This is a genomic window from Micromonospora sp. NPDC005324 (genome assembly GCF_040607155.1).
In the GTDB taxonomy this organism is placed as follows: domain Bacteria; phylum Actinomycetota; class Actinomycetes; order Mycobacteriales; family Micromonosporaceae; genus Micromonospora; species Micromonospora trifolii.
Window position 1 is genome coordinate 1 of sequence record NZ_JBEXGE010000024.1, and the last position, 111137, is coordinate 111137.

General features: G+C 71.6%; 112 protein-coding genes, 1 tRNA gene and 2 pseudogenes (1 of these 115 running past the window's edge). 66 read left to right on the top strand and 49 right to left on the bottom strand.

Features of this window, described 5'->3' with window-relative positions; genetic code table 11:
- Positions 1 to 115: 115 nt before the first annotated feature.
- Positions 116 to 1462, bottom strand: coding sequence for an ABC transporter substrate-binding protein (locus ABZS40_RS23370; RefSeq protein WP_354945478.1), 1347 nt, complete (start codon positions 1460 to 1462; stop codon positions 116 to 118).
- Between the two features lie 250 nt (positions 1463 to 1712).
- Here ABZS40_RS23370 and ABZS40_RS23375 point away from each other — a divergent pair, with 250 nt between their 5' ends.
- Positions 1713 to 2486 carry a peptidoglycan DD-metalloendopeptidase family protein gene (locus ABZS40_RS23375; protein WP_354945479.1) on the top strand — a complete coding sequence of 258 codons (774 nt, stop codon included), beginning with the start codon at positions 1713 to 1715 and terminating at the stop codon, positions 2484 to 2486.
- A 54-nt stretch (positions 2487 to 2540) separates the two neighbouring features.
- Here ABZS40_RS23375 and ABZS40_RS23380 read toward each other — a convergent pair whose 3' ends face one another.
- From ABZS40_RS23380 to ABZS40_RS23400, 5 genes are all read right to left on the bottom strand, one after another.
- Positions 2541 to 3035, bottom strand: a complete 495-nt coding sequence (locus tag ABZS40_RS23380; RefSeq protein ID WP_354945480.1) for a TspO/MBR family protein — start codon at positions 3033 to 3035, stop codon at positions 2541 to 2543.
- 171 nt (positions 3036 to 3206) lie between these two features.
- Positions 3207 to 3350, bottom strand: coding sequence for a GPGG-motif small membrane protein (locus ABZS40_RS23385; RefSeq protein ID WP_007464364.1), 144 nt, complete (start codon positions 3348 to 3350; stop codon positions 3207 to 3209).
- Positions 3341 to 4117, bottom strand: coding sequence for a metallophosphoesterase (locus tag ABZS40_RS23390; RefSeq protein WP_334502008.1), 777 nt, complete (start codon positions 4115 to 4117; stop codon positions 3341 to 3343). Before ABZS40_RS23390 ends, ABZS40_RS23385 begins: the two co-directional genes overlap by 10 nt.
- Positions 4118 to 4126: 9 nt before the next feature.
- Positions 4127 to 4402 carry a hypothetical protein gene (locus ABZS40_RS23395; RefSeq protein ID WP_238678177.1) on the bottom strand — a complete coding sequence of 92 codons (276 nt, stop codon included), beginning with the start codon at positions 4400 to 4402 and terminating at the stop codon, positions 4127 to 4129.
- Positions 4399 to 5031 carry a nucleotidyltransferase gene (locus ABZS40_RS23400; RefSeq protein WP_354945481.1) on the bottom strand — a complete coding sequence of 211 codons (633 nt, stop codon included), beginning with the start codon at positions 5029 to 5031 and terminating at the stop codon, positions 4399 to 4401. Before ABZS40_RS23400 ends, ABZS40_RS23395 begins: the two co-directional genes overlap by 4 nt.
- Positions 5032 to 5149: 118 nt before the next feature.
- On the opposite strand from ABZS40_RS23400, the gene ABZS40_RS23405 reads away from it, so the two are divergent.
- On the top strand, positions 5150 to 5836 hold the full coding sequence (locus ABZS40_RS23405; RefSeq protein WP_354945483.1) for a dTMP kinase: 687 nt from the start codon (positions 5150 to 5152) through the stop codon (positions 5834 to 5836).
- On the opposite strand, the gene ABZS40_RS23410 is transcribed toward ABZS40_RS23405, so the two are convergent.
- On the bottom strand, positions 5821 to 6513 hold the full coding sequence (locus ABZS40_RS23410; protein ID WP_354945485.1) for an SDR family NAD(P)-dependent oxidoreductase: 693 nt from the start codon (positions 6511 to 6513) through the stop codon (positions 5821 to 5823). The two genes, ABZS40_RS23405 and ABZS40_RS23410, sit on opposite strands and share 16 nt — an antisense overlap.
- A 150-nt stretch (positions 6514 to 6663) precedes the next feature.
- Between ABZS40_RS23410 and ABZS40_RS23415 the strand changes: the two genes are divergently transcribed.
- From ABZS40_RS23415 to ABZS40_RS23430, 4 genes are all read left to right on the top strand, one after another.
- On the top strand, positions 6664 to 7680 hold the full coding sequence (locus tag ABZS40_RS23415) for an NAD-dependent epimerase/dehydratase family protein (protein ID WP_354945487.1): 1017 nt from the start codon (positions 6664 to 6666) through the stop codon (positions 7678 to 7680).
- 75 nt (positions 7681 to 7755) lie between these two features.
- Positions 7756 to 8670 (top strand): MurR/RpiR family transcriptional regulator, encoded by a 915-nt coding sequence (locus ABZS40_RS23420; RefSeq protein ID WP_030488123.1) that lies wholly within the window; start codon positions 7756 to 7758, stop codon positions 8668 to 8670.
- Complete coding sequence (gene murQ, locus ABZS40_RS23425; protein ID WP_354945489.1) at positions 8667 to 9608, top strand: N-acetylmuramic acid 6-phosphate etherase; 942 nt, start codon at positions 8667 to 8669, stop codon at positions 9606 to 9608. The genes ABZS40_RS23420 and murQ overlap by 4 nt, the downstream gene beginning before the upstream one ends.
- A 378-nt stretch (positions 9609 to 9986) precedes the next feature.
- Complete coding sequence (locus tag ABZS40_RS23430; protein WP_354945491.1) at positions 9987 to 10976, top strand: sigma-70 family RNA polymerase sigma factor; 990 nt, start codon at positions 9987 to 9989, stop codon at positions 10974 to 10976.
- A 72-nt stretch (positions 10977 to 11048) separates the two neighbouring features.
- Here ABZS40_RS23430 and ABZS40_RS23435 read toward each other — a convergent pair whose 3' ends face one another.
- A complete protein-coding gene (locus ABZS40_RS23435; protein ID WP_354945493.1) occupies positions 11049 to 12026 on the bottom strand; it encodes an NlpC/P60 family protein in 978 nt (325 codons plus the stop codon).
- Between the two features lie 500 nt (positions 12027 to 12526).
- On the opposite strand from ABZS40_RS23435, the gene ABZS40_RS23440 reads away from it, so the two are divergent.
- Positions 12527 to 13048 (top strand): DUF6232 family protein, encoded by a 522-nt coding sequence (locus tag ABZS40_RS23440; RefSeq protein WP_354945495.1) that lies wholly within the window; start codon positions 12527 to 12529, stop codon positions 13046 to 13048.
- Positions 13049 to 13098: 50 nt separating this feature from the next.
- Here ABZS40_RS23440 and ABZS40_RS23445 read toward each other — a convergent pair whose 3' ends face one another.
- Both ABZS40_RS23445 and ABZS40_RS23450 read right to left on the bottom strand, forming a co-directional pair.
- Positions 13099 to 13428: a DUF3817 domain-containing protein gene (locus ABZS40_RS23445; protein WP_354945497.1), complete on the bottom strand. Its 330-nt coding sequence runs from the start codon at positions 13426 to 13428 to the stop codon at positions 13099 to 13101.
- Between the two features lie 25 nt (positions 13429 to 13453).
- Positions 13454 to 13876 (bottom strand): hypothetical protein, encoded by a 423-nt coding sequence (locus ABZS40_RS23450; RefSeq protein ID WP_354945499.1) that lies wholly within the window; start codon positions 13874 to 13876, stop codon positions 13454 to 13456.
- 134 nt (positions 13877 to 14010) lie between these two features.
- On the opposite strand from ABZS40_RS23450, the gene ABZS40_RS23455 reads away from it, so the two are divergent.
- The 3 genes from ABZS40_RS23455 to ABZS40_RS23465 are packed head-to-tail and all read left to right on the top strand — an operon-like array spanning position 14011 to position 15283.
- A complete protein-coding gene (locus tag ABZS40_RS23455) occupies positions 14011 to 14349 on the top strand; it encodes a DUF6158 family protein (protein ID WP_354945501.1) in 339 nt (112 codons plus the stop codon).
- The gene (locus tag ABZS40_RS23460) at positions 14349 to 14687 is read left to right on the top strand and encodes an SRPBCC family protein (protein WP_238678168.1); all 339 of its coding nucleotides are present in this window, start codon (positions 14349 to 14351) and stop codon (positions 14685 to 14687) included. The genes ABZS40_RS23455 and ABZS40_RS23460 overlap by 1 nt, the downstream gene beginning before the upstream one ends.
- 53 nt (positions 14688 to 14740) lie before the next feature.
- Positions 14741 to 15283, top strand: a complete 543-nt coding sequence (locus tag ABZS40_RS23465; protein WP_196919420.1) for a DUF1360 domain-containing protein — start codon at positions 14741 to 14743, stop codon at positions 15281 to 15283.
- A gap of 55 nt (positions 15284 to 15338) precedes the next feature.
- Here the strand turns inward: ABZS40_RS23465 and ABZS40_RS23470 are convergent, their stop codons facing one another.
- The 5 genes from ABZS40_RS23470 to ABZS40_RS23490 all read right to left on the bottom strand — a co-directional run bounded on the left by ABZS40_RS23470 (position 15339) and on the right by ABZS40_RS23490 (position 18857).
- Positions 15339 to 15533, bottom strand: a complete 195-nt coding sequence (locus ABZS40_RS23470) for a hypothetical protein (RefSeq protein WP_354945503.1) — start codon at positions 15531 to 15533, stop codon at positions 15339 to 15341.
- Positions 15534 to 15556: 23 nt separating this feature from the next.
- The gene (locus tag ABZS40_RS23475; RefSeq protein ID WP_354945505.1) at positions 15557 to 15781 is read right to left on the bottom strand and encodes a hypothetical protein; all 225 of its coding nucleotides are present in this window, start codon (positions 15779 to 15781) and stop codon (positions 15557 to 15559) included.
- Between the two features lie 61 nt (positions 15782 to 15842).
- Positions 15843 to 16526 carry an SDR family NAD(P)-dependent oxidoreductase gene (locus ABZS40_RS23480; RefSeq protein ID WP_354945507.1) on the bottom strand — a complete coding sequence of 228 codons (684 nt, stop codon included), beginning with the start codon at positions 16524 to 16526 and terminating at the stop codon, positions 15843 to 15845.
- A gap of 102 nt (positions 16527 to 16628) precedes the next feature.
- The gene (locus ABZS40_RS23485) at positions 16629 to 17480 is read right to left on the bottom strand and encodes a helix-turn-helix transcriptional regulator (protein WP_354945631.1); all 852 of its coding nucleotides are present in this window, start codon (positions 17478 to 17480) and stop codon (positions 16629 to 16631) included.
- 291 nt (positions 17481 to 17771) lie between these two features.
- Positions 17772 to 18857, bottom strand: a complete 1086-nt coding sequence (locus ABZS40_RS23490; RefSeq protein WP_354945509.1) for a 3-deoxy-7-phosphoheptulonate synthase — start codon at positions 18855 to 18857, stop codon at positions 17772 to 17774.
- Positions 18858 to 19138: 281 nt separating this feature from the next.
- Here ABZS40_RS23490 and ABZS40_RS23495 point away from each other — a divergent pair, with 281 nt between their 5' ends.
- Positions 19139 to 19357 carry a hypothetical protein gene (locus ABZS40_RS23495; protein WP_238678165.1) on the top strand — a complete coding sequence of 73 codons (219 nt, stop codon included), beginning with the start codon at positions 19139 to 19141 and terminating at the stop codon, positions 19355 to 19357.
- On the opposite strand, the gene ABZS40_RS23500 is transcribed toward ABZS40_RS23495, so the two are convergent.
- Positions 19324 to 20073 carry a phosphodiesterase gene (locus ABZS40_RS23500; protein ID WP_354945511.1) on the bottom strand — a complete coding sequence of 250 codons (750 nt, stop codon included), beginning with the start codon at positions 20071 to 20073 and terminating at the stop codon, positions 19324 to 19326. The genes ABZS40_RS23495 and ABZS40_RS23500 overlap by 34 nt on opposite strands.
- Positions 20074 to 20176: 103 nt before the next feature.
- On the opposite strand from ABZS40_RS23500, the gene ABZS40_RS23505 reads away from it, so the two are divergent.
- The 4 genes from ABZS40_RS23505 (at position 20177) to ABZS40_RS23520 (ending at position 24630) form a co-directional block, all read left to right on the top strand.
- A complete protein-coding gene (locus ABZS40_RS23505) occupies positions 20177 to 21466 on the top strand; it encodes a pitrilysin family protein (RefSeq protein ID WP_354945513.1) in 1290 nt (429 codons plus the stop codon).
- Positions 21463 to 22800, top strand: coding sequence for a pitrilysin family protein (locus ABZS40_RS23510; protein WP_354945515.1), 1338 nt, complete (start codon positions 21463 to 21465; stop codon positions 22798 to 22800). The genes ABZS40_RS23505 and ABZS40_RS23510 overlap by 4 nt, the downstream gene beginning before the upstream one ends.
- 206 nt (positions 22801 to 23006) lie before the next feature.
- A complete protein-coding gene (locus ABZS40_RS23515; RefSeq protein WP_354945517.1) occupies positions 23007 to 24032 on the top strand; it encodes an aspartate-semialdehyde dehydrogenase in 1026 nt (341 codons plus the stop codon).
- A 157-nt stretch (positions 24033 to 24189) separates the two neighbouring features.
- On the top strand, positions 24190 to 24630 hold the full coding sequence (locus tag ABZS40_RS23520) for a PPOX class F420-dependent oxidoreductase (RefSeq protein WP_354945519.1): 441 nt from the start codon (positions 24190 to 24192) through the stop codon (positions 24628 to 24630).
- A 15-nt stretch (positions 24631 to 24645) separates the two neighbouring features.
- Here the strand turns inward: ABZS40_RS23520 and ABZS40_RS23525 are convergent, their stop codons facing one another.
- Positions 24646 to 25227 (bottom strand): nucleotidyltransferase family protein, encoded by a 582-nt coding sequence (locus tag ABZS40_RS23525; protein WP_354945521.1) that lies wholly within the window; start codon positions 25225 to 25227, stop codon positions 24646 to 24648.
- A gap of 137 nt (positions 25228 to 25364) precedes the next feature.
- Here ABZS40_RS23525 and ABZS40_RS23530 point away from each other — a divergent pair, with 137 nt between their 5' ends.
- From ABZS40_RS23530 to ABZS40_RS23550, 5 genes are all read left to right on the top strand, one after another.
- A complete protein-coding gene (locus tag ABZS40_RS23530; RefSeq protein WP_354945523.1) occupies positions 25365 to 25781 on the top strand; it encodes a CBS domain-containing protein in 417 nt (138 codons plus the stop codon).
- 206 nt (positions 25782 to 25987) lie between these two features.
- A complete protein-coding gene (locus ABZS40_RS23535) occupies positions 25988 to 26359 on the top strand; it encodes an SCP2 sterol-binding domain-containing protein (protein ID WP_091405597.1) in 372 nt (123 codons plus the stop codon).
- Entirely contained in the window at positions 26359 to 28419 is a 2061-nt protein-coding gene (locus ABZS40_RS23540; RefSeq protein ID WP_354945525.1) for a glycogen debranching N-terminal domain-containing protein, read from the top strand. The genes ABZS40_RS23535 and ABZS40_RS23540 overlap by 1 nt, the downstream gene beginning before the upstream one ends.
- A gap of 95 nt (positions 28420 to 28514) precedes the next feature.
- A complete protein-coding gene (locus ABZS40_RS23545) occupies positions 28515 to 29267 on the top strand; it encodes a lysophospholipid acyltransferase family protein (protein WP_354945527.1) in 753 nt (250 codons plus the stop codon).
- A gap of 140 nt (positions 29268 to 29407) precedes the next feature.
- On the top strand, positions 29408 to 29989 hold the full coding sequence (locus ABZS40_RS23550) for a helix-turn-helix domain-containing protein (RefSeq protein ID WP_354945529.1): 582 nt from the start codon (positions 29408 to 29410) through the stop codon (positions 29987 to 29989).
- Here ABZS40_RS23550 and ABZS40_RS23555 read toward each other — a convergent pair.
- From ABZS40_RS23555 to ABZS40_RS23575, 5 genes are all read right to left on the bottom strand, one after another.
- Positions 29871 to 30593 carry a hypothetical protein gene (locus ABZS40_RS23555; protein WP_354945531.1) on the bottom strand — a complete coding sequence of 241 codons (723 nt, stop codon included), beginning with the start codon at positions 30591 to 30593 and terminating at the stop codon, positions 29871 to 29873. The genes ABZS40_RS23550 and ABZS40_RS23555 overlap by 119 nt on opposite strands.
- Positions 30594 to 30665: 72 nt before the next feature.
- Positions 30666 to 31379 (bottom strand): response regulator transcription factor, encoded by a 714-nt coding sequence (locus ABZS40_RS23560; RefSeq protein WP_238678153.1) that lies wholly within the window; start codon positions 31377 to 31379, stop codon positions 30666 to 30668.
- Positions 31352 to 32560: a hypothetical protein gene (locus tag ABZS40_RS23565; protein ID WP_354945533.1), complete on the bottom strand. Its 1209-nt coding sequence runs from the start codon at positions 32558 to 32560 to the stop codon at positions 31352 to 31354. Before ABZS40_RS23565 ends, ABZS40_RS23560 begins: the two co-directional genes overlap by 28 nt.
- Positions 32550 to 33728 (bottom strand): ATP-binding protein, encoded by a 1179-nt coding sequence (locus ABZS40_RS23570; protein WP_354945535.1) that lies wholly within the window; start codon positions 33726 to 33728, stop codon positions 32550 to 32552. Before ABZS40_RS23570 ends, ABZS40_RS23565 begins: the two co-directional genes overlap by 11 nt.
- Before the next feature lie 117 nt (positions 33729 to 33845).
- A complete protein-coding gene (locus tag ABZS40_RS23575; RefSeq protein WP_354945537.1) occupies positions 33846 to 34241 on the bottom strand; it encodes a VOC family protein in 396 nt (131 codons plus the stop codon).
- Positions 34242 to 34381: 140 nt separating this feature from the next.
- On the opposite strand from ABZS40_RS23575, the gene ABZS40_RS23580 reads away from it, so the two are divergent.
- On the top strand, positions 34382 to 35380 hold the full coding sequence (locus tag ABZS40_RS23580; protein ID WP_354945539.1) for a hypothetical protein: 999 nt from the start codon (positions 34382 to 34384) through the stop codon (positions 35378 to 35380).
- Between the two features lie 689 nt (positions 35381 to 36069).
- Positions 36070 to 36372: a MerR family transcriptional regulator gene (locus tag ABZS40_RS23585; RefSeq protein WP_354945541.1), complete on the top strand. Its 303-nt coding sequence runs from the start codon at positions 36070 to 36072 to the stop codon at positions 36370 to 36372.
- 534 nt (positions 36373 to 36906) lie between these two features.
- On the opposite strand, the gene ABZS40_RS23590 is transcribed toward ABZS40_RS23585, so the two are convergent.
- Positions 36907 to 37239 (bottom strand): hypothetical protein, encoded by a 333-nt coding sequence (locus tag ABZS40_RS23590; protein WP_354945543.1) that lies wholly within the window; start codon positions 37237 to 37239, stop codon positions 36907 to 36909.
- A gap of 190 nt (positions 37240 to 37429) precedes the next feature.
- Positions 37430 to 37502 (bottom strand) — tRNA-Arg (locus ABZS40_RS23595).
- A 160-nt stretch (positions 37503 to 37662) separates the two neighbouring features.
- Between ABZS40_RS23595 and ABZS40_RS23600 the strand changes: the two genes are divergently transcribed.
- Positions 37663 to 38358: a hypothetical protein gene (locus ABZS40_RS23600; protein ID WP_354945545.1), complete on the top strand. Its 696-nt coding sequence runs from the start codon at positions 37663 to 37665 to the stop codon at positions 38356 to 38358.
- A 190-nt stretch (positions 38359 to 38548) separates the two neighbouring features.
- Here the strand turns inward: ABZS40_RS23600 and ABZS40_RS23605 are convergent.
- Both ABZS40_RS23605 and ABZS40_RS23610 read right to left on the bottom strand, forming a co-directional pair.
- Positions 38549 to 39487, bottom strand: a pseudogene (locus ABZS40_RS23605) (alpha/beta hydrolase); the annotation flags it as partial.
- 245 nt (positions 39488 to 39732) lie between these two features.
- Positions 39733 to 40152 carry an HPF/RaiA family ribosome-associated protein gene (locus ABZS40_RS23610; RefSeq protein WP_354945547.1) on the bottom strand — a complete coding sequence of 140 codons (420 nt, stop codon included), beginning with the start codon at positions 40150 to 40152 and terminating at the stop codon, positions 39733 to 39735.
- 305 nt (positions 40153 to 40457) lie between these two features.
- Between ABZS40_RS23610 and ABZS40_RS23615 the strand changes: the two genes are divergently transcribed.
- From ABZS40_RS23615 to ABZS40_RS23625, 3 genes and pseudogenes are all read left to right on the top strand, one after another.
- A complete protein-coding gene (locus ABZS40_RS23615) occupies positions 40458 to 41240 on the top strand; it encodes a single-stranded DNA-binding protein (RefSeq protein WP_354945549.1) in 783 nt (260 codons plus the stop codon).
- Between the two features lie 343 nt (positions 41241 to 41583).
- Positions 41584 to 42540: pseudogene (locus ABZS40_RS23620) on the top strand (cobalamin biosynthesis protein); the annotation flags it as partial.
- A gap of 161 nt (positions 42541 to 42701) precedes the next feature.
- Positions 42702 to 44240, top strand: coding sequence for a cobyric acid synthase (locus ABZS40_RS23625; protein WP_354945551.1), 1539 nt, complete (start codon positions 42702 to 42704; stop codon positions 44238 to 44240).
- A gap of 134 nt (positions 44241 to 44374) precedes the next feature.
- On the opposite strand, the gene ABZS40_RS23630 is transcribed toward ABZS40_RS23625, so the two are convergent.
- Complete coding sequence (locus ABZS40_RS23630) at positions 44375 to 44776, bottom strand: rhodanese-like domain-containing protein (protein ID WP_145785474.1); 402 nt, start codon at positions 44774 to 44776, stop codon at positions 44375 to 44377.
- A gap of 164 nt (positions 44777 to 44940) precedes the next feature.
- Between ABZS40_RS23630 and ABZS40_RS23635 the strand changes: the two genes are divergently transcribed.
- The 5 genes from ABZS40_RS23635 to ABZS40_RS23655 all read left to right on the top strand — a co-directional run bounded on the left by ABZS40_RS23635 (position 44941) and on the right by ABZS40_RS23655 (position 50257).
- Positions 44941 to 45702: a hypothetical protein gene (locus tag ABZS40_RS23635; protein ID WP_354945553.1), complete on the top strand. Its 762-nt coding sequence runs from the start codon at positions 44941 to 44943 to the stop codon at positions 45700 to 45702.
- A 67-nt stretch (positions 45703 to 45769) separates the two neighbouring features.
- Complete coding sequence (locus ABZS40_RS23640; protein WP_354945555.1) at positions 45770 to 46915, top strand: M48 family metallopeptidase; 1146 nt, start codon at positions 45770 to 45772, stop codon at positions 46913 to 46915.
- Between the two features lie 36 nt (positions 46916 to 46951).
- Complete coding sequence (locus tag ABZS40_RS23645) at positions 46952 to 48295, top strand: dipeptidase (RefSeq protein ID WP_354945633.1); 1344 nt, start codon at positions 46952 to 46954, stop codon at positions 48293 to 48295.
- 77 nt (positions 48296 to 48372) lie between these two features.
- The gene (locus ABZS40_RS23650) at positions 48373 to 48579 is read left to right on the top strand and encodes a hypothetical protein (RefSeq protein ID WP_354945557.1); all 207 of its coding nucleotides are present in this window, start codon (positions 48373 to 48375) and stop codon (positions 48577 to 48579) included.
- An 85-nt stretch (positions 48580 to 48664) separates the two neighbouring features.
- Positions 48665 to 50257, top strand: a complete 1593-nt coding sequence (locus tag ABZS40_RS23655) for an ATP-dependent DNA ligase (protein WP_354945559.1) — start codon at positions 48665 to 48667, stop codon at positions 50255 to 50257.
- A gap of 10 nt (positions 50258 to 50267) precedes the next feature.
- Here the strand turns inward: ABZS40_RS23655 and ABZS40_RS23660 are convergent, their stop codons facing one another.
- Entirely contained in the window at positions 50268 to 51089 is an 822-nt protein-coding gene (locus ABZS40_RS23660) for an SURF1 family protein (protein ID WP_354945561.1), read from the bottom strand.
- Positions 51090 to 51285: 196 nt separating this feature from the next.
- Between ABZS40_RS23660 and ABZS40_RS23665 the strand changes: the two genes are divergently transcribed.
- Both ABZS40_RS23665 and ABZS40_RS23670 read left to right on the top strand, forming a co-directional pair.
- Positions 51286 to 52689 carry a cobyrinate a,c-diamide synthase gene (locus tag ABZS40_RS23665; protein ID WP_354945563.1) on the top strand — a complete coding sequence of 468 codons (1404 nt, stop codon included), beginning with the start codon at positions 51286 to 51288 and terminating at the stop codon, positions 52687 to 52689.
- Positions 52690 to 52697: 8 nt separating this feature from the next.
- Positions 52698 to 53255: a GNAT family protein gene (locus tag ABZS40_RS23670; protein WP_354945565.1), complete on the top strand. Its 558-nt coding sequence runs from the start codon at positions 52698 to 52700 to the stop codon at positions 53253 to 53255.
- A 25-nt stretch (positions 53256 to 53280) separates the two neighbouring features.
- Here the strand turns inward: ABZS40_RS23670 and ABZS40_RS23675 are convergent, their stop codons facing one another.
- A complete protein-coding gene (locus ABZS40_RS23675) occupies positions 53281 to 55410 on the bottom strand; it encodes a transglycosylase domain-containing protein (RefSeq protein WP_354945567.1) in 2130 nt (709 codons plus the stop codon).
- A gap of 121 nt (positions 55411 to 55531) precedes the next feature.
- Between ABZS40_RS23675 and cobC the strand changes: the two genes are divergently transcribed.
- Genes cobC through cobA form a run of 3 tightly spaced genes read left to right on the top strand, consistent with a single transcriptional unit; the run spans position 55532 to position 58987 of the window.
- Positions 55532 to 56617, top strand: a complete 1086-nt coding sequence (gene cobC, locus ABZS40_RS23680; RefSeq protein ID WP_354945569.1) for an Rv2231c family pyridoxal phosphate-dependent protein CobC — start codon at positions 55532 to 55534, stop codon at positions 56615 to 56617.
- The gene (gene cobT / locus ABZS40_RS23685) at positions 56617 to 57705 is read left to right on the top strand and encodes a nicotinate-nucleotide--dimethylbenzimidazole phosphoribosyltransferase (RefSeq protein WP_354945635.1); all 1089 of its coding nucleotides are present in this window, start codon (positions 56617 to 56619) and stop codon (positions 57703 to 57705) included. The genes cobC and cobT overlap by 1 nt, the downstream gene beginning before the upstream one ends.
- A gap of 40 nt (positions 57706 to 57745) precedes the next feature.
- On the top strand, positions 57746 to 58987 hold the full coding sequence (gene cobA, locus ABZS40_RS23690; protein WP_354945571.1) for a uroporphyrinogen-III C-methyltransferase: 1242 nt from the start codon (positions 57746 to 57748) through the stop codon (positions 58985 to 58987).
- A 56-nt stretch (positions 58988 to 59043) separates the two neighbouring features.
- Here cobA and otsB read toward each other — a convergent pair whose 3' ends face one another.
- The 4 genes from otsB to ABZS40_RS23710 all read right to left on the bottom strand — a co-directional run bounded on the left by otsB (position 59044) and on the right by ABZS40_RS23710 (position 63888).
- On the bottom strand, positions 59044 to 61608 hold the full coding sequence (gene otsB, locus ABZS40_RS23695; protein WP_354945636.1) for a trehalose-phosphatase: 2565 nt from the start codon (positions 61606 to 61608) through the stop codon (positions 59044 to 59046).
- A gap of 41 nt (positions 61609 to 61649) precedes the next feature.
- Positions 61650 to 63050 (bottom strand): trehalose-6-phosphate synthase, encoded by a 1401-nt coding sequence (locus tag ABZS40_RS23700; protein WP_354945572.1) that lies wholly within the window; start codon positions 63048 to 63050, stop codon positions 61650 to 61652.
- Between the two features lie 143 nt (positions 63051 to 63193).
- Positions 63194 to 63586, bottom strand: coding sequence for a hypothetical protein (locus ABZS40_RS23705; protein ID WP_354945573.1), 393 nt, complete (start codon positions 63584 to 63586; stop codon positions 63194 to 63196).
- Positions 63583 to 63888 carry a hypothetical protein gene (locus ABZS40_RS23710; RefSeq protein WP_354945574.1) on the bottom strand — a complete coding sequence of 102 codons (306 nt, stop codon included), beginning with the start codon at positions 63886 to 63888 and terminating at the stop codon, positions 63583 to 63585. The genes ABZS40_RS23705 and ABZS40_RS23710 overlap by 4 nt, the downstream gene beginning before the upstream one ends.
- A gap of 209 nt (positions 63889 to 64097) precedes the next feature.
- Here ABZS40_RS23710 and ettA point away from each other — a divergent pair, with 209 nt between their 5' ends.
- From ettA to ABZS40_RS23730, 4 genes are all read left to right on the top strand, one after another.
- Positions 64098 to 65774: an energy-dependent translational throttle protein EttA gene (gene ettA / locus ABZS40_RS23715; RefSeq protein ID WP_354945575.1), complete on the top strand. Its 1677-nt coding sequence runs from the start codon at positions 64098 to 64100 to the stop codon at positions 65772 to 65774.
- A 12-nt stretch (positions 65775 to 65786) separates the two neighbouring features.
- Entirely contained in the window at positions 65787 to 66233 is a 447-nt protein-coding gene (locus ABZS40_RS23720; protein WP_354945577.1) for a thioesterase family protein, read from the top strand.
- The gene (locus ABZS40_RS23725; protein ID WP_354945578.1) at positions 66230 to 66967 is read left to right on the top strand and encodes a hypothetical protein; all 738 of its coding nucleotides are present in this window, start codon (positions 66230 to 66232) and stop codon (positions 66965 to 66967) included. The genes ABZS40_RS23720 and ABZS40_RS23725 overlap by 4 nt, the downstream gene beginning before the upstream one ends.
- 131 nt (positions 66968 to 67098) lie before the next feature.
- Complete coding sequence (locus ABZS40_RS23730; RefSeq protein WP_030333460.1) at positions 67099 to 67683, top strand: YbjN domain-containing protein; 585 nt, start codon at positions 67099 to 67101, stop codon at positions 67681 to 67683.
- 21 nt (positions 67684 to 67704) lie between these two features.
- On the opposite strand, the gene ABZS40_RS23735 is transcribed toward ABZS40_RS23730, so the two are convergent.
- The 4 genes from ABZS40_RS23735 to ABZS40_RS23750 all read right to left on the bottom strand — a co-directional run bounded on the left by ABZS40_RS23735 (position 67705) and on the right by ABZS40_RS23750 (position 71734).
- A complete protein-coding gene (locus ABZS40_RS23735; RefSeq protein ID WP_354945580.1) occupies positions 67705 to 68133 on the bottom strand; it encodes a globin in 429 nt (142 codons plus the stop codon).
- Between the two features lie 123 nt (positions 68134 to 68256).
- A complete protein-coding gene (locus tag ABZS40_RS23740; RefSeq protein WP_354945581.1) occupies positions 68257 to 69642 on the bottom strand; it encodes an MFS transporter in 1386 nt (461 codons plus the stop codon).
- Positions 69643 to 69875: 233 nt separating this feature from the next.
- Positions 69876 to 70886 carry a mechanosensitive ion channel family protein gene (locus ABZS40_RS23745; RefSeq protein ID WP_354945638.1) on the bottom strand — a complete coding sequence of 337 codons (1011 nt, stop codon included), beginning with the start codon at positions 70884 to 70886 and terminating at the stop codon, positions 69876 to 69878.
- A gap of 125 nt (positions 70887 to 71011) precedes the next feature.
- Entirely contained in the window at positions 71012 to 71734 is a 723-nt protein-coding gene (locus tag ABZS40_RS23750; RefSeq protein ID WP_354945582.1) for a hypothetical protein, read from the bottom strand.
- A gap of 268 nt (positions 71735 to 72002) precedes the next feature.
- Between ABZS40_RS23750 and ABZS40_RS23755 the strand changes: the two genes are divergently transcribed.
- Positions 72003 to 72539 carry an HNH endonuclease gene (locus ABZS40_RS23755; protein WP_030333470.1) on the top strand — a complete coding sequence of 179 codons (537 nt, stop codon included), beginning with the start codon at positions 72003 to 72005 and terminating at the stop codon, positions 72537 to 72539.
- A gap of 15 nt (positions 72540 to 72554) precedes the next feature.
- Here ABZS40_RS23755 and ABZS40_RS23760 read toward each other — a convergent pair whose 3' ends face one another.
- A complete protein-coding gene (locus ABZS40_RS23760; protein ID WP_354945583.1) occupies positions 72555 to 74150 on the bottom strand; it encodes a DUF6194 family protein in 1596 nt (531 codons plus the stop codon).
- Between the two features lie 54 nt (positions 74151 to 74204).
- Between ABZS40_RS23760 and ABZS40_RS23765 the strand changes: the two genes are divergently transcribed.
- Positions 74205 to 74978: a MerR family transcriptional regulator gene (locus tag ABZS40_RS23765; protein WP_354945584.1), complete on the top strand. Its 774-nt coding sequence runs from the start codon at positions 74205 to 74207 to the stop codon at positions 74976 to 74978.
- Here ABZS40_RS23765 and ABZS40_RS23770 read toward each other — a convergent pair.
- From ABZS40_RS23770 to ABZS40_RS23780, 3 genes are all read right to left on the bottom strand, one after another.
- Positions 74921 to 75697 carry a class F sortase gene (locus tag ABZS40_RS23770; protein ID WP_354945639.1) on the bottom strand — a complete coding sequence of 259 codons (777 nt, stop codon included), beginning with the start codon at positions 75695 to 75697 and terminating at the stop codon, positions 74921 to 74923. The genes ABZS40_RS23765 and ABZS40_RS23770 overlap by 58 nt on opposite strands.
- A gap of 75 nt (positions 75698 to 75772) precedes the next feature.
- Positions 75773 to 76297, bottom strand: coding sequence for a hypothetical protein (locus tag ABZS40_RS23775; RefSeq protein WP_354945585.1), 525 nt, complete (start codon positions 76295 to 76297; stop codon positions 75773 to 75775).
- Between the two features lie 220 nt (positions 76298 to 76517).
- A complete protein-coding gene (locus tag ABZS40_RS23780; RefSeq protein ID WP_354945586.1) occupies positions 76518 to 76982 on the bottom strand; it encodes an Lrp/AsnC family transcriptional regulator in 465 nt (154 codons plus the stop codon).
- A 148-nt stretch (positions 76983 to 77130) separates the two neighbouring features.
- Here ABZS40_RS23780 and ABZS40_RS23785 point away from each other — a divergent pair, with 148 nt between their 5' ends.
- From ABZS40_RS23785 to ABZS40_RS23850, 14 genes are all read left to right on the top strand, one after another.
- A complete protein-coding gene (locus ABZS40_RS23785) occupies positions 77131 to 78033 on the top strand; it encodes a tryptophan 2,3-dioxygenase family protein (protein ID WP_354945640.1) in 903 nt (300 codons plus the stop codon).
- Between the two features lie 20 nt (positions 78034 to 78053).
- Positions 78054 to 79364: a kynureninase gene (gene kynU, locus ABZS40_RS23790; protein WP_354945588.1), complete on the top strand. Its 1311-nt coding sequence runs from the start codon at positions 78054 to 78056 to the stop codon at positions 79362 to 79364.
- On the top strand, positions 79361 to 80698 hold the full coding sequence (locus tag ABZS40_RS23795) for an NAD(P)/FAD-dependent oxidoreductase (protein WP_354945590.1): 1338 nt from the start codon (positions 79361 to 79363) through the stop codon (positions 80696 to 80698). Before kynU ends, ABZS40_RS23795 begins: the two co-directional genes overlap by 4 nt.
- Before the next feature lie 23 nt (positions 80699 to 80721).
- The gene (locus ABZS40_RS23800; protein WP_354945642.1) at positions 80722 to 82203 is read left to right on the top strand and encodes a 2-hydroxymuconic semialdehyde dehydrogenase; all 1482 of its coding nucleotides are present in this window, start codon (positions 80722 to 80724) and stop codon (positions 82201 to 82203) included.
- Between the two features lie 20 nt (positions 82204 to 82223).
- Positions 82224 to 83021 (top strand): fumarylacetoacetate hydrolase family protein, encoded by a 798-nt coding sequence (locus tag ABZS40_RS23805; protein WP_354945592.1) that lies wholly within the window; start codon positions 82224 to 82226, stop codon positions 83019 to 83021.
- Positions 83018 to 83953: an acetaldehyde dehydrogenase (acetylating) gene (locus ABZS40_RS23810; RefSeq protein WP_354945593.1), complete on the top strand. Its 936-nt coding sequence runs from the start codon at positions 83018 to 83020 to the stop codon at positions 83951 to 83953. Before ABZS40_RS23805 ends, ABZS40_RS23810 begins: the two co-directional genes overlap by 4 nt.
- Positions 83950 to 85014, top strand: a complete 1065-nt coding sequence (gene dmpG, locus ABZS40_RS23815) for a 4-hydroxy-2-oxovalerate aldolase (RefSeq protein WP_354945595.1) — start codon at positions 83950 to 83952, stop codon at positions 85012 to 85014. The genes ABZS40_RS23810 and dmpG overlap by 4 nt, the downstream gene beginning before the upstream one ends.
- On the top strand, positions 85011 to 85784 hold the full coding sequence (locus ABZS40_RS23820; protein WP_354945596.1) for a fumarylacetoacetate hydrolase family protein: 774 nt from the start codon (positions 85011 to 85013) through the stop codon (positions 85782 to 85784). Before dmpG ends, ABZS40_RS23820 begins: the two co-directional genes overlap by 4 nt.
- On the top strand, positions 85781 to 86203 hold the full coding sequence (locus tag ABZS40_RS23825) for a RidA family protein (protein ID WP_354945598.1): 423 nt from the start codon (positions 85781 to 85783) through the stop codon (positions 86201 to 86203). Before ABZS40_RS23820 ends, ABZS40_RS23825 begins: the two co-directional genes overlap by 4 nt.
- Positions 86200 to 86724, top strand: coding sequence for a 3-hydroxyanthranilate 3,4-dioxygenase (locus tag ABZS40_RS23830; RefSeq protein ID WP_112669228.1), 525 nt, complete (start codon positions 86200 to 86202; stop codon positions 86722 to 86724). Before ABZS40_RS23825 ends, ABZS40_RS23830 begins: the two co-directional genes overlap by 4 nt.
- Complete coding sequence (locus ABZS40_RS23835) at positions 86724 to 87731, top strand: amidohydrolase family protein (RefSeq protein ID WP_354945599.1); 1008 nt, start codon at positions 86724 to 86726, stop codon at positions 87729 to 87731. Before ABZS40_RS23830 ends, ABZS40_RS23835 begins: the two co-directional genes overlap by 1 nt.
- Positions 87732 to 87913: 182 nt before the next feature.
- Positions 87914 to 89377, top strand: a complete 1464-nt coding sequence (locus tag ABZS40_RS23840; protein ID WP_354945600.1) for an amidase — start codon at positions 87914 to 87916, stop codon at positions 89375 to 89377.
- Between the two features lie 75 nt (positions 89378 to 89452).
- Entirely contained in the window at positions 89453 to 89749 is a 297-nt protein-coding gene (locus ABZS40_RS23845) for a hypothetical protein (RefSeq protein WP_112584149.1), read from the top strand.
- A complete protein-coding gene (locus tag ABZS40_RS23850; RefSeq protein WP_354945602.1) occupies positions 89736 to 90143 on the top strand; it encodes a DUF5130 family protein in 408 nt (135 codons plus the stop codon). The genes ABZS40_RS23845 and ABZS40_RS23850 overlap by 14 nt, the downstream gene beginning before the upstream one ends.
- A gap of 76 nt (positions 90144 to 90219) precedes the next feature.
- Here ABZS40_RS23850 and ABZS40_RS23855 read toward each other — a convergent pair whose 3' ends face one another.
- The 3 genes from ABZS40_RS23855 to pepN form a co-directional block, all read right to left on the bottom strand.
- Entirely contained in the window at positions 90220 to 90408 is a 189-nt protein-coding gene (locus ABZS40_RS23855) for a hypothetical protein (RefSeq protein ID WP_354945603.1), read from the bottom strand.
- A gap of 52 nt (positions 90409 to 90460) precedes the next feature.
- The gene (locus ABZS40_RS23860) at positions 90461 to 93733 is read right to left on the bottom strand and encodes an RHS repeat-associated core domain-containing protein (RefSeq protein ID WP_354945605.1); all 3273 of its coding nucleotides are present in this window, start codon (positions 93731 to 93733) and stop codon (positions 90461 to 90463) included.
- 251 nt (positions 93734 to 93984) lie between these two features.
- Positions 93985 to 96534: an aminopeptidase N gene (gene pepN / locus ABZS40_RS23865; protein WP_354945607.1), complete on the bottom strand. Its 2550-nt coding sequence runs from the start codon at positions 96532 to 96534 to the stop codon at positions 93985 to 93987.
- A 221-nt stretch (positions 96535 to 96755) separates the two neighbouring features.
- Here pepN and ABZS40_RS23870 point away from each other — a divergent pair, with 221 nt between their 5' ends.
- The 4 genes from ABZS40_RS23870 to ABZS40_RS23885 all read left to right on the top strand — a co-directional run bounded on the left by ABZS40_RS23870 (position 96756) and on the right by ABZS40_RS23885 (position 99934).
- The gene (locus ABZS40_RS23870) at positions 96756 to 97382 is read left to right on the top strand and encodes a disulfide bond formation protein DsbA (RefSeq protein WP_354945608.1); all 627 of its coding nucleotides are present in this window, start codon (positions 96756 to 96758) and stop codon (positions 97380 to 97382) included.
- 192 nt (positions 97383 to 97574) lie between these two features.
- On the top strand, positions 97575 to 98090 hold the full coding sequence (locus ABZS40_RS23875) for a hypothetical protein (protein ID WP_354945609.1): 516 nt from the start codon (positions 97575 to 97577) through the stop codon (positions 98088 to 98090).
- Between the two features lie 89 nt (positions 98091 to 98179).
- Entirely contained in the window at positions 98180 to 99379 is a 1200-nt protein-coding gene (locus ABZS40_RS23880) for a DUF1015 family protein (RefSeq protein ID WP_354945610.1), read from the top strand.
- 87 nt (positions 99380 to 99466) lie between these two features.
- A complete protein-coding gene (locus ABZS40_RS23885) occupies positions 99467 to 99934 on the top strand; it encodes a ribose-5-phosphate isomerase (protein WP_238680810.1) in 468 nt (155 codons plus the stop codon).
- Positions 99935 to 99945: 11 nt separating this feature from the next.
- On the opposite strand, the gene ABZS40_RS23890 is transcribed toward ABZS40_RS23885, so the two are convergent.
- Positions 99946 to 100287, bottom strand: coding sequence for a hypothetical protein (locus ABZS40_RS23890; RefSeq protein ID WP_354945611.1), 342 nt, complete (start codon positions 100285 to 100287; stop codon positions 99946 to 99948).
- Between the two features lie 139 nt (positions 100288 to 100426).
- Here ABZS40_RS23890 and ABZS40_RS23895 point away from each other — a divergent pair, with 139 nt between their 5' ends.
- On the top strand, positions 100427 to 100972 hold the full coding sequence (locus ABZS40_RS23895) for a hypothetical protein (protein ID WP_354945612.1): 546 nt from the start codon (positions 100427 to 100429) through the stop codon (positions 100970 to 100972).
- A gap of 167 nt (positions 100973 to 101139) precedes the next feature.
- On the opposite strand, the gene ABZS40_RS23900 is transcribed toward ABZS40_RS23895, so the two are convergent.
- The gene (locus tag ABZS40_RS23900; RefSeq protein ID WP_354945614.1) at positions 101140 to 101904 is read right to left on the bottom strand and encodes a class I SAM-dependent methyltransferase; all 765 of its coding nucleotides are present in this window, start codon (positions 101902 to 101904) and stop codon (positions 101140 to 101142) included.
- 70 nt (positions 101905 to 101974) lie between these two features.
- Between ABZS40_RS23900 and ABZS40_RS23905 the strand changes: the two genes are divergently transcribed.
- The 3 genes from ABZS40_RS23905 to fxsT are packed head-to-tail and all read left to right on the top strand — an operon-like array spanning position 101975 to position 106635.
- Complete coding sequence (locus ABZS40_RS23905; protein WP_354945615.1) at positions 101975 to 102406, top strand: CU044_2847 family protein; 432 nt, start codon at positions 101975 to 101977, stop codon at positions 102404 to 102406.
- Between the two features lie 57 nt (positions 102407 to 102463).
- A complete protein-coding gene (locus tag ABZS40_RS23910) occupies positions 102464 to 103438 on the top strand; it encodes a trypsin-like peptidase domain-containing protein (protein ID WP_354945616.1) in 975 nt (324 codons plus the stop codon).
- Positions 103435 to 106635 carry an FxSxx-COOH system tetratricopeptide repeat protein gene (gene fxsT / locus ABZS40_RS23915; RefSeq protein ID WP_354945617.1) on the top strand — a complete coding sequence of 1067 codons (3201 nt, stop codon included), beginning with the start codon at positions 103435 to 103437 and terminating at the stop codon, positions 106633 to 106635. Before ABZS40_RS23910 ends, fxsT begins: the two co-directional genes overlap by 4 nt.
- Positions 106636 to 106675: 40 nt before the next feature.
- Here the strand turns inward: fxsT and ABZS40_RS23920 are convergent, their stop codons facing one another.
- The 3 genes from ABZS40_RS23920 to ABZS40_RS23930 all read right to left on the bottom strand — a co-directional run bounded on the left by ABZS40_RS23920 (position 106676) and on the right by ABZS40_RS23930 (position 110351).
- Positions 106676 to 107776, bottom strand: coding sequence for an HEXXH motif-containing putative peptide modification protein (locus ABZS40_RS23920; RefSeq protein ID WP_354945618.1), 1101 nt, complete (start codon positions 107774 to 107776; stop codon positions 106676 to 106678).
- Positions 107777 to 107862: 86 nt separating this feature from the next.
- Positions 107863 to 108057 carry a hypothetical protein gene (locus ABZS40_RS23925; protein WP_146765853.1) on the bottom strand — a complete coding sequence of 65 codons (195 nt, stop codon included), beginning with the start codon at positions 108055 to 108057 and terminating at the stop codon, positions 107863 to 107865.
- Positions 108058 to 108203: 146 nt separating this feature from the next.
- Entirely contained in the window at positions 108204 to 110351 is a 2148-nt protein-coding gene (locus ABZS40_RS23930) for a M14 family zinc carboxypeptidase (RefSeq protein WP_354945621.1), read from the bottom strand.
- A 187-nt stretch (positions 110352 to 110538) separates the two neighbouring features.
- Between ABZS40_RS23930 and ABZS40_RS23935 the strand changes: the two genes are divergently transcribed.
- Entirely contained in the window at positions 110539 to 111048 is a 510-nt protein-coding gene (locus ABZS40_RS23935) for a SigE family RNA polymerase sigma factor (protein ID WP_354945623.1), read from the top strand.
- A protein-coding gene (locus ABZS40_RS23940) for a hypothetical protein (RefSeq protein WP_354945625.1) crosses the window boundary here: on the top strand, positions 111045 to 111137 show its beginning. It continues 732 nt past the right edge of the window; only the first 93 of its 825 coding nucleotides appear in the window; the start codon lies at positions 111045 to 111047; its stop codon lies off the right edge, out of view. The genes ABZS40_RS23935 and ABZS40_RS23940 overlap by 4 nt, the downstream gene beginning before the upstream one ends.

Consider the following 111137-nt stretch of genomic DNA (forward strand, 5'->3'; position numbering starts at 1 on the left):
GGAAACCTGCACGACAGCGGGGACCCCCGACCGTTCCCCGCCGGCTACGACGGGGTGCTCGGCGTGGGCGCGATCGGGGCCCGGCCCGCGAACGCGGACCGGGCCACCGCCGGGATCACTTAGGCCAGCTGCTCTCGATGCCCTGGAGCACCGGGGCGGTCGCCTTGCCGTTCAGCCACTCGACCATGCCCTTCCAGAACGTTCCCGCGCCGACGGCGGCCGGCATCAGGTCGGATCCGTCGAAGCGGAAGGTGCCCGTCTTGTCCTGGAGGATCTGGACGGAGAGCTTGTCGATCGGGCTGGCGACGTTGGCGATGTCCAGCTTGTTGTTCGCCGTGACCCAGTTGCCGAGCTTCGCGCGGCTGTTCACGTACTCCGCCGAGACGAGGTAGGTCTGCACGGCCTGGACCTCGGGACGGTCGGCGTAGCCGACGACGAACTCGCCCGCGCCCAGCACCGGCTTGCCCTTGGCCGGGTCGATGGCCGGGAAGTAGAAGGCGAACGCGTCGCCGTCCTCGGCCACCTTGGTGCCCTCGGGGAACTGGTTGGCGTAGAACGACGCCTGTCGGTGCATCGCGCACTTGCCGGTGGTCACCGGCAGGCCTGCCTCCTGGAAGGCGGTGGTGGTGATGCTCTTGACGCCGCCGAAGCCGCCGTTGACGTACTTGTCGTTCTTGAGGATGCTGCCGGCGCGGTCGACCGCGTCGACGATCTTCGGGTCGTTGAACGGGATGGCGTGGGTGGTCCACTGGTCGTAGACCTCGGGACCCTGCGTACGCAGGACCACGTCCTCGATCCAGTCGGTGGCCGGCCAGCCGGTGGCGTCACCGGACTCGACGCCCGCGCACCACGGCTTGGTGCCGCTGGCGGCGATCTTGTCGCTCAGGGCGATGAGCTGGTCCCAGGTGGTCGGAACCTCCCAGCCCTTCTCCTTGAACGTCTTCGGCGAGTACCAGACGAAGGACTTCACGTTGGCGCCGAGCGGCACGCCGTAGAGCGTCCCGTTCACGGTGCCGTACTTCAGCCAGTCGGCCGGCATGTTCTGCTCGGCGAGGGCCTTGGTGTCGGCGCCGAGGGACTTCAGCTTGCCGGCGTCCGCGAAACGCTTCACCAGGCCCGGCTGGGGCACGAAGGCGATGTCGGGGGCGTTGCCACCGTCGACCCGGACGGGGAGCTGCGCCTCGAACTCGCCGCTGCCCTCGTAGTCGATCTCGATGCCGGTGCAGTCCTCGAACGACTTCCAGGAGTTCCGGAGCAGGTCGGCCTCGGCGTCACGGATGGACGCGTAGATGGAAACCTTCTTGCCGTCGTGGCCCTCGTACTTGTCGTATGCGGCGCACTCCGCGGAGTCCGCATTGCTGCTCTTCTTGTCGTCGCCGGTACCGCAGGCGGTGGCGCTGAGCGCCAGCCCGAGTACACCGGCGATCACGAAGGCCTGGCGTGGTCTGGTAAAGACCGCCATGCCGTCCTCCTTCCTAGCCGGCGCGGTCGTGCTGGTGACCTGCCGCCGGTCCGATTGGCCGTGCACACATGTAAGCGCTTGCATCCGGCCCGGTCCACCCCCTGTCAGACACGAGCGAGTAACAATCCGGAAACCTGCGGGCTGCCTGGTGGGCGCGCTCCCGGGACAAACTGGGGACTCTTTCGAAGATTGACGATATCTGTCAGGCTGGGCGCACCGGATCGAAGGTTTTCGACATAGGAGGAGCTGTATGCGAAAGCGGTGGATCAGCCTGCTGGTGACGGGTCTCTTCGTCGGGGGAGTGCTGGTGCCGGCGACCCCGGCCCTGGCCGCGCCGACCTTCAAGGTGCCGTTCCCGTGCGGCCAGTCCTGGTCCGGGCAGACCCGGTCGGACCACAGCCCGGCGTACGCCGTCGACTTCAACCGCACCGACGACAGCGGCGACCCGGTGGTCGCCAGCGCCCCCGGCACTGTCGACCGGGTGACCGACCTCGGTGGCACCAGCTACGGCAAGTACGTCCGGATCAACCACGGCGGCGGTTACAGCACCTACTACGCGCACCTCAACGGCTTCAACGTCTCGGTCGGGCAGACTGTCGGGTACGGCAAGGTGCTCGGCTGGGTCGGCAGCACCGGAGGCTCGACCGGCCCACACCTGCACTACGAGCAGCGCCTCAACGGCGCCGACATCCAGGTCCGCTTCAACGGCACCCTGGGGCTGTACTGGGGCACCAGGAGCTACACCAGTGACAACGGGTGCTCCTCGGGCAGCGGCAACGGCACTGTCGACACCAGCGGCACGCCGCTGACCGTCCGCTCCGGCCCCGGCACCGGTTACGCCTCGGTGGGCACCGTCGCCGACGGCGCCCGGGTGACCATCGCCTGCCAGACCAGCGGCACCACTGTCACCGGCACGTACGGCACCAGCTCGATCTGGGACCGGATCGGCTCCGGCCGCTACATCGCCGACGCGTACGTGTACACCGGGCACGACGGCTACATCCCCGGCGTGCCCCGCTGCTGACCCGGCTCCGGTCACGGTCCCCGGCGGCGGCCACCGTCGCCGGGGACCTGTCGGTCAGTCGTTCAGCTGCCAGATCGACAGGTTCAGCGCGGCGGCGAAGGTGACCCAGGCCCAGTACGGCAGCATCAGTGCCGCCGCCACCCGGGACACCCGGGCGAACAGCACCACGGTCAGGCCGATGGCCAGCCACATCAGCACGATCTCGGCGAACGCCAACCCGTACTGCCCCGCGCCGAAGAACAGCGGGGTCCAGATCGCGTTGAGCACCAGCTGGGCGGTCCACGCCCAGAGGGCGGGGGAGAAGCCGACCCGGCGCCACACCAGCCAACCGGCCACCGCGATCAGCGCGTAGAGCAGCGACCAGACCGGGCCGAACAGCCACGAGGGCGGGGCCCAGCCGGGCTGCCGCAGGTTCGCGTACTCCTCGGTGGTGCCCTGCACGCCCAGCCCGCCGATCGCGGCGGCGACGAAGACCGCCGCCGCGAACCCGGCGAGGCCCCACCACGCTCGCCGCCCGGAGGTCACCGGTGCGTCCTGAGATATCTCCATGGTCGAGATATTTCCTCTGGGAGTCGGCTCAAACCGACGAGCGGGAGAGCGGTCCGCGGGCCGACCACTCACGAAAAAGCGCCGGGATCGCCACGGCCGGTGCCTCTGTCGGGAGGACGAAGCTCCGGTCGCGGCGACCCCGGCGGGTCCCGGTTTTAAGGAATACGAGCGCTAATTGAAGATGCTGACACCACCCGGGCCGACCAACAGCCCGACGACGATGAGGACGATGCCCCACAGGATCTGCCGGCGGAACAGCGCGAGGATGCCGGCGACCACGAGTACGACTGCGAGAATCCAGAGAATCAGCTCCATGACCTCTGACTACCCGACTGGCCGATCGGGGAAACCTGGTCGGTGTCGAGTTGATCGCCAACGTGGAAGACGCTGTACGCCTGCTTGATCACGGGGTGCGCGACGTTGCGGACGCGTACCCCGCCGGGGGTCGTGCCGCGCTCGGTGCCGGCGTGCGCGTGACCGTGCACGGCCAGCGCCGTGGGCGCCGAGTCGATCGCCTGCCCCAACTGGTACGACCCCAGGAACGGGTAGATCTCCAACGGCTCGCCGGCCAGTGTGTCCGGCACCGGCGAGTAGTGGGTGAGCGCGACCAGCATGTCGCAGTCCAGTGAGCGCAGCGCCGCACCGAGGCGGTCCGCGCTGTCGGTGGTGGTCCGCACGAAGGCCTTCATCTCCGGCTCGCCGAAGTCACTGGCGCACCGCCCGGCGAACCCGCCGCCGAAGCCCTTGACGCCGGCGATGCCGAGCCGGCCACCCGCGCAGTCCAGCACGACACCGTTGCCCTCCAGCACTGTGATGCCCGCGTCCTGGAGCACCTTGACCACCTGTGGCACCTGGTCACACTGGTGGTCGTGGTTGCCCAGCACGGTCACCACCGGTACGGCCAACCCGCCGAACTCCTCTGCCACACAGCGCGCCTCGGCCTCGGTGCCGTGCCGGGTCAGGTCCCCGGCCAGCAGCAGCACGTCGGCGCACTCCGGCAGCTCCTCCAACGCCGGTCGGAACCGGCCGACCACGTCCTCGTCCAGATGCACGTCGCCCACAGCGGCAATCCGGATCACCATGGAACCTCCTCAGGGCAGTTGCTCGATCTCCGTGGGCGCTTGGGCGCGGATCACTCCGATGTCGCTGGTGACCGGCACGTCCGGGAAGCGCTCGGACACCAGACGCAGGATCTCCTCCCGCCGGTGCGGACTCTCCACCTCGCCGTAGAGCACGAGGGCGCGTTCCCGTCGAACCACTGTGATCCCCTGTTCGGCGACGGCAGGGTCCTCGACGAGCAACCGTTGGATCTCCGCCTCGACGTACTCGTCCGGTGGCCCGGCGCCGATGTCGCGATGGTGGGTCACGATGTCCCCTCTCCTGCCTGGGTGCCGGCGGCCGGCACCACCTCCAGCCGGTCCAGCAGCACCAGGAACGCCTCGGCGTACGGCGAGTGCTGCGTCTCCTTGCGTACCCGTTCCCAGTCGATCTGCTCCCGCAGCGAGCGGGCCAGCGGCAGACCGCGGGCGAAGTCGCAGTAGTGCTGGGAGAAGCTGAGCAGTTTGTGCACCATCAGCTGGGAGGCGGACAGCACCGGCATCTGGATCGCGTCCACCGGCCGGATGACAGTGTCGGCGAACGTCTCCTCGGTCACCGGCGTCTCGATCGGCCGGTGGATCAGGTCCACCATCCGGCCGTCGTCGAAGACCTTGACCAGCCAGTCCTCCGGTGGGCGCTCGGCGACGAAGCCGGCGGCCACCAGGGCCTCCAGTGCCTCCTCCACGTCGGCCTCCCGGATCAGGAAGTCGACGTCGTGATCGCTGGAGTGGCCCCCGTGGGCGTAGACCGCGAAGCTGCCGCCCAGGGCGAACGGAATCTCGGACTGCTTGAGCACGGCGGCGACCTTCTTGAGGGTGTGCACAAGACTCTCGTCCCCGCGCTCAGCCATCTGGTGTTCCTCCGTCGTCGTGTTGGTGGACCGGCGGTTGGATTTCAAACTCCGGTACCCGGCAAACCGGTCGTCCACACCTGCTGGTGTCGCGGTCGGGCGTCAACTGGGATGAAGCACCACAGACCCCCCGGAGCAGGTGCGTGGGTCGGATAACCTGTGGAGAGTGGCCAGATCATCGGGGATGCGACGACGCAAGGCCCGATTGCGCACCGTCGCCCTGATCGGGATCGACGGTTCGGGCAAGACCACGCAGGCACACCGGTTGGCCGACGCGCTGAACGCCGCCGGACGCCCCGCCACCTACCGCCGCAACGCCAGTGGTCGCCGCTGGCTCGGCCGGCTCGCGCACCGCCTCGGCCGGCCGGACGCGCAACGGCTCGTCGGTCGCGACGGCGTGCTGGCGGTGGAGTCGGTGCTGCGCTGGCTGGCCATCGCCGTCGCTCTGCTCAGCTGTCTGCTCACCGGCCGGACGGCGGTGATGGACCGCTACTCGGCCTGCCAGTACGCGAGCATCCGGGCGCACGGCGGGCAGCGCTGGGAGAGGCTGGCCCGGGCCGGCTACCGGCTGTTCCCGACGCCGCAGGTCACCTTCCTGCTCGCCGTCGACCCGGCGGAGGCGTACCGGCGGATCGAGGAACGCGGCACCGACCACGAGACGATGGGGTGGCTGACCGCCGCGGACACCGCCTACCGGGCACTGCCCGAGTACCCCAGCTTCGTGCTGGTGGACGCGGGCCGCCCGGCCGAGGAGGTGACCGAGCAGATTCAGGCGCACCTGGAGACCTGGCTGCCGCCGTCCGCGTCGGGCGGAGAGGACGTCGGCCCGGTGGTGGCTCAGGCCCGCCCGTAGACCGGCACTGTGGCGCCACTGGTCGGGGCGGACTCGGCCGACGCGAGGAACCGGATCACCGGCGCGATCTCGGCCGGGGTCACCCAGCGGGAATGGTCGGCGTCCGGCTGGGCCGCCCGGTTCGCCGGTGTGTCGATGACGCTGGGCAGCACCGTGTTGCAGCGCACGTTCTGCGACCGGTACTCCACAGCGACAGCGTTGGCGAAGGCCAGCACCGCCGCCTTGGCCGTCGAGTAGCCGGCCGCGCCGCGGAACGGGGCGAGCGCCGCGCGGGCCGAGACGCAGACCACCGCGCCGCCGCCGGACGCCACCAGGTGCGGGAGCGCGGCCTGGGTGACCAGGTAGGTCGGGCGCAGGTTGACGGTGAGCATCCGCTCGAACTCCTCGACCGGGGTCTCGTGCACCAACCCGCCGCTGGCGTACCCCCCGACGAGGTTGACCACCGCGCGCAGCGGCGCCGCCGGTTCGCCGGCCGCGGCCTCGACCGCCTGCGCCGCGCCCGCCGGCTCGCCCAGGTCCGCGACAACCCGGACCAGTCCGTCCGCCGCCGGCTCCGACCCGGGCCGGGCTTTCCGCTCGGGTACGACCACCCGCCAGCCCGCCTCGACGAACGCGGTGACGACAGCCCCGCCAAGCCCACCGGAACCCCCGGTAACCAAAACGCTGCGCTCTCCCATGAGCCCCACGCTAGTGCCCCCCGCTCTCCTGCGTCGATCATGAAGTTGTTGCCGTGACACGCCGATCCGAGTGGCAACAACTCCATGATCGCGGTCTGCCGTGGGCAGAGCGGCTGGCCGAATCGACTCGCGACGGCGCAGGATCGGCGGATGCGGATTCTCATTCTCGGTGGCACCCAGTTCCTCGGCCGGGCGACGGCCCGGCTCGCCGTCGAGCAGGGTCACGAGGTGACCTGTGCGGCCCGGGGCGTGTCTGGCACCGTGCCCGCCGGGGTGCGCTTCGTGGTGGCCGACCGCGACGATCCCGACTCGCTCGTCCCGCTCGCCGACGCGGGCTTCGACGCCGTGGTCGACGTGACCCGCCAGATCAGCCACGCCCGGCACGCGCTGGCCGCGCTAGCCGACCACGTCGGCCACTGGTCGTTCGTGTCGACGATCTCGGTGTACGCGGACCACACCACCCCGGGCCAGACCGCCGCGGACGCGCCGATCCTGGCGCCGGCCCCGCCGGACGTGGACGGTCCGATCGGCCCGGATCACCGCCGGTACGGCGAGTGCAAGGTGAGCATCGAGGAGCTGGTCCGGGAGCGGGTGGGCGTGGACCGTTCGTTCGTCTGCCGGGCGGGCCTGATCGTCGGCGCTGAGGATCCGAGCAACCGTTTCCCGTACTGGGTGCGGCGGCTGTCGGCCGGTGGCGAGGTGCTGGCCCCCGGGCACCCGACCGATCGGGTGCAGTTCGTGGACGTCGCCGATCTGGCCCGTTGGTTGCTGCACGCCGCCGGCACCCGCCTCGGCGGCACGTACGACGGCACCGGTCCGGCGATGTCCCGGGCCGACCTGTTGGCCGGCGTGGCCGCCGGGCTGGGCGTCGCCGATCCGGCCCTCACCTGGGTCGACCAGGAGTTCCTGCTGTCCCACGACGTACGCGAGTGGTCGGGGGAGCGGGCGTTGCCGCTCTGGGTGCGACTGCCGGAGACCGCTGGCCTGATGGACCGGGACGTCCGACCGGCCCTGGACGCCGGCCTGACGGTCCGTCCGCTGGCCGACACCGTTCGGGCGACCGCGTCCTGGATGGCCGCACAACCGGCGGCCGTCCGGCATGGTGGACTCGACCCGGCGGATGAGGCGGCGATCCTGGGGAAGTGGCAGGCTGTGCGGGACCGGTGATTCCGGCGATCAAAGTTTCCCCCACCTCGGACAGTCATAGTTGACGCTCACGCCTGGTGAAAGTAAGTTTCATCCGTGGCGAAGAGTCCGAAGATTTCTGCGAGTCACGAGCCCGGTGGGCTGATCGTCCACATCAGCGGGCTGTTGCCATCGCTGTCGCCCGCCGAGCAGCGGGTCGCCCGGCTGGTCGTCTCCGACCCGGCGGCCGCCGCCCGGCGGACAATCACCGACCTCGCCACCGCAGCCGAGACATCCGAGGCTACCGTCATCAGGTTCTGCCGTTCGGTGGGCATGGACGGTTACCCCCAGCTGCGCATCCGCCTCGCCGCCGAGGCCGCTCGCCGGATCGAGCCGCCGGACGCCCGAGTGGTCGGCGGTGACATCCCGCCCGGCGCCGATCTCGCGCAGATCATCGCCACCATCGCGTTCAACGACGCGCGCGCCGTCGAGGAGACTGCCGAGCAACTCGACCCCGCCGTCTGCGAGCAGGTGGTCGAGGCGATCAGCGGTGCCGGTCGGATCGACATCTACGGCGCCGGCGCCAGCGGGTTCGTCGCCTCGGACTTCCAGCAGAAGCTGCACCGCATCGGCCGGATCGCCTTCTATTTCCCGGACGTGCACACCGCGCTGACCTCGGCCGCCCTCCTGGGCCGGGGAGACGTGGCGATCGGCATCTCGCACACCGGCACCACCTCCGACGTGATCGAGGTGCTGGAGCAGGCCCGTACCCGCGGTGCCGCGACAGTGGCATTGACCAACTTCCCGCGCTCGCCGATCACCGACGTTGCGGACTTCGTGTTGACCACGGCGGCCCGGGAGACCACCTACCGCTCCGGCGCGACGGCCAGCCGGCTGGCCCAGCTCACAGTTGTCGACTGCCTCTTCGTCGGGGTGGCCGCCCGTAACCGGGCCCGGGCCCGCAAGGCCCTGGAGGCGACCGCAGAGGCGGTCCAGTCGCACCGGGTGGGTGCCAACCGGAGGCGGGCATGACGGCCGGTGCGGAGATGCCCGCACGGCCCGCTCGCCCCACAGTCCGGGTGGGCGCCCCCACGGAACGGCGTAACCCGCTCAGCGTCGACCTCGACCTGATGTCGACCCGGGACGTGCTCACCGTGATCAACGAGGCGGACCGGCGGGTGCCCACTGCGGTCGCCGCGGTGCTCGACGAGATCGCCACCACCGTCGACCTGGCGGTCGCGGCGCTTCGCGGCGGTCACCGGGTGCACTACTTCGGGGCCGGCACCTCCGGCCGGCTGGGCGTGCTCGACGCGGCCGAACTGGCCCCCACCTTCAACTCGCCCCGACACTGGTTCTGCGCGCACCTCGCGGGCGGCCCGGACGCCATGTGGCGAGCCGTCGAGGATGCTGAGGACGACGATCGGGGCGGCGCGGTCGAAGCGGCCAGTTGTGTACGGGCCGGGGACCTGGTGGTTGGTCTGGCGGCCAGCGGTCGCACCCCGTACGTCCTCGGGGCGCTTGCCTCGGCCCGCGCCAAGGGCGCCTCGACGGTGCTGCTCTGCGCCAATCCGGAGGCGGAGGCCGCCCGGTCGGTCGACGTGTTCATCGGAGTGGACACCGGACCCGAGGTGGTCACCGGGTCGACCCGGATGAAGGCGGGCACAGCACAGAAGTTGGTGCTCAACACGTTCTCGACCGCCGTCATGGTGCGCCTGGGGCGGGTCTACTCGAACCTCATGATCGATATGGTGGCCACCAACGCGAAACTCCGCGGACGAATGATCTCGATCCTGGTCGAGGCCACCGGTTGCTCGGAGGAGCTCTCCCGGCAGGCCCTCACCGAGGCTGACGGGGACCTGAAGACGGCGCTCGTCGCCCTCGTCTCGGGCGCTGAGATCGACGCTGCCCGGGCCGCGCTGGCCCGCTCGGCCGATCAGGTGCGCGGCGCCCTCGCCCTGCTCGCCTCCTAGCGCCCCCCGGCCCCGGGAGCGAATGGGGCCCCGGATTGTTCATCTGGCCGGGGGGTAATAACACCCCCGTGAATGAACCGAGCGGCTCAACGGTGCGTATCTGGCAGTGACCAGGATCGCATGGCTGTGGTGACCCGGGTCGCTGTGCCCCCACGGCGGGCGGTGTTGCCATGGGCGGTGACCCGTACGTGGTGCGCCCAGTGGCGAGCCACCCAATGGGGTGCTGACAGCAAACATGGACCGTGCTCTCAGCTACTACTCAGGCATTCGTGACACTTTCGACTCACGACGCGGAATCCCCGACACGTCTCATCTGTTGTGTAGGTGTCAGCACCGATGGGCACAGCAGAAGTTACCAGGGGCTGACAGGTGTGGGGAATGGCAAGGAACCGGGCAACCGGCGCGAGCGAGGGGACCGTGGGCAACGTGGACAAGAACATCGGCATGCGAACCGATCAGGTCGCCGAGGAACGCGACCTGGTGGGCGTCTACCTGCACGAGATCTCCCGGACGCCACTGCTGGACGCCGCCCGGGAGGTAGAGCTCTCCAAGGCGATCGAGGCCGGCCTCTACGCCGAGCACCTGCTCGGCGAGGACGCCGTTCCCGCCGGTGTCGACCGGGCCGACCTGGAGTGGCTGGTCGTCGAGGGGGAGCGCGCGAAGGACCTGTTCATCCGCGCGAACCTCCGACTGGTCGTGTCGATCGCTCGGCGTTACGTGCGCTCAGGGATGCCCATGCTGGACCTGATCCAGGAGGGCAACACCGGCCTCGTCCGGGCGGTCGAGAAGTTCGACTACGAGCGCGGCTACAAGTTCTCCACCTACGCCACCTGGTGGATCCGGCAGGCGATCAGCCGGGCGATCGCCCAGCAGGAGCGCACCGTCCGTCTGCCGGTGCACCTGGTGGAGGACGTCAACCGGATGCGCAACGTGGCTCGGCAGCTGACCCGTGAGTTGGGCAGCGACCCGGAGCCGGAGCAGATCGCGAACGCTCTCGGCGTCACCGTCGAGCGGGTGAACGAGCTGCGCCGCTGGTCGCAGGACACCGTCTCGCTGGACACCCCGGTCGGTGACGACGGCGACACCAGCCTCGGCGACCTGGTCGCCGACAGTGATGCGCCGTCGCCGGAGGACATCGTCCTCAGCGGCCTGGAGCGGCAGCGCATCGAGGGGCTGCTCAACCACCTCGACGATCGGTCCGCCGGCATCATGCGGGCCCGCTACGGGCTCGAGGACGGCCGGGAGCACTCGCTCACCGAGGTCGCGTCCCGCTTCTCGCTGTCCCGCGAGCGGATCCGGCAACTGGAGATCCAGGCCCTCGGGCGGCTCCGTGAGCTGGCCCGGGCGGAGGGGCTGCAAGCAGCCTGAGCTGGTAGTAATAACGGCGAACGGCCGGCGTCCGATAGGGGGACGCCGGCCGTTCGCCGTCAGCGATCGTGGTTAGCGGACCCGGCCGTAACCCTGGATGGACATCATGTTCATGCCACGCTTGAGCACGTTGCGACCGGCGCTGGGCGCGTCGATCACCTGACCGTCGCCCACGTAGAGGGCGACGTGCCCGAGCCCGCTGTAGAAGACCAGGTCGCCGGGGCGTAGCTCGCCCCGCCCGATGTGGGCGACAGCGCCCCACTGCATCCTGGTGTTGTGCGGCAGGGACTTCCCGGCCGCTCGCCAGGCCGCCGAGGTCAGACCGGAACAGTCGTAGCCGTTCGGCCCGTCGGCTGCCCAGACGTACGGCTTGCCGATCGCGCCGAACGCGTAACGCACCGCTGTGCCGGCAGCACCGGACACGGCGGGCACGTTCTTGGCCTCGGTCGTCGCCGCCTTGGGCTCGGGTTGCTCGGTGGCGGCCCCGTACGCCTGCCGGCGCAGCTCGTAGAGCCTGGCCAGATCCTGCTCGATCTGCTTCTTACCGGCGGCGAGCTGACGAGCCTGTGCGGCCTGCCGGGTCAAGGTCGCGCCCAGGCGGGCCTTCTCGTCGAGCAGCCGCTGCTGGTCGGCAGTGAAGCTGGAGATGCGCTCCTGCCGCTGGCGGGTCAACTGCTCGATGGCGCCGAGTCGGTCCAGCAGCGCGGCCGAGCCACCGGGACGCAACAGGGCGTCCGCGGTGCGCAGGCCGCCACTCTTGTACGCGGTGGAGGCAAGCTCCGCCACGTCGGCTCGGCTCTGCTCGACCTGCTGTTCGAGCGGGCCGATGCGGGTCTGTAATCGGGCCACGGCGGACTCGTTCGCCTTGATCTCCTCACGCAGCTTGTTGTACGACTCGACGACCCGCTCCAACTCGGCCGAGGACGTCTCGATCCGGCGGGTCAGGTCGGCGGGGGACGGCTCGGCCTGGGCCACCGCCGTCGGGGCGATCAGCGCAGCCGACATGCCGACCAGCGCCACGGTGCGCAGCAGATTTCTCAGGGATGACAAGAGCGGAAGGCCCCTCTCCCACGGCCGCCGGGGCTGCTGACGCCCTCGACGACACCGGCCGGGGCCATCCGGGCGGACGGCACTGGGCCGGACCGGCTCGCCCAACCTAACCCGGGACGGATGTTGCTCGCAGTTGAAGCAGGGGTCAAAGTTGGGAGAGTTGCGGGTCGGGCACCTGGGCTGGGTGGCGCCATGGTGGCTGATGACACCTGTGACCGAGGGAATATCACCCCTTTCGCGGCCTACTGACGGATGTACGACTTTCGTCGTTCCGGGCGTATGCCGCCGGATTCCTGGCCGCCATAACCGATAAAAGGTGAAATGGATGCTGTTTCTCGGCGATGTCACCTGGTCGTGGCGAGCTGTCGGTGCCCGGTAAATGCCCAGGTCGACTGGCGCTGCCGCAACACAATGAAGTCCGGAGCCGGGAATCCCGTCGACAGGCAGTGATGAATCGCCTTCGGGTCCACTCGGCCAACCGTCCCCTTTCGGGAGGAACCGTGAATCGTGAAGGCGCAAAGACGCGACCGCCGCGAACGGTGCCGGGCGCTCGGTCGACCCTGCTGTACGCACGGCCCGGCATCATCGTGACCGTCGACCGGTTCACCGTCGGTCGGAACAGCTACCGGGTCGCCGACCTGACCCATCTGCGTACCACCCGGGGTCCGCACGACCGGATCGCCGTCCGGGCCGTCGTCATCACCGCCAGCATGCTCGGCGGCGTGGGGGTGCTCCTCGGCTTCACCGGCGGTCTGCAACGCCTCACCGCCGAGGCGTACCTGATCCTCGGTGCGGTGTTCCTGCTCCCGGCCGCTCTGGCCCTGGTCGGCGATCGCTGGCGCCCACCGCCGCACGAACTGTGGGGGTGGCACCAGGGAGCGGAGGTGCTGCTGTTCAGCGCCGACGACGAACGGCAGTTCGGCCAGGTCACCCGGTCGCTGCTGCGGGCCCGGGAGGTCAACCGCTTCGGCAGTTGGGTCGACCCGCTCGCCTCAGCGGACCCGTGGCGGCCCAACCGCTGACCGGTGGCGGTGGGCCGGATGCGTGCCGGCCCACCGGCCGTTGGGCAAGATCAGCGGGCGACCGGCTCCGGAGCCCGTTCCGGCTGCGGCGCGGCCACCCAGGCGCTGACCCGGCGCTCGGCGTAGAACGAGACGAACGGCACCGTGCCGGCCAGCATCACCAGCAGCATCCGCTTCAGCGGCCAGTCGGCTCGGCGGCTCAGGTCGAACGCGGCCACCAGGTAGATCATGTAGAGGAAGCCGTGCGCCGGCCCGATCGTCTCCACGACGACCGGGTTGTCGAACGCGTACTTCAGTGGCATGCCGATCACGACCAGCAGGATCAGCACCACGCCCACGATCCAGGCGATCACGCGGTACCGGGTAAGGGCAGCGCCCACCTTCGTCCGTCCTTCCGAGCCCGGCTCAGCCGGGATAGTCACCGGGCCGGGCGCCCGGATTGGCGTTCAACCATGACAGGTAGTGGTTGTAGGCGGCCAGGTCGGTGTCCTCGACGACGTCGTCGCTGGCCGGCACCCGGGACACCCGCACCGGTCGGCGTACCGCCGGTCGGGACCCGTCGGTGACCGCCGGCGCCGGCTCGACGGCCGGATCCTCGGGCGGCGCGTCGCCCTCCGCCGCCCTGCGGCGGGCCAGCTTCACCTCACGCCACCAGACGTAGACCACGAAGCCGGCGAAGATCGGCCACTCGACCGCGTACCCCCAGCTCACGCTGTTGCCGGCGGTGGCCCGGCTGATCTGCCACCAGCCCAGCCCGAGGAAGCCCACGACCAGCACGACCATGGCCACGTGGCGTGCGATCCACGCCGGGGTCCAGAGCCGCCTCATGACGATGAGGGTACCGGGGGCGCCACCGGTCTCCGACACCGTGTCGTAGTCGTCGCCTCGCCGGCCTGGTTTGGCATCACCACGCCTGGGAAATCGTCTAGACGCCAGCCCAAACGAGATCAAGGGGGGCGATCATGACCGGATCGGTACGTGAGGACGGCTTCGCGTCCAGGGGCAGTGCGGAGATGAGCCCGGAGCAGCGGGTGCCCGAGTGGGGCGGCGACCAGCTCGCCGACCCGGCCGGCGCTCCCGGCCTCGACGGCGACCTGCTCGGCATCGACCCGACGGAACTGACCGACGAGGACCTGATCCGCGAGATGCACAGCCTGCACCGCACCCGCCTGGACACCCTGCGGCACGCGGCGGACTCCGCACTCGCGAACCACCTGCGGCGCACGGCGGAGCTGGAGACCGAGTACCTGGCCCGCCACCCGGGCCGCGAGGTCGATCCCAGCCGCCTGCGGGACGCCTGATGCCGGCGCGCGCCGTGCGCGGCATGTCCGCGCCACCCGAGGTGGTCTTCAGCACCGCCACCGACCCCGACCGGGCCTCGGCCTGGCTGCCGGAGCCGCTCCGTGGCGACGGCAGCCCCGCCGCGGAGATCAGCGGCGAAGAGCTGCGCGCCCGCTGGGGCGACGGCGACGCCGACGACTGGTCCGCCGAGATCCGGGTGGAGCCGGCGGATTCCGGCGGCGCCCGGATCCAGCTCGACCTGGCCGACGGGTCCGGGGGGCCCGGCCCGGATCAGCTGGCCGACGAGGCGCTCACCAACCTGGCGCGCGAGGTCGCCGACAACCTCCAGGCTGGCTGAGCCGGCCGCGCGGGACGCCGCTCCCGCACCACCACGACATGTGAGGAGATCGGGTGAGCGACACTGGCCTGCGGCAGAAGGCCGCCCGGCTGCGCCGGGCGTACGCGCCGCACGAACATCGGCCGCTCGGCGGCTACCTGGTGGCGATGGGTGCCTACGCCGGGGTGACCGGGGCTCTCGCCGGCCTGGTCAAGGCGACCGGCCGGCCGGTGCCGGAACGTCCCGCGCCGTCCGACGTGGTGCTGCTCTCCATCGCCACGCACAAGCTGAGCCGGTTGTTGTCCAAGGACGCGGTGACCAGCCCGCTGCGGGCGCCGTTCACCCGCTACGACCGACCGATCGGCAGCGGCGAGGTGATGGAGCAGGTACGCGACTCGGGCAGCCCGACCCGGCACGCCATCGGCGAGCTGCTGAGCTGCCCGTTCTGCCTGGCAGTCTGGGTGGCCACCGGGCTGACCGGTGGCCTGGTGCTCGCACCCCGGCTCACCCGCCTGGTGGCCACCGCGCTGACGGCGGTCGCCGCGTCCGACTTCCTCCAGATGGCGTACGCGACGGCGCAGCAGGCCGCCGAGGGTGGGCACCACGACGACGACTGACGAGCAGGACACGAAGAGGGGGCCGGCAGACGCCGGCCCCCTCTTCTCGTACGCCTCACCGTTGCATGCCGGACCAACCGTGCGGCGACTCCGGCTCCCGCTCGTCCTCGTCCGCCCCGGTGATGATGTCCCGATCCACCGCCGTCTTGTCGTGTTCGTTGGCGAAGTCCGGCTCGGGCGTGGTGTCAGTGCCCTTCGGGGGCTGACCCAGCGCCGGCACCTTCTCGTCTCGGTCGTCGTGGTTCGTCATGTCGGTGTCCCTTCTGCGGTCACTCATCCGAGGGGGCCGCCCAGCAGGTCGCTGGCCTCGTCCACCGAGTACTCACCCTCGGGGAGCGCGTCGATGCGGGCGAGCAGGTCCGGCGGCAGTTCGGCGGCCACCGCCCGGCGGTAGATCTCCCCCTGTTCGACCCGCTCCTGCGCCCGGAAGACGTCGTCGAGCAGGTCGTCGAGGGCCTGGGTGCCCGGCTCGCCGGCCACGCATGAGTCGTCGGTCACGTCGATCAGCTACCCGGGGCGGAATCGGTCAAACGTCACGCCGACGGCCGACGTACGGGGCTCACCAGGGCAGTGCCCCCGCCTCGTCCTGGAAGGTCCCCGTCGGCCCGGTCGGCTCCAGGGTCGCCAGGCGTACGACCTGTCGGGCGCTCTCCTCGGCCGGTCGACCGATCCCGAAGGGCGCGGTCATGTCCGTGGCAGTGGTGCCCGGTTCGAGGGCGTTGAACGTGATGCCCGGCTGCGACTTGGCGTACTGCACGGTCAGCATCGTGGCCGCGGTCTTGGAGGCCGAGTACAACGCGAGCGACATGCCGAACTCCGGGCGCTCAGGATTGTTCACCGCCCAGAACGATCCGGCGCTGCTGGAGATGGTGACGACGTTGGGATTCGAGGACCTGCGAAGTAGGGGCAGCGCCGCCTCCGTGACGCGCACGATGCCCACCGCGTTGGTGTCGAAGGATCGCAGCGCGGCGGGGCCGTCGAGCCCGGTCTCCAGAATGCCAGCGTTGTGTACCAGGACGTCGAGTCGGCCCTCTGCCGCGTCGATCGTGGCCAGTGCGGTGCGCACGGACGCGTCGTCGGTGACGTCGAGCTGGACGAATCGCGCTCCGAGCGCCGCGGCGGCCTGCTCGCCCCGCTCGACATCACGCGCGCCGACGTAGACGACATGCCCCAGCTCCAGAAGCTGCCTGGCGGTCTCGAAGCCGATGCCCTTGTTGGCCCCGGTGATCAATGTGACGGTCATGTCGCGAACGCTAACCAGCGGGGGTCGACGTACCCGGAGCCCTCTTGAGACCGGGGTCTGACAGGACCCCCTCTGGTCGCTCGACACTGCCACCGGCAGATTTCAGGTCCTGGCGTGCTCGACCGTCTGTAGCTCGCGGATCGCGGGTAGGCCCACGGAGGCGAGGAGGGTCAGCTTCTCCGCGTCGCTCGACCCGGCGTCGGGGTGGTAGACGACGAGCATCAGGCCATCCGCTCCGGCGATGCTCAGCCGTTCCCGATTGAGGGTCAGCTCCCCGACCTGAGGGTGATTGAGCCGAATCGGCGTTCCGCGCTGTCCGCGTACTTCGTGGCGTGCCCAGAGCTGACGAAATCGGGCGCTCGCCAACGAGAGTTCTCCGGTGAGTTCGATGAAGCGGGTGTCGTCTATGTCGGTGCCCACGGCCTGTCGTAGGTTCGCGACGAAGCACTCCGTCATGTTTTCCCAATCCGGGTGCATTGCCTGCTCGGCGGGGTTCAGGAACAGGTCTCTGAGCTGATTCCCCCCTTCGGCAAGTCGTGGGGAGAGGGCTCTGGCGAGGCTGTTCGAGGCGAGGATGTCGAAGTACCGTCCCTCGACGAAGGCGGGCTGGACGAGGGAGTCCAGAAGTTTGAGCGCACCGGCTGGAACGGTTTCCTTGCGCTGTCGACGTCTGCGCCCTCGGGGAGTGTCAGCGACCAGCTTCAGCAGGTAGGCCAGGTGCTCGTCGTCGAGCTGGAGGACACGTGCGATGGACTCGAGCACCTGCACGGACGGGTTGCGGTCGCGGCCCCGCTCCAAGCGCAGGTAGTAGTCGGCGCTGACGCCGGCGAGCATGGCGACCTCCTCGCGGCGCAGGCCCGGAACACGTCGCACACCCCCCTCAGGGATGCCGGCCTGCTGCGGTGTCACCAGCGCCCGTCGAGCACTCAGAAACGCGCCAAGGTCGTTCGACATCTCGCTCACCAATCAATCGTATGACCGGGAAAGACGGGTGACGGGGGCCCTGTCGCACCCCCCGGCTCGCGCCCCGGCCCGCGTACAGACAGCGCCGCCCCCGGCCTTGTGGGCCGGGGGCGGCGCTGGTGTCGGTGTGCAGGTCGCCGCTCGGCGAGTGGCACTACGCGGCTCCAGCCGGACGGTATTCCGCGAAGGCTATTTAGGTGAGGCCCGGGGACACTGGACACACCGACACCCCTGTCAACGAGCCGACCCCCGCTCGTGTTCCGTAGGCCGGGGTGTCGGCGGTCACACCGTCGTCGGCAGTGTGGCCCGACGGGCCCGCACCGCAGAGGCGAGGTGGTCGAGCACCTCGGCGGTGTCGTCCCAGCCGAGGCAGGCGTCGGTGACCGACCGGCCGTACTCCAGCTCCCGGGTCGGGTCGAGCTCCTGCCGGCCGGGCAGCAGGAACGACTCCAGCATCACGCCGGTGATCCCACGCTGGCCAGCGGCAAGTTGGGCGGCCACGTCCGCGGCGACCAGCGGCTGGTTGCGGTGGTCCTTGCCGCTGTTGGCGTGACTCGCGTCGATCACCAACCGCTCCGGCAGGTCGGCGGCGCGGAGCAGGTCGAGCGCCCCGGCGACCGACTCGGCGTCGTAGTTGGGTCGGCCGCCCCCGCCGCGCAGCACCAGGTGCCCGTCGGTGTTGCCCCGGGTGTGCATGATCGCCGGAGTGCCGGAGAAGTCGATGCCGGGGAAGACGTGCGGCACCCCGGCGGCGCGGATCGCGTCCACGGCCGTGCCGATGCTGCCGTCCGGGCGGTTCTTCATGCCGATCGGCATGGACAGGCCGGAGGCGAGCTGGCGGTGCACCTGGCTCTCCACCGTGCGGGCGCCGATCGCGCCCCAGGCCACCGTGTCCGCGATGTACTGCGGGGTGATCGGGTCGAGGAACTCGCAACCCACCGGCAGGCCGAGGCGGAGCACGTCGAGCAGCAGTGCCCGAGCCAGCCGCAGACCGGTGTTGACGTCCCCGCTGCCGTCCAGGCCGGGGTCGTTGATCAGGCCCTTCCAACCGACAGTGGAGCGCGGCTTCTCGAAGTAGACCCGCATGACGATCAGCAGGTCGTCGGCGACCCGGTCGGCTGCCGTCCGCAGACGCTGCGCGTAGTCCAGGGCGGCGGCCGGGTCATGCACCGAGCAGGGGCCGACCACCACCAGCAGGCGGTCGTCCTCGCGGTCCAGCACGCGACCGACCGCGCGGCGGCCGGTCAACACGGCCGACGCGAGTGGGGCGTCCAGGGGCAACTCGTGGTGCAGCAGGGCGGGCGTGGTCAGCGGCACGACACGGTCGATTCGCTGATCGCTGACCCGATCGGTCTCCGGGGTCGTCACGGTGGCATCCTTCCGCCGACCGTGCCCGGGGCCGGTGCCCGGGACGAGCCGGCTGCTCGTACGCAAAAGGGCAGGAACGACAGCTCCTGCCCAGCCGGCTCGGTCCGTGGTGACGTCAGTTCATGGTGAAGTCACCGGCGTGCGAGCCGGCTGCCTAAACCATCGATAGGAACGCGTCACCGGGCCAGCCTACCCGACCGGACGCGGTCACCCGTCCTGTCGTCCCAAGATGCGGGGCGAAGATCGCGTGCCGGGGGTGCGGTCGGGGTAACAGGGGTGCCATGACACACGAGCAGAGCGATCAGGACCGGGTGGAGTCCCGGGCGCACCACCTTCTGCCCGAGGAGAAGGCGGTGGGCAGCGACGACCCGGAGGCGCAGGCGGAGGCCATCCTCGCCGACTCGGACCTCCGCGCTGCGGACCAGAACGCCGCACCGGACACGGTGCTGGAACGTCGTACCTCGGATCAGACAGTGGTGGCGGTCGAACCGCCGGACTGAGCGGTCGCCCCACGGGCCCGCCGCGACCCCCGGTAGGTCTGGTCGCGCAGCCAGGCCAGCGGACCTGCCACCCGCAGTTCGGGTGGCAGGTTGCGCACCGGGTCGAACGCGAGCGCCGCGTCCTCCTCGGCGCTGAGCTGGGCACCGAGGCTGACCTGCCCGACCAGCCGCCAGGGCCCCACCGCCGACGCGACAGCGAGCACCAGACGCGGGGTGTCCGTCCGGGTCGCGGCGACCGCCGTGGCCAGGCTGCTACCGAGGTCGACCGAGTCGGGGTCGGCCAGCGCGGCCAGCCAGAGGCGGCGCCGACCCGCGCGGTAGCACGTGATCGTGCTGTACGTGCCGGTGAAGCGGCGTCGGGGCAGCGGCAGGTTTCGTAGCACCGGGGCCGCGCCGCTGGAGCTGACCAGCAGGTCGAACGGCCGGCCCCCGTCGCCGTGCAGGCGCAGCGCGAGGCCCAGGACGTCGGGCCAACTGCCGGGCGTGGGCGTTCCCTTGGAGAGCCGGACGGTGGTCCGGTACCGGCCGGGGTCGTCCAGCAGAGCGACCCCGGTGGGCGGTCCGGGCGTACCCCAGATCACCGTCTCGCCGACGAACGAGCGACCGGCCGGATGCAGCAACCGGCCGCGGCGCAGCCGGCCGAGTGCGATGCTGGCGCGTTCGACGGCGGTGGCGGCCCGGCCCGCGGTCCAGGACGAAGGTGGGGTGACGGTCATTGCTCTCCGGTACCCCGCGCGGCGGCTCCGATGCCGCCCGGGTCGGCTCGCCGACCGACCGCACGTCACCTTTCCGACCGCGAGATCAGATAGCGTCGGGGGCATGCCCGACAGCGGTTACCCCTGGCCCATTCAGACGTCCCGACTGGACAACGGCCTGCGCGTGGTGGTGAGTGAGGATCGCACCGCGCCTGCCGTGGCGGTCAACCTCTGGTACGACGTCGGCTCCCGGCACGAGCCGGTAGGGCAGACCGGCTTCGCCCACCTCTTCGAGCACCTGATGTTCGAGGGCTCGGTGAACGTGGCGAAGACCGAGCACATGAAGCTCATCCAGGGCTCCGGCGGCTCGCTCAACGCCACCACGAACCCGGACCGCACCAACTACTTCGAGACGGTCCCGGCCGAGCACCTGGAGCTGGCCCTCTGGTTGGAGGCCGACCGGATGGGCGGCCTGGTCCCCGCCCTCACCCAGGAGACGCTGGACAACCAGCGGGACGTGGTCAAGAACGAGCGCCGGCAGCGCTACGAGAACGTGCCGTACGGCGACGCCTGGCTGCGGTTGCTGCCGCTGCTCTACCCGCCGGGGCACCCCTACCACCACGCGACGATCGGCTCGATGGCCGACCTGAACGCCGCCGACCTGGCCACCTTCCAGGCGTTCCACCAGACCTACTACGCGCCGAACAACGCGGTGCTCACAGTGGTCGGCGACGCCACCGCCTCCCACGTGTTCGCGCTCGCCGACAAGTACTTCGGCGCGCTGCCCGCCCGCGACGACATCCCGCCGGCACCGGACGGCCGCAACGTCCCCGCGACCGGGCAGACGGCCGTCGAGTCGGTGAGCGCCGACGTGCCGGCGCCACGGGTCTACATCGCCCACCGCAGCTACCCGTTCGGCAGCCCGGGATACAACGTGATCACCGTGCTCGCCACAATCCTGGGCAGCGGCCGGGGCAGCCGGCTCTACCAGCGCCTCGCCGACGGCGAGCGGATCGCGCAACCGGATCTGGTCGGGGCGTACGGGGTGGACCTCGCACACGCCCCGGCACCGTTGATCGCCACCGCCACCGCCCGCCCCGGAGTGAGCGCCGAGCGGCTGGCCGAAGGGCTGGCCGACGTCGTCGACGAGCTGGCCACTGTGCCGGTCACCGCCGCCGAGCTGGATCGGGCCAAGGCGTTGCTCAGCACCGGGTGGTGGCGTCAGCTGTCCACCGTCGACGGCCGCGCGGACCTGCTCGGCCGGTACACCACGCAGTTCGGTGACCCGGCCCGCATCGCCGAGCAGTTGCCGGCCCTGCTCGCTGTCACCGCGGAGCAGATCGCCGAGGCCGCCGCCGACGTGCTCGCCACCGACCGGGTGACCCTGACCTACCTGCCCGAGGAGACCTCATGACGTTGATCGCCGACCGTCCCGGCCCGGGCGCCGCCCGCCCGTACCGGTTCCCGCCGGTGGTCCGCCGCGCCGCGGCCGGTGGTCAGGTCGTCGCCGCGCACCTGCCGGGGCAGAACCTCGCCGTGGCCCTGCTGCTGCTCGACGTGGGCGCGGGCCAGGAGCCGGTCGGCAAGGAGGGCCTGTCCGGTGTGCTGGCCAAGGCGCTGGAGGAGGGGACCGCGCAGCGGGACGCCGCCGCGTACGCGCTCGCCGTCGAAGGGCTCGGCACCGCGTTGTCGACCGGTCTGGACTGGGACTCGTTCCAGGCCAGCGTGGTGATCCCGGTGGACCGGCTGAGTGCGGCCGTGGAACTGCTCGCCGAGGCGGTCCGGACGCCCAAACTCGACACCGCCGACGTACGCCGGGTGCGCGACGACGAGGCCACCGCGCTCCGGATGGACTGGGCCAATCCCGGCCCGCGCGCCGACGCCGCGCTGCGCGCCGACCTGTTCGGCGCGCAGAACCGCTGGGGACGGCCGATGCACGGCGACCCGGAGTCGGTCGCCGGGTTGGACGTGGAGGACGTGACGGTCTTCCACTCCGAGTGGTTCCTGCGTCCCGGCACCCTGATCGTCGCCGGTGACCTGGACCGGATCGACCTGGACGCGCTGGCCGCCGCGGCGTTCGCCGGCACCGGTGGTGGCCCCGCCGTGCGGGGCGGCCCCATCGAGGTGCCGCTGCACGGCGAACGGCGGATCATCCTGGTGGACCGGCCCGGCTCGGTGCAGTCCACGCTGCGGCTGGGCCACCCGTCACCCCACCGGGCGCACCCCGACCACGTGCCGATGACACTCGCCGGCACCGTGCTCGGCGGGGCGTTCACCTCCCGGCTCAACCACCTGCTGCGCGAGGTGCACGGCTACACCTACGGCATCCGGGGCGACTTCGCCGCGTCGCGGCGGTTCGGTCGGTTCGCGGTCAGCTCCGGCGTGCAGACGGCGGTCACCGCGCCGGCCCTGGTCGAGGCGGTGGGCGAGATCACCCGTACCCAGGCCACCGGGGTGACCGAGGACGAGCTGGAGGTGGCCCGCTCCTGGCGCGCCGGGCAGCTCTCGGTCGAGTTGCAGAGCCCTCGGGCGATCGCGTCCGCGCTGACCACACTGGTGGTGCACGACCTGCCGGACGACTACCACGCGCGGCTGCGCGAGTCGCTGCTCTCCGCCGACGTGGACCAGGTCTCCGCGGCGGCAGCCACCCACCTGCACCCGGAAGCCCTCACCCTGGTCATCGAGGGCGACGCCGCGGTGATCCGCGCCGACCTGGAGGCCACTGCCCTGGGAACCCTCCTCCCCTGACCCCACCCACCACCCACTCACCGGCGGCCTCGCGCCACCCCTCGCGCCGTTGATCATGAAGTTGTTGTCACTAGCCTCGGCGTGTGTGTCGCGGCAATAACTTCATGATCGACGGGAGGGGGGTTGGGGGAGTGGGGTGTGAGGTGGGACCCGGGGGGTGGGAAAGGGGTCCCGGTTTCGGGGGCGGGGTCGGTAGCCTCGCGGACATGAGGATCGGCATTGTGGGGGCCACCGGCCAGGTCGGTGGCGTGATGCGGCAGGTGCTGGCGGAGCGGGAGTTCCCAGCGGAGCAGGTGCGGTTGTTCGCCTCGGCGCGGTCCGCCGGGCGGGCGCTGCCGTGGCGCGACGGCGAGGTGATCGTCGAGGACGCCGCGACCGCGGACTACTCCGAGCTGGACATCGTGCTCTTCTCGGCCGGTAAGGGCACGGCTCGGGAGCTGGCGCCCCGCGTCGCCGAGGCCGGCGCCGTGGTGATCGACAACTCGTCGGCGTTCCGGATGGACCCGCAGGTGCCGCTGGTGGTCGCCGAGGTCAACCCGCACGCCGCCCTGGACCGGCCCAAGGGCATCATCGCCAACCCGAACTGCACCACGATGGCCGCGATGCCGGTGCTGCGTCCGCTGCACGCCGAGGCTGGCCTGGTCGGCCTGGTCGTCTCCACCTACCAGGCGGTCTCCGGCGCCGGGCTGGCCGGCGTCGCCGAGCTGGACGAGCAGGTCCGCAAGGTGGCCGAGCACGCCGCCGGGCTGGCCTTCGACGGCTCGGCCGTGGAGTTTCCCGCGCCGCGCTCGTTCTCCCAGCCGATCGCCTTCAACGTCCTCCCGCTGGCCGGTTCGATCGTCGACGACGGCTCGTTCGAGACCGACGAGGAGCAGAAGCTCCGCAACGAGAGCCGCAAGATCCTGGAGATCCCTGATCTGTTGGTCTCCGGCACCTGCGTCCGGGTGCCGGTGTTCACCGGGCACTCGCTCCAGATCAACGCCCGGTTCGCCCGGCCGCTCACCCCGCAGCGCGCACACGAACTGCTGGCCGCCGCGCCCGGGGTGGCACTGACCGACGTCCCGACGCCGTTGCAGGCCGCCGGCCAGGACCCGACCTACGTGGGCCGGATCCGCGCCGACGAGACCGTCGAGTACGGGCTGGCCCTGTTCTGCTCCAACGACAACCTGCGCAAGGGCGCCGCGCTGAACGCTGTGCAACTCGCCGAGCTGGTCGCCGCCGAGCGCCGCTGACCGGCACGATCGCCGAAACACCGAGCCCTCGCCGTCCGTCGGCGGGGGCTCGGTGCCGTTCCGGATGGTCGCCCTGCCGATCCAGGGCGGTCGACCGCGGCGGCCGGCCGGTCGTGCTTGGATGGGTCGGAGACGATCGTCCAACCTGGAGGGCACCATGCCGGATGACAGCAACCAGCAGGCGTTGACCGATCTGGTGGCCGGCCGCTCGATGGGCGTGCTCGCCACCATCAAGCGGGACGGGCGTCCGCAACTGTCAACGGTGCTCTACTCCTTCGACCGGGACGCGGGCCTGATCCGGGTCTCGGTCACCGACGGCCGCGCCAAGACCGCCAACCTGCGCCGCGACCCGCGTGCCAGCTTCCACGTCAGCAGCGAGGACGGCTGGGCGTACGCGGTGGTCGAGGGTCGCGCCGAACTGACCCCGCCGGCCACCCAGCTCGGCGACGACACGGTCGAGGAGTTGGTGGCGCTCTACCGGGGGCTGAGCGGCGAACACCCCGACTGGGACGAGTACCGCCAGGCCATGGTCGACGAGGGACGGATCGTGCTACGCCTGCACGTCGAGCGGCTCTACGGCATGCCGCCCCGAGGCTGACCCGCCCACAGCCGATCAGCCCGGCTCGATCACGGTCACGCCGGGCCAGCGCTGCGCCGGCCGGTGCCGGGCCAACCGCTGCCGCGACCGGGCCACGTCCACCCGGGCCGGGTTGTGCCGCCACACCCCGCCCAGCAGATCCGTCAGGCCGTACGGGGCGCAGACCTTGAGCCGGCCGGCCGGGTCCAGGCGGACGGCCACCGCTGTCGCGTACTCCGGCCAGGTGGCGACCGCCTCGGCCACGCTGCGGTACGGCTCGATCGGGTCGCCGCCGAACGTGGCCGCGTACCAGGTGTGCACCGCCGCCTGGTTGCGTGCCTGCCACGGCGGCTGCGGCCACATCCCCGCCAGCCGGGCGGTGGCCCGGTCGTCGTCGACGCGCGTCAGCTTTGCCGGGTCGAAGAAGACCACATCCACGTCGCGAACCCGCGCCGGGTCGAACCCGTCGCCGTACCGTTCGCCCCAGACCAGGTCGCGCAGGGCGCCCGCGCCGATCCAGGCGTCCGGCAGCTCGGAGTCACGCACCACGGTCAGCGCCCGGGTCAGCCAACCGCTGCCGGCGACCAGGTCCCGCAGTTCGTCCTCGCCCGTCATCATCCGCCCACCGTAGGCAGCGGACCCAAGCGCGCGGGTGTGCCGCCTGCCGGACCCACGCGGATAGACCGAAGCCCGTCGGCGTTACCCCCTCCCGCGCGGCGGGTAGACGACCGTGCCGACACCGAGAGGGGAGCACCATGACAACGGTCGGAGAGTTCATGACGACCCGGTTGGTGACGATGGACGGCAACGACACGCTCATCGCCGCCGCGCAGGAGATGCGGGACAGCGCGATTGGCGATGTGGTGGTGACCGACGGCGACAGTGTGGTCGGCATCGTCACGGACCGGGACATCACGGTCCGAGGTGTCGCGGAGAACATGGACGCGGGCTCGACCCGGTTGAGCCAGATCACCACCCGCGACGTGATCACGGTGAGTCAGTACGACGATGCCGTGGCCGCCGCGGACCTGATGCGGACGTACGCCGTACGCCGACTTCCGGTGATCGACGACGGGCGCCTGGTCGGCCTGGTGTCGATGGGTGACCTCGCGGTCGAGCGCGAACCGCAGTCGGTCCTGGCCGACATCAGCGCCGACGACCCGAACAACTGACCCGTCCGCCGCGGCGCGCGCCGGCTCTCCCTTCCGGGAGGGCCGGCGCTGTGGCGTCCCCACCGGGGCGGGGGCTCACCCGAATGGGGCGAGGTTGATCGGGGGAGCGGCGGGGACCCGTGCGGGGACGTGCAACGCCGGCCGTCCGTGCGACGCGAGCGCGGTGGGTGGGATCCCCGGCCCGGCAACTGGGAGGAGTGGACCCGATGGTGGACGCGACCACGAGGTTCTTCGAGGACCTGGACCGGCGGGGGTACGAACCCCTGCTGGCCAAGACCTCCGGGACGCTGCGGATCGACCTGCACGAGGGGGCGCAGACCCGGCACTGGCTGCTGAGGATCGACCACGGCCGGCTGAACGTCAGTCAGGAGGACCAGGAGGCCGACACGGTGATCGGCGCGAGCCCGGTCCTCTTCGACGACATCGCCTCGGGGCGCGAGCACGGCCTGGCCGCGCTGTTGCGGGGGGACATGACGGTGTCGGGCGACGCTCGTCTCGTCGTACAGGTGGAGCGGATCTTTCCGGGTTCCCCGGACGCCCGTGGGCCGCGTCGGCGATTCGCCGGGGAGGTGCACTGATGGGGCAGAGCAACACGATCCGGATCCTGGACGGCAACACGTTCGTCGTCTGCGAGGACACCGGGGACATCGAGGCGACGCCGAGCGAGCCCACCGGGCTCTTCTCCATCGACACCCGGTTCCTGTCGACCTGGGTGCTGACCGTCAACGGTGAGCGGCTCAACTCGCTCTCCTACGACGACCTCCAGTACTTCGAGTCGCGATTCTTCCTGGTCCCGGGAATGGCCACGCACTACGTGGACGCGAAGCTGTCGATCATCCGGGAGCGCACTGTGGGCGGCAGCTTCTGTGAGCAGCTGACCATCCTCAACCACGACGAGAAGCCGGTCGACCTGGAAGTCCGGATGGACGCGGCGTCGGACTTCGCCGACCTGTTCCAGGTCAAGGACGAGATCCTGAACAAGAAGGGCGAGATCTACACCGAGGTGGAGTCGGACCGGCTGCGGCTGGGCTACCGGCGGGGGAACTTCCGGCGGGAGACGCTCATCTCGTCGTCGATGTCCGCCCGGTACGACAGCAAGGGCTTCGCGTACACGGTCCACCTCGAGCCCAACGAGCAGTGGGACGCCTCGATCGACGTCCAGACCCACGCGGTCGGACCCGGGGGCCGGGACCTGCGGTTCGGGCTGCGCAAACACGGCACCGAGCGGCTCGCTCTCCAGCACGACCTGGAGAAGTGGATCGCCGACGCACCGAAGGTCAACAGTGAGCACGGCCGGGTGGCCAGCACGTACCGGCGCAGTCTGATCGACCTGGCGGCGCTACGCTTCTCGCCCCTGTCGCTGGGCGGCGCCACCCTGCCCGCCGCCGGTCTGCCCTGGTTCATGACCATGTTCGGCCGGGACAGCATCCTCACCTGCCTGCAGACGCTGCCGTTCACCCCGCAGCTGTCGAAGACGACGCTGCGCATCCTGGCGTCCCTTCAGGGCAGCCGTTTCGACGACTTCCGGGACGAGGACCCGGGGCGCATCCTGCACGAGATGCGCTACGGCGAGACCGCGGCCTTCGAGGAACAGCCACACTCGCCGTACTACGGCTCGGTCGACGCGACGCCGCTGTTCATCGTGCTGCTCGACGAGTACGAGCGGTGGAGCGGGGACGTCGCGCTGGTCAAGGAGTTGGAGCAGGAGTCCCGGGCGGCGCTGAGGTGGATCGACAACTACGCCGACCTGGTCGGCACCGGCTACATCTGGTACGAGCGACGCAACACCGACACCGGCCTGGAGAACCAGTGCTGGAAGGACTCCTGGGACTCGATCTCCTACTCCGACGGCACGCTCCCGCCGTTCCCACGGGCCACCTGCGAGGTGCAGGGGTACGCGTACGACGCGAAGGTCCGCGCGGCCCGGTTGGCCCGCGAGTTCTGGGGTGACCCGGAGTTCGCCGACCAGTTGGAGCGGGAGGCGGCGGAGCTGAAGGAGCGGTTCAACCGGGACTGGTGGGTGGACGACGGCGAGTACTTCGCCCTGGCCCTGGACCCGGACGGCCGGCAGTGCGACATCCTCAGCTCCAACATCGGCCACCTGCTGTGGAGCGGGATCGTCGAACCCGAGCGGGCGGAGAAGCTCGCCGCGCACCTGGTCGGGCCGCGGCTCTTCTCCGGCTGGGGAGTGCGCACCCTCGCCGAGGGGGAGGCTCGCTACAACCCCATCGGCTACCACAACGGCACGATCTGGCCGTTCGACAACTCGTTCATCGCCTGGGGTCTGCGCCGCTACGGCTTCGCCGAGGAGGCCGCGACCATCGCCAACGGCATTCTGGACGCGGCCACGTACTTCGACGGCCGGTTGCCGGAGGCCTTCGGCGGCTACCCGCGGGAGCTGACCAAGTTCCCGGTGGAGTACCCGACGGCGTGCAGCCCGCAGGCATGGTCGACAGGTACGCCGCTGTTGCTGCTGCGCACCATGCTCGGTCTGGAGCCGCACGAGGGTCACCTGGCCGTCGAGCCACGGCTGCCGGTGGGGATGGGTCGCATCGAGGTGCTGGACATCCCCGGTCGTTGGGGCCGGGTGGACGCGTTCGCCCGGGGTCGACTGGACCTGGACAACCTCGGCGACTGACCGACCGGAACGCCGGACCGGCGGTGGCGCTCCACCCGCGTCGCCGCCGGTTCTCCGCCCAGCCGACCCCCAGCCGGTCAGGGTAGATTCTGCGAATGCCGGAGCTCGTGTACCCGCCCGTTATCGCCGCCGCCAAGACGCTGTTCCGGGTCCTCGACCTGAAGATCACCATCGAGGGCGCCCACCACGTACCCCGCACGGGCGGGGCGGTGCTGGCCAGCAACCACGTCAGCTACCTCGACTTCATCTTCGCCGGTCTGGGGGCGAACGCGTCGGGCCGGCTGGTCCGCTTCATGGCCAAGGATGCGGTCTTCACGCACAAGATCTCCGGCCCGCTGATGCGGGGGATGCGGCACATTCCGGTGGACCGGCAGGCCGGCGCGGCCTCGTTCCGCGCCGCAGTGGGCGCGCTCAAGCAGGGCGAGGTCGTCGGCGTCTTCCCCGAGGCGACGATCAGCCGGTCGTTCACAGTCAAGGAACTCAAGAGCGGCACGGTCCGGATGGCCCGCTCGGCGAAGGTGCCGGTGCTGCCTGTCGCGTTGTGGGGCACCCAGCGCCTCTGGACCAAGGGCCGCCCGCGCACCCTGACCCGCCGGCACACGCCGATCACCATCCTGATCGGCGAGCCGATCAGCCCGGCGGACTTCCCGGACCCGAACGTGCTGGCCGCCGAGCTGACCACCCGGCTCAGCGCCCTCGTCGACCGGGCACAGCGGGACTATCCGGACACCCCGGCCGGCCCGGACGACACCTGGTGGCAGCCCGCGCACCTGGGCGGCAGCGCGCCCTCACCGGAGGAGGCCGCCGCTCTGGACGCCGCCGCCGAACACCGCACCCCCAGCGCCTGACGTCGACTTGGCCGGATCGTTCCGCACCCGGGCAGAATGGTGTCTGCCGGCGCGGGCCGGCCCAGGTCTTCTCCAGCGCCGCCGACCTCGGGTACGACTATCAGCTGCACTACGTCGCCGAGCGCGAGCAGGTGCCGACCGTGCAGGGCGTACCCCTGGTCGCCGACACCCGGTGGCCCGAGCTGGCCCCGGACGACCTGGTGATCGTGCCCGGTTGGCGGCCGGCGGCGCACGGGCCGCAGGGGCCGGTGTCGCCCGGCGACCTGCTGCGGCTCGCCGAGCACCACGCGGCCGGCGGCACGGTCGTCTACGCCCGCCGCAACGGGCACGAGCCGCAGGCCAGCGCGCTGATGCGGCACCGCTCACACCTGTCCGACTCGGTGCACCGGGTGCAGAACCTGATCGACAGCCGGTACGCCGAGCCCCTGCCCCTGGCCGAGTTGGCCGCCGCCGGCGGCGTGGCCGAACGAACCCTGACCCGCCTGTTCCGGGCGAGCACCGGCCTCACCCCGCTCGGCTACCAGCAGCTGCTCCGCGTGGAACGGGCCGAGCACCTGATCGGGCGCGGCACGACCGTGGAAGCCGCCGCGCGGGCGGTCGGCTTCACCGGTGCCCGGATGCTGCGCCGCCTGCGAGCCCGCCCCACGAGGTCGGATCAGGTCTTGAGCGGTAGTAGTCGTCCCGGGAGTGGAACTCCACCGGCAACGAGCCGGGCAGCGTGATCCGGGTGTCGCCGGCGAGCAGAGCGGGGCCGGCCCGCAGCAGCAGCACGTCGCGCTCCTGGGCGGAGAGGTCGACCAGTTGTGGGCGGTTGAGCCGGAACATGGCCACCGCCCGGCGGACCTGCCGGGCCACCGCCACGACCTCGGCGGCCGCTCCGCTGAGGGCCAACGCCGGCTGCTGAATGGTGCGCAGCGCGTCGCAGACGATCAGCAGCTGCGCCGGGGCGCCCGGCTCGGCCGCCGGCAGCTCCAACCGGGACGGCCACTGCCAGCGGATCTGACCGCTCATCAGGCCGTTCAGTCGAGCGGGTGGTCGGGCCCGGTGCGTCCCGTCGGCGACCAGCGACAGCTGCGAGCCACTGCCCACCCAGCAGATCCGCTGATCGGTGACGGTCACCGCGACCGGCTCGGGCAACTGCCAACGGCGTCGCACCTCGCTCGGCCCGAGCAGGTAGCCCGCGACCAACAGCGGGTATCGCCCGAGCACCCGCTCACCGGGCCTCGGTCGCAGGTTGTAGCGGCGGTCCAGGGTCGGGCCCCCGTCGTCGTCGGGGGCGTCGAACCGGTGGGGACCGATGAAGAAGGGGGACGCGTCGGAGTGCATCGTCACGACCTTCCGGTCAGCTGGCTGTGTACTGAAGCCTGGCGGACCAGAGGGCTCCTGTCATGACGCCTGTTAGGGGGTCGGCCGGTCGTGCGTCGCCTGTGACCGGTAGATGCCGATCTCCTCCGGGCGGACGAGACCGTCCTCGATCGCACGGGCGAGCAGTGCCGCCTTTGTGGCAGCTGGTCGCCCCGCCCGGGTGTACTTGATCCGCGCCCGGTCGACGTACTGCTTCACTGTGTGCTCGCTGATCTGCATCCGCCGGGCCACCGACGCCTTGGACATCGACTGGAACCAGAGCAGCAGCGCCTCACGCTCCTTGTCGGACAGCATCGGCCGGTCCGGCCGCGGGTCGCCGACCATCGCACCGGCCAGCGCCGGCGGCACGTACGGGCGGTCGCTCGCGGCGGCCAGCACCGTCTCCACGCAGTGTTCCCGGCCCTCGTGCTTCGCCAGGAACGCGACCGCCCCGGCGTCCAACGCGGCGAGCATCGTCTGCGGGTCGGTGTGCTCCGAATAGACCACCACCCGCCGGCCGGCGGCGCTCAACTCGGCCAACTTGTCCAACGCCATCCGCCCGTGCAGGCGCAGGTCGAGCAGGACGACGTCGGCGTCCGGCGCCGCCCGCAGCACCGCGTCCGGGTCGTCGCCGGTGGCGAGCACAGTGAGGCGCGGCTCGGTGGCGAGCCAGGCGCGGACCCCCTCGACCACCACCGGGTGGTCGTCGACGATCGCCACCCCGACCGGCCGGTCGCCGGTCACCGCCGCCACCGGGTCTGCGCCCATCTGATGTTCCCGTCCCGTTCGTAGAGGTACTGCACCGGCCCGTCGTCGTGCTCCCCGGGGGGCGGGCCGGTCGACTCCGGTCCCTCCCGGTCCGGCGTGACGAGGCTGACCACCACCTCGTCCGCGCCGGAGACCACTGTCAGACGCGCCCATCCCCGGGCGTCGGCGAGGGTGCCGGTGAGCGGGTCGGCCAGCCGGCGGCGGACCTCCACCGGCAGCGGCGGCGGGGTGCCGATGGTGACCAGGTCGATCGGTAGGCCGTTGCGTTCCGCCAGGTCGGCGGCGGCTCGCAACTCGTGCAACAGCGGGTCGGGCACATCGTCGGACTCGGCGATCAGCCGGCGCAGCCGGGCGGCGGCCAGCACACACCGACGCTGCACCTCCGGGTCGTCCGGGTCGGCCTGGCCGGCGGCCAGGTCCCCGAGGACCCGACCGGCCGCCGAGCCGACCAGAGCGAGGCGGTCCCGGCGTTCGCGAAGGCCCCGCTCGGCGGCATCCCGCTCGGCGGCCATCGCGTGACCGGCGGCCGAGACGGCGGCCCGTTCCCGGGCCAGGCCGACGATGACAGTGCTGCCCACGAAGACCGCCACCGGCAGCGAGAAGGTGCCGTAGACGTACATCACGTAGCGGGCCACGTCGGCCGGGTCGGGGCCGTGCCCGAGCACAGCGACCAGGGCGATCAACGCGTGCGTGCCGAGGAGCGCGATCAGCCCCACGACGCGGCGACCCCACACCGCCAGCACGAAGAACCAGCCGAGCGTGCCCCACACCCAGTTGGCGGCGGTGAACAACTGCCGCTCACCGGCCGCGGCGAAGACGGCCGCGTCGACGACCAGCAGCAGCCCGGCCAGCGGCCACGGCGGCAGCGGCGAGCCTTGCAGCAGTCGTACCCCGGCCACCGCGCCGGTCACGGCGACCAGGATCCAGGCGCCGAGCACCACAGCTGGCGCGGCGAACTCCGCGCGGGCGGACAGCACCGCCGGCAGCGCGATCGCGACGTGCCAGGCCAACGCGATGGCGACGGCGGCGATCCGGGCGCCACGGTCGGACGCGTGCGCCACGGCGGCCGGCGCGGCGAGCGCCGCGGGGGAGTCCGGCTCGCGGGGCGTCGGAACGCCGGTGCGGTTCGGTGCCCCCGGCGCGTCGGTGGGGTGCGCCGGGGCGTTCAGGTCAGCCGACACCGGGCCACTCCAGTCGAATCCGGGTGCCCGCGCCCACTGCCGAGTGCACGACGGCCCGCCCACCCACCGTCGCCATCCGGCCGCGGATCGACTCGCGCAGTCCGTACCGGTGCGGTGCGACGGTGGCCAGGTCGAAGCCGGGGCCGTCGTCGGCGACCTCGACCACGACGCCGATCGCGTCGCGGCTCAGCCGCAGCGTGGCCCCGGCGCCCGGCGCGTGGCGGACCACGTTGGACAGTGCCGCGTAGGCGCTCTCGCTGATCGCGTCGGCCACCCCGACGGGGACGGCGCAGGACGCCAGATCCAGTCGTACCGCAAGCTCGGGCAGCCGGTCGACGACCAACCGCAACCGCCCGTCGAGCGGCACCGGGCCGTCGCCGGCCACCGGGCCGACGTCGGTGAGCGAGACGAGGGTACGCAGGTCGGCCGCGCACCGGTCCCGGAAGACAGTCGAGGGTCCGGCCACCGCGCCCAGCCCCACCATGGTCAGCGTCCCGAGCACCGTGTCGTGCAGGTCGCGATTCTGTTGGCGTTCGGCCTCGCGGGCGGCACGCGCGACCAACGCCTCCCGGGTCAGCCGCTGGTGTTCGACGAAGGCGCTGTCCGCCCGGCCGATGCGTCCGCGCATGACCGCCGCCATCATCGCCGTGCAGAGGGTCTGCGCCAGCAGCGTGGCCGCGTGCGCCCTGGCCTCGGTGGGGTTGCCGGCGGCCTGCGTCCCGGTCACGTAGGTGGCTATCACGAGCAGCCCGGCCGGGATCGACCAGCGTGCCGAGGTGGTGGCCTGTGCGTTGATCACAGTGGTGCTGGCCAGCACGGCGATCCAACTGCCCTCGCCGGGCAGCACCTCGGGTGCCACCAGCACCGGGATGAGGAGGCAGGCCAGCGCGGTGACCGCCACGTCACCGGCGACGAGGGCGGGGCCGATGCCGTGGCGCAACGCGCGGTGCGCGTACCAGAGGGACCAGCCGGTCAGCACGGCCACCGCGGGCAGCAACACCGCCTGCTCGACCGGCGGGGTCTGCACCGACACGGCCACCGCCGCGCCGAACAGCCCGCAGCTCAGCCGCAGCAGCGCTGGCAACGTGGTGAAGATGAGGCCCATGGCCCCGCCGGCCGGATTGTCCAACGTGGGCGGCGGCACGGTGGGGGTGGCAACGGCCGGCATCGGGAAGTGTCCTTCCGACAACGACCCGTCCGGGTCCACACGGCGTAGATCGACATCGGACAATAGCATGGCGGACGGCGACGGGAGGACCCTTTGTTGCGGAGTGTCGCTAATGCGTCACTCTGTGCTGCGAGGTTGAAGAAGGTCCCAGCGGTTGCCGTAGATATCGACGAACACCGCTACCGAACCGTACGCCTCGTGCCGCGGTTCCTCCAGGAAACGCACCCCGGCCGCCACCATCCGGGCATGGTCGCGGGCGAAATCCTCCGTGTACAGGAACAGCCCGACCCGACCGCCGGTCTGGTCGCCGATCCGAGCCTGCTGCTCGGCGGTGCTGGGCCGGGCCAGCAGCACTGCCGTCTCCCGGGCCTCCGCCGGGCGGACCACCACCCAACGTGAACCGTCGGGTCGGGCGGTGTCCTCCACCAGCTCGAAACCAAGGTCACCGACGTAGAAGTCGATCGCCTCGTCGTACCCCCTGACCAGCAGCGCGACAAGTCCCAGATGTGCCATTCGGCCATTCTGCCGGCGGACGCCCCGGGCCCAGCCGGCGACGTCCCCACCGGTCACCCGCGTCACGCCTCGGGCCGGTCGGCCGGAACCAGCCGCGTCCGTCGTCCGTCTCATCCCCGGGTGGAAGGGTGGTGAGCCGGATGCGCTCGTCCCGGACGGTACTGGCGGTGGCACTGCTCGGCATGGCGCTGTCTGGCTGCGGTGGCACGGACATCGGGCCGGGCGATCCGAGGGAGCCCGGTCCGGCCCAGATCGTCGACGGGTGGACCTCCTGTGCCAAGGCGGCACCCCGGGCCGGCGAGATGATCACGGTGCCGACCACGGAGACATCACCGCCGGCCGTGCAAGAGCCGACGATTGGTCGCATCGACAGGGCGTTCACCCCGGTCGCGGCCGTGATCTGCGGGCGCGAGATTCGGCCGGGCCCCGACGGTGGCCAGGAGCAGGTCGCCACCGAGCGACGCGCCGAGCAGATCGCACCGCTGCTCACCGCGCTGCGTCTGCCCAGCGAGCAGACCGGCGGGGAGGTCGCCTGCACCCTCGAGATGGTCGTCCCGCCGTGGATGGCGCTGGTGGACGACCGGGGGCGCTGGTTGCGGCCGCACATCCCGACGGATTCCTGCGGCAAGCCTCGCGCCGAGGTGATCACCGCGTTGGCCGGGCCGCAGTGGACCACTGTGGACATCCGTACGATCCGGCAGATCGAATCCGCGGCGGCCGAAGCTGCCGGATGCGCGCAGCAGTGGACGGACCTGGTGTGGGTGCAGACCCGCAACGGTGGCCCGGAGCCGGCCGGGCCCGGACTGCCGCCGGCCGTCGGGCCGCTGCGCCTCTGCGTCTACCAGGTGCCCGCGTCACTTCAGGATGGCGAGAAACCGGCGGGCGACTTCGTGTACGGCGGGCCGCTGCCACCCGAGCGCCAGGCGGGCGTGTTCCGGGCGCTGTCCAACCGCCGGGCCGTGGTCGACTGCGACATTCCGGCGACCCGCTTCGCGGTGCTACGCCCGCTCGATGGCGCGGGTCCCGACCGGTACGTGGAACTGGATGGCTGCCGCCGGTTCCTGGTCGCGCCAACGACCGGCGCTGCGCAGCTCGGCCAGGGCGACGACACGCTGGTCGCCCTGCTCGGGCCCGTCTGAGCCGGTGGATCCGCGACACCCACCCTGTCGGGGCGGAACCCCGGCGACGACGCCCGGCCGTGAGGAGGCGGCCCTCGTGCACAGCGGTCAGCTGACGGGCTATCCACGTCCTCGGAGAAAATCTATGTGCGAAGTGCTAGACATTCGGGTCGTTGCCGACTAACGTTCCTGGAGTCGAGAACAGAGCTAACAAAGACGCTGACGTTGCCGCCCCGCACGAGGGCGAAGGAGTGGGGCCCAGGGAACTTGCAGGTCCTGCTCAGTTCGGCGGCAGACATTGCCGTAGTCAGGTAGTACGCGTGTGACAGCGGGTGGGGCCGACGCTTGCTCAGGGCTTCACCCGACGTGAGGAGAGTTCGTCGTACGTGTTGGGGCCATGGAAGTCGCGTGGGGCTCGGACACCGACGGACAGCACGGAGTACGGCAGAGGAAATCAGAGGCAAGGGAGGGCATTACACCGTTGGATCGCCCGCTGCCAGTCGCATGTGTGGGCTGGGCGCGGACACCGCAGTTTCCATCGAACGAGAGGTGGTCTCCGGTCACGCTTATGCGATCCTCGCACCCGAAGCCGTCCATGACGGCTGGTGCGGATACGACAAGCCGACGTTCTGTCGGTAGATGGTGTTCCTGACCCACAACCCTTGGGCCCCGGTGCTTCCGAGCACCGGGGCCCTCGTGATGGAGGTTCCATGGCTCAACCCGACGACATGTTCGACGATGAGGACTACCCCGCCTACACGATGGGCCGCGCCGCCGAGATCCTCGGTTGCTCGCAGGACTTCCTACGCCGACTCGGCGACGCGAAACTGATCGACCCGCAGCGTTCCGGTGGAGGGCACCGCCGCTACTCCCGCTACCAACTACGCCTTGCCGCCCGCGCCCGGGAGATGTGCGACCAGGGCACCGACATGGCCTCGGCCTGCCGGATCATCATTCTTGAGGACCAACTCGAAGAGGCCCTTCGACGCAACGAGCGCCACCAGCAGGGCTGATCTCCGCGCGGGCTTGCCCCCAAGGTGAAGCCGAGCGCCACACGGTCCCTCCCCGTCAGGGCAGGGGCCGTCTGTCGTCTGTGTAGAGGGCCTCGGTTGTGTGGATGGGCGGGCCTGGCTGTACGGCCGACCGACAGGGGCTGGAACGGTGAGACCCTGGGCTGACGCTCGCGTCGCCGAGCATGCAGTGATTGACCTGGGCGAGCGCGATCATCAGCCGGCGGAGTCAATCACCACCGCCCATGGCTGCCTCATTGCGCGCCGGACAACCTCGGCTGTTACCCCTCGGCGGCATCGGTCAGCTTGTGGTCGAGCTGCTGTTCGAGTGCTCGGTCGGATGGTTCCACGAGCCGCTGCCCGTCAGGTTTGACGTCGAGACCAAGGACAAGCAAGTCAGAGGTCAGCTACCCGGTCTCTCTGGAAGGGAGCGAAGGGCAGCGCGTCGCTCTGGGCAATGCGAGCACGCATAGGCACGGCGGGCGTACGCGTAACAGACCGCGGCCTTGGGACTGGAAGAAGATCGCGGAGGGCTGGTCAGAGAGAGGGCGAAGCCTGAGGGTCTGTGGTCGGCGATGCGCTGTCAGCCAGGTCTTGGACGATGTCGCCGGACGACTCGACCAGGTCAATGAAACGACGCAGGATGGGCCAGGGGACATCGCCGCCACCAGCGCCGAACATCACTTCGCTCGCCGGGCGCGCTGTGAACGGCCCATCGTCCGGCGTTGCGTCAGGAATGGTGACGGTGATGTAGGGCCCGGCCCCCGGTGCTCCGGTCAGCCCGACCAACTCGTACTGCCACGCGTAGTCGGGCAGGCTGTAGTAGGAGTTGACTTCGTAAAGCTTGGCGCCGTGATCCCAGACTTCCACTGCAGCAGGATCACACACGTTCGACAGACGAGGCAGTGCATGACCGTCCGGCCTGGCGGATGCTGGCCGGAGGCTGCCAGCAGGCCAGGGTCGGGTCGGCGCGGCCCGCTCTTCGGGCTGATTCGGCTGTTCGAAGCCGTCTGAGAGTCGCGGCCGGGCCTGACAACCCGCTGACCTGCGGTGAGGTGGGCGCGCCCGGCAGGATTCGAACCTGCGGCCTTGGGATTAGAAGTCCCCTGCTCTATCCGCTGAGCTACGGGCGCCTGTGGCGTGGATGTCGCGCCCAGAGGGTACCGCCGTCGCACTGCCCGACGGCAAAAAGGGTGCCCGCGTCCACGTTGCCGAGCAGAGTCTCACGTCCGCCTCGTAGCGGGCATCCGGGTTACCGCGGACCGGCCTCGCCTCGGACCGTACCTTTGGCTGGTGTTGCTGGATTCCGACGCCGAGAGCGACGTCGCCTACGAGCTGTGCCAGGTCGTCGGTCGCGCCATCCTGCCGTACCGGTCCTCGGGCGACTTAGGCACCGCGTTCTTCTTCCAGGGCGGTGACGACCCGGTGGGGGAGTCGCTGCTGACGGCGGCCGACCTGGTGGGCGGTTCGGGTGGTGAGTTGGGCCTGCGGGCGAGCGTCACCGAGCCGGCGGGGGTGGCCCCGGCCGTCATTTTCGAGGCCGAGATCGTGCCCGGTTGGGCCCGCTTCGCGGGCGACGGCGTCGCGGTGCTGCCGACCGCCGGCCTGCACCGGTATGCCGGCGACGGCGGCTGGCGGTGGCGCGTCCAGCCGGTGCCGGCGGGGATCGCCGCCGGGCCCGAGGTGGTCGCCCGCCTCGCTGCCGACGCCAGTTCCGCTTTCGTGCTGGCCCATGGGGTACGCGAAGACGGGTCGCGGCCGCTGGAGGTCGCGATCGAGCGGGTGGTCCGCGACGGGGACGCCGTGCTGATCACCACGGAGTTGCCGCCGGGGTACGTCGGGGCGCCGGTCTTCATCGTTCAGGCCGGACCCACCGGTGAGGTCTCCCCGTACTGCCTGGGCCTGGTCCTGCCCGGCGTCGGCGAGCATCCGGTGGCGACCTTCGACCGGATCCGTGCCGTCCTCCCGGCGACGCCCGGCGACATCTGAACCGGCTTTTCGATCGGCCTGGTCAGCCGCCGGGCGTCGCCGCCCCCGCCGCGTTGGCCGGCTGCAGGTTGGCCGGCGCCACGTCAGCTCGGACCGCGCCGGTCGGCACGGCATCCGCCTCTGGTCGTGCGGCGTCGGTCGGCGCGGCGTCGGTCGGCGCGGCGTCGGCCGGGGCGGTGGGGCCGGCGGCGAGGAACGCCTCGGCCCAGCGGCCGACCTCGTCGAAGACCTTCTTCCGTACGACGGGGCCGGAGAGCGTGAGGTCGTGCAGCCCGCCGTCGAAGCGCGCCAGTGTGACGTGGCGGCCGAGGCGGGGCGCGTAGCGGACCATGTGCTCGACGTCCAGTACGGCGTCGGCCAGTGTCGCGTTGTCGTGCCACCTGGTGCCCCGGAAGGACCGGGTCGAGCAGGCCAGCAGCACCGGCACCTGGATGTCCAGCCCGGCGCGGAGCTGGCGTTGCCCGGTGTGGATCGCGTTCAGCCAGCCGGCCCGGACCGGGAACCCGGCCAGCGGTTTCCACGCCAGGTCATAGGTCCACTCGCCGCGGTGGTCGGAGTGGATGCTCTCGCCGTACACAGTGCCGAGCCCGAACGGGAGGATGCGGTGCGGCGCCCTGCGGCCCAGCCGCGACGCGGCGGCCGCGAGGGGTCGGCGGACCGCCCAGGGGGCGTTCAGGTCGAAGAAGGGGCTGTTGAGCACCAGGCCGTCGATGGTGCCGGTGTCGCGGCGGGCGTCCGCCCAGAGCGAGATGATCAGGCCGCCGGTGGAGTGGCCCATCGCCAGTAGCGTGTCGTGCCCGTCGTCCTTGCGGATGATCTCGGCGGCGGCGTCCAGCTCGGGGAAGTAGTCGCTGATGTCGCGGCAGAAGTTCGGGGTCTGGGTCGGGAGCAGACTGCGACCGTATTTGCGCAGGTCGAGCGCGTAGAAATCCCAGCCTCGCTCGGCGAAGAAGTCCGCCAGGTGCGTCTGGAAGAAGTAGTCGACGAAGCCGTGTACGTAGAGCACGGCCCGCCCGGTGGGGCGCTCGGCCCGCCGCCGGACCAGAGTCGCGACAACGGGGCCTTCGTCGTCGGTGCCCAGGTCGATCGTCTGCCGCTCGTACGGCGGCCCCAACACGTCCGGTTCCACGAACGCGACGCTACGCCGCCAACCTACCCAGCGGTAGCCCGCGCCCCGCCCGCCCTGCCCCGCCCGTCCCCGCCCCGCCCCGCCCTGCCCGTCCCCGCCCCGCCCCGCGTCGATCATGGAGTTGTGGTGCCCCGCAAAAGGGACGCTTGGGGACCTGGTGCCCACCACAAGTCCATGATCGACTGATTTTGGGGTGGGGTGGGGTGGGGTGGGGTGGGGTGGGGTGGCGTGGCGTGCGGCGTGGGTCAGGCGGTTTCCGCGTCGGCGCGGGGGGCCGCGTCGTCGGACTCGTCGGACTCGACCTGCGGCGGCGGGACTTCGCGCAGGTGCTTGTTGTGCCGGGGCTCCTGGCGGGTCTTGGCGTCGTTGAGTCGGCGGCGCAGGTCGTCACGGACGTCGTTGAGGGCGGCGTGCAGGTCCTCCTCCGCGGAGGTGGTGACGATTTTCTGCCGGCCGGCGATCCAGCACTCCAGGGTGACCTTCTGGCCACGCGCCTCCCGGTCCTTCACCGACACCTCCAGCTCGGTGGCGTCAGCGTGGAAGCTGGCGAGCCGGGCGTCGAGGGTGGCGAACTGCTCGGCGATCCAGTTGCGGTCGCCCTGGGAGAACCCGGCGCCCACCCGCAGGCACTCAGCCACGGTGGCCGGGTTCGCCACGGCGCTCATCGCTGCGCCTCGGAAGCGTTCGCGGAGTCGATGGTAGTGATCGTCATGGCGCTGACCTCTCGTCGACGTGGAGCTGTCGGTGATGCGTTGATCAAGTCCTTACCCAGTTGGGGCTGCCTGGGAAACCGTGGACGGCGGGTCGGGCGGGTCGGGCGTACCACATCCGGGGCGTGATCAGGGCGTTGTCCACAGGTGGGTTCGTCATCCACAGGTCGGGGATCGGCGCTCGCGAAGGGTGCTCTCAGTGTCGATGCTCGGTGTCGAGTCGACTCGCGCTGGCAGGCCCCGATCCCCCTGGAGGGACGATGTTCGACACTTACGTGACAATCGTCGGCAATGTGCTGACTACGCCCGAGTGGCGGCGTACCACCCAGAGCAACACCCTGGTGGCCAACTTCAAGGTCGCCTCCACCGCCCGCCGACTCGACCGGGACAGCGGCCGGTGGGTTGACGGCAATTCGCTCCGCGTCCGCGTCAACTGCTGGCGCAAGCTCGCCGAGGGGGTGGCGGCCTCCGTCATGGTCGGCGATCCGGTGGTGGTCTGCGGGCGGCTCTACACCCGCGACTGGACCGACGACGCCGGCAACCACCGCACGCTCTACGAGCTGGAGGCGGTCGCCGTCGGCCACGATCTGTCCCGGGGCCGGGCCCGGTTCCTGCGCAACCGGCCGAGCATGACGACCAGCGCCGTGGAGGACGCGGAGGCCGAGAGTCGGGTGCACGGCGAGCCCACCGAGCCGGTGCCGGCCGGGCAGGCGCCCGTGCTGCCCGACGACCGCCCGATGGACGACGACTTCGAGCTGCCCGACTACGCCGAGCTGCGAACCAGCCCGTTCGGCAACGTCCCGCAGGACGACGGCGGTGGGGTCTTCGGTGACGGCGCGCTGCCGAGCGGCGGGCAGGTCGGGCAGGCCAACGCCCCGTCGGGGCTCGACGACGAGCTGGCCCCTCCGCCCGAGGCTGACGACGACAACGCCGACGGTGACCTGGACATCGAGTTGGGTCCGGTGCCCGACGAGGGGCAGCCGGAGCCGGCGCAGCCCGGCCGAGGGCGGCGTGGTCGGGGCCGGATCCCGCAGCCCGCCTGACCGATCGGCTCGACCGTCGCGGGTTGGGCGGCGATCGAGCTGGTTGGGGTTCCGCAAAGGTCGCGGGCGCTGCTGCTACACGGCGCGGCGCGGAACGGTGCGGCGCGGCGCGGCGCGGAACGGTGCGGCACGGCACGGCGCGGCGCGGCGCGGTGCGGCACGACGGGGGCGGGGTGGCGGCGCGACCAGCGTCGTCACCCCGCGTGACGGGCGTCGGTGGCCGGCCGTCCGGTTCGCTCCACGGGTTCTCGTTGCCGGTGCGGGACCGTGTGTCGGGCTGGTTCACGGGGTGCTCGTCTAGGCTGGCCGGCCGGAGGTGGTGCGGGTGCGACGGACAGCGCCGATGGCGAACGCGGTGGGGCTGCTGGCCGGGTACGCGCTGGACAGGGCGCTCGGCGACCCCCGCCGGTGGCACCCGGTGGCCGGCTTCGGGCAGGCCGCAGGCGCGCTGGAGCGCCGCCTCTACCGCCCGGACCGGACGGCGGGTGCGGCATTCACCGCACTGGCCGTCGGCGGGCCGGTGTTGCTCGGGGCGGTCGCCGCGGCGGCCACCCGGCACCGGCCGGTGACCCGGGCGGTGCTGGTGGCGGCCGGCACGTGGACCGTGCTGGGCGGCCGCACGCTTCGGCGCGAGGCGACCGTCATGGGTCGGACGCTGCGTGACGGTGACCTGCCCGCCGCCCGGCGACGCCTCGGTCACCTCTGCGGGCGGGACCCGTCGACGCTGGGCGAGTCGGAGCTGGCCCGTGCCACTGTCGAGTCGGTCGCGGAGAACACCTCCGACGCGGTGGTCGCCCCGCTGCTCTGGGGAGCGGTCGCCGGTCTGCCCGGGCTGCTGGGCTACCGCGCGGCGAACACCCTCGATGCGATGGTCGGGCACCGGTCGACGCGCTACGCGCGGTTCGGCACGCCGGCCGCTCGGCTGGACGACGCGCTCAACCTCGTGCCGTCCCGACTGACCGGGCTGCTCACCATCGCCGTCGCGCCGGTCGCGCACGGGGACCGGCAGCGCGCCTGGCAGGTGTGGCGGCGGGACCGCAACGACCACCCGAGCCCCAATGCCGGTCAGTGCGAGGCGGCGATGGCCGGTGCGCTCGGGGTCCGCCTCGGTGGCCGCAACGTCTACTTCGGGCGCTCCGAGGTGCGGCCGTTCCTCGGTGACGGTCCCCGCCCAGAGGCGCGGCACCTGAAGCGGGCCGCCCGGATCTCCGGCGCGGTGGGGCTGGCCGCCGTCGGGCTGGCCGCCGCGTACCCGGTGACGCTCGGCCGGCTGGTAGGCGCGGTGAGCAGGCGCGCGGTGGGTCGGCGAGGGCCGGTTGCTACGGCCCGAGGGCGCGGGCTGGCTGGCGTGGCCGGGGCCTTGCGGCTGGGCGGTGCCAGTGAGCATGGGCTGCCGGCCGTCGGTCTGGGCAGGGCTGCCGGCGTGGCCGGGGGCGTCGGGGTGCGGCGGGGGAGTGGGCGGTGAGCGGCGGGCTGCTGGTCGCCGGCACGACGTCCGACGCCGGCAAGAGCGTGCTCACCGCCGGCATCTGCCGCTGGCTGCACCGGCAGGGCGTGAGGGTGGCGCCGTACAAGGCGCAGAACATGTCGAACAACTCGGCGGTGGTCGTCGGGCCGGACGGGCGCGGCGGCGAGATCGGGCGCGCCCAGGCCATGCAGGCCGCGGCGTGCGGGCTCGCACCCGACCTGCGGTTCAACCCGGTGCTGCTGAAGCCGGGCAGCGACCTGGCCAGTCAGGTGGTGCTGTTGGGCGAGGCGGTCGACACGATCACCGCCGGCACTTTCCGGCGGCTGCGTCCCCGGCTCGCCGAGACCGCGTACGCCGCACTGGCCGAGCTGCGCGAGACGTACGACGTGGTGATCTGCGAGGGCGCCGGCAGCCCCGCGGAGATCAACCTGCGGGCCGGTGACTACGTCAACATGGGGCTGGCCCGGCACGCCAACCTGCCCACAATCGTCGTCGGCGACATCGACCGGGGCGGTGTCTTCGCCTCGATGTTCGGCACAGTGGCCCTGCTCGACCCGGCCGACCAGGCGCTGATCGCCGGCTTCGTGATCAACAAGTTCCGGGGCGACCTCGGGCTGCTCCAGCCGGGCCTGGGCATGCTGCGTCAGGTCACCGGCCGCCCCACGTACGGGGTGCTGCCCTGGGCACTGGACCTGTGGCTCGACGCGGAGGACTCACTCGCCTACGGCCGGGTGCTCGGCCGACCCGCCGCCCCGCACGGCAGCGAGTGGCTGGACGTGGCCGTCGTCCGCCTACCCCGGATCAGCAACGCCACCGACGTGGAGGCGCTCGCCACCGAGCCGGGCGTCCGGGTACGCCTCACCATCGAACCGGCCGAGCTGGCCGCCGCCGATCTGGTCGTCCTGCCCGGCTCCAAGTCCACCGTCGCCGACCTCGCGTGGCTGCGCGAAACCGGCCTCGCCGACGCGGTGGCCACCCATATGGCGGCCGGCAAGCCCCTGCTCGGGCTCTGCGGCGGCTTCCAGATGCTCGGCCGCGCCATCCACGACCCGGTGGAGAGCCGCCAGGGCAGTGTGCCGGGGCTCGGTCTGCTGCCCATCGACATCACCTTCGATCCGCGCAAGACCGTCCGGCAGTCGGTGGGCACCGGCCACGGTGGCCTTCGGGTGCGGGGCTACGAGATCCACCACGGGTACGTGTCACACGCCGACCCCGGCCTGACCCCGCTGCTGACCGGCGACGACGGTGTCGGGGAGGGTGCCGTGCTCGGCGCGGTGCACGGCACGCACTGGCACGGGGCGTTCGAGTCCGACGAGTTCCGCAGGTGGTTCCTCACCGAGGCGGCTCGCCTGGCCGGTCGCGGCGGGTTCCGGGTGGCACCGGCCACCAGCTTCGCCGCCGCCCGGGAACGCTCACTCGACCTGCTTGGCGACCTGGTCGAGGAACACCTGAACACCGATGCCCTCTGGCGACTCATCGAAGCCGGCCCACCCGCCGACCTCCCCTTCATCCCACCCGGCGCCCCGTCCTGACCAGCACAGCGTCCACTGAGGAAGGTGCTCGATTGAGGGGCCCCGTCCGCGCGGGCAGGGGCCCGTTTCCTGGATCGAGCGCGATCTTGCGCCGACCGCCCGCCGGAGACGCGCTTGGGGCGAGGCCGGGGATGTCAGGGGCGGATGTCGGCGGGCCGGTCGGTGGTGGGGAGGCCGGCGGCGAGCCAGGCGTCCACGCCGCCGATCATGTCGGTGGCCCGGCGCAGCCCGAGGGTCTGGAGGCTGGCGGCGGCCAGGCTGGAGCTGTAGCCCTGTCGGCACACCAGCACGATCTCCCGGTCGTACCCGGTGGCCTCCGGGATCCGCCAGGCGCTGGCCGGATCGAGGCGCCACTCCAGTACGGTCCGGTCGATGACGACAGCGCCCGGCAGGTCTCCCTGTTCGCGGCGCTGAAGTTCGGTACGGGTGTCGACCAGCAACGCACCGCCGCGGACCGCCTCGACGGTCTGCTGCGGAGTCAGTCGGTGCAGCCCAGCGCGGGCCTGTTCGAGTAGGGCGTCTATACCGGGGCTCATCACGTCTCGGAGCACCACCCGATCATGCCGATTCGGTGGCACCCCGGGCGGCGAACGGGCCGCCCGTCACCCGTCGCCGCCCCAATTCCCCCGGACGTGACGGTGGCCGGCCAGGGCGGTTAGCCGGACGTGTCGGCGCGACCCACCCTGGCCCCCCAGTCGGCATGATCGACGCCGTCACTGACAACAGTGGTTCCGCCGACCGGGAGGTCGACGAACCGGAGCCGGTCACCCCACCAGCAGCGGTGGCGGCATACTTCGGTCATGCACCACGGGAGGCTGTGCTGAACCCGGGAACTGGCGGGCCGACCGTGGCGGTTGTCGAGGCGTACGCCGAATTGGCTCGTCGGGTGCTCGCGGGCCCGGCGCGGTTGGGGCGGACCCGGCTGGTCGCTGTCGACGGGCCGAGCGGCGCGGGTAAGAGCCGGTTCGCCGCGCAGCTCGCGGATGCCCTGGCGGGGCTGCTCGGCGGCCGACCGCCGGTGGTGCACACCGACGACCTGCTCGACGGGTGGGACGACCAGGTCACCTTCTGGCCCCGGCTCGACGACTGGGTGCTCGCCCCGCTGCGTAACGGCGAGCCGGGCGGCTACCGGCGGTACAGCTGGGTCCGGCAGTGCTTCCTGCCCCGGCAGGTTCCGGTTCCGGTGGCTCCGGTGCTGCTGGTCGAGGGGGTCAGCGCGGCCCGGGCGGTCGTCCGGCCGGAGCTGACGTTGGCCGTGTTCGTCACCGCGCCCGCGTCGCTGCGGCTGGCTCGCGCGGTCGCCCGGGACGGGCCGGAGATCCTGCCCGAGCTGCGCCGCTGGCACGAGCGGGAGCGGGCGCACTTCGCCGTCGACGAGACCGCGACCCACGCCGACCTGTTGGTGGACGGCGCGCCGACACTGCCGCACGACGCGGGCCGTTACTACGTGCGGCTCCACTGAGCGGGGCATGGACGTCGGCCACCGACTGCGGCACGATGCGGAGAGCTACGGCGAACGGGGAGCCACAATGACGGCAGCGGACGCGCCAGCGCGGCGTCGAACCACCCTCACCGGCATCAGCTCACGGGCCTGGGAGCATCCGGCCGACCGGGGTGCCCTGGTCGCGCTGCGGGAGCTGCGCGGTTTCGACGACGTGGTGCGGGCGTTCTTCGGGATGTGGAACGAGCGGGGTTTCCGGCTGTCCGTGCTGGCCTCCGGCATCCGGGTGGACCACCGGCAGTACCCCGCGGTGTGGCAGCGCTACACCGAGGCCGCAGCGGCGCTGGACGTGGCCGAGCTGCCCGAGCTGTACGTGACCCAGTCGCCCTGGCTGGGCGCCGAGGCGGTCGGGCTGGAGCGGCCGTTCATCTTGCTGAACTCCGCGTGCGTGCAGCAACTCGACGAGGACGAGCTGCGCTGCCTGCTCGGCCACGAGTTGGGGCACGTGGGCAGCGGGCACGCCGTCTACAAGACCATGCTCATGATCCTCACCCGGTGGGCGGCCAACCTGAGCTGGTTGCCGGTCGGCGCTATCGCGCTGCGCGCCATCATCGCGGCGATGCTGGAGTGGTGGCGCAAGGCGGAGCTCTCCGCCGACCGGGCCGGCCTGCTCGCCGGGCAGGACCCGGCCGCCGCTCTGCGGCTGCTGATGAAGCTCGCCGGCGGCGGTGACCTGTCCCAGGTCGACACCACCGCCTTCCTGGAGCAGGCCGCCGAGTACGCCGGTGGCGGCGACCTGCGCGACAGCCTGCACAAGATCCGAATGACCGCGTGGAGCACCCACCCGGTGCCGGTGGCGCGGGCGGCGCAGCTGCGCCAGTGGGTCGACTCCGGGGCGTACGGGCGGGTGCTGGCCGGGGACTATCCGCGCCGCGAGGACGACAGCTCGACAAGCGTCTCGGAGGAGATCAAGGCGGCTGCCGAGTCGTACCGGGAGGAGTTCAGCCGGTCCACCGACCCGCTGGTCGGGTTGCTGCGCCGCCTCGGCGACGGCGCGAGCGACGTCGGCGAGTGGGTGGGCGGCACCGCCGGTCGGGCCCGTTCCTGGATGGACGCCGCCACCGAGGCGGCGGGCCGCGCGCACCGTGCCGGGCGGGCCGCTCCGGGCGCGCGGGCCGGCGCCGGTCCTGCGGACAGCGGTGACGGCGCGGGCTCCGCCGGCACGCCTGGGTAAGGCCGGCATACGATGCCGGTCATGACCTCTCCGATCATGTCCGAGTCCGAGGTGCGGGCCGCCGTCGAGCGGGAGATGCCCGGCGTCCGGGCCGACCTGGAGCGCCTCGTCCGCATCCCCGGCATCGCCTTCGAGGGCTTCGACCACTCGCACGTGGAACGCTCCGCCGAGGCGGTCGCCGAGCTGCTGCGCGGCTGTGGCCTGGACGTCGACATCGTGCGATCCGGCGGTCAGCCGGCGGTGATCGGCCGTCGGGCTGCCCCGCCCGGCGCGCCCACAGTGCTGCTCTACGCCCACCACGACGTGCAGCCGGTCGGCGACCGGTCGCTGTGGGAGTCCGACCCGTTCGAGCCGGTGGAACGCGACGGCCGGCTCTACGCCCGGGGCGCGGCCGACGACAAGGCCGGCGTCATGGCGCACGTCGCGGCGCTGCGCGCGTACGGTGACGCGCTGCCGGTCGGCGTGGTCCTCTTCATCGAGGGCGAGGAGGAGTATGGCTCCGACTCGCTGGAGCAACTGCTGGCCGAGCACCGCGACGAGATCGCCTCCGACGTCATCGTGATCGCCGACTCCGGCAACTGGGACATCGGCGTACCGGCGTTGACCACCTCGCTGCGGGGCATCGTCAACTGCTTCGTCGAGGTGCGCACGCTGGACCACGCGGTGCACAGCGGCATGTTCGGCGGCGCCGTGCCGGACGCGCTCACCGCGCTGGTCCGGCTGTTGGCGACGCTGCACGACGACGCTGGCGACGTGGCAGTGGACGGCCTGGTCGGCCGGGAGGGCGCGACCGTCGACTACCCGGAGGACCGGGTCCGGGCCGAGGCGGGGCTCGCCGAGGGCGTGCAGTTCATCGGCACCGGCCGGATCACCGACCGACTCTGGACCAAGCCGGCGCTGGCCATTCTCGGTGTCGACGCGCCGTCCACCGGCGAGGCGCCGAACGCCCTGGTCCCGGCCGCGAAGGCGAAGCTCAGCATCCGCCTCGCCCCGGGCGACGACCCCAAGCGGGCGTACGCGGCGGTGCGCGCGCACCTGGAGCAGCACGCGCCGTGGGGTGCGCAGGTGACTGTCACCTTCGAACACGACGGTGACCCGTGCGTGATCGACGCGTCCGGGCCGATGTTCGATGCCGCCCGTTCGGCCTTCCGGACCGCCTGGGACGGCACCGACCCGGTGGACATCGGCGTCGGCGGCTCGATTCCGTTCATCGCCACCTTTCAGGAGATGTTCCCGAAGGCGGCGATCCTGGTGACCGGTGTGGAGGACCCGCACGCCCGCGCGCACGGCCCGAACGAGAGTCTGCACCTGGGGGAGTTCGCCCGGGTCTGCCTCGCCGAGGCGCTGCTTCTGCGCAACGTGGCGGCGGTGAGCAGTTAGGTGTCAGAACGGCAACTTTGGGCCTGATCTGGGAGTTTACGGCGTGTCGGATGGTCAGCTGTTATAGCCTTTCGTACATGAGTACGAACGAGGTGATGGCCCGGTTGGGGGCCGCTGTCAACGCGCTGGGAGATGTCGATGTCTCCGCGTGGTCCGAGGACACGCTCAACGAACAGCTCGGTGAGCTCTCCGCCGCACTGGTCGCCCTCGACTCGGTGCTCTCCCGGGTCGCCGGCGAGGTCCGCGCCCGAGGGTTGCGCATCGAGGAACCCGTCTCCGCCTGAACCGTCGTCCGCGTGAGTGGGCGGCACCCTGCCGACACCGCCCGGGCACGGCAATGCCCGGGCGGTGTCGGAGGTTACTGGCAGGATGAGCTGCGTGCGGTTCCTCGATCTGGCAGCCACCTCCGCCGCCGTCGGCGCCACCAGCGGCCGACGGGCCAAGGTGGAGCTGCTCGCTGACGCGCTGCGCCGGCTCGACCCCGGCGAGGTCGAGCCCGGCGCCGGTTACCTCGCCGGTGAGCTGCGCCAACGGCAGACCGGGGTCGGCTACGCGAGCCTGCGTGACCTGCCGCCACCGGCCGCCGAGCCGACGTTGACGGTGGCCGCCGTGGACGCGGCCATCGCGCAGATCGCCGCGATGCACGGCTCGGGCTCACAGGCTCGGCGTCGGGCGCTGCTCGGCGCCCTCTACGCGGCGGCGACGGCCGACGAGCAGCGGCTGCTCACCGGCCTGTTCAGTGGCGAGCTGCGGCAGGGCGCCCAGGCCGGGCTCCTCGCGGACGCGGTGGCCCGGGCCGCCGAGGTGCCGGTGGCGGCGGTCCGCCGGGCGCTGCTGCTCGCCGGCGATCTCCGGGCGGTGGCGGTGGCCGCGCTGGCCGGCGGGGCCGCCGAGTTGGCCGGCTTCGGTCTGCAGGTCGGGCGCCCGCTGGCGCCGATGCTCGCGCAGAGCGCCCCCTCGGTCGACGAGGCGCTCGCCGCGACCGGCACGCCGGCGGTGGTCGACGTGAAGCTCGACGGCATCCGCATCCAGGTGCACCGATCCGGCACCGACATCGCCGTGTTCACCCGCAGCCTCGACGAGATCACCACCCGGGTGCCCGAGGTGGTCGCCGCGGTGCGTGCCCTGCCGGGCCGGGAGTTGGTCCTCGACGGCGAGGCGATCGGCCTTGACGAGACCGGCCGACCACTGCCGTTCCAGCAGACGTCGAGCCGGGCGGCCCGACGCACCACCCCCAGCACCACCGGGCGCACACCGGTCGCCCCGGCGGTGCTCGCGGCGGCCGCCAGCACGGGCGCGACGGTGCTCACCCCGTACTTCTTCGACCTGCTGCACCTCGACGGCCAGGATCTGATCGACCTGCCCGGCCGGGAGCGGTGGGCCGCCCTCGCCGGTTCGGTGGACTCGTCGCTGCTGGTGGGGCGGATGGAGGTCGACGACGCGGAGCAGGCCGCCGCCGCGTTCACCGCCGCGCTCGACGCCGGGCAGGAAGGCGTGGTGGTCAAGGCGCCGGACGCCCCCTACGACGCCGGCCGGCGCGGTGCCGCCTGGGTCAAGGTGAAACCGCGGCACACCCTCGACCTGGTGGTGCTCGCCGTCGAGTGGGGCAGCGGCCGACGCAAGGGCTGGCTGTCCAACCTGCATCTGGGCGCGCGTGACGCGCGCACCGGTGACTTCGTGATGCTCGGCAAGACGTTCAAGGGGCTCACCGACGAGCTGCTGCGGTGGCAGACCGAGCGGTTCCTCGATCTCGCCGTGGAACGCGGCGACTGGGTGGTCCGGGTCCGGCCCGAGCAGGTGGTGGAGATCGCCTTCGACGGGGTGCAGACGAGTTCGCGCTATCCCGGTGGCATGGCGCTGCGCTTCGCCCGGGTGGTGCGCTATCGCGACGACAAGTCCGCCGCCGAGGCGGACACCATCGACGCGGTCCGCGCCATCCATGCCGGCCGCGTGAGCGGCTGACGGGGCGGGGTCAGGCGGACGCGGTCGGCGTAGGCTCGGCGGCCCGGTCCAGCGGAGCCGCTGTGGTGCCGATGCCGGCGGCCCGGCGGGCCTCCCGACGGGCCACCCAGCCGTAGCCGAAGATGGCCATCACCGCGAACAGCCACCACTGCACGACGTAGCCGAAGTTCTGCCAGTTGTTGGCGTGCCCGACCGGCACCGCCTTGAACACCGGATCGGCTGCCGGGGTCTGCTCGTCGAGCAGCAGGTACGCACCGTAGACCGGGTAGGGAAGCTCGCCGGCCAGCCGCGGCACACCGATCCGCCGGATCTCCAGCAGCCCGTCGCGTCGGGCCACCGCGCCGGCGCCGCTCTCGGTCTCGTGCACCCGGCCGACCACCGTCACGTCGCCGGTCGGCGCGGCCGGCACCGACGGCTGGGCGGTCGCCCCACCGGGCGCCGGCGGGATCCAGCCCCGGTCCACCAGCAGCGCCGTGCCGTCGGCGAGCACCAGCGGGGTGAGCACCTCGAAACCGACCCGGCTGTCCACCGTCCGGCCACGGACCAGCACCGTGTTCGTGGGGTCGTACCGGCCGGTGACGGTGACCCGGGTCCAGACCTTGTCCTCGGCGGGGGCCGGACCCACCGTCCCCGCGCCGCCGGTGGGCGCGCGCAGCGCGTTGACGAGCGGCACGGGAGCCATCCGCTGGCCCGCGTCGATCCGCTCGTTGACCTCGGTGCGCCCCCGATAGCGGTCCAGCTGCCAGTTGCCGAGGAACACCATGACGGCGGCCGCGACCAGGGTCAGCGCGAGAGCGCCCAGCCAGCGTGGGCTCAGCAGGAACCGGTACACGGCACCGAGGCTACTCGTATGACCGGCGCCACTGACCTGGACCGGGCCGGGACCGACGCCCGGGGGCCCTGCCAGGGCCGGACCGGCTGCCCCGGTTGGCGGTGCTCGCGCCTTCGGCCGGGCGGGTATCGTCACGCCGACGGATCGGCCTCGGTCGTCCCGTCGCGTACCCGCCGCCGCTCGCGAGGAGTCGATGATGACCGTCGTGCCGCGCCTGGTGCTCAGCGCGCCGTCCTCCGGGCACGGTAAGAACGCGCTGGCGATCGGGCTGCTCGCCGCCCTGGCCGAGCGAGGGGTCGACGTCGCCGGGTTCAAGCTCGGGCCGGACCACGTCGACGCCGCGTACCTCGGCCTCGCCTCCGGTCGGCCGGGTCGGGTGATCGACCCCCGACTGGTCGGCCTCGACCGGATCGCCCCGCTGGTGGCGCACGGTGCCGCCGATGCCGGGCTGGCCGTGGTGCAGGGCAGCATGGGGCTGTACGACTCGGTCGGTGGTCGTCCCGAGCAGGAGTCCACGGCCGCCGCGGCCGCCGCGCTGCGCAGCCCGGTGGTGCTCGTTGTCGACGTGGCCGCGATGGGTCAGTCGGTGGCGGCCCTGGTGCACGGTTTCCGCTCGTACGACGAGCAGTTGTGGCTCGGCGGGGTGATCCTCAACCGGGTGGCGTCGTCGCGGCACGAGGGGATGCTGCGCGAGGCGTTGGACGACGTGGGGGTGCCGGTCTACGGCGCGCTGCGTCGCCAGGACCTGCCGTCGGTGCTGCCGTCGCGGCGGCACGGTGTGGCGCCGGTGGTCGACGACTCGGCCGACGCCGTCCGTGCGGTCCGCCGCCTGGGTGAGGCCGTCGCCGCCACTGTCGACCTGGAACGGCTGCTCGGGCTGGCCCGCTCCGCCCCGCCGCTGTCGGTGCCGGCCTGGTCTCCCGAGGAGGCCCTGGGCACGTTCACACCCCCGGCGAACCGCCCACTGGTGGCGGTGGCCGGTGGGCCGGGCGGCAGCTTCAGCCACCCGGAGACCACCGAGTTGCTCCGGGCCGCCGGCGCCGAGGTCGTCGTCGTCGACCCGCTGCGCGACGAGGCGCTGCCGGTCGGCACCCGCGCGCTGGTCGTCGGCGGTGCGCTGCCCGAGGCGTACGCCGAGCAGTTGTCGGCCAACCGGCGGCTCTGCATCGCGGTGGCCGAGTTGGCGCGGACCGGGCGTCCGGTGATCGCCGAGGGCGCCGGGCTGCTCTGGCTGGCCCGGGAGTTGGACGGGCTGCCGATGTGCGGTGTCCTGGACGCGGTCGGTGTCAGCCGCGACGGGGTGGTGGCCGGCTACCGGGAGGCGACCGCCCAGACCGACAGCGTGGTGGCCGCCACCGGCACGGTGCTGGTCGGGCACAAGGCACACCGTGCGGTGCTCACCCCCCGCGCTGGTCAGCGCCCGGCCTGGAGCTGGGACGGCGGCGCGCCGGAGGGCTTCGTCTGGCGCAACGTGCACGCCTCGCAGCTCACACTGCACTGGGCGAGCCATCCGGCGACGGCGGCCCGGTTGGTCGCCGCGGCGGCGGCCGACCCGACGAGCGAGGTGGTACCCGCGCAGCCGGGCGAGGTGTCGGTGTGATCGGTCAGGTGGCGGTGCGTAGATTCCCGGCGTTGACCGTCTCCACCCCGCGTACCGAGGTGCGTCAGCTCACGGCTGCCGACGCGGTGGCGGCCGGGGAGATCTTCGCCGACAAGCTGACCCGGCGTTGGCTGCCGCTGCCCGACGACTCCGGCCCGATCGACGGGCTGGCCTGGTGCACCGATCTGGCCCGGCAGCGGCGCGACAGCGGGGAGGGCGACCACTACGCGGTGCTCCGGCGGGAGGACGACCAGGTGGTGGGCTCGCTGTGGACCCGGCGCACCGACTGGGGCGCCCGCCTCACCGAGATCTCCTACGCGATGGCGGCGCACGCGCGGGGCTTCGGCTTCGCCGCCGAGGCGGTCGACGCGGTGGCCATCGCGCTGATCCTGGAGCACGGCTTCCAACGGGTCGAGCTGCGGGTGGCACCCGGCAACCTGGCCTCGCGCCGGGTCGCCGAGAAGGCCGGGTTCAGCTACGAGGGTCTGCTGCGCAACGCCGGGTTCGTCAGCGGCGGCCGGGTGGATCTGGAGCTGTGGTCGTTCGTCGCCGCCGACCTGCGCTGAGCCGCGCGCACCGACCCGCTACCCGTCAGCCGACGATGGCGTCCGACGGTGGGGTGAACTGGCGGGTCGGGGTGCCCTTCAGGCCGTCGCGCAGGGTCTCCGAGACCGCCTTGATCGGGATCTGGGACTGCCCGTCACCGACCGCGTTGAACGGGTTGTCCGGGTCGGAGATGAAGCTCGCCGCGGCCAACTCCGGGGTGTAGCCCACGAACCAGGCCGATCGGGTGCTGTCTGTCGTACCGGTCTTGCCGGCCACCGGGCGTCCGACGGTGCCCCGCACGCTGTCGGCGGTGGACCAGCCGCCGCAGCTGCCGCGCGCCGGGGTGTCTCCGGTCGGGCAGCGGGCCGCGTCGGTGGCCGCCCGCGCGGCGTCCGCGCTCACCACCTGCCGGCAGCGCGGCTTGGCCACCTCACGGTGCAGACCGCCCGGGGTGGCGTACGTGGCGGGTGTGCCGTCCCGGTTCATGATCGCTTGCACCGGGATGGCCTCGCAGTAGCGGCCGTCGGCAGCGATGGCGGCGTACGCGTTCGCCATCTCCAGCGGTGTGGCGTCGGAGACGCCGAGGGTGAACGCACCCCACTTCTTCGCCTTGTCCGGGGACGCGTGGTCCCGGTCGACGTCGGTGCGCCACCGCAGCCCGAGCTGTTCGGCCAACCGGACGGCCCGGTCCGCGCCGACCTTCTCCTCCAGCCACACGAAGTACGTGTTCACCGACTTGCCGAAGCCGGACCACATGGTCTGCTGACCGGTCATGGCGCCGCTGGCGTTGGAGGGCGCCCAGCCGTCGTAGACCTCCGACCGGTAGCGGTAGGGCGCGTTGAACGAGGTGGAGAGTGTCATCCCCGCGTCGAGCGCGGCCAGCATCGGGAACATCTTGAACGTCGAGCCGGCCTGGTAGCCGGCCAGGTCACCGCCGCCGAGCAGCGGTGCCACAGTGTTCGGGTAGTTGGCCTTCACCTTCGGCCCGGCCTCGGGGTTGGAGCTCTGCGGGTTCTCGGCCAGGTCCAGCGAGTACGTCCGGTTCACCGCCATGGCCTTCACCCGCCCGGTGCCCGGCTCGGAGACCACGATGCCGTTGGCGAACGGGCTGCCGGTGGCCTCCTTGGAGCCGACGTTCTTCTCCGCGGCCTCCTGGATCTTGGGGTCGAGGCTGAGCACGATGCGGTAGCCGCCCCGGCGCAGGTTGTCCATCCGTTCCAGCCGGTTCGCCCCGAACGCGGGCTGCGCGCTCCACCAGTTTTTCAGGTAGTCGCAGGCGAAGCCCCAGCTGTTGTACTTCTCGGCCACCGCGGCGCAGTCGTGCGGTGGGGTGGTCAGCTTGAGCCGGATCGGCTCGGACCTGGCAGCGGCGGCCGAGTCGGGGGAGAGGTAGCCGAGCTGGCTCATCCGGTCCAGCACGTAGTTGCGCCGCCCGGTGGCCTCCTTCTGGTCGGAGTCGGCCGGGTCGTACTCGGAGGGGGACTTGACCAGTCCGGCGAGGGTGGCGGCCTCGACCGGGGTGAGGTCCTTCGGGGTCTTGGAGAAGAAGATCTCGCTGGCGGCGTAGATGCCGTACGCCCGGTGCCCGAAGTACGCCGAGTTCAGGTAGCGCTCCATGATCTGTTCCTTGCTGATCTCCTTCTCCAGGTCCAGCGCCATCCGCATCTCCTTGACCTTGCGCAGGCTGGTCTGCTGGGTGGCTTCCTGGACCTCCTTCGGCGTGGTCGCGCTGTCCCGTAGGGCCATCCGGACGTACTGCATGGTCAGCGTCGAGGCGCCCTGGGAGCCGCCGGAGCGGGCGTTGGAGACGAAGGCCCGGGCCACGCCCTTCGGGTCGACGCCGTGGTGCTGGTAGAAGCGGGAGTCCTCGGCGGCGACGATCGCCTGCTGGATGTTCGGCGACATGTCCGACAGCTTGGTGTACTGCCGGTACTCCTCGTAGAACATGGTCAGCACGGTCTTGCCGTCCGGGCCGTAGACGTACGAGGTCTCGGCGGGCACGGCGCTCTTCAGCACCCGGGTCTTCTGGTCCACGGCGTGCGCGGTGGCCTTCGCGCCGAGCCCGGTGAGGGCGACCAGCGGGTAGGCGGCGGCGGCGATCACGATTCCGGCGATCAGCCCGGCGCGGAGGAGAGGGACGAGTCGACCAGCGGCAGCAAGGGGTCGGTTGCTCACCAGGTCAAGTTATGACATTTCCGATTCGTACATGAGAAGAACTCTTAAACCGGCGAGTGGTGACGCGGCTTACGCCGAGATCGACTGTCCCGCCGGCCACCTTCCCGGCAGGATCGCGGACATGTCTGATCAGCCGAGCACGGTCGCCCCACCCACCGGGGTCGAGCCGGACCTCGCCCACCACGGCGACGCGGAGGCGACCGCAGGCCTGATCGACCTCGCCGTCAATGTCCGTCGGGCGCGGCCGCCCGCCTGGCTGGCCGACCCGGTCGCCGCGACCCTGACCGACCTGGCCCGCTATCCGGACCCGGCGCCGGCCCGGGCGGCGGTCGCCGCCCGCCACCGCCGTCACCCGAACGAGGTGCTGCTCACCGCCGGCGCCGCCGAGGGCTTCGTGCTGATCGCCCAGGCGCTGCGCGGCGTTCGCCGCCCCGTTGTGGTGCACCCCCAGTTCACCGAGCCGGAGGCGGCGCTGCGGGCCGCCGGGCACCCGGTCGAGCGGGTGCTGCTCGACGCCGCCGACGACTTCCGGCTCGACCCGTCCCGGGTGCCCGCCGACGCCGACCTCGTGATGATCGGCAACCCGACGAACCCGACCTCGGTGCTGCACCCCGCCCAGACGGTGGCCGCGCTGGCCCGTCCCGGCCGGGTACTGGTGGTCGACGAGGCGTTCGCCGACACCACCATCGCCCCCGGGCACCCCGGCGAACCGGAGTCGCTGGCCGAACGCCGCGACCTGCCCGGGCTGCTCGTGGTGCGCAGCCTCACCAAGACGTGGGGCCTGGCCGGCCTGCGGATCGGCTACCTGCTCGGCGCCGCGGAGCTGCTGTCCCGACTGGCCGCCGTCCAACCGCTCTGGGCGGTCTCCACGCCTGCGCTGGCGGCCGCGTCGGCCTGCGCCAGCGCCGTCGCGGTCCAGGCCGAACGCGCGATCGCCGCCGATCTCGCCGCCGACCGCGACCACCTGGTCGCGCGCCTCACCGACCTGCCCGGTGTACGCGTCGTCGGCCGTCCCGCCAGCGCCTTCGTCCTGCTGCACCTGCCGGGCGCGACAGCGATCCGGGCCGCCCTGCGCGAGCGCGGCTGGGCGGTGCGCCGAGGCGACACGTTCCCCGGCCTCGGCCCGGACTGGCTGCGGGTGGCCGTCCGCGACCGAAACACCACAGACGCGTTCATCGACGTGCTGCGCGAGACCATGGAGGCATGATGCTGGAGACCACGATCGCGGCGATCCGCCCGGCGGACGACGCGGCCATGGCAGCCGCCCGGGAGCTGCACAGCCGGCTGACCAAGCCGGCGGGCTCGCTGGGCGCGCTGGAGGAGCTTTCGGTACGCCTCGCCGGCCTGGCCGGAGCCTGCCCACCACCGCTGCCCGAGCCGGCCGCGGTGGCGATCTTCGCCGGCGACCACGGGGTGCACGCCCAGCGGGTGAGCCCCTGGCCGCAGGAGGTCACCGCGCAGATGATCGGCAATTTCCTGGCCGGTGGAGCGGTCGTCAACGCGTTCGCCCGACAGGCCGGCGCCTCGGTCACAGTGGTCGACGTCGGCGTGGCCACCCCGCTGCCCGCCGAGCCGGCTGTGCTCGACCCGGCCGTGCTCGACCCGGCCGTGCCTCGGCTGGTCGTCGCGTCCGTCCGCCGGGGCACCCGCGATCTCACGGTGACCGCCGCGCTGACCCGGGACGAGGCGCTGGCGGCGGTGCAGACCGGCATCCGGATCGCCGACGAGCTGATCGACGCCGGCGCCGGCATCCTGCTCACCGGGGACATGGGCATCGGCAACACCACGCCGGCCGCCGTGCTGATCGCCGCGTTCACCGGCGCCGACCCGCTCGACACCACAGGTCGGGGCACCGGGGTCGACGACCCGACGTACGCGCACAAGGTGGCGGTGGTGCGGGCCGCGCTGGCCCGGCACACCCCCGACCCGGCCGACCCGCTGGGGGTGCTGGCCGCCGTCGGTGGCCTGGAGCACGCCGCCCTGGCCGGGCTGATCCTGGGGGCCGCGGCCCGCCGCACGCCGGTGCTGCTCGACGGCGTGATCGCGGTCTCGGCCGCGCTCGCCGCTGCCGCGTTCGCCCCGGACTCGGTCTGCGCCATGGTCGCCGGTCACCGCTCGGCGGAGCCCGGTGCCACTGTCGCGCTGCGCCACCTCGGCCTCGACCCGCTGATCGACCTGGGGCTGCGCCTCGGCGAGGGCACCGGCGCGCTGCTGGCGTTGCCCGTGGTCACCGGCGCGGTCCGGGTGCTGCACGAGGTGGCCACCTTCGACTCCGCAGGGGTGGCCGAGAAGTGAGCACGCGCAGCGAACGAGCCGTCCGCCCCGGTGGTGCGGCGTGACCTCCAATCCGTACCCCCTGGGTTTGCGGTTGCACGGGCGGCGGGTGGTCGTGGTGGGTGGTGGCGCGGTCGCCACCCGGCGGGTCCCCGCGCTGCTGGACGCCGGTGCGGACGTCCTGCTGGTGGCCCCGGAGCTGACCCCGGCGCTGCGCGCCCGGGTCGACGCGGGTCGGCTGCACTGGGTGTCGCGCCGGTTCGTACCGGAGGACCTGGACGGCGCCTGGCTGGTCCAGGTAGCGGTCGACGACCCGATCGCGGCGGCCTCGGTGAGCGCCGTCGCCGCCGAGCGGCGGGTCTTCTGCGTCCGGGCCGACGACCGGACGGCCGCCACCGCCTGGACCCCGGCGGTGACCCGGCACGGCCCGGTCACCGTGGCGGTGCTCGGCGGCGGCGACCCCCGCCGGGCGATGACCGTCCGCGACGCCGTCCGCGACCTGCTCGCCGTGCGCCTGGCACCGGATGGGATCGCTGGGCCGCCCGACGCTTCCACCGGGACGACCGGCGGAATGCAGGCCGGGCGGGTGGCGCTGGTCGGGGCGGGGCCGGGGGATCCGGAGCTGATCACCGTGAAGGGTTGGCGGCTGCTCACCGAGGCCGACGTGGTGGTCGCCGACCGCCTGGTGCCCGGGCTGCTCCTCGACGAGCTGCGCCCCGACGTCGAGTTGGTGGACGCCTCGAAGATCCCCTACGGCCCGTCCCGGGCGCAGGAGGAGATCAACCAGATCCTGGTCGACCGGGCGCTGGCCGGCGCCTTCGTGGTGCGGCTCAAGGGCGGTGACCCGTACGTCTTCGGGCGCGGCGGCGAGGAGTTGTTGGCCTGCGCGGCGGCCGGCGTGCCGGTGACAGTGGTGCCCGGGGTGACCAGCTCCATCGCCGCGCCGGCCGCGGCCGGGATCCCGGTCACCCATCGGGGGGTGGCGCACGAGTTCACAGTGGTCTCCGGGCACCTGGCACCCGACGCGCCGGCTTCGCTGGTGCGCTGGGACGCCCTCGCCGGTCTGCACGGCACCCTGGTGATCCTGATGGGGCTGAAGAACCTCGCCGCCATCACGGCCACCCTGATCGCTCACGGCCGGTCGCCGGCGACGCCGGCAGCCGTGGTTCAGGAGGCCACGACGGGCACCCAGCGGGTCCTGCGGTCCACCCTCGGTGCGGTCGCGGCCGAGACGCTCACCGCCGACCTGCGGCCCCCCGCCGTCGTCGTGGTGGGAGACGTGGTGAACGCGCTCGGCGCCTGAGACAGACGACGGGCCGGAGCAGCGCTGCTCCGGCCCGTCGTGGTCTGTCGGTCGAACTACTGCTTGAGCATGTTGTCCAGCAGCAGGGCGCAGCGGATCAGACCGAGGTGGCTGTACGCCTGCGGGTGGTTGCCCAGGCCGCGCTCGGCGAGCGGGTCGTACTGCTCGGGGAGCAGGCCGGTCGGGCCGGCGGTCAGCACCATCTGCGCGAACAGTTCCTCGGCGTCGGTGCGGCGGCCGGTGCGCAGGTACGCCTCGATCAGCCACGCCGTGCAGATGTGGAAACCGCCCTCACGGCCGGGCAGCCCGTCGTCCCAGTGGTAGCGGTAGACGACCGGGCCGCTGCGCAGGTCCGCCTCGATCCGCAGGACTGTGGACAGGAAGCGCGGGTCGTCGCCCGGGAGCAGGCCGGAGAGCCCGATCCAGAGCGACGAGGCGTCCATGTCCTCGTCCCCGTACGCGACGCTGTACGCCTCGACGTCGGAGTGCCAACCGTGCTCCAGCACGTTGGCGCCGATCCGGTCGCGCAGGTCCTTCCACTCGGGCCGGTCCTCGCCGCCGTGCTCGCGCATCACGTGCAGCGCGCGGTCGACGGTCATCCAGCACATCACCTTGGAGAAGACGTGGTGCCGGGGTGGCAGCCGGGCCTCCCAGATGCCGTGGTCGGGCTCGTGCCAGCGGCGGCGGACCGCCTCGACCATGTTCTCCAGGACCCGCCACTCGTCGTCGCGCACCGAACCGCGAGCGTCGGCGACGGCAGCGATCAGGTCGGCGATCGGGCCGAAGACGTCCAGCTGCAACTGGTGGTTGGCGAGGTTGCCGACCCGGACCGGCCGGGAGCCGGCGTACCCGGGCAGCGTGTCGATGACCGCTTCGGCGCCCAGTTCGTAGCCGTCGATGGTGTAGAGCGGGTGCAGCCGCTCCGGGTGCCCGCCGGTGCGCTCGATGCAGCCGTCCACCCAGCGCAGCAGCGCCTCGGCCTCCTCGACGGAGCCCAGGTCGACCAGTGCGCGGGCGGTCAGCGCGGCGTCGCGCAGCCAGCAGTAGCGGTAGTCCCAGTTGCGGACGCCGCCCAGCTCCTCGGGGAGCGAGGTGGTCGCCGCGGCCAGGATCGAGCCGGTGGCTTCGTGGCAGAGCCCCCGCAGGGTGAGGGCGCTGCGCGCGACCAAATCACGGGCGGTGGACGGCAGCCGCAGCGAGGCCACCCAGTCCTTCCACGGCTGCTCGGCGGCGGCCTGCCGCTCGTGGATCGGCACCCGGTGGTGCTCCAGGCTGTGCGTGCCGAAGCGCAGCTCCAACACGACCTGCCCGCCGGCGGCGGAGAGGTCGACGATCGCCTTGGCGGTCTCGTACCCGCCGTCGTTGCCGACCTCCCACTCCACACCGGGGGCGTAGAGCGCGACCGGCTCGTTGGAGCCGAGCACCAGCAGGCCGTCGCCGATCGGCTGCAACTGCACGGCGACCTGACCGAACTCGGGCCTCGGCGCGAACTCGACCTTGGCCTTGCCGCCGCCGGTCAGCACCCGGATCAGTGTCGAGTCACCGGTGATGACCGCCGGGCTGTCGTCCGGAGTGGTCTCGCGGCCCGGCTTGTCCAGCCAGTCGGTGACGGTGAGCCCGGACCACCGGGTCTCCACTGTCATCGTGCCGGAGCGGTAGCGCTGGCCCAGCGGAATGCCGCCGCGTTCCGGGGCGACGCTGAAGTGGCCGGCCGGGCTGCCACCCACCAGGTCGGCGAAGATCGCCGCCGAGTCCGGCTTGGGGTGGCAGAGCCAGCTCACCTTGGCCTCGGGGGTGAGCAGAGCGACGGTACGACCGTTGGCCAGCATGGAGTGCCGTTCGATCGGCACCGCCCGCTCACCGAAGAGCCAGTGCCGCCGGGTCTCCAGCAGCAGCGCCAGCGCGCGAGCGGCCTCCAGCGGGTCGGCGACCCGGTAGCTGGCCTTGGTGTCCCCGAGGCCGATCTTGATGCCGAGGTCGGGACCGTGCAGGTGGCCGAACGCGTTCTCGTCGGTGACGTCGTCGCCGATGAACAGCACCGCACTGGAGGCGAGCTGGGTCCGCAACTGGTCGAGTGCGGTGCCCTTGTGGGTGGCCACCACGGAGAGCTCGATGACCTCCTTGCCCTGGGTAACCGTGACGCCGTCGAAGGTGGCCGGACCGTTGCGGACCGCCTCGATGGCGGCGGCGGCGACCTCCGGGTCGACCCCTCGGGTGTGCACGGCGACGCTGGCCGGCTTGCGTTCCAGCCGGATGCCCGGGTGCGCGGAGGCGATGTCGCGCAGCGCGTTCCGCACCTGCTGGCGCACCGCGACCAGCTCAGGGGAGAGCCGCTCGACGAAGCCGATGTCGAATTCGGAGCCGTGGCTGCCGACGAGGTGCACCTCGCTGGGCAGCCGTGAGAGGGCGGCCAGGTCGCGCAGCGCCCGACCGGAGACGACCGCCACTGTGGTCTGCGGCAGCGCGGCGAGCGCGCGGACCGCGGCTACCGACTCGGGCAGCGGGACGGCAGTGCTCGGGTCCTCCACGATCGGCGCCAGCGTGCCGTCATAGTCGCAGGCGACCAGGAGCTGGGGGACCCGGGCGATCCGACCGATGGCGGAACGCAACTCAGGGTCCATGACCCCGGTGGCGGTTGCCGCCCCATCGTTGACGGACGTGTTCACTCGGCCTCCGCCTCCGGAACTCCGAGCTCCGAGAGGAAAGACTTGGCCCAGTGGCCCACGTCGTGGGTACGCAGGTGACGTTGCATTGTCCGCATCCGGCGGCGTGCCTCGGTTTTCTCCACGTGCACTGCCCGGAGCAGGGCGTCCTTGACCGCGTCCGGGTCGTGCGGGTTACACAAAAATGCCTGGCGAAGCTCGGTGGCGGCGCCGGCGAACTCACTGAGCACGAGCGCGCCGCCCTGGTCGCCACGTGATGCTACGTATTCCTTCGCCACGAGGTTCATTCCGTCTCGCAGCGGGGTCACCATCATCACGTCGGCAGCAACGTACATCGCCGCCAGCTCACTGCGACTGTACGACTGATGGAGGTAATGGACCGCCGGCACGCCGACCCTGCCGAACTCGCCGTTGATTCGACCGACCTCGCGCTCCACCTTGACCCGTAGTGCCTGGTAGTGCTCCACGCGCTCGCGGCTGGGTGTGGCGACCTGAACCATGACCGCGTCGGGAACTGTCAACTTTCCGTCAGCCAGCAGCTCCCGGAAGGCCTTGAGCCGCAACTCGATGCCCTTGGTGTAATCCAGCCGGTCCACGCCCAGGATTATCGTCTTCGGGTCGCCCAGCTCGGCGCGAATCTGCTTGGCCCGGGCCTGGATCGCCGGATCGGCGGCCATCCGTTCCATTTCCTTCGTGTCGATCGAGATGGGGAAGGCGCCCGCCTTCACCTGCCGACCGTCGACCTGGATCATCTGCCCCTCGTAGCGCAGCCCGAGCAGGTGCCGGGCCAGCCGGACGAAGTTCTGCGCGGCCAGCCGCTGCTGGAAACCGACCAGGTCGGCGCCGAGCAGACCGCGCAGGATCTCGGTGCGGAACGGCATCTGCATGAACAGCTCGATGGGCGGGAACGGGATGTGCAGGAAGAACCCGATCCGCAGGTCCGGGCGGAGCTCACGCAGCATCGCCGGCACCAACTGGAGCTGGTAGTCCTGCACCCAGACCGTCGCGCCCTCGGCCGCCACGTCGGCTGCGGCCTCCGCGAACCGGGCGTTGACCAGGCGGTACGCCTCTCGCCACCGGCGCTTGTAGGCCGGCGTCTCCACAGCGTCGTGGTAGAGCGGCCAGATCGTCGCGTTGGACTGGCCCTCGTAGTAGCGCTCCAGCTCCTCGGCGCTGAGCGGGACCGGGTGGAGCCGGATCCCCTCCAGGTCGAACGGCTCGGGGGCCGCACCGGTGCCACCGGCCCAGCCGACCCAGGTGCCCTTGTGTTCGGCGAGTACGGGATGCAGCGCGGTGACCAGCCCGCCAGGGCTGCGTCGCCACTGCCGGCCCTCGGGTGTGCTCACCTCGTCGACCGGCAGACGGTTCGCCACTACGACAAAGGAGCTACGGACGGTCACGATCGGCCACCTCCGGGTACTGACGGGTCCACCGCGATGAGCGTACTGAGCGTAGCTGCGGCGTCTTGTGCCCCGTGCCGGAGTCTCCTACCCGCCCCGGTCGTGCCGAAATCCTGTAGGTGATCTTGTCGACAGGCCGTGCCTCAGAGGTCGATGATCGGCCACTGCTTCGGCAGCACCTCGCCGAGCAACTCCCGCCGATCCGTCATGATGGGCACGAGGGGGTGGGCGGCGGCGTCGATGGCGAGCTGGGCCAGGTCCATCCGACCCTCCATGCGGCGTGACCAGCCCCCAAGGTAGCCGCACATGTTCGCCTCGACGAAGGTGACCTGCACGTGCGGCAGTGCGACGAGCAGTTCGAGCATCTCCCACTGAGCGGGCGCGACGCGCTCGTGTGCGTGCGCGAGACACAAGGCGGGCACGAGCACCTCTTGGCTGTAGTCGGCGGCCTCGGCGATTCTCTTGCCGACATTCTTGGTGCCGGAGGCGTAGGACAGCAGTGCAGCAGTGTCCAGCGCCAGACCGAAGGGGATCACCCGAGCACCCTGGCGCGTGCGACGCGCGCCCCGGCGCGTGCCGCCAGCACCTCGGCCTGCAGCCGGGCGGCCTGCTCACGCAGCTCCGGGGTGATCCGGGCCCTGAGTTGCTCCATCTCCGCGTGGGCCTCAGCGATGTCCTCATCGGTGATCACGAAGCCCGCGCTGGCGAGCATCTCCCGTGTCTTCTCGCCCGCCATCTGGCGCCGCACCGCCCGCGCCACGAATGCGGAGACGTTCGGCTCCAGCGACAGGCGGTCGGCGACGTCGTCCGGCAGGCTGACAGCGATCTTCTTGGTCATACGAAAACGCTAGCGAGTTATACCGGCCTCGGCAATGCGGCTCGCCGCGTACTCCTGAGGCGGGGTGATGTGGGCGAAGCGCGTCGTACCTGTCAGGATTGACGATGGCGTGCGCGCGGCCGGCTTCCCGGCCGGCGGCGGCGGGCGGTCCTCGCAGCCCGCGCCGCGCCGCCGATCAGCGACAGCAACCGACGGAGGTAGCCCGCACCGTGGCCCAGTACATCTACGTCCTGGAAAAGGCGCGCAAGGCGCACGGCGACAAGGTCGTGCTCGACAACGTCACGTTGAGCTTCCTGCCGGGAGCCAAGATCGGTGTGCTCGGTCCGAACGGCGCCGGTAAGTCCAGCCTCCTCAAGATCATGGCAGGGCTGGACAAGCCGAGCAACGGCGAGGCCCGACTCATGCCCGGCTACACCGTCGGCATGCTCGCCCAGGAGCCCCCGCTCAACGAGGCCAAGACCGTGCTCGGCAACGTCGAGGAGGCGGTCGCCGAGACCAAGGCCAAGCTGGAGCGGTTCAACAAGATCGCCGAGCAGATGGCCACCGACTACTCCGACGAGCTGATGGAGGAGATGGGCAAGCTCCAGGAGGAGCTCGACCACCTCGACGCCTGGGACGTCGACTCCAAGCTCGAACTGGCCATGGACGCGCTGCGCTGCCCGCCGCCGGACGCCGACGTGACCCAGCTCTCCGGTGGTGAGCGTCGCCGGGTCGCGCTCTGCAAGCTGCTGCTGGAGGCGCCCGACCTGCTGCTGCTCGACGAGCCCACCAACCACCTGGACGCGGAGAGCGTCTCCTGGCTGGAGCAGCACCTCGCCAAGTACGCCGGCACCGTCATGGCGATCACCCACGACCGGTACTTCCTGGACAAGGTGGCCGGCTGGATCCTGGAGCTGGACCGCGGCCGGGCGATCGGGTACGAGGGCAACTACTCCACCTACCTGGAGAAGAAGGCCGCCCGGCTCGCCATCGAGGGGCGCCGCGACGCCAAGATGAAGAAGCGCCTCACCGAGGAGTTGGAGTGGGTCCGCTCCAACGCCAAGGCCCGCCAAACCAAGTCCAAAGCCCGTCTGGACCGGTACGACGAGATGGCCACCGAGGCGGAGAAGACCCGCAAGCTCGACTTCGAGGAGATCCAGATCCCGCCGGGCCCGCGCCTGGGCAGCACGGTGATCGAGGCGAACAACCTCCGCAAGGGCTTCGGCGACCGGCTGCTGATCGACAACCTGTCGTTCTCGCTGCCCCGTAACGGCATCGTCGGCATCATCGGCCCCAACGGTGTCGGCAAGACCACCCTGTTCAAGACCATCGTCGGGTTCGAGGAGCCGACCGGCGGCGAGGTCCGGGTCGGCCCCACCGTCTCGCTGTCGTACGTCGACCAGAACCGTGAGGGCCTCGACGGCGACAAGACCGTCTGGGAGGTCGTCTCCGACGGGCTGGACTACCTGATGGTGGGCAAGGTCGAGATGCCGTCGCGGGCGTACATCGCCGCGTTCGGGTTCAAGGGCCCGGACCAGCAGAAGCCGACGAAGGTGCTCTCCGGTGGTGAGCGCAACCGGCTCAACCTGGCGCTGACCCTGAAGATCGGCGGCAACGTGATCCTGCTCGACGAGCCGACGAACGACCTGGACGTGGAGACGCTGTCCAGCCTGGAGAACGCGCTGTTGGAGTTCCCCGGCTGCGCCGTGGTCATCTCGCACGACCGGATGTTCCTGGACCGGGTCGCCACACACATTTTGGCCTGGGAGGGCGACGACCAGGACCCGGCCAAGTGGTTCTGGTTCGAGGGCAACTTCGAGGCGTACGAGAAGAACAAGATCGACCGCCTCGGCGCGGAGGCCGCCCGGCCGCACCGGGTGACCTACCGCAAGCTGACCCGCGACTGACCGGCCGAGAAGGTGTCTGACCGCTTCGTCTACCACTGCACCCTGCGCTGGTCCGACCTGGACGCGTACGGCCACGTCAACAACTCGCGCTTCCTCACCCTGTACGAGGAGGCGCGGGTGGCGTTGATGTTCGCCGGCGGCCGGGCCTGGGGCGTCGGCTCGTTCGCCGACGGCGTGGTGATCCGCCGGCACGAGGTCGACTACCTGCGCCCGGTCGACTACGCGCTCGGTCGGGCCACCGCGGAGGCGGCACCCACGGTGCGGATCGAGCTGTGGGTGGAGGAGATCCGGGCCTCCCGGTTCACCGTCGCCTACGAGCTGTACGACGGCGAGGTGCTGGCCAGCCGGGCCCGTTCGGTGCTGGTGCCGTTCGACCTGACCCGCCAGGCGCCCCGGCGGATCACCACCGAGGAACGGGACTTCCTGCTCACGTACGCGCCGCACAGCGGTGTGGCGTGACCCGGCCGGGCACCGCCGAGCCCGGCCGGGCGGCGGCGTCCACCCACGGTATTGCCGGTGTGGCGGACGCGGGCGCCTTCCTGGCCCGGCTGGTCCGGTTGGATCCGGTCGCGCCGGTCCGGCTGCGGCCGGCCGGCGTACCGGGCCGGGTCGCCCTGTGGGCCCGGCTGCCGTGGCAGGTCCTGGTGGTCCGCACGGTTGCCGGTGGGCCGGCGGACGGCGACGCCGAGGACGTCACAGTGGCGGCCGGGGAGCTGCTCGCCGAGCTGGAGCGGGGCGGCGCGACCCTGCCGACCCGCCGGGACGCCCAGTGGCGGTGGCCGCTGCCGCCGACGCGGAGCCGCCAGGTGGAGGCGCTGCCCGTTGCCGAGTTGCGACGGATCGCGGACGCGGCGGCGGGCACTCTGCGGACGGCGAGCGAGCAGGGTGTGGCCGGCCGGGCGGTGGGCCAGCGGGCCCTGCGCGACGCGTTGCTCGACCACGTGGCGGTGCTCATCACCCCGGATGGACCGCCCGCCGCGCCGGTCGAGGTGTCGCAGCGGCTGGTGCAGGGGGTGGTCCGGATGGGCTTCCTCGGCGCCCCCGGCGGCTCAGCGGATGACGAGGGCGGGAACGCCGTTCAGGTGCGGGTGGCCGGTCGTTGGGTCGGCCTGGTGGGACCGCACGGAGCGGCGTGGTTGCAGAAGGCCACCGATCTTGCCGTGACACCGCTGAGCGCTCGTCCGAACGGATGACCCCGGGTCATTCTTCTGGTCAGGGGCGGTCGTTGGGGGGGTGCTTCAACCCGGCTGTCCGGGTACCGTCCATCCTCGGATCCAACGCACCGTAGGCGACTGGATCCGCTGGGGAGTGAGGTGCGCGAGCGATGCCGTGGTGGTCATGGCGCCCCGGTCCCGCCGACGGCGGCGATCCGGAAACCCGAAGCGGGATCACAGTCGATAGCGCGGTCCGGATCGGGCCGCCCAGCCCTCGCCAGCCGGGGGACGACTGCCCGTCAAACGAGCGGCCCGTGCTGACCGAGATGCCCGCCACCGTCGAGCCGGTGAGTCTGCGCCGGGTCTGTGACGCGCTCGATCTGCTCGACGTGCGTTACCTGGCCGACGGCGACGGCAACCTGCTGGCGATGTGGGAGCGGCACGCGGTGCTGGTCACCCTCGAGGGGCCGGAGGACGAGATCCTGGTCATGCGGGCACGTCCGCACGCCACGGTCCCGCCGGACTGGGCCGACCGGGCGTACCGGGTGGTCAACGAGTGGAACCACACCCGCCGGTTCTGCAAGGCCTACATCGGTGACCCGACCGAGCGCGGGCAGCTACCGATCTACGCCGAGCTCCAGGTGCCACTCGGTGCCGGCACCCACGACGCGCTCCTGGTCGAGATGCTCGACTGCGGCGCGGCGGTCGCCACCAGCTTTGTGGACTGGCTGCACGACGAGGGCGCGCTGCTCTGACGCCGCTCCGGGTCGGGTGGGTCAGCCGCCGTTGGCCGGGTCTTCCTCGACGTTGACCATGAAGTACGCGGCCCGCTCCAGGTAGTCCCAGAGGGTGCTGGCGATCTCCGGCTCAAGGTCGAGCCGGTCCACGGCGCGGCGCATGTTCCGCAGCCAGGCGTCCCGTTCGGCCGCGCCGATCCGGAACGGCGCGTGGCGCATCCGCAGCCGCGGGTGCCCGCGCTGGGCGGAGTACGTGTTCGGCCCGCCCCAGTACTGCATCAGGAACAGGGTCATTCGGTCCGCGGCCGGGCCCAGGTCCTCCTCCGGGTACATGGGCCGTAGCAGGGGGTCGGTGGCGACGCCGGCGTAGAACTCGTCGACCAGCTTGCGGAAGGTGGGTTCGCCGCCGACCGCTTCGAAGAGGGTCATCGACGCACCGGGACGGTCGGATTCACCTGCGGAAGTCACAGTTCCATCCTGCCAGGTGCGTCCGGTGCCGACCCGACCCGCACGGCGTGCGTCGGATCACGCCGGGTCGACAACCCCGAATGTCGGTCACCCGGCCTGCTCGGACGGAGGTCGTTCGACGGGTCAGGTGACCGCGTGCCGGCGGTGGCCGTCCCCGGCATGCGGGTCGGACGCGCCTCCCACCGGGCCGTCGTCGGCCGGGTCTCCGAGCCCGGAGGGCGGCGGATCGGCGTTGGCCAGCGAGGCGGCAGTGATCGCGTCGTCCACCGTCTGCTGGTCCGGCCAGCGCAGGGCGGCCACCGCCATCAGCACCACCCCGGCCGCGCTCCACACCCCGACCACGACCGGAATGGGGAACCGCTCGGCGAGGACCCCGGTGACCAGCACCGCGAGACCTTGGATGACCTGTATGCCGGTGGCCATCACCCCGAAGGCGCGGGCCCGGAACCCGTTGGGCAGCGCCTGGACGAACAACCCGTTGGCCATCGGGATCATGCCGGCGACCGCGAACCCGCAGAGCGCGGCGAGCAGCGCGACCACCAGCGGCGGGGGGTCGAACAGCACCGGTACGAGCATCAACGGGGCGAGCACCGCGAGCGGCCGCATCAGCTTCAGCCGGCGAGCCGGCCCGAACAGGCGACTCACCAGCAACCCGCCGAGGATGAAGCCGACCGGGTTGGCCACCATGATCGCTGCTTGTGCGGTGCCCGCGCTCATCGCGCCGCGGCTCTCGTCGTTGGCCCAGGCCGCGGCCAGACCCTCAGGAACGATCGAGAAGAGCATCGCGCTGAACACCAGCACCGCGATGGCCCGCAGCACCGGCGTGCGGAACACGATGTCGAACCCCTGGCGGGTCTCCCGCAGCAGATGACTGCGGTGGGCCGGGTTCATCACCGCCGGGCGGTGGCGTACCCCGAGGCGAACCAGCAGCGCCGAGAGACCGAACGTGGCCGCGTTGAACAGCAGCGCCGCCTCCGGGTCGATCGCGGCGACACCGGCGCCGAAGACGTACCCCACGACCTGGGCGGCCTGCCCGACGCTGCTGTTCAGCGACAGCCCCAGCACCAGTCGGTCCCCGGTGAGCAACTGCGGGATCAGCGCGGACTTCGCCGCCTGGCTCGGTGGATTGGCCAGGGTGGCGGCGAAGATGAGCACGAGCACCGCCTGGTACGGCAGGCCCGGAATGGCGATGAGCAGCATCAGCGCCATTCGGATGAGGTCGCACGACACCATCACCCGTCGGTACGGGTATCGCTCCGCGAGTGCGGCGAGCACGGGACCGCCGAGCAGCCAGGGCAGGAAGCTGACCGCGAAGGCGGTCGCGGAGAGCGCGACGGACCGGGTCTGCTGATAGACGAGCAGGGTGACGGCGGCCTTCGCGACGTAGTCGCCGACCCAGGAGAGGGTGCCAGCCACGAACACAGCCCGGTACTCATGCTGGGCGAAAACTTCGCGGAATGTGGCGGGGCCTTCCGCGGAAGGTCGCTCGTCAGGCACCGTCGCCTCCATCGGCCCCGGCTCGGCCGCTCGTGGCAGCCCGGCCGGAAGCGCTCGTCAGATCTACGGATCAGCGAGGATGTGATCACGCCTTGGTGGGAACGCGTGCTCCGGATTCTGCCCGATCGTCTGACAACTAGCTAGGTCGAACGGGTCGTTCGTCGCCTCCCCGACTGAACGAACGGACGATACCCGAGGGTCCGGCCGGCTCGCGACCCCCGAATTGCCGGACAATGTCGACGGTTTCAGGTAGCGCCGCCCTGACCAGTCTCACCCTCGGGCAACGGCCGGGTCGAGAGACCGGGATAGATGCGGGCGGCGGCGATCTGCGCGGTGATCCCCGAATTCTCCAGCGCCTCGGCGAGACGCCGACGCAGTTCCCGGCCGACCGCGAACTGCCCGTCGGCGGTCGTCTTCACCACAGTGCGGATGACCGCGCCGTCCACCGTCACCTGCTCGACACCCAGCACCTCGGGCGCCTCCACGATCTCCGGCGACAACTCCGGGTCCATCGCGACCGAGGCGGCCGCGGTCCGTAGCACCGCCGTCGCCTCCTCGGTGCTGTTGAAACCGATCGGGAGGTCCACCACCACGAGGGCCCAACCCTGGCTCTTGTTGCCCACCCGGATGATCTCGCCGTTGCGGATGTACCAGAGCACACCGCGGCCGTCGCGCACTGTGGTGACCCGCAGGCCGACCGACTCGACCACGCCCATCGCCTCGCCCAGGTCGACGTTGTCGCCCACGCCGTACTGGTCCTCGATCAGCATGAAGAGGCCGGCGATCAGGTCCTTCACCAGGCTCTGCGCACCGAAGCCCAGCGCGACGCCGGCGATCCCCGCGCTGGCCAGCAGCGGAGCCAGGTCGAAACTGAACTCCCGCAGGATCATCAGCAGCGCGATGCCGAAGACGAACGCGGTGGTCAGGCTGCGCAGCACCGACCCGATCGCCTCGGCCCGCTGCCGTCGTCGCTCGGGTACGAACTCGGCCGGGTCGACCGCGGCGGTGGGTACCCGCTCGCGCAGCGGCCGCAGCATCGTCGGCACCGCACCGTCGGTGGTCGTCCGAACCAACCGGTCGATCGTCCGGTGCAGCGCCCAGCGGGCCACCATCGCCAGTGCCAGGATCAGCAGCACCCGAAGCGGTTTGAGCAGGATCCAGTAGCTTCCCTCGGCGAACCAGGCCGACCCGGTGATGTCGTAGATCCACTCGCAGGAGGTGCTGCCCTGGCAGTTCACCGAGACGGCGTCGGGCAGGGCTAGGGGCGTCACGCTGGCGGCACTCACCCTGTCTTCGTACCGCAAGGGGCCCGAGCACCCACCGCCGACCCACCGGCGGGGTGACCTACCGGTGCGGGCAGGATGCCGCTGCCGCTTGTTGCTCACCCTCTCCGGGGCAACGCGGCGCGGAGCCGTTCGTACTCGGCCTGGCTACCGATCGCCGCCCGGTGCTCGGGGTGCGCGACGTAGTGTCCGATGACCGCGGCGAGGAATCCCGCGTCGACGATGTCCGTCCGCAACGCCCCCCGGCTGCGTGGAATGCCGCGCCGCCGAACCAGCCGGGGTTCCGTGATCCTCATCGGCAGCCACGGACGGCGATCGGCAGCCGAAGGGATCTGCGGGGCCAGCAGGGCCTCCCATGGCACGGTGAGCGAGCCCAGCGGCCAGGTCTGCCGTACCCCGGACGGATGCAGTCGTACCCCGTGACCCCGCCACGCCCACGCCACCAGCAGCGCGGTCAGGCCGACCCAGAGAACATCGAGAACCACGTCGAACGTCGACGGCGTGCCCTGCCTGGCCGAGCGCGCCAGTGCGTCGATACGGGTGGACGCGGGCCCGAGGTAGCCCAGGGCGAAGAGCACCGTCCAGGCGGGCCCGGGTGTGGCGAAGGCCGGAACCTGCGGCCGTACGACGAGGTAGGCCGGACGGACCCCCATGATGACGATCGCCAGGATCAGGGCCGCCAGGGAAGTGAGGATCAACAGGCGCAGCCCCACGATCGACGCGGATCCCGGGGTCGCGGCGTTCACGCCGACCAGGAGAAGCCCAAGTGCCAGGACGACGTGGCGGTGGCGCACTGTGGCGGCGGACAGCTTGTCGATCATGCCTGTGACCATAGGAGCCCAGGGTTGCTGGACCGGCTGGCCGATCGGTCGAGGCTGAGCACCGAAGCGTCGTAAATCGAGGTGCCAGACCCGGCGTGGGTGATCCGCTTACCAGAAGGGAGATTAGTACGTGCAATCCGGGGTCCGATCAGGGACTATTGGCGCAACGGACGTCGGTGATCGGCCCGGCGTCGACCGTGTGGGCCGTTGTGCCCGGCCCCGGTCGGCGGCGGTCCCCAGCAGCCGCTGAACCGGGAGGGTGAGCGCGATGCCTGACATACGACCCACGGTGGGCTCCGGCGCGTTGGTCCTCAACGCCACCTACGAGCCGCTGTGTGTCGTGTCGGTGCGCCGCGCCGCGATCCTCGTCCTCTCCGCCAAGGCGGTCTGCGTCGCCGATGGTGACGGCATCCTGCACAGCGCCCGGGACGCGCTCCCGGTGCCATCAGTGGTCCGGTTGACGCGCTTCGTCCGGGTGCCGTACCGCACGCATGTCGGGCTGTCCCGGCGGGCGATCTTCGCCCGGGACGGGTGGCGGTGCGCCTACTGCCGGGGCCCGGCCGAGACCATCGACCACGTCTTCCCGCGCAGTCGGGGTGGCCGGCACGCCTGGGAGAACGTGGTCGCCGCGTGCGCCCGGTGCAACCACACCAAGGGCGACAAGACCCCGGCCGAGATGGGGTGGCGGTTACACGCGTTGCCGGCCGCCCCGAAGGGCACCGCCTGGCGGGTGCTGGGCCACCGTGCCCCCGACCCCCGCTGGGCCGACTGGCTGGACCTGCGGGAGCCCGAGGCGGCCGCCTGACCCCGTAGGGCGTGTTCAGGCTCCGGATTGCGGGCGGTGTGCCCGGCGCGCTGCGCGTTCGTAACGGTCGACCGCTCGGCGGTACGCGATCGCGGTGAGCCGGTCGATCTCGGGCAGCAGGTGCGGGCCGGGCATGACGATGCTGGCGAAGCCGTACTGTGCGTAGCCCGGGTGCGGCGCGAGGGTGTCCAGTCGGGCGAAGTCGAACTCGTTCCGGTGCTCCTCGAATGCCTTGGGCGGAAAGCCGAACAGCCGCTCGAACTCGGCCCGGCCCAGGTCCAGGTTGAGGCGGAAGACGCCGGGACGGTCAAGCTGTGCTGCCTCGTCGAAGCCGGGCACGTCGTGCTCGACGATGGTGGCGAACGGTTGGCGGCGGTCCGGGCCGACGAAGAAGAACCGGTCACCCCAGGCCGCTTCGGGTGATCCGTTCTCCTCGCTCGCCACGACCTGTTCGACGCCGGGCAGCGCGATGATCCGATCGGCGAGCACGGCCGCGTCGACACCGGTCGGGACGTGCAGGACCGCGTCGGCGTGTTCGATGGTGGCCCGGTTCAGCGGGAAATAGCGGTAGTCGTGCGTCCGCTGCTCGGCCGCTCCGATGTCGGACGCCGACAGGTACCGGGGAAGGCTGGTCTCCTGCTGGAGTCCGCCCTCGTAGGTGGCGGGGGCGGGCGGCCCGATGCCGAGCGCCGGGCTTGCGCCGAGGCTGCCGGCGATCACCGCGTACCGGTCGCCCAGCAGCGACGCGACGATCGCTCCGGCGCCGGCCCATGACACCTCCGTGTCGGCCAGCGTCATCGTGCTCCGGTGGCGCTGCAGGTGTGCGTTGTGCGCGAAGACCAGCGTGGGCCCGCGGTGTGCCTCGGCCGATCGGATCGCGAGCAGGTTCTCGGCCATCAGCGCGTCCCGGACCCCGGCCAGGCGGGCGAAGCGTTCCTCCTGGGCCAGTGGCGCGGCGGCCGCGGCGTGGTAACGCAGCAACGCGACAGCGGCCGTGGCGTGCACGAACGCCCCCCGCCAGCCCTCTGACCTCGACGGCGCCCGCAGGTACAACTCGGTCAGCAGGTCGTCGGCGAGCACCCGCAGTCGCTGGGCGTCGGTCGAGCGCCCGACCGATCGGCCGGGCTCCCAGATCGCGGCCGGGTCACTCCACCGCGCCTCGTCCCCGATCAGGTCGTCGATCTCGGCTGACCGGTCCAGGTCGAGGAAGTGGCAGACCTGGTCGAGGTGCCGGCGCGGGCTCGGGGCGCTCTCCAGTTCCACCGGGGCGTCGAAGCCGTGGAACGTCAGGCGTTCGGCGGCCGGCCGTCCGGCGTTCCACTCCCGCATCCGCAGCAGGAGGTCACGGTTCGCCGGGGCTGCCCCGAATCCGTGGCTGAACCCTTCGATGAGCGCCCGATCGAGCGTCACGGCGGCGACGCCCTGCACGAACTCGTCGGCGATCAGCCCGGCCGCCCGGTCGCTCTCCACGGCGATCGAGCGGTAACCGTGCTCCGCCAGCGACAGAAAGGCCTCGTTGCGGAGTTGGAGGAAGGCGGACTCACCGTGCGTCGGTTCGCCGAGGGCGAGCAGGTCCGGGGATACCGCCAGCAGGTCGAGAAAAGGTGGCATTCCATGAACCGTATCGTTGAACCAGCGGTTGAAACTTCCGAGCGGCGGAGCGCGGTGACAGCCACAAAACCTTCAAACCCACTGGTACGCCGACCGGTAGACCTCGCGCGCGCCCACGGCCTCTCCGCACAGGCCGTGCGCAACTACGAACGAGACGGCGTCCTGCCGCCGGCCCAGCGCACCCCGAACGGCTACCGTCGCTTCACCGAGCTGCACGCCAAGGCGCTGTGTGCCTACCTCGCGTTGATCGCGGGCCACGGCTATGCGGCCAGCGGCGAGATCATGAGGGCCGTCAACCGGGGCGAGATCGACACGGCGTTGCGCACCATCGACCAGGGCCATGCCCTGCTCCAGCGCGATCGGGAGACCCTGGACGCGGTGGAGGCGGCGGTGGCGACGCTCACCGGAGCGAGATCGCAGCCGCAGGGCCAGAGAGCCGTGCCGATCAGCGTGCTGGCCCACCGGCTCGGTCTCCAGCCGGCCACGCTGCGCAAATGGGAGCGGGCCGGGGTGCTGCGGCCGGTACGTGACCCGGTGACCCACTACCGGCTCTACCTTCCCGACGACGTCCGGGACGCCGAACTCGCCCACCTGTTGCGCCGCGGCGGGTACCGGCTCGACCACGTCGCCGGCGTGCTGCGTCGAGTGCGCGACGCCGGCGGTGCCGAACCGCTCGCCGCGTCGCTGCGCCAGTGGCGGCAACGGCTCACCGAGCGAGGCAGGGCCATGCTCACCGGGGCCGCTCGGCTCGCCGATTACCTCGACGCTGGTCAGCCGCCTGAACGCGCCTTGACCAGCGAGGCGAACACCACCACGTTGTCCGCGTAACCGGTCTCGCCGCCGACCCACTGACCGCCGCAGGTGATCAGTCGAAGGCTCGGGCGGCTGAAGTCGCCGTACACCTCGTCCACCGGCAGGCGACCCTTGTCGAATTTCTCCACCGAGTTGACCTCGAAGACCGCCACGCGCTGGTCGGTGCGGGTGACCTCGATCTCGTCACCGGAGCGCAGCTCCCGGAGTTTGTGGAAGACCGCCGGCCCGCTGGTGGTGTCGACGTGCCCGACGATCACGGCTGGGCCGTACTGGCCCGGGGTGGGCCCCTGGTCGTACCAGCCGGCCTCCTGGGCGCGGGCCGCGTCCGGTACGGCGATAGTGCCATCCGAGGCGATGCCCACGTCGTGTACGGGCGCCCGCACCTCGATCCTCTCGATGGCGAGGCTGGTCGGAGGGCTGGCCGGCAGCACCGGGAACTTCTTCGGCGGCGGTCGCAGGCCGGCGCTGAGCCGGTCCGGCAGCAGGCTCATCCCGGTCACCTGCTCGACGCCGAGCATCGCCACGATCAGCACCATCAGCGCGGCGATGGCCAGCACCGGCAACCCGGGGCTCGTACCGAAGCGGTGTCGGGCCGACGGCGGCCCGGCCGGACGCCGCGGCGGCAGCGGGCGGGCAGCCGGATCGGTGGTGGTGACGCTGGCCGACACGGCCTGCCCGGCGACCCGGCGCAGCCGCCCGGAGACGCGGGCCACCAGCCGGCCGGACGCGCGCAGCGCCGGGCCGGCCCGGAGGCGTGCGCGGCGATGCGGCCGCGCACGCGCGGATCTGCGGGTCATGGGTGATCCGGCTCAGGAGCCGGCTCCCCGTCGACGTCGGCCGCCGGCCATCCCGAGCACGATCGCGGTGGCCACCAACGCCACGCCACCGAGCACCAGCAGCGAGCCGGCGCCGCGGCCGCCGGCCATCCCACCGCCGCCCGTCGCCGGCCCCTTGCTGGGTGAGGCCATGTTCAGCACTGTCAGCGTGGTCGACGACGTCTGGCCGTTCTCGCAGCGCAGGTCGACCGGATAGTCACCGGCCGGCTTGTCCCTCGCGATCGTGACCTGCCCGGTCAGAAAGCCCTTGTCCGGTTTGAGCATCACGTGCCCGAACGCGTCGGAGTGCACGCTGGACTGCCGGTTGTTGTTGTCGTTGTCGCAGCTCGCTTTGATGCTGACCCGGCTACCGGCCTGGGCGCTGTTCGGTGTCACCTCGACGAAGACGTTGTCGCCGGCTCGCGCCGGCGCGACCGACAACAGGACGAACGCCCCGACCAGCCCGACCAGTGTCAGTGCGGACGAGAGCGCGCGGTTGATCGTGCGGATTGCCTGCATGATTTCCCCCCAACCGGCGGCGACCGCCGGAACCCTCCCCTGGGCACGCGCGCTGCTTTCCCGCTGGCCCGAAGCCAAACCCGCCCCACCCCCACCCCCGCACCCCCGCCCACGCTCGCGATCTTGCACTTTCTGCGGCGACGAATCGGCCCTTGGTCGGCATTTCGCCAACAGAAACTGCAAGATCGCGGCGAGGTGGGGTGGGCGAGGTGGGGTGGGGTCAGCGCGGGCGGGGGATGGGTCCGGTGGTGGGGAGGGGGGTGACTGGGTGCCAGTTCAGGGGGGAGGAGAGGACCATCGTGCTTGACGGCTGGCCGTAGGGGGCCAGTCGGTCGATGACGCCCTCGAACGCGCCGATCGACCCGGCCGCCACCTTCAGCACGCTGCACGCGTCCCCGGTGATCCGGTGGATCTCCAGGATCTCCGGCCAGTCGGCCACCGCCGGGTCGTGCAGGATGCACCGCGCGCCGTAGCAGGACATCCGAATCAGCGCGACCACGGTACGGCCGGCGCGGCTCAGGTCGACGTGGGCGTGGTAGCCGGTGACGATCCCGGCCTCCTCCAGCCGGCGGACCCGCTCCGCGACGGACGGTGGCGACAGGTGCACCCGCCGGGACAACTCGCTGAAAGAGAGCCGCGCGTCGGCCTGCAACTCGCGCAGCAGCGCCCAGTCCATGTCGTCCACGCTCAGACCTTACTTTCGTGAACCGAATTCGCCTAGTTGCCTTTGGTTTGCCAGGAGAAGCCGGCGAGAGCCGTTGATTCGGCATTCCGCAGGCCGATCCGACCGCGAGATCATGACGTCGGCTAGTCCGGGGGAGGGAGACGAGATGGTGGATCAGACGGAGCGGCGGGCGCCGAACCGCCGTGCCACGGTGCAACCGGTGACCCCCGGGCAGCGCGCGGCGCAGGCGGAGCGCACCGGTGGCGAGCCGACCCTGGAGTTCGCCGACATGGTGCCGTACGACGCGTACGTGCAGGCCAGCGCCCTGCACAAGATGCAGCACCCGCTCAGCAGCGACCCGGGCGAGATGTCCTTCCTGATGGTCAGCCAGATCATGGAGCTGTACTTCGGGCTGACCCGCCACGAGCTGCGGGAGGCCCAGCGGCTGATCCGCGCCGACCAGATCTGGGAGGCGCTGGCCCCGCTGGGCCGGGCCAAGCTGCACCTGGAGGGGCTCAACGCCGCCTGGCAGGGCCTGCGCTGGATGAGCCCGGCCGACTTCAACAGGTTCCGCAACCTGCTCGGCGAGGCCTCCGGCTTCCAGTCCGCGATGTACCGGCAGTTGGAGTTCCTGCTCGGGCTGCGCGACCCGACGCTGATCCGCCCGTTCCGCCGGCAGGCGGAGGTGCACGCCGAGCTGAGCGCCGCGCTGGCCACCCCGAGCCTCTGGGACGACGTGCTCGCGCTGCTCGACCGGCACGGCTTCGACCTCCCCGCCGACCTGCTCGGCCGGGACGTGGCCGTCGAGCACGACCCGCACCCGTCGGTCGAGGCGGCCTGGGTACGGATCTACGACGACGCCAGCCCGGACAATCACCTGCGGCTGCTCGGCGAGGCGCTCAGCGCTGTCGCCGAGGAGTTCGGCGACTGGCGCTGGAACCACGTCAAGGCGGTGCAGCGGACGATGGGCGCCAAGGTCGGCAGCGGAGGCTCCGCCGGCCTGGCGTGGTTGCAGCGCAGCATGGCCCGGGTGGTCTTCCCGGAGCTGTGGTCGGCCCGCACGGCGATGTGACCGGAGAGCGAGAAGAAGCAATGACGACCCCAGAAGCTGAGCTGCTGGGCCTCGCCGCTGGCGAAGCCGAAGCGCGTCGCCTCGACGAGGCCGACCCCGGCCACCGGCACCTGTTCCACGTGCCGCCGGCCGACGGCGGCGACCACAGCGAGTCGGCGTACCTGGCCGGCAACTCGCTCGGCCTGCAACCTCGGGCCACCCGCGACGAACTCCTGGCCGACCTGGATGCGTGGGGGCGGCTCGGCGTGGAGGGGCATCTGGAGGCGGAGCGCCCCTGGCTGCCGTACCACGAGTTGTTGACCGGGCCGGCCGCGCGACTGGTCGGTGCCCGGCCCACGGAGGCCGTGGTGATGAACTCGCTCACTGTCAACCTGCACCTGCTGATGGTGAGTTTCTACCGACCTGCCGGCGCGCGCACCCGCATCGTCATCGAGGACGCCGCGTTCCCCTCGGACAGCTACGCCGTGCGCAGCCAGGCCCGGTTCCACGGCCTGGACCCGGACGACACAGTGGTCCGGTTGCGTCCGCGCGCGGGTGAGGACGCCCTGCGCACCGAGGACGTGACCGACTACCTGGCCGCCGAGGGCGACCGGGTGGCGCTGCTGCTGCTCGGCGGGGTCAACTACCTCACCGGTGAGCTGCTGGACATCCCGGCGATCACGGCTGCCGGCCGGGCCGCCGGCGCGGTGGTCGGTTGGGACCTGGCCCACGCGGTCGGCAACGTGCCGCTGGCCCTGCACGACTGGGACGTCGACTTCGCCGCGTGGTGCTCCTACAAGTACCTGAACTCCGGCCCGGGCGCGCTGGCGGGTGTCTTCGTGCACGAGCGGCACCTCGGCGACGAGAACCTGCCCCGGTTCGAGGGGTGGTGGAGCACCGCGGCGGCCACCCGGTTCGAGATGACGCCGGTGTCCCGGCCACCGGCCACTGTGGAAGCCTGGCAGATCTCCAACCCGCCGATCTTCGCGATGGGCCCGGTGCGTACCTCGCTGGAGCTGTTCGACGCGGTGGGGATGACCGCGTTGCGCGCGCGCAGCCAGCGCCTCACCGGCTGGCTGGAGTCGCTGTTCGACGAGGTGACCGTCGGCCGACCGCTGCGGGTGGTCACCCCGCGCGACCCGGCCCGCCGGGGCTGCCAGCTCTCCGTGCGGATCGGTTCGGGCAGCGCCGCCGAGCTGACCAAACGCCTACGGTACGAACACGGGGTGATCGCCGACGCCCGCGAACCGGACGTCGTCCGGTTCGCACCGGTGCCGCTGTACTCCACGTACCTCGACTGCTGGCGGGCCGCTGCCGCGCTCGCCGCGACGGTGGGGCAGGTGGCCTCATGACCGCGCGGCGCGACGAGATCGCGATCATCGGGGCCGGGCTGGCCGGCTGTCTGGCGGCCTGCTTCCTGGCCCGGCGTGGCTACCCGGTGGCCCTCTACGAGCGCCGCTCCGACCCGCGCGCCGGCACCGCCGAACGCGGTCGCTCGATCAACCTGGCGCTCTCCGAGCGCGGCCTGGACGCGTTGCGCCGGATCGGGCTGGCCGAGCAGGTGATGACCGACGCGCTGCCGATGCGCGGCCGGATGATCCACCCGGTCGAGGGCGAGCAGCAGTTCCAGTCGTACAGCGCGGCCGGCGACCGGGCGATCAACTCGATCAGCCGGGGTGCGCTGAACAACGCCCTGCTGGACGAGGCCGCCGCGCTGCCCGGGGTGCGGGTCGTCTTCGACCACCGGCTGGTCGGGCTCGACCCGACCGACGGCGCCCTGAGCTTCGAGACCCCGCAGGGCACGGTCGCGGCGAAGGCGTCGGTCGTGCTGGGTGCCGACGGCGCCGGTTCCGCGGTGCGTGGGCAACTGCTGGCGTACGGGCTGCTGGACGAGAGCGTGGACTTCCTCGACTACGGCTACAAGGAGCTGACGATTCCGCCGCTGGGCGGGGACTTCGCCCTGGAGGAGGACGCGCTGCACATCTGGCCGCGCGGCACCTCGATGATGATCGCGCTGCCGAACCCGGACCGTTCCTTCACCTGCACGCTGTTCTGGCCCAACGACGGTGCCGGCAGCTTCGCCTCGCTGACCAGCCCGGCGGAGATCGAACAGCACTTCACCGAGCACTACCCGGACGTGGTCCCGCTGGCCCCGAACCTGGTCGACGACTACCAGCACAACCCGGTGGGCGTGCTCGGCACTGTGCGCTGCACCCCCTGGCAGGTCAACGGCAAGGTCGGCCTGCTCGGCGACGCGGCGCACGCCATCGTGCCGTTCTACGGCCAGGGCGCCAACTGCGCCTTCGAGGACGTGGTGGAGTTGGACCGCTGCCTGGACGAGTGCGCCGACGACTGGTTGGCGGCGCTGCCGCTGTTCCAGCGGCGCCGACTGGAGAACGCCGAGGCCATCGCGACGATGGCGCTGACCAACTTCGTGGAGATGCGGGACAAGGTCGCCTCCCCGGTCTTCCAGACCCGACGGCGGGTGGAGCACGCACTGGAACGGGCCCTGCCCGGCCGGTACGTTTCCCAGTACGAGCTGGTGTCGTTCTCCACCACCCCGTACGCGGAGGTGCGCCGCCGGGTGCGCCGACAGCACCGCGTGCTCGGGGCCGTCGTCGGCGGGGCCGCCCTGCTGCTGGTCGGCGCGATCGGCGCGGCACTGAGCCGAGGGAGGCGGGCATGACCGGCAACTGGGATCCGCGGCTGATGGCCGGCCACGCGCCGAGTGGCCCGAGGCGGTTGCGCAACTTCGTCGCCGGCGAGTTCGTCGACGGCGCAAACACGTTCGCCAAGGCCAGCCCGGTCACCGGGGAGCAGGTCTTCGAGGTGGACGAGGCGTCACGGTCGACTGTGGACGACGCGGTGGCCGCCGCCCGGGCGGCGCTGCGGGGGCCGTGGGGCCGGATGGGGGAGCGCGAGCGCGCCGAGGTGCTGCGCCGCGTCGCCGACGAGCTGGAGCGCCGCTTCGACGACCTGGTCACCGCCGAGGTCGCCGACACCGGCAAGTCCATCGCCCAGGCCCGCACCCTGGACATTCCGCGTGGCGCGGCGAACTTCCGGGCGTTCGCGGAGATCGTGGCGACCGCCCCCACCGAGTCGTTCACGACTGTCACCCCGACCGGCGGCCGGGCACTCAACTACGCGCTGCGCAAGCCGGTCGGCGTGGTCGCGGTCATCGTGCCGTGGAACCTGCCGCTGCTGCTGCTCACCTGGAAGGTGGCCCCGGCGCTGGCCTGCGGCAACGCCGTCGTGGTCAAGCCCAGCGAGGAGACTCCCGCCTCGGCGACGGTGCTCGCCGAGGTGATGGCCGCCGCTGGCGTACCGGCCGGGGTGTTCAACCTGGTGCACGGCTTCGGACCGGATTCGGCGGGCGAGTTCCTCACCCGCCACCCGGGCGTCGACGCGATCACCTTCACCGGTGAGTCGGCCACCGGCGGCGCGATCATGCGGGCCGCCGCCGACGGGGTGAAGGCGGTGAGCTTCGAACTCGGCGGCAAAAACGCCGGCCTGGTCTTCGCCGACGCCGACCTGGACGCCGCGGTGGCCGGCTCGGTGCGGTCCAGCTTCACCAACGGCGGGCAGGTGTGCCTCTGCACCGAGCGCATCTACGTGCAGCGCCCCGTCTTCGAGGAGTTCACCGCCCGGCTGGCGAAGCGGGCCGGCGAGCTGGCGTACGGCTGGCCGACCGACGAGGCCACCGCCACCATGCCGCTGATCTCCCAGGAGCACCGCAGGAAGGTGCTCGGCGCGTACGAGCTGGCCCGCTTTGAGGGCGCCGAGGTGCTCACCGGTGGCGGCACGCCCACCTTCGGCGACACCCGCGACGGCGGGTCGTACGTGCAGCCGACGGTGCTCACCGGGCTCGGCCCGGACGCCCGCACCAACCGGGAGGAGATCTTCGGCCCGGTGGTGCACGTCGCGCCGTTCGACACCGAGGACGAGGCGTACGCCCTCGCCAACGGCACGGAGTACGGCCTGGCCGCGACCGTGTGGACCCGGGACGTGGGCGTTGCGCACCGGGCCGGCGCCCGGCTCGGCGCCGGCATCGTCTGGGTCAACACATGGTTCCTGCGTGACCTGCGTACCCCGTTCGGCGGGGTGAAGGCGTCCGGGATCGGTCGCGAGGGCGGCGTGCACTCGCTGAACTTCTACTCCGAACTCACAAACGTCTGCGTGGACCTGTCGTGAGCCGTAGCGAGGGAGCCGGCATGGAAGCTGACATCGAGGCCGCCAACCGGGAGCTGGCCGACGCCCGCAGCACCGGCAAGCCGTGCGCGCCGCTCCGGGGCCGGCTGCTGCCGGAGGGCGACGTCGAGGCCGCGTACCGGGTGCAGCAACTCCAGGCGCGGGCCTGGCAGGGCCGCGGCGAACGCCGGGTCGGCGCGAAGATCGGGTTGACCTCCCGGGCCGTGCAGGAGACCTTCGGGGTGTTCCAACCGGACTTCGGCATGCTGACCGACGCCATGGCGGTCGGCGACGGGGTCGAGGTGCCCATCGACCGGTTGCTCCAGCCCCGCGTGGAGGCGGAGATCGCCTTCGTGCTCGACAAGGATCTCCCGAACCCGCAGCTCACCACCGTCGACCTGATCCGCGCGGTCGACCACGTGCTGCCGGCGATCGAGATCGTCGACTCCCGGATCGCCGCCTGGGACATCTCCATCGTGGACACTGTCGCCGACAACGCCTCCAGCGGGCTCTTCGTGCTCGGCACCACGCCGCGCCGGCTCGCCGACGTGGACCTGCGACTGTGCGGAATGGTGCTGGAGCACTCCGGTGAGCCGGTGTCGGTGGGCGCGGGCGCCGCCTGCCTGGGCAACCCGCTGCACGCCCTGCAGTGGTTGGCCGGCACCCTGGCCCGCGCCGGTGACCCGCTGCGCGCAGGGGACGTGGTGCTCTCCGGGGCGCTCGGTCCGATGGTGCCGGTCACGCCGGGTGCCGCGTACGAGGCCCGGATCTCCGGGCTCGGCTCGGTGCGCACATCCTTCAGCGACAGGGGCGGCCAGTGACCACCAACGTGGCGGTACTGGGATCGGGAAACATCGGCACGGACCTCATGATCAAAGTGTTGCGGCTCAGTGAGAGCCTGCGCATGGTGGCGATGGCCGGCATCGACCCGGCCTCCGACGGCTTGGCGCGCGCTCGCCGCCTCGGCGTCGCCACCACGGCCGACGGCGTGGACGGGCTCGTCGCGCTGCCCGAGTTCGCCGACGTCGAGCTGGTGTTCGACGCCACCTCGGCCGGCGCGCACCGACGCCACGACGAGGTGCTGCGCGCCCACGGCCGCACCGTGGTCGACCTGACCCCGGCCGCGCTCGGCCCGTACGTGGTGCCGCCGGTGAACCTCGACGAGCACCTGCACCAGCCCAACGTCAACATGGTGACCTGCGGCGGGCAGGCGACAGTGCCGATCGTCGCCGCGGTACGCCGGGTGACCCCGGTGGCGTACGGGGAGATCGTCGCGTCGATCGCGTCGAAGTCCGCCGGGCCGGGCACCCGAGCCAACATCGACGAGTTCACCGAGACCACGGCCCGTGCCATCGAGGTGGTGGGCGGGGCCGAGCGGGGCAAGGCGATCATCGTGCTGAACCCGGCTGACCCGCCGCTGCTGATGCGCGACACCGTCTACTGCCTCTGCCCGGACGCCGACGCCGACACCGATGCCATCGCCGCCTCGGTGGCCGAGATGGTGGCGGCCGTGCAGGAGTACGTCCCCGGCTACCGGCTCAAGCAGGACGTGCAGTTCGACCGGGTAGAGGCGTACCTGCCGTCGCTCGGGCGGCGGCTCACCGCCCTCCAGGTGTCGGTCTTCCTGGAGGTCTCCGGGGCCGGGCACTACCTGCCCGCGTACGCCGGCAACCTGGACATCATGACCTCGGCCGCGCTGCGCACCGCGGAACGGCTGGTCGCCCTGCGTTCTTCGGAGGTGGCCGCGCCATGACCGAGCTGTACATCCAGGACGTGACGCTGCGCGACGGCATGCACGCCATCGCCCACCAGTACACGGTCGACCACGTACGCACCATCGCCGCCGCGTTGGACGCCGCCGGGGTGGCCGCCATCGAGGTGGCGCACGGTGACGGCCTCGCCGGCTCCAGCGTCAACTACGGCCACGGTGCCGCCAGCGACGCGGAGTGGATCTCGGCGGCTGCCGAGGTGCTGACCACTGCGAAACTGACCACCCTGCTGTTGCCGGGCATCGGCACGATCGCCGACCTGAAGGCCGCGAAGGCGCTCGGGGTGACCAGCGTCCGGATCGCCACCCACTGCACGGAGGCGGACATCTCGGCCCAGCACATCTCCTGGGCCCGGGAGAACGGCATGGATGTGGCCGGGTTCCTGATGATGTCGCACATGTTCGATCCGGCCGGGCTCGCCGGGCAGGCCAAGCTCATGGAGTCGTACGGGGCGCACTGCGTCTACGTCACCGACTCCGGCGGCCGGCTGCTGATGTCCGACGTGGCGCAGCGGGTCGACGCGTACCGGCAGGTCCTCGCCCCGGAGACGCAGATCGGCATCCACGCGCACCACAACCTGTCGCTCGGGGTGGCCAACAGCGTGCTCGCCGTCGAGCACGGGCGGGTCACCGGGTCCGCGCCGGTCGGCCCCGACGCGGTGCACGGCCGGACCGTCCGCGTCGACGCCTCCCTCGCGGGCATGGGCGCGGGCGCCGGAAACGCCCCGTTGGAGGTCTTCGTCGCGGTCGCCGAGCTGCACGGCTGGAAGCACGGCTGCGACGTGTTCGCGCTGATGGACGCCGCCGACGACATCGTCCGCCCGCTCCAGGACCGGCCGGTCCAGGTGGACCGGGAGACGCTGTCCCTGGGGTACGCCGGGGTCTACTCCAGCTTCCTGCGGCACGCCGAGCGGGCCTCCACGAAGTACGGCGTGGACGTCCGGTCGATCCTGGTCGAGCTGGGCCGCCGCCGGATGGTGGGCGGCCAGGAGGACATGATCGTCGACGTGGCACTCGACCTGGCCGAGAAGGAGCAGCACCCATGATCGACGTAGACGTCGTGGGGATCGCCGACAAGCTGGGCGCGGCGGCCGACACCGCCACCGCGATCCCGCAGCTCGCCGCCGAGACCGGCCTCGACGTGGACACCGCGTACGCCGTGCAGGCCGCGCTGCTGCAACGTCGGCTGAACGCCGGTGAGCGGTTGGTCGGGTTGAAGATGGGGCTGACCAGCAGGGCGAAGATGGCCCAGGTCGGCGTGGACGAGGTGATCTGGGGGCGGCTCACCAACGCGATGCGGGTGCCCGACGGCGGTGCCGTGGACCCGGCCGCGTACATCCATCCCCGGGTCGAGCCGGAGGTGGCGTTCCTGCTGGACCGGTTGCCCGAGCCGGGCGAGCCGGTCGGCGACTTCGCCGCGGCGGTCCGCGCGGTCGCCCCGGCCATCGAGTTGATCGACTCCCGGTACGCGGACTTCCGTTTCTCGCTGCCGGACGTGATCGCTGACAACACCTCGGCCGCCGCCTTCGTGATCGGGCCGTGGTCACCGGTGCCGGCGGGGCTGGACAACCTGGGTGTGCTGCTGCAGGTCGACGGGCGGGTGGCGCAGGTCGGCTCGACGGCGGCGATCCTCGGTGATCCGCGCCGGGCGCTCGACGAGGGCATCCGGCTGGCGGGCCGGCACGGGGTGCGGCTGGAGTCCGGCTGGGTCTTCCTGGCCGGTGCCGCCACCGCCGCTGTGCCGCTGCGCCCCGGCGCCCACGTCCGTGCCGTCGTCGAGAAGCTCGGCACGGCCTCGCTGCGGGCGTCGTCGTGACCGCCCGGGTGGTCGCCGGGAAGGCCGTCCCGCGGGGGGCCTTTCCGCACGTCAAGGTCGCCGGTGGGTTCGTCTTCGTCTCCGGTACGTCGTCGCGGCGCGCGGACAACACGTTCGCCGGTGTCGAGGTGGACGGGTTCGGCACCACCAACCTCGACGTCCGGGTGCAGACGCGGGCTGTCGTCGAGAACGTGCGGGACCTGCTGCGTTCGGTCGGCGCGGACCTCGCCGACCTGGTCCAGGTGACGACGTACCTGGTCAACATGAACGACTTCGGTGGTTACAACGAGGTGTGGGCGGAGTTCTTCGACGCCTCCGGACCGACCCGTACGACGGTGGCGGTGCACCAGTTGCCGCACCCGCACCTGCTGATCGAAATCCAGGCCGTGGCCCTTCTTCCCTCGGGAGGTCAGTCGTGAGTGAGATCGCCGAGCCGTTCAGCTTTCCGGGCTGGATCGCTGACAACCAGCACCTGTTGAAGCCCCCGGTGGGCAACAAGGAGATGTTCCCCGGCGGGGACGACTTCATCGTGATGGTGGTGGGCGGGCCCAACCAGCGCACCGACTTCCACGTGGACCCGTACGAGGAGTTCTTCTACCAGGTCAAGGGCAACATGCACATCAACCTGGTCACCCCGGAAGGGCCGCGCACTGTGCACGTGCGCGAGGGTCAGATGTGGATGCTGCCGCGTAACACCCCGCACTCGCCGCAGCGGCCGGAGGCCGGCTCGATCGGCGTGGTCGTCGAGCGGGTCCGCGAGGAGGGCACGCTGGAGACGTTCCAGTGGTACTGCCCGGAGTGCGGCAGCAAGGTGCACGAGGTCGAGTTGCAGGTCCGCGACATCGCCGCCGATCTGCCCCCGGTGTTCCAGGCGTTCTACGCCGACGAGCAGGCACGCACCTGCGCCAACTGCGGCACCCTGCACCCGGGCAAGGGCTGATGCCCGCAGGCGTGGTCGACGTGCACACGCACGTCGTACCGAAGGGTTGGCCGGACCTCGGCGCGGCGTGCGGCGGGTCCGGCTGGCCGTGGTTGCGGGTCGACTCCGAGCGTGCCGCCATGATCATGGTGGGGGAGACGGAGTTCCGCCCGGTCGGCGCCGAGTGCTGGGACGCCTCGCGCCGACTGGCCGACATGGATGCCGACGGCGTGGCCGTGCAGGTGGTCTCGCCCACCCCGGTCTTCTTCAGCTACGACCGCCCGGCGGACCAGGCGGTGAAGGTCGCCCGGATCTTCAACGACCTGACCCTGGAGGTCACCGCGGCCGGAGGTGACCGACTGGTTCCGTTCTGCCAGGTGCCGCTCCAGGACCCGGACGCCGCCTGTGCCGAGCTGGACCGCAGCCTCGCCGCCGGGCACGTGGGCGTGGAGATCGGCAACCACGTCGGCGACCGGGACCTGGACGACGCCGGCGTGGTCACCTTCCTCCAGCACTGCGCCGAGGTGGGCGCACCCGTCTTCGTACACCCGTGGGACATGCCCGGCGGGCCGCGACTGGACCGTTGGATGGCCCGTTGGCTCACCGGGATGCCCGCCGAGACGCACCTGTCGGTGCTGGCGATGATCCTCGGCGGGGTCTTCGACCGGGTGCCTGAGACGCTGCGGATCTGCTTCGCGCACGGCGGCGGCAGTTTCCCGTTCTGGCTCGGCCGCGCCGACAACGCCTGGCACCGCCGGGGCGACCTGGTCCGGGGCGCGTCCGCCGGCCCGCCCAGCAGCTACCTCGACCGGTTCAGCGTCGACTCGGTGGTCTTCGCGCCGCCCGCCCTGCGGCTGCTTGTCGACACGCTGGGGGAGGATCGGGTGCTGGTCGGCAGCGACTACCCATACCCGCTGGGCGAACGGCCGGCCGGCGCGGTCGTCCGCGACGCCGACTTCCTCACCGATGACCAGCGCGCCAAGCTCCGGTCCGCCAACGCTCTGCGTTTCCTGCACGGCGGGCGCTGACGGCGTACCCCTGCTTCGTTGCCTTTGCTCTGCTTCAACCCACGCAACATCGTGTGTCCGGTAATCGGACGTCTGCCGTTGCGTCCGTTGAAGCAGAGCAAAGGGCATCCAACAGGGGTGCGGTGGCGGCGCCAACGACGTGTCGGCCGGTATCGACCGCTCCCAGCGGGCAGGATGACGGGATGGCCGAGCCGCACGATCTGACCGCGCTGGAGCAGGCCGCCGCGATGACCCGCGGCGAGCTGTCCAGCGTCGAGGTGGTCGAGCATTCTCTGCGCCGGGTGGCGGCGCTCGGCGACACAGTGGGCGCGTTCGTCACCGTCACACCGGACCTCGCCCGGCAGGCGGCGCGCGCCGCCGACGCGGTGCCGAACGAGGCGCGCGGCCCCCTGCACGGGGTGCCGACCGCGATCAAGGACCTGACGCTCACCGCCGGGGTCCGCACCACCTTCGGTTCGGCCGCCTTCTTCGACTTCGTCCCGCCGGTCGACGCCGACGTGGTCCGGTTCATCAAGGCCGCCGGTCTGGTCAGCCTGGGCAAGACGACCACCTCGGAGCTGGGCTGTTCGCTCTACTCGGAGGGTCGGGTCGCGCCGCCGGCCCGCAACCCGTGGCAGTTGGCGTACACGGCCGGCGGGTCCAGCGGCGGCGCGGCGGCGGCGGTGGCGGCCGGGCTGGTCCCGGTCGCCCAGGGGTCCGACGGCGGTGGGTCGCTGCGCATCCCGGCGTCGCTCTGCGGCCTGGTCGGCTACAAGCCCAGCCGGGGCCTGGTCTCCGGCGGGCCGATCGGCTCGGGCGCGTTCGGCCTGCCCACCAGCGGCCCGCTCGGACGGACGGTCACCGACGTCGCCGCGCTGCTCGACGTCATGGCCGTCCCGGTCCCCGGTGAGCCCTACCTGCCGCCGCCCGCGCCGCCCGGCGGCTATCTGGCAGTCGCGCGCCGGGCCGAGCCCGGCCGGCTACGGATCGGCCGGTTCACCACGCCGATGCTCGCCGACGAACCGGTGCACCCCGACTGCGTGGCCGCCGTGGACCGGGCCGCCGCGCTGCTCACGGCTGCCGGTCACGAGGTGGTCGAGGTGCCGCCGCCGCTCGGGCCGGCGGCGTGGCCGCTGTTCGAGATCCTCTGGTACGTGCTGGCGCTCTCCCCGGTGCCGCCGCAGCGGGAGGCGGAGCTGCTGCCGTTGACCCGGCTGCTCAGGGCCCGGGGCGCCGAACTCTCCGCCGGCACCCTGGCCGCCACCCTCGGGGAGTTGCAGGCGCAGGTCCGCCTCGGCACCCGCCGCACCGCCGGCTGCGACCTGCTCCTCTGTCCCACCCTGGCCGCCCCGCAGGCGCCCGTCGGCTGGTTCACCGCCGACGCGGACCCGGCCGCCGACTTCGACCGGCAACGTCGGTTCTCGCCCTACTGCGCCATCTTCAACGTCACCGGTGATCCCTCCGTCTCCCTGCCGCTGGGCACCACGACCGACGGGCTGCCCGTCGGGGTGCTGCTCACCGGCCGGTACGGCGACGACGCGCGGCTTATCGCTACCGCTGCGCAACTGGAGAACTCCAGTGACGGATGGGATCGGCACCCCGCAATCTGGCGGGCCGTCGACTCCGCTAACGTGAATGGCGACGGAGTCGGGCGGTCGGCAGCGTGATCGTCCATCCGACCCGGTTGTTCACTGTCGTCCTTCTTCCGCCTGGGGGCGTTGGGATTGTCTGTTACCGAGACGTTGCTGGTCTTCGTCGGCATCCCGTTGGCCGCGGTGCTGGTCATCGCCGGCCTGTCGTACGCCGGTAGCCGCGGGGGTGCCACCGGCGGTGGCGGTGGCGCCAAGCGCTACCGTCCGGGCCGGCCCTTCGACTTCACTCCGGTCTGGTTCCTGGGCCGTCCGGAGCAGCTGGCCGACTCGGCCGGCACCGCGCTGACGGCGGGGGCGCAGGCGCCCGCGCTGACCAGCCACAAGCTTGAGCAGGCCAGCGTCGAGGCGCCGGCCGGTGGAACCGGAGGCGCAAGTGACCGTTGGTGAGAAGCAGACCGGGTCGGAGAATCCGCCCGAGGTGCTCGACGGGCCGTTCTCGACCCGCCAGCTGCTGCGCATCGACGAGGCCCTGCGCCTGGCCGACCAGGGCACCGGCCTGGTCTTCTCGGTCTTCGTCGGCGGTCTCGACGAGCCGATCCGGGAGCACGCCCAGCGGCTGCACCGTCAGCTCGCCGAGCCCGACAAGTCGGTGCTGATCGCCGTGTCGCCCAACCAGCGGCAGCTGGAGATCATCACCGGGCGGTACGCCCGCAAGCGCATCCCCGACACGTACGCCAAGCTGGCCGCGCTCTCGATGGTCGGCGCGTTCAGCGGCGGTGACCTGGCCGGCGGCATCATCAACGGCCTCGACCAGCTCGCCAGCCACGCCGGCAAGGGCTGACCCAGTCGTACGACGAACCCCGGCCCGCTGATCGCGGACCGGGGTTCGTGGCGTGCTGGTCGACCGCCGCGCGTCGTCAGCGCTGGCCACTCCGGGACCGGAGTCGGGTGAGCGCGAGGGCGAGCGGGACGGTCACCACCGCGCTGACGGCGACCCAGCTGACCAGCGCGACCCAGATCGGGCTGTCGTTGAGCACAGCCAGCAGGATGCACACCGGCAGCAGCGCCAACACCGCCGCGACCACCGGTCGTCGTGACGTTCTCATCTGCGTGTCCTCCTTCGTCACTGTGTCGACCACTACCCGTGACCTCGCTTCGTCAGTCCTCGTCGGCCTCGTCGGTCAGGTACTTGGTGACGACGCCACCGACGCAGCCGCCCACCGCACCGAGGGCCCCGCCGGCCAGCGCGCCGGCGACCCCGCCGGCCGCCCCACCGATCGCCCCGGTGATGAGACCGCCGGCCGCACCGATCGCGCAGGACTCGCCGTAGTCGACTTCCAGGCCGGTGGGGTCGAGGTAGTTCACCGGGTTCGCGGCGGCGTAGGCGTACCGGTTGCCGGTGGCCGGGTCTCCGATGAAGGCGAGGCTGTCCTGCTGGGTGAAGCGACCCGTCGCCGGGTCGTACCAGCGACGGCCGAACTTGGTGAGGTCGTCGCTGCGCAGGCCAGCGGCGAATCCGAGAGCGTTCTCCTCGGTCTCGTCGCCGTTGTCGACGGTCTTGACCACCTTGCCGTACGGGTCGTAGGTGTAGGAGGCCGCCAGTGAACCGTCGTACTTGACGAGGGCCACCACCGATCCGAGTCCGTCGAGGACGTAGAAGTAGTGGTGGAAGACCCCGTTCGTCTTCGCCCGGAAGCCCAGCGGAGTGCCGAGCTGGTCCCGCTCGACGTAGTGCCTGCTGTACGAGCTGGGCACCGTGTAGCTCTGCAGCGTCGGCTGGCCGTTCTGATCGTCCAGCCCGTAGAGGTACCGGTGCTCGAACGACGGGGTGGTCTTCCAACCGAGCTCGATCTGGTCGGGTCCGCTGAACTCCCAGGTCACCGACGCGTTCGTCGAATCCTTGCCGCTGGTGAGCTGTCCTGCGGCGTTGTAGACGAAGGAGCGGGCGGCCGACCCGTTCTTCTGGTTGCCGACCGCGTCGTAGCTGTAGCCGGAACTGGTGATCTGGTTGCCGGCGTTGTACGTCAGCGTCTGCGTGGTGGTGCCGTCCACCTTGACCGAGGTGCGGTTGCCGTTGCTGTCGTAGGCGTAGTCGTAGGTCCTGCCGTCGATGCTGGTGGCCTTGGTGAGCCGGTTGCCCTGGTCGTAGGTGTAGAGGCTGACCGCGCCGCCGCGGTGGTGGTCGGTCTGCCACTGCCGCAGGCCGGAGTCGTCGGTCTTGGCGGTCGAGCAGGCGGCGGTGCCGACTCGCTTGGCGTAGCAGTAGGAGACGTCGAAGACGGTGCTGGCCGTGCCGGACTGCCAGCGCTTGCTGGTGGTACGGGTGATCCGTCCGGACTGGTCGTACCCGGTGACCGTCTCGGCCACTGTCACCGAGGAGACGGCAAGTTTGGTCGAGGTCCGCCGCCCGTCGTCGTCGTAGCCGAAGGTGTAGGTGCCGTTGGCGGCGACCAGCTTGGTGAGCAGGTTGCGGGCGTTGTACGTGTAGAGCGAGCTGCCCCGCTGGTCGCGCAACTCGACGAGGTTGCCGACCGGGTCGTAGACGTACTGGTGGGTGGCCTGACGGCCGACCAGCCGGTTGAGCCGATCGTGCGCGAAGTTCTGGTATCCGTTGCCGTCCTCTCGGGCGTAGACGTTGCCGGCGGCGTCGTAGGTGTACGAGACGTCGGGCGTCGCGTCCGAGTAACTGATCTTCGTGACCCGGTCGTTCGTGTCGTAGTCGAGGTGAGTGGTGCGCCCGGCGCCGTCGACGGCCTCGTGCACCCGGCCGAACTCGTCGTAGTTGATCGTGCGGACGCCCAGCGAGGTGCCACTCGGGGGGGTCACGGAGATCAGCTGCTTGTTGGAGTCGTACTGGTAGGTGGTCTTGTTCGTGCCGTTGCCCGGATCGGTCGAGGACTTCACAGTGCCGTCGCTGTTGTACTCGATCTTCGCCTCGGCGGCCTGGGCGTCCTTCGAGGACAACCGGTTGCCCGCCCCGTTGTACGTGTAGGCGCTGCTGTTGCCCTGCGCGTCCGAGCTGGACGACGGTTGGAAGTTGGCCGTCGGATTGGTGGGTGTGGCGGAGTTCGCGTACGAGTAGGCGATGTCCGCGCCGGTCGGCGCGGCAGAGCCGGTCAGAGACTGCCCGCCGTTGGCCGCGTACCCGTTACTGGTGACGCCACCCGTGCCGTTGGTGGAGGTCAGCACGTCGTTGTACGGCGTGTAGGAGTTCTCCCGCGTCTTGCCCTCCGGGTCGACGGCCTTGGTCACCCGCTTGTCGGAGTTGATCGTGTAGGTGGTGCGCGGCACGGAGGTGACCGGCTGCGACTGGTTGGTGTTGGCGTCGGCGATCAGCGTCTGCGTGGCGGACGGATACGCCCAGCGGGTGACGGCGGTCGCTCCCGGCGCGTCCTCCTCGTCGATGACCCGCTGGATCGAGGTGACCCGGTGCGCGGAGTCATAGGTGAGGGTGGCGACGGAACCCACGTCCGAACCCCTGATCCCGCTGGAGATCTTCGTGATCCGGTGTGACGAGTCGTAGACGAAGCGGACGTCGTCCTCGGTCAGTGAGCAGATCTCGGTGAGATCGCCGTTGGCGTTGTACGCGTACTCGATGCGCCGGTACAGGCCGCCGTCGCCGTGCTGCTCGATCTTCGAGATGTAGCCGTGGCTGCCGTAGAGCACAGTCGCCGTGCGCACGGCCTGGGTGCCCCGGTCGGAGACGACAGTGGTCAGTCGACCGTTGCCGTCGTAGGCGTAGTCGGTGACGTTGTCGTTGCGGTCCAGGCTGCGGTCCAGCAGCCCGGTGGAGGTGAAGTAGAGCCGCCGCCCGCTCTCGTGCTCGGTCAGCTTCCAGCCCGAGCCGTCGGTGGCGAGGGTCGCCTTGAACTCGTTCGGCGTGGTGTAGCCGGACCCGTTGGGCGTGAACCGTCCGACCACCCCGTCCGAGGCGACGTAGGTGACGGAGTTGTCGTCGGCCTTGATCAGCTTCACGTCCACGCCGGTGCGGGTCCGCCAGCCGTGACCGAGCGATCCGGTCGACAGCCCGCTGCCGGTGAGCAGGCTGTTGTAGGCGGAGCCGAGAACGAGGTCACGGTTGATGCCGGGCAGTACCAGGTCGGTGCTGCGGATGAGCAGGTTGCCCGAGCCGGTGTTGACCTCAGCGGTCACCCGGTCGGTCAACGCGAAGCTGGTGAACGAGCCGTTGCGGACCGGGCCGGTGCCGACCGGCACCGAGATCGGGCCGGCGAGCATGCTGACCGGTGCGCTCGACGGGCCCAGCGCGATTGCGGCGGACGAGCCGGGTGAGCCCGGTTGTGCCGGCGCCGCGCTGCGTCCGGCGGCGGACTCCGGGCGACTGAGTGCGGCGCTGGCGGGCGCCGTCGGTACCGTGAGGACCGATGCGGTGACGATCAGTAGTGTCCAGAACGCGCGATGGCGTAAGGCCACGGTTTTCCTCCCCGTGCGTTGGTGACGACAACGCACAAGATCGTCACACATCGATTACTTGATGCGCGGCAACCGTTCGGATCTTTTGTCGGGAAGCCGGAAAGTTTCGTCGATGCGTATCAATGCGGATGACCGCGTGTTATTGGCCGGTCACAGAAGCGACCAAAGCCGGATCTTCGGACGGGACCGAGAAACGACCCGGGGCCGGCGCGGGCTCACACCCACGCCGGCCCCGGGCCGGACAACGCTGCTCAGGCGCCCTGGGCGTCCTTCGCGCGGGCCTTCAACGCCCGCACCACACCGTCGCGGCCCTCGGCCACCAGCCGACGCAGCGGGGCGGGGTGCCCGTCACCGGCCAGCCACGCGTCGGTTGCCGCCACCGTGTCGTCCTCCACCAGGTAGGTCGGGTACGCCAGCTGGGCGAACTCCTGCGCCGGCTCGCTGTCCCGGGTGGCCCACACCTGCCCGACCGCCGCGAAGTACCGCTCCCGGTACGGGGCGACCAGATCCACCTGCGCCGGGTGGGCGAAGCCCTGCAACAGCGCCCGGTGCCGCCAGTTGGGCAGCGCGTCCGGGCCGGTGAGCAGGGCCCACACGGCGGCCTTGTTCTCGGCCGTCGGCATCAACGCGTGCGCGTACGCGGCCTCCCGCTCGCCGCTGGCCGTGCGGTCGCTGCTCAGCTCCGCCTCGATCTCGGCGGCGCCGGCGGCACCGTTGGCCACCAGCGCGGCGAGGACCGACCAGCGCAGCTCGGTGTCGACGGTCAGCCCGGCCGGCATGCCGGTGCCGTCCAACCAACCGCGCAGCGTCGCCAGGTCTTCCTCGGAGCGGACCGCCGAGGTGAACGCCCGGGCCCAGGCCAACTGAAACCCGCTGCCAGGCTCGGCGGCCGCGAGTGCGTCGCGGGCGGTACGGGCCAGGTCGGCCCAGCCGGTCGGCGCCCAGGCCGGGTCGGCGTACAGGGTGAGCGCTGTGGTCGCCTGCCGCAGGGTGGCGGTGACCAGGTTGATGTCGGTCTCCGCGGGCAGCCCGCTCAGCGTCAGCGCCACGTAGTCGCGGGCGGACAGCTCGGCGTCGCGGATCATGTCCCAGGCGGCGGTCCAGCAGAGCGCGCGGGCCAGCGACGAGTCGAAGCCGCCGATGTGCTGCACCACTGTCGCCATCGAACGCTCGTCGAGGCGCAGCTTGGTGTAGCTGAGGTCGTCGTCGTTGAGCAGCAACACGTCGGCCGCCCGGACGCCACGCAGCGGGGCGAGATCGGTGTGCTCGCCGGTCACGTCGACCTCGTACCGCTCCCGACGAACCAGTCGCCCGTTGGTCAGGTCGTACAGGCCCACGCCGATCCGGTGGGTGCGCAGCGTCGGGTACGCCGCTGGCGCCTCCTGCCGCACCAGCACCTGCTCGTACGTGCCGTCGGCCCCGATGGTCACCTCCGGCCGCAGCGTGTTGACCTGCGCGGTCTCCAACCACTGCGCGGCGAACTTGCGCAGCTCCCGCCCGGACGCGGCCTCCAGCTCGGTGAGCAGGTCGTCGAAGGTGGCGTTGCCCCAGGCGTGCTTGCCGAAGTAGGCCCGCAGCCCGGCCACGAACGGCTCCTCACCCACGTACGCGACGAGCTGCTTGAGCACGCTCGCGCCCTTGGCGTAGGTGATGCCGTCGAAGTTGACCTCCACGGCCTCCATGTCCGGCATCTCGGTGTAGACCGGGTGGGTGGAGGAGAGCTGGTCCTGCCGGTAGCCCCAGTTCTTCCGGATGGACAGGAAGGTCGTCCACGCCTCGGTGAACCGGGTCGCGTTGGTGTTGCACCAGTGGCTGGCCCACTCGGCGAACGACTCGTTCAGCCACAGGTCGTTCCACCAGCGCATGGTGACCAGGTCACCGAACCACATGTGGGCCAGTTCGTGCAGGATCGTGTTGGCCCGCTGCTCGTACTCGAAGTCGGTGACCTGCGAGCGGAACAGGTAGTGCGACTCGGCGTGCGTCACGCAGCCGAAGTTCTCCATCGCGCCGGCGTTGAAGTCGGGCACCCAGAGCTGGTCGTACTTCGGCAGCGGGTAGCGCACCCCGAACTTCTCGTGGAAGAAGTCGAAGCCCTGCTTGGTGACCAGGAACAGGTCGTCGGAGTCGAGGTACTGTGCCATCGACGCCCGGCAGAACACCCCCAGCTCGATGCCGTCGTGCGAGTCGCGCACCTCGTGGTACGGCCCGGCGCACATCGCCGTGATGTAGGTGCTCATCCGGGGCGACTCGGTGAAGTGCAGCGTCTTGAGCGCCTCACCCGCCGGCTCCTCCCGCTGCACCGGCATGTTGGAGACCGCCCGCCAGTGCGCCGGCACTGTGACGTGCCAGGTGTAGACGCTCTTCAGGTCGGGCTGGTCGAAGCAGGCGAACACCCGCTGCGCGTCGGCCGTCTCGAACTGGCTGTAGAGGTACGTCTCGCCGTCCACCGGGTCGACAGTGCGGTGCAGACCCTGACCGCTGTTCGAGTAACCGAAGTCGGCCTCGACCACCAGGACGTTGTCGCTGTCCAACCCGGACAGGGTCAGGCCCTTCTCGGCGGACCAGTCGGAGAGGTCGACGGGCGTGCCGTTGAGCGTGGCGGACCGCACCGAATCGGCGGCCAGCTCGATGAAGGTGCTCGCGCCCGGTTCGGAGCAGCGGAACCGGACCTCGGTCGTCGAGGAGAACGTGCGGCCGTCGGCCGCCAGCACGGCGCTGGACAGGTCCAGACTGATCTCATACCCCGTCACGTTGAGCAGGCGGGCCCGCTCGGTCGCCTCGACCTGCGTCAGGTTGCGCACTCCCGGCACTGTTCGTCTCCATCCCACATGTCGCCGTACGCCCGGCGGCGCCCGTTCGCCTACCGCTCGTGACGGCTGGCCCGATTCGAGTCTTCCATGTACGGGCAGCCCGCGGTGGCCGAGGTCACGCTCTCATTCGGGTGCCGGTCGATGCGCTGCGGGGTGAAGATTCTCCTCAGACGCCGACCTGTCGGCGTCACCCGTCGCGAAGGGATCTCACCGTGACCGAACGTGTCACCGCCGACATGTGGTTCGACCCGGCCTGCCCGTGGGCCTGGATCACCTCTCGCTGGCTGCTCGAGGTCGAGCAGATCCGGGATGTGGACATCCGCTTCCACGTGATGAGCCTGGCCGTGCTCAACGACGGCCGGGACGAGCTGCCCGAGGAATACAAGGAGTTCCTGAAGACCGCCTGGGGCCCGGTGCGGATCTGTATCGCCGCCGAGCAGCTCCACGGCAACGACGTGCTGCGCCCGCTCTACACCGCGCTCGGCACCCGGATCCACCTGCAGAAGCAGGAGCGGGGTCCGGAGCTGTACGTGGCCGCGCTCACCGAGGCCGGCCTCGACCCGGCGCTGGCCGCGGCCGCCGACAGCACCGACTACGACGAGGCGCTGCGGGCCAGCCACGAGGCGGGCATGCGCCCGGTCGGGCAGGACGTGGGCACTCCGGTCGTGCACGCGCCCGGCCCGGACGGCGCCCCGGTCGCGTTCTTCGGCCCGGTGATCACTCCGGCTCCGAAGGGGGAGGCCGCCGGCCGACTCTGGGACGGCGTGCTGCTGGTCGCCGGCACCCCGGGCTTCTACGAGCTCAAGCGCACCCGCGAGCAGAGCCCGATCTTCGACTGAGCGACGACCACCGCGCCCCCGTCCGTGCTTCGTCAGTCGCGCGGACGGGGCGTGTCGCGTCCGACGCGCAGTGCGGGCTCCGGGTTGTCGCACGGTCGTGGCGTCACCGGGAGGCGGGCGGCGTCGTTTCCCTCGGTGTCCGCCGCAGCGACCCGCAGGGCCGCACGCCGCAGTTCGTGGAGGCAAATCCCGATGGCCAAGCACCGTGCGTCCGGTGACGATCAGTTGACCCGGCAGGGGGTGATCGAGACTCCCGGCGCGGACTACTGGTCCGTTGACGACTCCCGTTGGCCGACGGTCCGCCCGGACCTGCCCGCCCACCTGGTGGATCTGCTCGCGCCGCCCATCGTGGTGGGCGTGGCGCGGGTCCCGGTGACCTCCCGGCTCACCGCGCCCGCGTCGATCGACCCACTGGCGTCGCCCGTCGACGCCGTGCCGGTCGACGCGCCGGCGCTGGTGCCGTCGGGGGCGGCACCGGCCGAACCGGCGCCCCCGCCGCCGGCTCCGGCTCCTCCGCGCCCGGTGCCGACGCCGCCGCTGAGCCCGCGGCCCGTTCCCACGCCTCCTCCCGACCGTCCCGTGCCGGGGCCGCCCGCGTCGCCCCGCCGCGCCCTGAACACCGGACCGATCGGGTCCGGTCGGCGTGGCAACGGTGGGCCGGCGAGCGCGGGCAAGCACCGCCGGGGCACCTCCGACCGCGCCGGCTGACCACCTGGGCCCCACAGGGCGCTTTCATCTGGTGGACGCCCCGCGGGTCCCCGTCGGCGGCGACACCGTCGCCGGTAGCGTCAGTGGGCATGACGGTCGTGCATCCGATCACCCGGGCCTGGGTCACCACTGGCGGCACCGGCGCGCAGAACTACGACGAGTTCGCCGACGACGCGGAGATCACCGCGATCATCGAGTCGAACCCGCACAGTGCTCTCGGCATCGAGATGCCGCACCGCGCCCCGCAGAGCGTGGGCACGTCGTTCCTCGACGCGCTGCCGGACGCGGTGGCCCGCCTCGGCGAGGCCAAGGCCGACGGCAGTTACACCCCCGCCGAGCAGGTGGTGGTGCTCTACCGGATCAGCGCGCCTGGCGACGAGCCGGCGTACGGGCTGTTCGCGATGGTGGACACCGACCAGATCTCCACCCGGGCAGACGAGCCGGGCCTGGTCATCCGCAACGAGGACGTCTTCATCGCCAAGGTGCGCGAGCGGGTCGCGCTGGCCGACGCGCTGGGCCACCTGCTCTCACCCGTACTCCTGCTCCAGACCGGGCGTGGTGACGAGTTGCACGCCGCGCTCGCGGCGGCGACCGACACTGCCGGCGCGCCCGCCGCGACGGACACCGACCAGGCGGGGCGCACGCACGCCATCTGGCTGCTCGGCCCCGGCCCGGAGCAGGCCACGCTGACAGCTCTCGCCGGCGGCGGGGACCTGGTCGTCGCGGACGGCAACCACCGCAGCCTGGCCGCGCAGACCGGCGGGCTGCCGCGCTTCCTGGCCGTGGTCACCACCCCCGCGTCGGTCGCCATCCAGCCGTACAACCGGCTGGTCAGTGAGCTGACCACCACCCCGGCCGAGCTGCTCGACCGGCTGCGGGCCGCGGGCGCCGCTGTCGAGCCGATCGACGGCCCGGTCGAGGTCCCGGCGGCCGGTGGCACCGTGCACCTCCGCCTCGACGGCCAGGGGTACGCGGTGCGCCTGCCCGCCACCGCCGGCGCCCGCCTGGAAAACCTGGACCACGCCCTGGTCGAGCGGCTGGTGCTGCGCGACGCGCTCGGTCTGGACCCGGGTGACAAGCGGATCACCTACGTCGGCGGTGACTACCCGGCGAGCTGGCTCACCGGTGAGGTCGACACCGGGCGGGCCGAACTGGCCATCCTGATCGCACCGGTGACCGTGGCGGATTTCGTCGCGGTCAATCTGGCCAGGGAGAAGATGCCCCGCAAGAGCACCTGGTTCACCCCGAAGGCGCGCGGCGGTCTGGTCGTCGCCGAGCTGCCGCGTTGAGCGCCGTCCCCACGACCGTGTGACGAACTCGGCTCGGGGTCGCCGCCGCTGTGACGTCCCCGAGCGTGGCCTGACAGACTGCCCGGTATGCGCGTCTACCTGGGATCCGATCACGCCGGTTTCGAGTTGAAGGTGCACCTGGCCAACCACCTGGCCATGCAGGGCTACGACGTGGTCGACGTCGGCCCGCACAGCTACGACCCGGACGACGACTACCCCACGTTCTGCCTGCACACGGGCGACCGGGTGGTGGCCGACGAGACGGGCCTCGCAGTGGTCATCGGTGGCTCCGGCAACGGTGAGCAGATCGCCGCGAACAAGGTCGCCGGCGTCCGCGCCGCGCTGGCCTGGAGCGTCGAGACCGCTCAGCTGGCCCGCCAGCACAACGACGCGAACGTGGTCGCCATCGGTGCCCGCCAGCACACGCTGGACGAGGCGACCGGCATCGTCGAGGCGTTCCTGAACACGCCGTTCTCCGGCAACGAGCGGCACGCTCGTCGGATCACCCAGGTGGCCGAGTACGAGCGGACCCGCAAGCTGCCCGACCTGCCCTGATCGTGCGGCGCTCAGCGCGGCGAGCGGGGCAGCTCCTCGCGGGGCACCCAGTTCCGCCGGACGATGACCACCCGGGCTTCCGCCTCGGCCAGGTCGTCGTCGGTGGGGCGGGCCGCGTCCCGGGCCCGTAGCGCGGCGCTCAGCCCCACCTGGGACGAGCCGGAACCGACCAACCCGCGCAGCCCTCGCTCGCCGTCGCGCTCGTCGCCGCCCGTGCTCCTGCGTCGCGGCGGCGGGTCGTCACCGTCGTGCACGCCCGGCGTGCTGGCCGTCGGGCCGTCGGCACCCGGTCTGGCCGTCTCGGTGTCGGCGTGGTGGCGCAGCCGTCGCCGTCGTCGGTCGCTGTCACCCATGAGCCGACCGTACCCTGGCCGGGTCTGATCCGGCACCGTCGCGGGGCCTCGCGCCCCGGCCGGGGTCGGCGACCGATTTGCCGGCTGGCTACCCTCGAATCCAGGCGGTGCTGTTGCCGTCGGTCAGGGGGAGGACGAGATGGCAGACCAGACGCAGCCGTGGGCGGAGCGGACCGTGGAGGTGCCACCGCAGGCCGGCGTCGGGGTGCCGCCGCAGCGTGACGGGTTCCGCCGGGGTGTCGCTCCGGTGGGTGAGCCACGCACGCCGCGGACGGAGCCGTTCCCGGTGGTCGGGCAGGAGCCGACCGGCACCGGTTGGCCCGGTGAAGCGGCGCCCCGCCGCTCGCTGAGTGCGCGGATGGCCCAGCTGCGGCGCGGCGGTGAGTGGAGCGCGGCGGCCGGCCTCTTCGCGTTCGTGTGTTGGGGGATCTGGGCGCTGTCCGGCCAGGGTGATCTGAGTGGCCCGCTGCTGGTGCTGGTGCTCAGCCTGCTGGTGGCGGTCGGCCTGTTCGCCCTGTTCCGGCTGGTCGGCCGGGTGGTGCTGGAGCGGCAGTTGGGCCGGGTCCGGCGCAGCGCCCGAGGTGCGCACCTGGCGACGGCGGTGTTCCTCGCCGGCCTCGGCGTGGCGTGGCTCCAGCAGACCGAGTGGGTCGTCTCGGCCTGGAACTGGATCTCCTCGAACTGATCGGGTGTGCACGGGCGGGCCGGTCCAGGACCGCCCACCCGTGCACCCGGTCGTCTCCCCACCAGGCAAGGTCGCCGCTTACCCGGCCGGCCGCGGTTCATCCGCGGCCGGCCGCTTCGGCTGGTACCCGTTCGGGGGGACCTGCTCTGCCCAGCGGCGCGTTCGCGTCAGTGCTTGGGCTTGTGCGCCCGGACCAGGATGCGCTGGGCGTGGGCCACGAACGGACCGTGCCGACGGATGTGGTCGTGCAGGTCGGCGAGGCGGGCCCGGTAGCGGTCCACGGTGAAGTCCGGCACCGTCCAGATGACCTTGCGGAGGAAGTGCACCACCGCTGCCACGTCGTTGAAGGTGGTCGGCAGCACTTCGTGCCGCAGCTCGTCGATGACCAGGCCGGCGGCCCGCGCTTCGGCGGCGGCACGGGCCGGGCTGCGTTCGTCGCTGACCTCGCGGGGACCGGTGAGGAACTGGGCCAGCTCCCGGTTCGAGCCGGGGCCGATCTGCTGAGCCAGGTACCGTCCACCGGGAGTGAGCACCCGCGCGATCTCGTCCCAGAGCACGACGTTGGGATGCCGGCTCACCACCAGGTCGAACGTCTCGTCGGGGAACGGGAACGGGGCGTCCTCGGCAACGTCGACCACCCGCACGCCGCGCGGTTCGAGCGCGCGCCGGGCCAGCCGGAGGTTGGGCGGCCAGTGTTCGGTGGCCACGATCACCGGCGGAAATGCCGGCACCTCGGAGAGCACCTCGCCGCCGCCGGTCTGGATGTCCAGTGCGGCGTGGGCCACCCTCATCTGGGCTGCCATGAGTTTCAGATATCCCCAGGACGGTCGCTGTTCTGTGGCGCGACCCTCGAACCAGGAAAAGCCCCAACCGTCCACGGATGCGTCAGAGCCTTCGTGGAGCAGATCCTCGAAGGTTGCCGTGTCCTGCATTCCGCCAGGCTGACAGGCCGCAGTGATGAAGGCAAGCAGATGTGCCCCGTGTCGGCGCAGGGTGCATGCAATGACTCCTGTCAGTGATCTGACACCGATTCCGAACGATCTTTCGGTGAGAATTTGTCACGTGGCGGATCTTCTTCGTTTCGAAACCGATCAGGGCGTCCTCCTCGTCGAGGAACACGCTGGCACCGATCTGGAACGGGTCGGTCTGCTCGACCGGATCCGCCCCGCCCGACAGACGCTGGAAATGGCGTTGGCCCACATCAGGCCCGCGCTCGACGCGGCGCTGGGCGTGATCCGTGGGGTGGCGGTGCGCCCCGATCAGGTGGAGGTCGAGATCGGCGTCACCCTCACCGCGGAGGCCGGCGCCGTCGTCGCCCGCACCAGCGCGCAGGGGCACCTCAAGGTCAAGCTGATCTGGACCTCACCCGTCCCCGTCCTGCCGTCGCCGGGTGAGGACGGGGCCAGCGTGCCGGAGAACGTCGCGCATGACTGACCGCAGCACCGGTCGCCGGCCGCCGCCCGTCCTGGTCGAGTGGTCGGCGGAGCACAGATGACCGGCACCCGGTCGCTCGCCGGCCGGGTGCGGATACTCGGTGGCCGATCCTCCTCGGTCGTCGGCGCGGGCATCCAGCTGACGAGTGACCTGGTGCTGACCTGCTGGCACGTCGTCGACGACGGCACCGGGGCGGACCAGCCCGGATTGCTCGTCGACACACCGAGCCACCCCGGCACCCTGGTCGCCGCCGAGGTGACCTGGTCCCGGGGTGTCGGCCCGGCGGGCGACGGCGACCTGGCGGTCCTGCGCTGCGCCACACCGCTGCCGTCCGCGCCCGCCATCCTGGCCGATCGCGGCGACGATGAGTTCGACGTGCGGATCGTGGGCTTTCCGGCCAACACCCCGGCGTCCGTCCTGGTGCTGGCGCGGGCCGTCGGTCCGGTCGACGCAAGTACCGGATGGCGTCAACTCGACCGAGTCTCCTCTGCCACGGCGGGAATCGACCGGGGGTTCAGTGGTTCCGGGGTGTACGCCTCGGATGGCGCGGTGGTGGGCATGGTGCTGGCCCGCGCGAGCGTCGGCCAGCAACTGGTCGGCTGGATGTTGCCGGTCGGGCAGTGGCCCGCCCTGCTGCCGCCCGGTCTGTTGCCGCCCACAGTGCTGCCGTCCGGTCCGCTGCCGGCCGTTGCCCGGGCGGCGCCCAGGCCGGAGCCCGCGCCGCCCTCATTCGCACAGAAGATGGCGCTGGCCCGACTGCTGGAGGAAATCCCGGTACTCCGGCACCCCGACAGCCGTCAATTGGTCATTCAGTCGCTGCCACCGCACATCAGTCGGATGGTGAACCCATTCGGACCACTGGGTCTCGACATGTTCGGCCTGATTCGGACGGGCCTAGAATACGAGGATGGGATCGCGGCTCTCTATCGCGTCCTGCTGTTGACGGAAGGGTCGGCGAGTAAGCCACTGCGGGCCTTCCGTGACCTTGCCGAGAGCCTCGGTCTGCTGACGGGTACGGAGGACAATCGGTGACGACGCCCCGGATGCCGAGCGCCCAGGTGCAAGCCATCTGCGACGCACTGCTCTCGATGAGTTCGATCAATGACGGGAACACCCGTTCGCTCTACCTCGACGAGGTGGAGGGTGAGCTGCGCAAGCGTCTGTCGGTGCCCCGGCACTCCGAGGCCCCGTACGACGTCTACCGCATCGTGCGCGCCTGCGCGCAGGAGCCCCGGGCCCTGTCGATGCTGTTGCAGGTCATCGCCAACTTCCACCCCGGTGCCAGCGCGGTCACCTCCGCCCAGCAGATCTACCTCTCCTGGCTCCTCGCGCAGTTGCTCACGGACGTCCCGCCCGAGGTGGTGACCGGGGCCGTCGCGGCGGTCGCGGATCGTCCGTTGTCACCGGAGGACCTGCCCGGCCTGGTGGACGCCGTCGGCTGGGAGCCGGTGGGTGACTGGCAGGTCCCGGCCGCCGTGGCGTTGGCGGGCCTGGTCCTCGCCGGCCTCGACTCGGACGGGAAGCCGTTGGAGCAGTGGTTGCGGGATGCGGCGGCGGGCCTGCGGCTCACCAACGCCGACCTCGACGACATGCGCGTGGCTGCGAAGGCGCACTGGACGTCGCTACGATCCCCGCACCAGGCGGCACCGGCCGAGGCCGGTGGAGAGGAACCTGAATCCGACATGCGCAGGACGATCATCATCGAGGAGACGACGCCCCAGCGATCCCGAACCCTCATTCGGGGCGGCGTCCCACCGCGCAACCTGTACTTCACCGGCCGGGAGAAGCAGCTCGTCGCGCTCGACGAGCTGCTCTCGTCACAGCACCGGGCCTCGGTGCTGCCGGAAGCGGCGCTGCGCGGTGTCGGTGGGGTCGGCAAGACCCAGCTCGCGGTCGAGTTCGCCTACCGGTACGCGGACCGTTACCAGCTGATCTGGTGGATGGCCGCCGAGGATCTCAGTGCGCTGCGTACGTCGATCGCGGCCCTCGGCGAGCGGCTCGGCCTGGCGGCGAGCGCCAGCCTGGAGCAGACCGTGCGGACGGTCCTCGACTCCCTGTCGACGAGTTCGCTCAGTTGGCTGCTGGTCTACGACAACGCCGACGATCCGCACGAGTTGGCTCCGCTCATGCCCTCGTCGAATCTCGTCGGGGAACGCGGCCACGTCCTCGTCACGTCGCGGAACATGGCCTGGTCGGCGAGCGCGCTGACCCTGGACGTCGACGTGTTCACCCGGGCCGAGAGCGTGGAACTGCTGCTCAAGCGGCGTCCCGCGACCAGCGCTGACGACGCCCGCCGGCTCGCCGCGGAACTCGGCGACCTGCCGCTCGCCCTGGAACAGGCCGCCAGTTGGCTGCTCACCATGCTGTCGTCGGTCGACGAATACCTCGTCGACCTCAAGGAACACGCCAGAGAGCTGCTGGGTGAGGGTCAGCCCCGGCAGTACCGGGGCACCGTGTTGACTGTGGTGTCGATGGCGCTGGCCGCGGTACGCGAGCAGAATCCCGCCGCCGCGCAGCTGATCCAGCTACTCGCCTTCCTCAGCCCCGACCCGATCCCGATGCGCCTGCTCTGGGAGGGGCGCCGCGCCGGGTTGGACGAACCGCTGCGCACCAGCCTCCAGGAGCGCAACGACATAGCCCGGGCCATCCGGCAACTGGCGTCGCTCGGGCTCGCGAAGGCGGACAATGCCGGCCGGCACGTACAGGTGCACCGGCTGGTGCAGGCGGTCATCCGGGAGGGGCTGGCCGAGCAGGGCGACGACAGCCCGCTGACGAACGCCCGCCGGCTGCTGGCCGCCGCAAACCCGGGCTTCCCCGACGACCGGAGCACCTGGCCCCGCCACGCCGACATCGCGCCCCACGTCCGCGTCGCCGGCCTGATCCACGGTGACCTCGACGCCCGCCGGACGGCGATGGACCAGCTGCGCTACATCTACAACCTGGGTGACTTCGAGGGCTGTCGGGACTTCGCGGAGGAGATCCTGGCCGCCTGGGACCAGCCCGGTCCAGACGGCCAGCGCAGCGGCGATCCGCTGACCCTGCTGGCGATGCGACGGTACGCGGACGCCCTGCGGTTGCTCGCCGATCCACGCGCTGCCGAGTTCGGCCTCGAAGCGCTGGAGCGGATGCGGACGAGCCTCGGTGAGGAGCACGAGTACACACTGGGTGCGGCGAACAGCGTCGGCGCGGACCTGCGGCGGATCGGCGACTTCGCGGCCGCAGCCGACCTGGACCGGCGCAACCTCGACGTGCACCGCCGGGTGCTCGGCGACGGGCATCCGAGCACGCTGCGGGTGATGAACTCGATGGCGATCAACCTTCGCCTGATCGGTGACTTCGAAGGGGCGTACGACCTCAACCTCGAAGTGGCGCGGCACGCCGGTGCGGCCGCCGAGGACGGCTCCTACGCGCTGGTGCTGGCCCAGGAGGCCCAGGCGCGCGACCTCTACCTCCTGGGCCGGTACGCCGACGCGCTGGAACTGCTGGACACCTCCCTGCCGGTGCAGCGGTCGCTGCTGGGTGCCGAGCACCTCACCGTGCTGCGCGCCACCTGCATCCACATCGCCTGCCTGCGCAAGACCGGGCGGCTCGACGCCGCCGTGAGCGAGGGCGCGGCCAACTACCGGCTGGTGACCCGCCGCTTCGGCACCGACCATGTGCTGGCCGCGGAGGCGGGCATGACCTGCGCCAACGCCATGCGCGCAGCGGGCGACGCGACTCAGGCGTACGCCCTGGCCGCCCAGGGGCACGCCACCTTCCGAGCCGTCTTCGGGGAGCGGCATCCGGTCACGCTCTGCGCTGCGGTCAACCTCGGGGTGATCCTGCGGGCCCGCAACTTCGACCGTGAGGCGCGGGAGTTGGGTGCGGCCACCTTGCAGGCGATGGGCGAGGCGTTGCCGCCCACCCATCCGTACCTGCTGAGCGCGCGCTCCGCGCAAGCGATCAACCTGGTCCGGTCGCACCGGCTGGAGCAGGCGCAGGTGCTCTCCGCGGCGATCCTCGAGGACTCGCGTCGCCTGCGCGGGCCGGGGCATCCGTACACGCTCTACTGTGCGGTCAACGCGTCGGTCGATCTCATCGAGGTTGGCGAGGAGGCGCGGGGCCGCGAGCTGCTCGACGAGGCCGCCGCCGCGCTGGAGGCGTTGTTCGGGCCGGACCATCCGGAGGTGGACGCCGCGCGGGGTCAGCGGCGCATCGAGTGCGACATCGAAACCGTCGGGCTGACCTGACGCCTCGCCCACCGGCGGCGGCCACGCGCGAGCCGCGGGTTCATCCGGTGGTGATCGTCGGTCGACGGGCGCGCTCGGCCTCCGCCACCTCCCGTCGCCCGGCGGCGTCGGCGGACGCCGGAACCGGCACGGCGGCCAGCTGGCCGATCCGTTCGGCCAGATGATCTGCCCAGAGCCGCCCGGCCGAGGTGAGACTTCCGGCCCGGGCGAGCTCGACGAGGGCACGCTCCAGCTGCGCCCGTACCACCGCGAACCGCGCGGTGGCCTGGGCCGTCAGTTCCGGATGGGCGCGCAGCGCGGCCCACACCTCGGCGACGGCCGTGAACGCGTAAGTGCCGTGCAGCAGTCCGCCGATCGGACGCGGGTCAGGACGCCAGGGCGCGAAATACCGCACCGGGTCGGTTGGTTCGTGCAGCTGGACCAGGCCGAGGACGGCGTTGAGCTTGCTGTGTTGCAGCTCGTGCACCATCGTCACGGCCAGGTCCACCGGGTCGAGGTCGGCGTCGGCGGCCAACGCTCCGAAGGCGTCGGCGTGCGTGACGCTGTGCCCACGCTCGGTGCCGCCGGCCAACGGTACGAACGTGCTGATCCCGGCGGCCACCTCGGCGGCGTGCGTCGGGGCGTACCCGACGAGCAGCTGCCAGGCGTGCCCGACGGACCGTTCCAGCGCCGCGGCCCGCGGCGTGGAGAGCCGGGCGGCGACCGGGAGCCCGAAGCAGTCGCGGTAGGGGTCCAGGTCGTCGACGCGGAGGTCGAGGGTGACCGACTGGTCGGTGAAGCGCCACCAGCGCGTGGGCGTCCATCGGCGTCCGGTCAGGTCGGCCGGCGTCAACGTTGTGCTGCCGCCGCGTCGGCGCAGCACCCCGAGGCCCGGCACCGGCACCAGGCCCGCACGTGGCGTGACCGGCACCGCCGCATCCGACCGACCGCTGAGGGCGGCCGCCGCGAGCGCCGCGAACGGAAGGTAGTCGGGTCGGCCGGTGGTGCCGTTCCGGATCCGATCGATCGCCCAGACGGCCAGCCACGGATGATCGAGCAGCACCTCCGCGGCGGCCGGGTCGAGGCGGTGGGCGTGGCCGAGCAGGTGCGCCGACGCCGCCAGGGCGTCGTCGGTGTCGGCGAGGCTCTTGAGGACGAGCATCGTTCGGTTGCGTTGCGCGCGCCGCAGGGCGCGGATGGCAGTAGGGCCAGCCCGGCCGTCGGCCAGGCGGGTGAACTCCGACCGGGTCAGCTGGAGTCGGCGCCGGGGTCGAGGAAGCTGTTCCAGCCGGCCAGCGTTGTCTGCCGGGGACTCTTCAGTGTCGCGACCAGTTCCTCGATCCATCGGGCCAGTTCCGGATCCTCGTCGCGTAGCAGGTGGCTCAGGCCCTGCGTCAACACGTCGACCACGACGAGGTGATCAGGTGCGGGTTGCTCAGTCATCGATGTCCCGGGTTGGCGCAGGCGTGCTGACATGAAAACACGTCAACGTCTGTGATCACCATCGGCTTACCGTCCGTCACCGGGGGTCGTGCGTCATGGGCCGTACCGCCGCCGGCCGCGGCCGGCGGCGGTACGGCACCTGCCGGTCAGCCGGCGGCCGCCTCGGCGGCGGCGTAGTCGCGGGCCACCCGGACCATCTCCACCAGCCCGCCGGCGTACTCCTGGGATTCGCCGTGCGCCTCGTCGAACGGCGGCTGGAAGCCGACGCCCTCCCACTGGTTGGTCGCCGGGTTCCACCGGTCGTTGCCGACCTCGAAGTCCCAGGCGAAGATGCCCAGCTCGTAGTAGAGCTGGTCGGCCGAGTTGCCGGCGGCGGAGTAGAGCACGTCGGCGACCGGTCCGGTCTGCGACGGCCAGGTGACGGTGCCGCGCTCCTGGGCGATGGCGCCGACGATCCGCCGGGCGCTGTTGAGGAACAGGGTCGACTCGTCGATCGACGGTCGCGGCAGTGTGACCCTGCCGTCGGCCCGGTACGCCCCCGGCGGCCACATGAAGTACCCGCCGTAGGAGTGCACGTTCATCGCGAACTTGATGTTCGGGTGGTCCTGGGCGAGCGCGATCACGTTGCGGCTCTCCGCCTCGGACAGTTGCGCAGTGCCCGCGAAGGTGCCGGACAGGCAGTTGGCGCTGGCGCCCACGTAGCCGTCGAAGAACGACCCGACGGTGTAGTTGCGGTTGATGTCGACGCCCCACGCGGTGCGGTTCCTCGGATCGCGGGCCGCCCCGGTGCAGTGGTTGACGAGATTCTTGCGCTGCATGGTGAAGTCGTTGAACGAGTAGTTCGCGCCGTCCGGGTTGACCATCGGGATGACGAAGATGTCGACCTGCTCCAGCAGCTCACGGGTGGCCGGGTCGGTCCGGGCGTTGGCCAGCATCCGCTCGGCGAACTCCAGCGTGACCAGCGGCGTCGCCCACTCCCGCGCGTGTTCCTGGGAGTACGCGAGCACCCCGACCCGGGAGCCGTCCCGGTGTACGCCGAGGCGCAGCGCCTGCACCGTCCACGGCCGCGCCGGCACCTCGGTGCCCTGGAGGCCGTCGTCGAGTCGGGTGGGGCCGGCGACGGGCATCGGCAGCCCGGCCGAGCCGTCCTCGACGGTGGCCCGGAACCGGTCCGGCTGACGGGCGTTGATCGCCGCCGCGACCTCGTCGGTGGTGCTCACCGTCTTGCCCGCGGTGTCGGTGGCCAGTGACACGGTGAGGACGCGGTCGCGGTAGCCGACGGTCAGTGGCCGGTTCGCCCGGCCCGGGTCGACAGTCCGCACCTGCACGCCGTTCATGTTCTGGTCGCCGAAGCGGATCGACTCGACCACCAGGGCGGCCACCGCCGGGTTGCCCAGGTAGCCGGCGGCGGTGCGTCGGTAGCCCTGGGTCTTGTTCGGCAGGTCGATCACGTCCACCAGGTCCCGATACTGGCGGGCCAGCCGCTTGATCCGCGCCTGGATGTCCGTCGGCGTCAGGTACGCGTCGATGAAGTCCTTCTGGTAGCCGGCCGGAAGCGGCGGCGGGGAGGCGTTCGGCCAGAGCGTCGGGGTGACCGCCCGGCTGACCCCGCCGAGGGTGGAGGTGGCGCTCAGCTGCACCGGTCGGCTCGGCACCGGCTCAGGGAGCGCGTAGTGGTACTGGTACTCGCCCGAGTCCTCGAACCGGTACAGCGGGAACGAGCCGGTTGCCCCGTCCGCCGTCCGCCAACTGACGGTGATCTCCACGTCCGGGTCGTCGGTGGCGGTGGTGGCGACTTGGGCCTGAAGGAAGGTCTGTCCGGTCGCGGTCCACCAGTACGCCTGCTGCACCTGGAGGGTGTCCACGGCAGCGGCGGTGGTGGACCGCTGGCCAGCGGCCGGCGCGCGCAGCCCCGCGGCGGTGCGGGCCTGAGCCGCGCGGACGCTGTCGGCGTAGTGCCGGTTGCCGTCCCCGGCGCGCTGCACGATCTGCACGGCCGTCGCGCCCTGCGCGGTCAGCTCGGCGAGCTGCGTGCCGTTGAGGATGAGGTCGGCGATGATCCGGTTGTCCCGCGCCCGGGGCCGGTTGGCCAGGTCCGCGCCGGTGGCGACGAGCCTGTCCAGTTGGGCCTGGTCGCGGAGCTGGACTCGGACCACTGCGGTTTCGGTGGCGCTCAGAGCGATCGGGGCGGCCGGGCCGGCGGGTGCGGCCGCTCCGGAGGCGGGATGGGACAACACTGCGCTGAACAGGATCACTGTGGTGGCGGCAGCTGTCCACCGTCGTCGGACGATCATGTGCCCTCCTGTGACGGACGTCGATGTGCTTGGTCCTTACACCAGTGCACAGATCGACACCTGTCAAGGTGGGCGGGCGTCCTCCGCGCCTTGGCGGCGTTGATCCCCTGACACGTTCGCGAGTTTTGGAGCAACCCCCGGGGCCGGACCCCGCGTGACTATCTCGAAACGGGGATCGGAGGCCTGAATGAGCGATCGCGACGAGGCGTTCGCCGAGTACTTCGCGGCACGGTCCGGTGCCATGCGTGGCACCGCGTACCTGCTGTGCGGCGACTGGCACCGTGCCGAAGACCTGGTCCAGACCGCGTTCGTCAAGCTCTACGGGGTCTGGAACCGGATCTCCCGGCACGAGGTGCTCGACAGCTACGTGCGCCAGATCCTGATTCGGACCTTCCTCGACGAGCGCCGCCGCGGCTGGTGGCGGCGTGAGCGGGTGGGTGGCGAGGACGCCGAGCAGGTGGCCCCGCCCGACTCGCCGGAGAGCCGACTGGTGCTGCTCCAGGCGCTGGCCCGGGTGGCACCGCGTCAGCGGGCCGTGCTGGTTCTGCGGTACTGGGAGGACCTGTCGATCGAGGACGTCGCGGCGTTGCTGGAGTGTTCTCCAGGGACGGTGAAGAGCCAGGCGGCACGCGGGCTCGACACCTTGCGCGGCCTCCTGACACCCACCTACAGCGGGATCGAGATGGGGGAGCGATGAACGAGCAGGAGTTGCGCGAGGGGCTGCGCGGCGAGATGGCGGAAACAACCCCGCCACCACCATTGAGTACGACAGCCGCGCTCGGCGCG

Bases quoted from the DNA above. Each gene is read 5' to 3' on its own strand.
- ABZS40_RS23380 (WP_354945480.1), bottom strand. From the start codon at position 3,035: ATGGAGATATCTCAGGACGCACCGGTGACCTCCGGGCGGCGAGCGTGG.
- ABZS40_RS23485 (WP_354945631.1), bottom strand. From the start codon at position 17,480: ATGTCGAACGACCTTGGCGCGTTTCTGAGTGCTCGACGGGCGCTGGTG.
- otsB (WP_354945636.1), bottom strand. From the start codon at position 61,608: ATGGACCCTGAGTTGCGTTCCGCCATCGGTCGGATCGCCCGGGTCCCC.
- ABZS40_RS23415 (WP_354945487.1), top strand. From the start codon at position 6,664: ATGCGGATTCTCATTCTCGGTGGCACCCAGTTCCTCGGCCGGGCGACG.
- ABZS40_RS23510 (WP_354945515.1), top strand. From the start codon at position 21,463: ATGACGTTGATCGCCGACCGTCCCGGCCCGGGCGCCGCCCGCCCGTAC.
- ABZS40_RS23740 (WP_354945581.1), bottom strand. From the start codon at position 69,642: ATGGAGGCGACGGTGCCTGACGAGCGACCTTCCGCGGAAGGCCCCGCC.
- cobT (WP_354945635.1), top strand. From the start codon at position 56,617: ATGCTGGAGACCACGATCGCGGCGATCCGCCCGGCGGACGACGCGGCC.
- ABZS40_RS23455 (WP_354945501.1), top strand. From the start codon at position 14,011: ATGACCGGATCGGTACGTGAGGACGGCTTCGCGTCCAGGGGCAGTGCG.
- ABZS40_RS23555 (WP_354945531.1), bottom strand. From the start codon at position 30,593: ATGCACTCCGACGCGTCCCCCTTCTTCATCGGTCCCCACCGGTTCGAC.
- ABZS40_RS23630 (WP_145785474.1), bottom strand. From the start codon at position 44,776: ATGAGCCCCGGTATAGACGCCCTACTCGAACAGGCCCGCGCTGGGCTG.
- ABZS40_RS23920 (WP_354945618.1), bottom strand. From the start codon at position 107,776: ATGCTCGTCCTCAAGAGCCTCGCCGACACCGACGACGCCCTGGCGGCG.
- ABZS40_RS23895 (WP_354945612.1), top strand. From the start codon at position 100,427: ATGGCAGACCAGACGCAGCCGTGGGCGGAGCGGACCGTGGAGGTGCCA.
- ABZS40_RS23890 (WP_354945611.1), bottom strand. From the start codon at position 100,287: ATGGGTGACAGCGACCGACGACGGCGACGGCTGCGCCACCACGCCGAC.
- ABZS40_RS23430 (WP_354945491.1), top strand. From the start codon at position 9,987: ATGGCAAGGAACCGGGCAACCGGCGCGAGCGAGGGGACCGTGGGCAAC.
- cobC (WP_354945569.1), top strand. From the start codon at position 55,532: ATGTCTGATCAGCCGAGCACGGTCGCCCCACCCACCGGGGTCGAGCCG.
- ABZS40_RS23370 (WP_354945478.1), bottom strand. From the start codon at position 1,462: ATGGCGGTCTTTACCAGACCACGCCAGGCCTTCGTGATCGCCGGTGTA.
- ABZS40_RS23410 (WP_354945485.1), bottom strand. From the start codon at position 6,513: ATGGGAGAGCGCAGCGTTTTGGTTACCGGGGGTTCCGGTGGGCTTGGC.
- ABZS40_RS23910 (WP_354945616.1), top strand. From the start codon at position 102,464: ATGACCGGCACCCGGTCGCTCGCCGGCCGGGTGCGGATACTCGGTGGC.
- ABZS40_RS23385 (WP_007464364.1), bottom strand. From the start codon at position 3,350: ATGGAGCTGATTCTCTGGATTCTCGCAGTCGTACTCGTGGTCGCCGGC.
- ABZS40_RS23530 (WP_354945523.1), top strand. From the start codon at position 25,365: ATGACAACGGTCGGAGAGTTCATGACGACCCGGTTGGTGACGATGGAC.
- ABZS40_RS23820 (WP_354945596.1), top strand. From the start codon at position 85,011: ATGATCGACGTAGACGTCGTGGGGATCGCCGACAAGCTGGGCGCGGCG.
- ABZS40_RS23585 (WP_354945541.1), top strand. From the start codon at position 36,070: ATGGCTCAACCCGACGACATGTTCGACGATGAGGACTACCCCGCCTAC.
- ABZS40_RS23900 (WP_354945614.1), bottom strand. From the start codon at position 101,904: ATGCAGGACACGGCAACCTTCGAGGATCTGCTCCACGAAGGCTCTGAC.
- ABZS40_RS23635 (WP_354945553.1), top strand. From the start codon at position 44,941: ATGATCGACGCCGTCACTGACAACAGTGGTTCCGCCGACCGGGAGGTC.
- ABZS40_RS23935 (WP_354945623.1), top strand. From the start codon at position 110,539: ATGAGCGATCGCGACGAGGCGTTCGCCGAGTACTTCGCGGCACGGTCC.
- ABZS40_RS23545 (WP_354945527.1), top strand. From the start codon at position 28,515: ATGCCGGAGCTCGTGTACCCGCCCGTTATCGCCGCCGCCAAGACGCTG.
- ABZS40_RS23525 (WP_354945521.1), bottom strand. From the start codon at position 25,227: ATGATGACGGGCGAGGACGAACTGCGGGACCTGGTCGCCGGCAGCGGT.
- ABZS40_RS23925 (WP_146765853.1), bottom strand. From the start codon at position 108,057: ATGACTGAGCAACCCGCACCTGATCACCTCGTCGTGGTCGACGTGTTG.
- ABZS40_RS23540 (WP_354945525.1), top strand. From the start codon at position 26,359: ATGGGGCAGAGCAACACGATCCGGATCCTGGACGGCAACACGTTCGTC.
- ABZS40_RS23760 (WP_354945583.1), bottom strand. From the start codon at position 74,150: ATGCCACCTTTTCTCGACCTGCTGGCGGTATCCCCGGACCTGCTCGCC.
- ABZS40_RS23615 (WP_354945549.1), top strand. From the start codon at position 40,458: ATGTTCGACACTTACGTGACAATCGTCGGCAATGTGCTGACTACGCCC.
- ABZS40_RS23755 (WP_030333470.1), top strand. From the start codon at position 72,003: ATGCCTGACATACGACCCACGGTGGGCTCCGGCGCGTTGGTCCTCAAC.
- ABZS40_RS23580 (WP_354945539.1), top strand. From the start codon at position 34,382: ATGCGCTCGTCCCGGACGGTACTGGCGGTGGCACTGCTCGGCATGGCG.
- ABZS40_RS23800 (WP_354945642.1), top strand. From the start codon at position 80,722: ATGGCCGGCCACGCGCCGAGTGGCCCGAGGCGGTTGCGCAACTTCGTC.
- ABZS40_RS23610 (WP_354945547.1), bottom strand. From the start codon at position 40,152: ATGAGCGCCGTGGCGAACCCGGCCACCGTGGCTGAGTGCCTGCGGGTG.
- ABZS40_RS23495 (WP_238678165.1), top strand. From the start codon at position 19,139: ATGACACACGAGCAGAGCGATCAGGACCGGGTGGAGTCCCGGGCGCAC.
- ABZS40_RS23480 (WP_354945507.1), bottom strand. From the start codon at position 16,526: ATGACCGTCACATTGATCACCGGGGCCAACAAGGGCATCGGCTTCGAG.
- ABZS40_RS23775 (WP_354945585.1), bottom strand. From the start codon at position 76,297: ATGCAGGCAATCCGCACGATCAACCGCGCGCTCTCGTCCGCACTGACA.
- ABZS40_RS23460 (WP_238678168.1), top strand. From the start codon at position 14,349: ATGCCGGCGCGCGCCGTGCGCGGCATGTCCGCGCCACCCGAGGTGGTC.
- ABZS40_RS23500 (WP_354945511.1), bottom strand. From the start codon at position 20,073: ATGACCGTCACCCCACCTTCGTCCTGGACCGCGGGCCGGGCCGCCACC.
- ABZS40_RS23470 (WP_354945503.1), bottom strand. From the start codon at position 15,533: ATGACGAACCACGACGACCGAGACGAGAAGGTGCCGGCGCTGGGTCAG.
- ABZS40_RS23450 (WP_354945499.1), bottom strand. From the start codon at position 13,876: ATGAGGCGGCTCTGGACCCCGGCGTGGATCGCACGCCACGTGGCCATG.
- ABZS40_RS23805 (WP_354945592.1), top strand. From the start codon at position 82,224: ATGGAAGCTGACATCGAGGCCGCCAACCGGGAGCTGGCCGACGCCCGC.
- ABZS40_RS23665 (WP_354945563.1), top strand. From the start codon at position 51,286: ATGACCGTCGTGCCGCGCCTGGTGCTCAGCGCGCCGTCCTCCGGGCAC.
- ABZS40_RS23515 (WP_354945517.1), top strand. From the start codon at position 23,007: ATGAGGATCGGCATTGTGGGGGCCACCGGCCAGGTCGGTGGCGTGATG.
- ABZS40_RS23905 (WP_354945615.1), top strand. From the start codon at position 101,975: ATGACTCCTGTCAGTGATCTGACACCGATTCCGAACGATCTTTCGGTG.
- ABZS40_RS23645 (WP_354945633.1), top strand. From the start codon at position 46,952: ATGTCCGAGTCCGAGGTGCGGGCCGCCGTCGAGCGGGAGATGCCCGGC.
- ABZS40_RS23885 (WP_238680810.1), top strand. From the start codon at position 99,467: ATGCGCGTCTACCTGGGATCCGATCACGCCGGTTTCGAGTTGAAGGTG.
- ABZS40_RS23835 (WP_354945599.1), top strand. From the start codon at position 86,724: ATGCCCGCAGGCGTGGTCGACGTGCACACGCACGTCGTACCGAAGGGT.
- ABZS40_RS23375 (WP_354945479.1), top strand. From the start codon at position 1,713: ATGCGAAAGCGGTGGATCAGCCTGCTGGTGACGGGTCTCTTCGTCGGG.
- ABZS40_RS23650 (WP_354945557.1), top strand. From the start codon at position 48,373: ATGAGTACGAACGAGGTGATGGCCCGGTTGGGGGCCGCTGTCAACGCG.
- kynU (WP_354945588.1), top strand. From the start codon at position 78,054: ATGACGACCCCAGAAGCTGAGCTGCTGGGCCTCGCCGCTGGCGAAGCC.
- ABZS40_RS23505 (WP_354945513.1), top strand. From the start codon at position 20,177: ATGCCCGACAGCGGTTACCCCTGGCCCATTCAGACGTCCCGACTGGAC.
- ABZS40_RS23730 (WP_030333460.1), top strand. From the start codon at position 67,099: ATGCCGTGGTGGTCATGGCGCCCCGGTCCCGCCGACGGCGGCGATCCG.
- dmpG (WP_354945595.1), top strand. From the start codon at position 83,950: ATGACCGAGCTGTACATCCAGGACGTGACGCTGCGCGACGGCATGCAC.
- ABZS40_RS23795 (WP_354945590.1), top strand. From the start codon at position 79,361: ATGACCGCGCGGCGCGACGAGATCGCGATCATCGGGGCCGGGCTGGCC.
- ABZS40_RS23570 (WP_354945535.1), bottom strand. From the start codon at position 33,728: ATGCCGGCCGTTGCCACCCCCACCGTGCCGCCGCCCACGTTGGACAAT.
- ABZS40_RS23390 (WP_334502008.1), bottom strand. From the start codon at position 4,117: ATGGTGATCCGGATTGCCGCTGTGGGCGACGTGCATCTGGACGAGGAC.
- ABZS40_RS23710 (WP_354945574.1), bottom strand. From the start codon at position 63,888: ATGACCAAGAAGATCGCTGTCAGCCTGCCGGACGACGTCGCCGACCGC.
- ABZS40_RS23520 (WP_354945519.1), top strand. From the start codon at position 24,190: ATGCCGGATGACAGCAACCAGCAGGCGTTGACCGATCTGGTGGCCGGC.
- ABZS40_RS23560 (WP_238678153.1), bottom strand. From the start codon at position 31,379: ATGGGCGCAGACCCGGTGGCGGCGGTGACCGGCGACCGGCCGGTCGGG.
- ABZS40_RS23855 (WP_354945603.1), bottom strand. From the start codon at position 90,408: ATGAGAACGTCACGACGACCGGTGGTCGCGGCGGTGTTGGCGCTGCTG.
- ABZS40_RS23880 (WP_354945610.1), top strand. From the start codon at position 98,180: ATGACGGTCGTGCATCCGATCACCCGGGCCTGGGTCACCACTGGCGGC.
- ABZS40_RS23930 (WP_354945621.1), bottom strand. From the start codon at position 110,351: ATGATCGTCCGACGACGGTGGACAGCTGCCGCCACCACAGTGATCCTG.
- ABZS40_RS23575 (WP_354945537.1), bottom strand. From the start codon at position 34,241: ATGGCACATCTGGGACTTGTCGCGCTGCTGGTCAGGGGGTACGACGAG.
- ABZS40_RS23750 (WP_354945582.1), bottom strand. From the start codon at position 71,734: ATGATCGACAAGCTGTCCGCCGCCACAGTGCGCCACCGCCACGTCGTC.
- ABZS40_RS23655 (WP_354945559.1), top strand. From the start codon at position 48,665: ATGAGCTGCGTGCGGTTCCTCGATCTGGCAGCCACCTCCGCCGCCGTC.
- ABZS40_RS23535 (WP_091405597.1), top strand. From the start codon at position 25,988: ATGGTGGACGCGACCACGAGGTTCTTCGAGGACCTGGACCGGCGGGGG.
- ABZS40_RS23875 (WP_354945609.1), top strand. From the start codon at position 97,575: ATGGCCAAGCACCGTGCGTCCGGTGACGATCAGTTGACCCGGCAGGGG.
- ABZS40_RS23840 (WP_354945600.1), top strand. From the start codon at position 87,914: ATGGCCGAGCCGCACGATCTGACCGCGCTGGAGCAGGCCGCCGCGATG.
- murQ (WP_354945489.1), top strand. From the start codon at position 8,667: ATGACGGCCGGTGCGGAGATGCCCGCACGGCCCGCTCGCCCCACAGTC.
- ABZS40_RS23640 (WP_354945555.1), top strand. From the start codon at position 45,770: ATGACGGCAGCGGACGCGCCAGCGCGGCGTCGAACCACCCTCACCGGC.